Origin of the sequence: Clostridium beijerinckii, assembly GCF_018223745.1 — a bacterium.
Taxonomy (GTDB): Bacteria; Bacillota; Clostridia; order Clostridiales; family Clostridiaceae; genus Clostridium; species Clostridium beijerinckii.
In genome coordinates this window covers 2699730-2815072 of record NZ_CP073653.1, presented here as the reverse complement: position 1 = coordinate 2815072, position 115343 = coordinate 2699730, and the positions used below count along the sequence as shown (strand labels likewise).

General features: G+C 29.1%; 89 protein-coding genes, 4 pseudogenes, 1 riboswitch and 1 other annotated feature (2 of these 95 cut by a window edge). Of the genes and pseudogenes, 26 read left to right on the top strand and 67 right to left on the bottom strand.

Features of this window, described 5'->3' with window-relative positions; all coding sequences use genetic code 11:
* A protein-coding gene (locus KEC93_RS12830) for a copper homeostasis protein CutC (protein WP_023974656.1) crosses the window boundary here: on the bottom strand, positions 1-482 show its 5' portion. Its footprint begins 127 nt before the window's first position; the window shows 482 of its 609 coding nt (coding positions 1-482); it begins with the start codon at positions 480-482; the stop codon falls past the left edge of the window.
* Positions 483-778: 296 nt separating this feature from the next.
* Here KEC93_RS12830 and larA point away from each other — a divergent pair, with 296 nt between their 5' ends.
* On the top strand, positions 779-2053 hold the full coding sequence (larA, locus tag KEC93_RS12825) for a nickel-dependent lactate racemase (RefSeq protein WP_023974655.1): 1275 nt from the start codon (positions 779-781) through the stop codon (positions 2051-2053).
* A gap of 130 nt (positions 2054-2183) precedes the next feature.
* On the opposite strand, the gene KEC93_RS12820 is transcribed toward larA, so the two are convergent.
* The 15 genes and pseudogenes from KEC93_RS12820 to KEC93_RS12755 all read right to left on the bottom strand — a co-directional run bounded on the left by KEC93_RS12820 (position 2184) and on the right by KEC93_RS12755 (position 18891).
* Positions 2184-3251: a galactose ABC transporter substrate-binding protein gene (locus tag KEC93_RS12820; RefSeq protein ID WP_077868727.1), complete on the bottom strand. Its 1068-nt coding sequence runs from the start codon at positions 3249-3251 to the stop codon at positions 2184-2186.
* 257 nt (positions 3252-3508) lie between these two features.
* Positions 3509-3847, bottom strand: a pseudogene (locus KEC93_RS12815) (class I SAM-dependent methyltransferase); the annotation flags it as partial.
* 2 nt (positions 3848-3849) lie between these two features.
* Positions 3850-4611: an EFR1 family ferrodoxin gene (locus tag KEC93_RS12810; RefSeq protein WP_077830232.1), complete on the bottom strand. Its 762-nt coding sequence runs from the start codon at positions 4609-4611 to the stop codon at positions 3850-3852.
* 141 nt (positions 4612-4752) lie between these two features.
* Entirely contained in the window at positions 4753-7107 is a 2355-nt protein-coding gene (locus KEC93_RS12805) for an EAL domain-containing protein (protein ID WP_238892905.1), read from the bottom strand.
* Positions 7108-7625: 518 nt separating this feature from the next.
* Positions 7626-8168 carry an NADH peroxidase gene (locus KEC93_RS12800; protein WP_077868724.1) on the bottom strand — a complete coding sequence of 181 codons (543 nt, stop codon included), beginning with the start codon at positions 8166-8168 and terminating at the stop codon, positions 7626-7628.
* A gap of 151 nt (positions 8169-8319) precedes the next feature.
* Entirely contained in the window at positions 8320-8892 is a 573-nt protein-coding gene (locus KEC93_RS12795) for a hypothetical protein (RefSeq protein WP_173696067.1), read from the bottom strand.
* Positions 8864-9148 carry a GNAT family N-acetyltransferase gene (locus tag KEC93_RS12790; RefSeq protein ID WP_023974648.1) on the bottom strand — a complete coding sequence of 95 codons (285 nt, stop codon included), beginning with the start codon at positions 9146-9148 and terminating at the stop codon, positions 8864-8866. The genes KEC93_RS12795 and KEC93_RS12790 overlap by 29 nt, the downstream gene beginning before the upstream one ends.
* Positions 9149-9432: 284 nt before the next feature.
* Entirely contained in the window at positions 9433-11244 is a 1812-nt protein-coding gene (locus KEC93_RS12785) for an SEC-C metal-binding domain-containing protein (protein WP_023974647.1), read from the bottom strand.
* 184 nt (positions 11245-11428) lie between these two features.
* Positions 11429-11806: a ribonuclease H family protein gene (locus KEC93_RS26515; protein ID WP_238892908.1), complete on the bottom strand. Its 378-nt coding sequence runs from the start codon at positions 11804-11806 to the stop codon at positions 11429-11431.
* A 219-nt stretch (positions 11807-12025) separates the two neighbouring features.
* Positions 12026-12226, bottom strand: a complete 201-nt coding sequence (locus tag KEC93_RS26510) for a hypothetical protein (RefSeq protein WP_238892906.1) — start codon at positions 12224-12226, stop codon at positions 12026-12028.
* Positions 12227-12543: 317 nt separating this feature from the next.
* On the bottom strand, positions 12544-13917 hold the full coding sequence (locus KEC93_RS12775; protein ID WP_077868723.1) for a sensor histidine kinase: 1374 nt from the start codon (positions 13915-13917) through the stop codon (positions 12544-12546).
* 4 nt (positions 13918-13921) lie between these two features.
* Positions 13922-14608 (bottom strand): response regulator transcription factor, encoded by a 687-nt coding sequence (locus KEC93_RS12770; protein WP_077868722.1) that lies wholly within the window; start codon positions 14606-14608, stop codon positions 13922-13924.
* Positions 14609-14619: 11 nt separating this feature from the next.
* A complete protein-coding gene (locus KEC93_RS12765; protein ID WP_077868721.1) occupies positions 14620-15873 on the bottom strand; it encodes a hypothetical protein in 1254 nt (417 codons plus the stop codon).
* A gap of 199 nt (positions 15874-16072) precedes the next feature.
* Positions 16073-16774, bottom strand: a complete 702-nt coding sequence (locus KEC93_RS12760; RefSeq protein ID WP_077868720.1) for a hypothetical protein — start codon at positions 16772-16774, stop codon at positions 16073-16075.
* A 656-nt stretch (positions 16775-17430) separates the two neighbouring features.
* Positions 17431-18891 (bottom strand): GH25 family lysozyme, encoded by a 1461-nt coding sequence (locus KEC93_RS12755; RefSeq protein ID WP_077868719.1) that lies wholly within the window; start codon positions 18889-18891, stop codon positions 17431-17433.
* Positions 18892-19323: 432 nt separating this feature from the next.
* On the opposite strand from KEC93_RS12755, the gene KEC93_RS12750 reads away from it, so the two are divergent.
* Both KEC93_RS12750 and KEC93_RS12745 read left to right on the top strand, forming a co-directional pair.
* The gene (locus KEC93_RS12750) at positions 19324-19473 is read left to right on the top strand and encodes a hypothetical protein (RefSeq protein ID WP_023974640.1); all 150 of its coding nucleotides are present in this window, start codon (positions 19324-19326) and stop codon (positions 19471-19473) included.
* 411 nt (positions 19474-19884) lie between these two features.
* Positions 19885-20274 (top strand): thioesterase family protein, encoded by a 390-nt coding sequence (locus KEC93_RS12745; protein WP_012058693.1) that lies wholly within the window; start codon positions 19885-19887, stop codon positions 20272-20274.
* 66 nt (positions 20275-20340) lie between these two features.
* On the opposite strand, the gene KEC93_RS12740 is transcribed toward KEC93_RS12745, so the two are convergent.
* The 5 genes from KEC93_RS12740 to KEC93_RS12720 all read right to left on the bottom strand — a co-directional run bounded on the left by KEC93_RS12740 (position 20341) and on the right by KEC93_RS12720 (position 27952).
* On the bottom strand, positions 20341-20946 hold the full coding sequence (locus tag KEC93_RS12740; protein ID WP_077869906.1) for a TetR/AcrR family transcriptional regulator: 606 nt from the start codon (positions 20944-20946) through the stop codon (positions 20341-20343).
* A gap of 363 nt (positions 20947-21309) precedes the next feature.
* Positions 21310-22638 (bottom strand): TolC family protein, encoded by a 1329-nt coding sequence (locus KEC93_RS12735; RefSeq protein ID WP_077869908.1) that lies wholly within the window; start codon positions 22636-22638, stop codon positions 21310-21312.
* 233 nt (positions 22639-22871) lie between these two features.
* Positions 22872-25961, bottom strand: coding sequence for an efflux RND transporter permease subunit (locus tag KEC93_RS12730; RefSeq protein ID WP_077869909.1), 3090 nt, complete (start codon positions 25959-25961; stop codon positions 22872-22874).
* 12 nt (positions 25962-25973) lie between these two features.
* Positions 25974-27269, bottom strand: coding sequence for an efflux RND transporter periplasmic adaptor subunit (locus tag KEC93_RS12725; protein ID WP_077869910.1), 1296 nt, complete (start codon positions 27267-27269; stop codon positions 25974-25976).
* 59 nt (positions 27270-27328) lie between these two features.
* Positions 27329-27952 carry a TetR/AcrR family transcriptional regulator gene (locus KEC93_RS12720; protein ID WP_243099138.1) on the bottom strand — a complete coding sequence of 208 codons (624 nt, stop codon included), beginning with the start codon at positions 27950-27952 and terminating at the stop codon, positions 27329-27331.
* A gap of 449 nt (positions 27953-28401) precedes the next feature.
* Between KEC93_RS12720 and KEC93_RS12715 the strand changes: the two genes are divergently transcribed.
* Together KEC93_RS12715 and KEC93_RS12710 are read left to right on the top strand one after the other, a co-directional pair.
* Entirely contained in the window at positions 28402-29079 is a 678-nt protein-coding gene (locus KEC93_RS12715) for a response regulator transcription factor (protein ID WP_077842923.1), read from the top strand.
* Positions 29072-30106 carry a HAMP domain-containing sensor histidine kinase gene (locus tag KEC93_RS12710; protein WP_077869912.1) on the top strand — a complete coding sequence of 345 codons (1035 nt, stop codon included), beginning with the start codon at positions 29072-29074 and terminating at the stop codon, positions 30104-30106. The genes KEC93_RS12715 and KEC93_RS12710 overlap by 8 nt, the downstream gene beginning before the upstream one ends.
* Positions 30107-30452: 346 nt before the next feature.
* Here the strand turns inward: KEC93_RS12710 and KEC93_RS12705 are convergent, their stop codons facing one another.
* Both KEC93_RS12705 and KEC93_RS12700 read right to left on the bottom strand, forming a co-directional pair.
* Positions 30453-31163: a YdcF family protein gene (locus KEC93_RS12705; RefSeq protein ID WP_051144863.1), complete on the bottom strand. Its 711-nt coding sequence runs from the start codon at positions 31161-31163 to the stop codon at positions 30453-30455.
* A gap of 836 nt (positions 31164-31999) precedes the next feature.
* The gene (locus tag KEC93_RS12700) at positions 32000-32194 is read right to left on the bottom strand and encodes an alpha/beta-type small acid-soluble spore protein (RefSeq protein WP_012058685.1); all 195 of its coding nucleotides are present in this window, start codon (positions 32192-32194) and stop codon (positions 32000-32002) included.
* 265 nt (positions 32195-32459) lie between these two features.
* Here KEC93_RS12700 and KEC93_RS12695 point away from each other — a divergent pair.
* Positions 32460-33828: pseudogene (locus tag KEC93_RS12695) on the top strand (ISNCY-like element ISCb1 family transposase).
* 338 nt (positions 33829-34166) lie between these two features.
* Positions 34167-34352 (top strand): small, acid-soluble spore protein, alpha/beta type, encoded by a 186-nt coding sequence (locus KEC93_RS12690; RefSeq protein ID WP_420022547.1) that lies wholly within the window; start codon positions 34167-34169, stop codon positions 34350-34352.
* 245 nt (positions 34353-34597) lie between these two features.
* On the opposite strand, the gene KEC93_RS12685 is transcribed toward KEC93_RS12690, so the two are convergent.
* Positions 34598-35656: a PspC-like choline-binding domain-containing protein gene (locus KEC93_RS12685; protein ID WP_077869267.1), complete on the bottom strand. Its 1059-nt coding sequence runs from the start codon at positions 35654-35656 to the stop codon at positions 34598-34600.
* Between the two features lie 348 nt (positions 35657-36004).
* On the opposite strand from KEC93_RS12685, the gene glgX reads away from it, so the two are divergent.
* Both glgX and KEC93_RS12675 read left to right on the top strand, forming a co-directional pair.
* Positions 36005-38185: a glycogen debranching protein GlgX gene (gene glgX / locus KEC93_RS12680; protein WP_077869266.1), complete on the top strand. Its 2181-nt coding sequence runs from the start codon at positions 36005-36007 to the stop codon at positions 38183-38185.
* Positions 38186-38320: 135 nt separating this feature from the next.
* On the top strand, positions 38321-40312 hold the full coding sequence (locus tag KEC93_RS12675) for a fructose-1,6-bisphosphatase (protein WP_077869265.1): 1992 nt from the start codon (positions 38321-38323) through the stop codon (positions 40310-40312).
* 54 nt (positions 40313-40366) lie between these two features.
* On the opposite strand, the gene KEC93_RS12670 is transcribed toward KEC93_RS12675, so the two are convergent.
* The gene (locus KEC93_RS12670; RefSeq protein WP_017211701.1) at positions 40367-41116 is read right to left on the bottom strand and encodes a DeoR/GlpR family DNA-binding transcription regulator; all 750 of its coding nucleotides are present in this window, start codon (positions 41114-41116) and stop codon (positions 40367-40369) included.
* A 247-nt stretch (positions 41117-41363) separates the two neighbouring features.
* Here KEC93_RS12670 and KEC93_RS12665 point away from each other — a divergent pair, with 247 nt between their 5' ends.
* Positions 41364-42203, top strand: a complete 840-nt coding sequence (locus KEC93_RS12665) for an HAD-IIB family hydrolase (protein WP_077869264.1) — start codon at positions 41364-41366, stop codon at positions 42201-42203.
* Between the two features lie 108 nt (positions 42204-42311).
* On the opposite strand, the gene KEC93_RS12660 is transcribed toward KEC93_RS12665, so the two are convergent.
* Positions 42312-43250, bottom strand: a complete 939-nt coding sequence (locus KEC93_RS12660; RefSeq protein WP_023974628.1) for a TIGR03943 family putative permease subunit — start codon at positions 43248-43250, stop codon at positions 42312-42314.
* A gap of 252 nt (positions 43251-43502) precedes the next feature.
* Between KEC93_RS12660 and KEC93_RS12655 the strand changes: the two genes are divergently transcribed.
* Entirely contained in the window at positions 43503-43667 is a 165-nt protein-coding gene (locus KEC93_RS12655; RefSeq protein WP_155715477.1) for a hypothetical protein, read from the top strand.
* 449 nt (positions 43668-44116) lie between these two features.
* On the opposite strand, the gene KEC93_RS12650 is transcribed toward KEC93_RS12655, so the two are convergent.
* A complete protein-coding gene (locus KEC93_RS12650; protein WP_023974626.1) occupies positions 44117-45223 on the bottom strand; it encodes a CobW family GTP-binding protein in 1107 nt (368 codons plus the stop codon).
* 223 nt (positions 45224-45446) lie between these two features.
* Here KEC93_RS12650 and KEC93_RS12645 point away from each other — a divergent pair, with 223 nt between their 5' ends.
* Entirely contained in the window at positions 45447-46412 is a 966-nt protein-coding gene (locus KEC93_RS12645) for a YbgA family protein (protein WP_023974625.1), read from the top strand.
* Between the two features lie 112 nt (positions 46413-46524).
* On the opposite strand, the gene msrB is transcribed toward KEC93_RS12645, so the two are convergent.
* The 4 genes from msrB to KEC93_RS12625 form a co-directional block, all read right to left on the bottom strand.
* On the bottom strand, positions 46525-46974 hold the full coding sequence (msrB, locus tag KEC93_RS12640) for a peptide-methionine (R)-S-oxide reductase MsrB (RefSeq protein ID WP_023974624.1): 450 nt from the start codon (positions 46972-46974) through the stop codon (positions 46525-46527).
* A 156-nt stretch (positions 46975-47130) separates the two neighbouring features.
* Complete coding sequence (locus tag KEC93_RS12635; protein WP_054249115.1) at positions 47131-50076, bottom strand: bifunctional diguanylate cyclase/phosphodiesterase; 2946 nt, start codon at positions 50074-50076, stop codon at positions 47131-47133.
* Between the two features lie 456 nt (positions 50077-50532).
* Positions 50533-51369, bottom strand: coding sequence for a 5-dehydro-4-deoxy-D-glucuronate isomerase (kduI, locus tag KEC93_RS12630; protein WP_077869263.1), 837 nt, complete (start codon positions 51367-51369; stop codon positions 50533-50535).
* 272 nt (positions 51370-51641) lie between these two features.
* A complete protein-coding gene (locus KEC93_RS12625; RefSeq protein WP_039772439.1) occupies positions 51642-52640 on the bottom strand; it encodes a LacI family DNA-binding transcriptional regulator in 999 nt (332 codons plus the stop codon).
* Positions 52641-52973: 333 nt separating this feature from the next.
* Between KEC93_RS12625 and KEC93_RS12620 the strand changes: the two genes are divergently transcribed.
* Positions 52974-53363: a NusG domain II-containing protein gene (locus KEC93_RS12620; RefSeq protein ID WP_012058670.1), complete on the top strand. Its 390-nt coding sequence runs from the start codon at positions 52974-52976 to the stop codon at positions 53361-53363.
* Complete coding sequence (locus KEC93_RS12615; RefSeq protein ID WP_023974620.1) at positions 53356-53886, top strand: Gx transporter family protein; 531 nt, start codon at positions 53356-53358, stop codon at positions 53884-53886. Before KEC93_RS12620 ends, KEC93_RS12615 begins: the two co-directional genes overlap by 8 nt.
* Positions 53887-54052: 166 nt before the next feature.
* Here KEC93_RS12615 and rnfB read toward each other — a convergent pair whose 3' ends face one another.
* The 7 genes from rnfB to KEC93_RS12580 form a co-directional block, all read right to left on the bottom strand.
* Positions 54053-54904, bottom strand: coding sequence for an RnfABCDGE type electron transport complex subunit B (gene rnfB / locus KEC93_RS12610; RefSeq protein WP_017211713.1), 852 nt, complete (start codon positions 54902-54904; stop codon positions 54053-54055).
* 18 nt (positions 54905-54922) lie between these two features.
* On the bottom strand, positions 54923-55498 hold the full coding sequence (locus tag KEC93_RS12605) for an electron transport complex protein RnfA (RefSeq protein ID WP_077869262.1): 576 nt from the start codon (positions 55496-55498) through the stop codon (positions 54923-54925).
* The gene (gene rsxE / locus KEC93_RS12600) at positions 55498-56121 is read right to left on the bottom strand and encodes an electron transport complex subunit RsxE (RefSeq protein WP_017211714.1); all 624 of its coding nucleotides are present in this window, start codon (positions 56119-56121) and stop codon (positions 55498-55500) included. The genes KEC93_RS12605 and rsxE overlap by 1 nt, the downstream gene beginning before the upstream one ends.
* A gap of 1 nt (position 56122) precedes the next feature.
* On the bottom strand, positions 56123-56689 hold the full coding sequence (locus KEC93_RS12595; RefSeq protein ID WP_017211715.1) for an RnfABCDGE type electron transport complex subunit G: 567 nt from the start codon (positions 56687-56689) through the stop codon (positions 56123-56125).
* 4 nt (positions 56690-56693) lie between these two features.
* Positions 56694-57731, bottom strand: a complete 1038-nt coding sequence (locus KEC93_RS12590) for an RnfABCDGE type electron transport complex subunit D (protein ID WP_077869261.1) — start codon at positions 57729-57731, stop codon at positions 56694-56696.
* 16 nt (positions 57732-57747) lie between these two features.
* A complete protein-coding gene (rsxC, locus tag KEC93_RS12585) occupies positions 57748-59061 on the bottom strand; it encodes an electron transport complex subunit RsxC (RefSeq protein WP_012058663.1) in 1314 nt (437 codons plus the stop codon).
* A gap of 179 nt (positions 59062-59240) precedes the next feature.
* Entirely contained in the window at positions 59241-59651 is a 411-nt protein-coding gene (locus tag KEC93_RS12580) for a SoxR reducing system RseC family protein (RefSeq protein WP_017211716.1), read from the bottom strand.
* A gap of 626 nt (positions 59652-60277) precedes the next feature.
* Here KEC93_RS12580 and KEC93_RS12575 point away from each other — a divergent pair.
* Positions 60278-60556, top strand: a complete 279-nt coding sequence (locus KEC93_RS12575) for a GNAT family N-acetyltransferase (RefSeq protein WP_039772431.1) — start codon at positions 60278-60280, stop codon at positions 60554-60556.
* 130 nt (positions 60557-60686) lie between these two features.
* On the opposite strand, the gene argF is transcribed toward KEC93_RS12575, so the two are convergent.
* Together argF and KEC93_RS12565 are read right to left on the bottom strand one after the other, a co-directional pair.
* A complete protein-coding gene (gene argF / locus KEC93_RS12570; RefSeq protein ID WP_023974615.1) occupies positions 60687-61682 on the bottom strand; it encodes an ornithine carbamoyltransferase in 996 nt (331 codons plus the stop codon).
* A gap of 1084 nt (positions 61683-62766) precedes the next feature.
* Positions 62767-63789 (bottom strand): hypothetical protein, encoded by a 1023-nt coding sequence (locus KEC93_RS12565; RefSeq protein ID WP_077869260.1) that lies wholly within the window; start codon positions 63787-63789, stop codon positions 62767-62769.
* Positions 63790-63961: 172 nt separating this feature from the next.
* On the opposite strand from KEC93_RS12565, the pseudogene KEC93_RS12560 reads away from it, so the two are divergent.
* The 3 genes and pseudogenes from KEC93_RS12560 (at position 63962) to KEC93_RS12550 (ending at position 67805) form a co-directional block, all read left to right on the top strand.
* A pseudogene (locus KEC93_RS12560) lies at positions 63962-65330 on the top strand (ISNCY-like element ISCb1 family transposase).
* Between the two features lie 533 nt (positions 65331-65863).
* On the top strand, positions 65864-67024 hold the full coding sequence (locus KEC93_RS12555) for a YibE/F family protein (protein WP_077870000.1): 1161 nt from the start codon (positions 65864-65866) through the stop codon (positions 67022-67024).
* 4 nt (positions 67025-67028) lie between these two features.
* Positions 67029-67805: a YibE/F family protein gene (locus KEC93_RS12550; protein ID WP_039769735.1), complete on the top strand. Its 777-nt coding sequence runs from the start codon at positions 67029-67031 to the stop codon at positions 67803-67805.
* Positions 67806-67910: 105 nt separating this feature from the next.
* On the opposite strand, the gene KEC93_RS12545 is transcribed toward KEC93_RS12550, so the two are convergent.
* Together KEC93_RS12545 and KEC93_RS12540 are read right to left on the bottom strand one after the other, a co-directional pair.
* Positions 67911-68438, bottom strand: a complete 528-nt coding sequence (locus KEC93_RS12545) for a 2'-5' RNA ligase family protein (protein WP_023974612.1) — start codon at positions 68436-68438, stop codon at positions 67911-67913.
* Positions 68439-68610: 172 nt separating this feature from the next.
* Positions 68611-69168, bottom strand: a complete 558-nt coding sequence (locus KEC93_RS12540; protein ID WP_023974611.1) for an NUDIX hydrolase — start codon at positions 69166-69168, stop codon at positions 68611-68613.
* 350 nt (positions 69169-69518) lie between these two features.
* On the opposite strand from KEC93_RS12540, the gene KEC93_RS12535 reads away from it, so the two are divergent.
* Positions 69519-70064, top strand: coding sequence for a nucleotidyltransferase family protein (locus KEC93_RS12535; RefSeq protein WP_023974610.1), 546 nt, complete (start codon positions 69519-69521; stop codon positions 70062-70064).
* Between the two features lie 296 nt (positions 70065-70360).
* On the opposite strand, the gene KEC93_RS12530 is transcribed toward KEC93_RS12535, so the two are convergent.
* Positions 70361-71248 (bottom strand): cytochrome b5 domain-containing protein, encoded by an 888-nt coding sequence (locus KEC93_RS12530; RefSeq protein ID WP_077869999.1) that lies wholly within the window; start codon positions 71246-71248, stop codon positions 70361-70363.
* 389 nt (positions 71249-71637) lie between these two features.
* Between KEC93_RS12530 and KEC93_RS12525 the strand changes: the two genes are divergently transcribed.
* Positions 71638-72666 (top strand): 3-deoxy-7-phosphoheptulonate synthase, encoded by a 1029-nt coding sequence (locus tag KEC93_RS12525; RefSeq protein ID WP_023974608.1) that lies wholly within the window; start codon positions 71638-71640, stop codon positions 72664-72666.
* A 288-nt stretch (positions 72667-72954) separates the two neighbouring features.
* On the opposite strand, the gene KEC93_RS12520 is transcribed toward KEC93_RS12525, so the two are convergent.
* The 3 genes from KEC93_RS12520 to KEC93_RS12510 all read right to left on the bottom strand — a co-directional run bounded on the left by KEC93_RS12520 (position 72955) and on the right by KEC93_RS12510 (position 75723).
* On the bottom strand, positions 72955-74277 hold the full coding sequence (locus KEC93_RS12520; RefSeq protein WP_077857080.1) for an IS1380 family transposase: 1323 nt from the start codon (positions 74275-74277) through the stop codon (positions 72955-72957).
* 229 nt (positions 74278-74506) lie between these two features.
* On the bottom strand, positions 74507-74794 hold the full coding sequence (locus tag KEC93_RS12515) for a DUF503 domain-containing protein (RefSeq protein ID WP_077870034.1): 288 nt from the start codon (positions 74792-74794) through the stop codon (positions 74507-74509).
* A 26-nt stretch (positions 74795-74820) separates the two neighbouring features.
* A complete protein-coding gene (locus KEC93_RS12510; protein WP_077870033.1) occupies positions 74821-75723 on the bottom strand; it encodes an HD domain-containing protein in 903 nt (300 codons plus the stop codon).
* A 452-nt stretch (positions 75724-76175) separates the two neighbouring features.
* Between KEC93_RS12510 and KEC93_RS12505 the strand changes: the two genes are divergently transcribed.
* Positions 76176-78053, top strand: a complete 1878-nt coding sequence (locus KEC93_RS12505; protein ID WP_023974605.1) for a sensor histidine kinase — start codon at positions 76176-76178, stop codon at positions 78051-78053.
* A 75-nt stretch (positions 78054-78128) separates the two neighbouring features.
* Here KEC93_RS12505 and KEC93_RS12500 read toward each other — a convergent pair whose 3' ends face one another.
* Complete coding sequence (locus KEC93_RS12500; protein WP_012058648.1) at positions 78129-79124, bottom strand: C40 family peptidase; 996 nt, start codon at positions 79122-79124, stop codon at positions 78129-78131.
* Positions 79125-79701: 577 nt separating this feature from the next.
* Here KEC93_RS12500 and KEC93_RS12495 point away from each other — a divergent pair.
* Complete coding sequence (locus tag KEC93_RS12495) at positions 79702-79971, top strand: hypothetical protein (protein WP_012058647.1); 270 nt, start codon at positions 79702-79704, stop codon at positions 79969-79971.
* A 153-nt stretch (positions 79972-80124) separates the two neighbouring features.
* Here KEC93_RS12495 and KEC93_RS12490 read toward each other — a convergent pair whose 3' ends face one another.
* The 3 genes from KEC93_RS12490 to KEC93_RS12480 form a co-directional block, all read right to left on the bottom strand.
* Positions 80125-81216 (bottom strand): ribose-phosphate pyrophosphokinase, encoded by a 1092-nt coding sequence (locus KEC93_RS12490; protein WP_077856550.1) that lies wholly within the window; start codon positions 81214-81216, stop codon positions 80125-80127.
* Positions 81217-81542: 326 nt separating this feature from the next.
* Positions 81543-82238, bottom strand: coding sequence for an ABC transporter ATP-binding protein (locus tag KEC93_RS12485; RefSeq protein ID WP_077870001.1), 696 nt, complete (start codon positions 82236-82238; stop codon positions 81543-81545).
* 253 nt (positions 82239-82491) lie between these two features.
* Complete coding sequence (locus KEC93_RS12480) at positions 82492-84249, bottom strand: helicase-related protein (RefSeq protein ID WP_012058644.1); 1758 nt, start codon at positions 84247-84249, stop codon at positions 82492-82494.
* A gap of 246 nt (positions 84250-84495) precedes the next feature.
* On the opposite strand from KEC93_RS12480, the gene KEC93_RS12475 reads away from it, so the two are divergent.
* Positions 84496-84753 carry a hypothetical protein gene (locus tag KEC93_RS12475; protein ID WP_077870002.1) on the top strand — a complete coding sequence of 86 codons (258 nt, stop codon included), beginning with the start codon at positions 84496-84498 and terminating at the stop codon, positions 84751-84753.
* Between the two features lie 427 nt (positions 84754-85180).
* Here KEC93_RS12475 and pepT read toward each other — a convergent pair whose 3' ends face one another.
* The gene (gene pepT, locus KEC93_RS12470; RefSeq protein ID WP_012058642.1) at positions 85181-86401 is read right to left on the bottom strand and encodes a peptidase T; all 1221 of its coding nucleotides are present in this window, start codon (positions 86399-86401) and stop codon (positions 85181-85183) included.
* A 303-nt stretch (positions 86402-86704) separates the two neighbouring features.
* Between pepT and KEC93_RS12465 the strand changes: the two are divergent.
* Positions 86705-88316, top strand: a pseudogene (locus KEC93_RS12465) (IS1182 family transposase).
* 625 nt (positions 88317-88941) lie between these two features.
* Here KEC93_RS12465 and KEC93_RS12460 read toward each other — a convergent pair.
* The 9 genes from KEC93_RS12460 to KEC93_RS12420 form a co-directional block, all read right to left on the bottom strand.
* Positions 88942-89514 (bottom strand): xanthine phosphoribosyltransferase, encoded by a 573-nt coding sequence (locus KEC93_RS12460; RefSeq protein ID WP_077869896.1) that lies wholly within the window; start codon positions 89512-89514, stop codon positions 88942-88944.
* A gap of 1 nt (position 89515) precedes the next feature.
* Positions 89516-90868 (bottom strand): nucleobase:cation symporter-2 family protein, encoded by a 1353-nt coding sequence (locus KEC93_RS12455; RefSeq protein ID WP_077869895.1) that lies wholly within the window; start codon positions 90866-90868, stop codon positions 89516-89518.
* A 144-nt stretch (positions 90869-91012) separates the two neighbouring features.
* Positions 91013-91114, bottom strand: a riboswitch (purine riboswitch).
* Between the two features lie 148 nt (positions 91115-91262).
* Positions 91263-92996: a flagellar assembly protein A gene (locus KEC93_RS12450; protein WP_077869894.1), complete on the bottom strand. Its 1734-nt coding sequence runs from the start codon at positions 92994-92996 to the stop codon at positions 91263-91265.
* Between the two features lie 31 nt (positions 92997-93027).
* Positions 93028-95997: a bifunctional diguanylate cyclase/phosphodiesterase gene (locus KEC93_RS12445; RefSeq protein ID WP_077869892.1), complete on the bottom strand. Its 2970-nt coding sequence runs from the start codon at positions 95995-95997 to the stop codon at positions 93028-93030.
* A gap of 59 nt (positions 95998-96056) precedes the next feature.
* Complete coding sequence (locus KEC93_RS12440) at positions 96057-97526, bottom strand: extracellular solute-binding protein (protein ID WP_077869891.1); 1470 nt, start codon at positions 97524-97526, stop codon at positions 96057-96059.
* 135 nt (positions 97527-97661) lie between these two features.
* A complete protein-coding gene (locus tag KEC93_RS12435) occupies positions 97662-98519 on the bottom strand; it encodes a S66 family peptidase (RefSeq protein WP_077869890.1) in 858 nt (285 codons plus the stop codon).
* 148 nt (positions 98520-98667) lie between these two features.
* The gene (locus tag KEC93_RS12430; RefSeq protein WP_077869889.1) at positions 98668-99831 is read right to left on the bottom strand and encodes an iron-containing alcohol dehydrogenase; all 1164 of its coding nucleotides are present in this window, start codon (positions 99829-99831) and stop codon (positions 98668-98670) included.
* A 473-nt stretch (positions 99832-100304) separates the two neighbouring features.
* Positions 100305-100874, bottom strand: a complete 570-nt coding sequence (locus KEC93_RS26700) for a cell wall-binding protein (RefSeq protein WP_023976524.1) — start codon at positions 100872-100874, stop codon at positions 100305-100307.
* A 232-nt stretch (positions 100875-101106) separates the two neighbouring features.
* Positions 101107-103164, bottom strand: a complete 2058-nt coding sequence (locus tag KEC93_RS12420) for an RNA degradosome polyphosphate kinase (protein ID WP_077869944.1) — start codon at positions 103162-103164, stop codon at positions 101107-101109.
* Between the two features lie 203 nt (positions 103165-103367).
* Between KEC93_RS12420 and ppx the strand changes: the two genes are divergently transcribed.
* Both ppx and KEC93_RS12410 read left to right on the top strand, forming a co-directional pair.
* On the top strand, positions 103368-104876 hold the full coding sequence (ppx, locus tag KEC93_RS12415) for an exopolyphosphatase (protein ID WP_077869943.1): 1509 nt from the start codon (positions 103368-103370) through the stop codon (positions 104874-104876).
* Between the two features lie 101 nt (positions 104877-104977).
* On the top strand, positions 104978-106159 hold the full coding sequence (locus KEC93_RS12410; RefSeq protein WP_077869942.1) for an AI-2E family transporter: 1182 nt from the start codon (positions 104978-104980) through the stop codon (positions 106157-106159).
* A gap of 98 nt (positions 106160-106257) precedes the next feature.
* Here the strand turns inward: KEC93_RS12410 and tyrS are convergent, their stop codons facing one another.
* The 7 genes from tyrS to KEC93_RS12375 form a co-directional block, all read right to left on the bottom strand.
* A complete protein-coding gene (gene tyrS / locus KEC93_RS12405; protein WP_077869941.1) occupies positions 106258-107469 on the bottom strand; it encodes a tyrosine--tRNA ligase in 1212 nt (403 codons plus the stop codon).
* A 91-nt stretch (positions 107470-107560) separates the two neighbouring features.
* Positions 107561-107823, bottom strand: a binding site (T-box leader).
* Positions 107824-107947: 124 nt separating this feature from the next.
* Positions 107948-108973, bottom strand: coding sequence for a transglutaminase domain-containing protein (locus KEC93_RS12400; RefSeq protein WP_077869940.1), 1026 nt, complete (start codon positions 108971-108973; stop codon positions 107948-107950).
* A 270-nt stretch (positions 108974-109243) separates the two neighbouring features.
* Complete coding sequence (locus tag KEC93_RS12395) at positions 109244-110722, bottom strand: ISLre2 family transposase (RefSeq protein ID WP_077870071.1); 1479 nt, start codon at positions 110720-110722, stop codon at positions 109244-109246.
* Positions 110723-110923: 201 nt separating this feature from the next.
* Positions 110924-111886, bottom strand: a complete 963-nt coding sequence (uvsE, locus tag KEC93_RS12390; protein WP_077869250.1) for a UV DNA damage repair endonuclease UvsE — start codon at positions 111884-111886, stop codon at positions 110924-110926.
* A gap of 329 nt (positions 111887-112215) precedes the next feature.
* Positions 112216-113559 (bottom strand): MATE family efflux transporter, encoded by a 1344-nt coding sequence (locus KEC93_RS12385; RefSeq protein WP_023976529.1) that lies wholly within the window; start codon positions 113557-113559, stop codon positions 112216-112218.
* A gap of 619 nt (positions 113560-114178) precedes the next feature.
* The gene (locus KEC93_RS12380) at positions 114179-114718 is read right to left on the bottom strand and encodes an NUDIX domain-containing protein (RefSeq protein WP_034851959.1); all 540 of its coding nucleotides are present in this window, start codon (positions 114716-114718) and stop codon (positions 114179-114181) included.
* Between the two features lie 540 nt (positions 114719-115258).
* On the bottom strand, positions 115259-115343 hold the final stretch of the coding sequence (locus KEC93_RS12375) for a DUF3793 family protein (protein WP_039769757.1). The gene runs 551 nt beyond the window's last position; the window shows 85 of its 636 coding nt (coding positions 552-636); its start codon lies off the right edge, out of view; the stop codon is at positions 115259-115261.

Genomic DNA, 115343 nt, shown 5'->3' with positions numbered 1-115343 from the left:
TTTAAACACTCTTTTCCAGCCATAGCGTTTTCACATCCGCCCTTAGTAAGTATTCTATCTATTCCTAATTTAATTATTTCATCTACGGCTATCTTTTTATCCTCAACTTCGTCAAATGCCATATGAAAAGTTATTGTCATAGGCTTTGCCAAATTAACTAACTCCTCTATTATTTCTTTATCTACCTTAGAATCTTTTACAGAACCAATTACCACCCCTTGAACTCCAAGTTCTTTGCACATCTTCACATCGTATTTCATTATTTCTAGTTCTTCTTTTGTGTAAGTGAAATTTCCACCGCGTGGCCTTATAATAACCATAACTGGTATATCTATATCCTCAACAATTTTTCTTATTGTTCCGTAACTTGGAGTTGTTCCTCCCTCCATCAAATTATCACAAAGTTCTAGTCTATTAGCTCCTCTTTCGGCAGCTAAAATCGCCTCATTATAATTCCCCACACATGCTTCAAATATTTTCATAACTTGCCTCCTATTTTCTTACTCGAGTTTTTTATAAACTTATAAATTAATCCCTATGTATAACCATAATTAACTAATAAATTAATTTTTTATTCTACTAGTCTATACGTAGAACTTGTCTATATTTTAACATTTCTCGGTCACTCAAATAAATACATATATAAATTCCTAAAAAAATATTTATAATAAATTTTTATCTAACTTATGAAAACATTTAAATTGGCCTTACCAATTATAGAAATGTATGTTATAATTTGAGTGTAAATACAATTATTTTTATTTAGGGAGGTTATTTTATGGCTTCGATCGAGATTCCATACTCAACAAAATCTTTAAAAATAAACATTGATGATAAAAATCTAAAGGGCATTTTAGTTTCCAAGGCAAATACCTATAAAGCTGATATTTCACAAAATGATATAGTGAATAAGGCTCTTGATAATTGCATAGGTAGTAAATCTTTAGAGGAATTAGTAATTGGTAAAAATAATATGGTTATTATAACTAGTGATCATACACGACCTGTTCCTAGTAAAATTACCATGCCAATTTTATTACAAAGAATAAGAAACGTTAATCCCAATATAAACATAAAAATTCTTATAGCCACAGGCTTTCATAGACCAACAACTAGAGAAGAAATGATAAATAAATTCGGACAAACCATCGTTGATAACGAGGAGATTATAAACCATATTTCAACAGATGAAAATAGTTTAATAAATGTGGGAACATTACCTTCTGGTGGTGAGTTATTCCTAAACAAATTAGCGATGGAAACCGAGCTCCTAATAGCAGAAGGTTTTATAGAACCACATTTTTTTGCCGGATTTTCTGGTGGAAGAAAAAGCATATTACCTGGAATAGCTTCAGCAAAAACCATAATGGCAAATCACTGTTCTGAATTTATTAACAGCAATCATGCAAGGACTGGAATTATAAAAGATAATCCTATACACAAAGATATGCTCTATGCTGCTGAAAAAGCAAATCTTGCATTTATACTAAATGTAGTTATAGATGAAGATAAGAATATTATAAATGCTTTTGCTGGTGATAGTAAACTTGCTCACGAAGAAGGTTGCAAATTTGTTATGGAACTTTCCAGTGTAAAAAGTATACAAGCTGACATTGCAATTTCAAGCAATGGTGGATATCCACTAGATCAAAATATATACCAAGCTGTAAAGGGTATGACAGCTGCAGAAGCTACATGCAGGAAAGATGGAGTAATTATTATGATAGCCGCTTGTAACGATGGACATGGTGGTCAATCTTTTTATGAAACTATAGCAAATTCAAAATCTCCTGAAGAACTTCTTGAACAAATATTAAAAGTTCCTAGAAATGAAACAATTCCTGATCAATGGGAGATTCAAATTTTAACACGAATTCTATGTAATTACACTGTAATCGTTGTTACAGATATGTGTGATCCGAATATGATTAAGAGCATGCATATGAAACATGCTTATACTTTTGACGAAGCATTAAACATTGCATATGACATAAAAGGTAAAGATGCTGATGTTGTAGTTATTCCAAATGGTGTAGGTGTGGTTGTCAAATAATAATCAATAACTTATAACAATATTAAAAAGCTGGTATTTTTTAAACAAAAGTACCAGCTTTTAAAATATTACTTCGAAGCATTTTTGCTAACAATCTCAGATATAAATATCATAAAAAAAGTTTTACTATTTATGATTCACTAATGTTACGTATATATGTATCATATGGAAATGGTATTATGATTTCTCCGTCAACAACTTTGTAATCGGTATTTTCTGTTGGGCTTAAATTTTTAATTAAATTCATTCCAACTTTATATAAAACTTCAGCTTCAATCCTTGGATCTTGAATAACAGTTCCAGTCATGATTCCTTTATCAATTAAATCTTTTGCTTCTTGTAAGCCATCAATTCCAACAACGGCTATATTTTTTGACTTATTATCCTTGTTATAACCATATTTTTGCAATGCCTCAATAGCGCCTATTGCCATAGCATCATTGTTTGAAATTATTGCTTCAATTCTCCCATTATATTTAAGGAACAAATTATCAATGGAACTTTTAGCTAAATCCTTAGACCAATTAGCATTTACTCTAGCAAGTTCTTGTGTCTTTATTCCAGAATCATTAAGTGTTGATATTGCATATTTACTTCTATCAATGGGCTGTGGGTCATCAGATGGACCTTGCAACAAAACATACTGTAATATATTATCACCATTTGCATCTAAACTGCTTTTATTTTTATTCCAAAAATCAGCAATGATTTTACCTTGAGCAATGCCAGCTTTTTTCGAATCAGGAGTTACAAAAACAACTTTCTCATATAATTTAGAAGCTCTTGATGCTACTTCAGGTATAATATTCATTAGTATTAAAGGCTTATTCTTTTGCTTAATCTTGTTAATGGCACCTTCTACAACATTTTCTCTTCTGTCTGGTAAATATAATATAAATAAATCATATTTTGTTTGTAAAGCAGCATCTAATATTTCATCTTGTATTGCTATATTGTTCTTCGGATTTAAAAAAGTAAATTTCACTCTATTTTGATTCTCATTTTCTATATTTTTTAAGCTTTCAATAACTTTCATAGTAAATGGATCATCAGTTACGAAAAATATTACTGCTATATTAGACACTCTACTAGTGTTAAGATCCAAACTTGCTATTGTTTTAACTTGAGTTATAGATACCAATAAAAAAATAGTTAAAGTTAGCAATATTATCGCAATTCTTTTATTTAATATTTTCATTATAATGCCTCCCATTAGATATAAATACTCAAAATTATATATCTACTCTTGATTAGGTTGCATATAAATATAAAATTTATTCAAAATTAATCATTTAGAAATAAAAGGATTCTAAAAATATTGCAAAAATTTTAGCCGTAATTGTGACTTGTGAAATGTGCATTGTGAATTTCAACATATATATAGCCATATCCTATAATGAATGATGCTAACAAAAGAATTCATTAATAAAATATGGCCAAAACTTTTAGATAATATTATTTATACATATACTCTCTAGTCCAATGTAAATTATTATTTACTCCTTTGCCAAATAGAAATTGGTGTATATGAACATTTCCACTATTAAAAGATGCTGCACAGGCATTTAAATATAATCTCCACATTCTTATAAATGTTTCATCCTTAGTCTTTCTTATTTCAGGCAAAGCATTTTCAAAATTACTTGCCCAATGTTCTATTTTTTTTTCATAATGCAATCTAAGATTTTCTACATCACTTACATTGAAATGTTTATCTGAAATTGAGCAGATCAATTCTGAAACAGATGGAACATATCCATCTGGAAAAATATACTTATATATCCACAAACTAGATTTTAAAAGAGATCCTTGGTTTTAACAAATATATTTTTATATCTTTCTTTATTTATTGAATCTTTCTTAAACTCAATTGCTGTTTGCGGACATAAGTGGATGCACGCCAGACATTGCTCACATCGATGTTCCCATGAAGGTTTTGCTTCTATAATTTCTATATTTTCAGCTGGACATACATTAGAACAAATTCCGCAGCCTATACATTTCTCGCTAACCCAGAAATTTTCATCAATGTTATTTGGGTTAAAATCTTCATACATCTTTTCTTCTTTATATCTGTTTTTTATGACAGGGATATTATTTTCATAATTATTATTAATCATTCTTGCAATATTAATTGTTATCCTTGATTGATTATTCATTCGATTAATGAAATCTTCTTTAGGATGAGGATAATACATAAACCACATATTTCCAGGCATCTCAACACTAAAATTTGCAGAAAGTGATTTTCCTTTACTTCTTAACAGGATATCAATTTGCTCAAAGGTTAATGCAGCATAACTCCCAAAATTAGCTACTGCAAAAAAGTATTTGCCTAAATTAACATCTAAGTTTTTTATAAAATTTGCAACCATTTTAGGAAGCCCTCTATAGTAAACAGGAAAAACAAATCCTATTCTTTCAGAAGTCACTTCATTTATATTCATATTACGTTTGCATATGCGTATCAATCGACAATTGGTGATATTTTCACATAAATCTTTAGCTATCTTCAGTGAATTTCCTGTACCAGTAAAATAATAAATAGTTGTCTCCATTTAAAATCTCCTTAATAAATATTCTATAACTTGAATTTTACAACTCAAATATACATCTTATACAAATTAAGAAGCTATCCATTTTTAGCATGCGGATAGCTCTTATATCTATATTATCTTTTAGTAAAATACTTCTAATTTTTATGATTTCATAGTTTCAGTTTCCTTTTTAATAAATCTATGCTCAAACTCCAATGCTTCCATTGGTTTTCCTATTAAGTAACCTTGAATATAATCACAGTTAAGTTCATTTAGAATCCTAAATTGTTCTTGAGTTTCAATTCCTTCTGCAATAATCTTAAGATTCAGACTATGCCCTAAAGTTATTATTGATCTAACAATCATTACACTTTTATAATCCTTTTCCAAGTTCCATACAAGTGACTTGTCAATTTTTATCATATCAATAGGTAATCTATTGACATAGCTAAGGGATGAGTAGCCTGTACCAAAGTCATCTAAAGATACTCTAACTCCTATTTTTCTTAACTTTTCTAGTATTCCTATGATTGTACCAGAATCCTCCATAGCCTCATCTTCAGTAATCTCCATATTTAAACATCTTGCCGGAAACGAATAATGATTTAATATATTTTCAACCATTGGTATGAACTCAGATTGCTTTAATTGCGAATAAGAAACATTAACTGAAATACTAAATTCACTTCCTCCGAGCTCATGCCATATTTCACATTGCTTACAGGCATTTTCTAATACCCAATTATCAATTGATATTATTTCACCCACACTTTTTGCAATTGGAATAAACTCTATAGGAGAAATAATTTTATCAGCTTGTTTCCATCTAATTAGAGCTTCTGAATATAGCACTTTCATTGATCTTAAACTTATAATTGGTTGATAGTAAATTACAAATTCATTATTTTCCATGGCTTTATTTAATTTCTCTTTGATATTCATTTTATTAAGAAATTCATCATTTATTTTCGATGAATACAAGGCATAATCATACCCACCTTTTTTCTTAACTTCATACATGGCTACATCTGCTTTTCTAATCAATGTATCTGCATCTTTACCATGTTCAGGAAATATACTTATGCCAATACTGGCTCCAACACATAAATTTTCCTCATTATAAATAAAAGGAATTTTCAATGCTTTTTGAATTCTTTCAGCAATTTCCTTAACATAAGTAGTGGATTTTATATCAGTTGTTATAATTACAAATTCATCTCCACCAATTCTGCTTATTATATCAACATTACTTATTATACCTTTTAATGTGTCCGCAACATTTTTGAGAACTTTGTCACCAACTTGATGTCCATAATTATCATTTATACTTTTAAATCCATCTAAATCTATGAAAAGTATTGCGAAACTATTATTTTTAATTTCTAAAAGCATATTAAGGTTTTCTAGCATCATTTTTCTATTAGGAAGTTCCGTGAGAGGATCATAATAGACAAAATGACGAAGTTTCTCCTCAGCTCTTATTTTATCTTGAATTTGATTTTTAAGCATCATATTAGCTTCTTCTAATTTTAAAGTACAGTTCTTTTCCATTTCTAATATTTTTTTTCTTTCCGAAATATCATGTAGTAATATTAATATTCCTAATATATCGCTATATTCATCATATATAATTGTACCTGACAATTCACATGTAATGTTATTTCCATATTTCGTTTCCAAGTTAACTTCTATATTTTTTGCACAAGAATTTTTCGTTATACTACTTAAGTCAAAATCAACATTATCCAGTAATTCACTAAATATTTTTCCTTCTACTTCTTCAATTTTATAATTAGTTACACTTAATGATGCATCATTACAATTTTTAATAATGAAGTTCTCATTTAAAATAAAAATCGGCTCATTTACAGTGTTAAAAATATATTCTGATATATACTTCGGAGTCGTCAACATCAATCTATGCTTGTTTATTGCATAATAAATACCACCTAAAGCTATAGTTCCCGTTAATACTGCTGATGGAAAAATAGTTACTCCTAGTAAAGGCAAAATAAAATCTGTAATTATTCCTATAATAATACTTACTGTACAAGTTATTAAAATAATTTTGTTTTGCTTTTTTACTCTATTCTTCTTAGAATATTTTCCTCTTAAATACAATACTATAACACCTACAAAATCTATTACTATCGCCCATATTATATATAGAATTTGTGGAAACAACTCTGGAGCCACATCAATCCAGCCATAATATTCCTTAGTCATTGCTGAATAAGGTTCTACTATAATGTTTCCAATAAATAATAGTGTAGTTGGAACATATGCTAAAAATTTTATTATTGAAATATACTCAAAATCATCCTCATTATTCAGTAAATATGCAAAGTATAGCCAAAGTCCATTAAAAAAGCAATACCCTAGAACCGAAGAATTTCTCCAAAAAAATGCTGTATTGATATTATCAGATGTTAACATCATTGCATATCCGCCTGACCAAAGTCCAAAGCAAATACATATATATATAAATATCTGATTTGTTTTTGATTTTTTATCCATTCTATAACCGTATATTCCTAAAAATAAATAAAAAATACAACATGAAAATAATAATATAAATAACGCAGTCTTAATAATATCACCTCCAGTATGAGACACAAAAAAGCTCAGATTTACATAACTAATAATCTATACTAGATTTTAACTCTTTAAAACATTTATTTTTATCTTAATGACTTCATACTATATATCTTTAGGCATGTTTTATCGTGATATATACTGTATTTAACTGTAAAATAATAACAACTAAAGATATAAAATAATTATATCACATTTTTTTAATATAAGCTTTTGATTGATTAATTTTAAATAATTTAGACAACTTAATAATCTACAGTTTTTTAAATAATATGAGCTACATTTTATACTATTCTGAGCTTAAAATTAGTTTAACATATATTAATGTATTGTTTCTGTACATACACGATTTTGACGAAAGAATAAATAAAGGCGGATTAAGTATTTCTACCTAATCCACCTTTATGAATATTTTTTGTTAACAACTTTAGATATTTTCTTTATGCAAAATATCTATCTAAAAGTCCTTTGAAAGCTTTTCCATGTCTAGCTTCATCCTTACACATTTCATGAACTGTATCATGTATTGCATCTAAGTTTAATTTCTTAGCAATTGTTGCTAAATCCATCTTACCTTGACATGCGCCATGTTCTGCATCGACTCTAGCTTGTAAATTAGCTTTTGTATCTGCCACTACTACTTCTCCAAGTAATTCAGCAAATTTAGCAGCATGTTCTGCTTCTTCAAATGCGATTCTCTTATATGCTTCTGCAACTTCTGGATACCCTTCTCTATCAGCTTGTCTTGACATAGCTAAGTACATTCCAACTTCTGTGCATTCTCCAATAAAGTTCGCCTGTAATCCATCGATCACTTCTTTCTCAACGCCTTTAGCAACTCCAATTACATGTTCATCAGCAAAAGCTAAGTCACCACTTTGTTCTATGAACTTTTCTGATCCTACACCACATACTGGACATTTTTCTGGTGCTGCTTCTCCTTCATGAATATAACCACACACTGTACAAACAAATTTTTTCATAAATTCTCTCTCCTCGCTATCATTTCAATAAATATTTATTAGGCTAATTACCTTATTATATATATTTCAACATCTATATCCTTTTTTCCTTCTATTCTTTCGCACTTTCATAACCTTTATTTCTACATTTTTATACACAATATGCATATTTCTATCTTTTTCCTCTATAAAGAATTGGACTCGATCCCAAAGAATATCCTTCATTATATAGTTTGTTTTCTAACTTAATTAGTTCTTCAGCCAAAATTGTATTTGATCTTAGATCTGTTGGTTCTTTCACTATATCAAGTTCTATACCTTTATATTTTCTATAGTAACTATAATTTTTCCATAACCATGCCTTTATTCTACTTAAAGTTGATGGCTTTCTAATAATATTAAGGATCATTTGTCTGCATTCTTCAATATCTTCTTTTTGAGTATCGTTTAAATTTGATAACTTGTTTCCTAAACTTCTAGCCGCCTTCTCATCTAGTTCTTGACATAAAAATTTGAGAGCATGCCATACATTATAAAGTTGATTTTTATTCTCTATTTCTACTTCTCTTGCCCAAACAAAAGCGTTTAATCTTCTTATATCCCACCTTTTTATTGGGCTTTCTAAATCATCTGCACATACTAAAAAGAATCCTTCTTTAAGTAACATCGCTCCTAATACTCCAGGTGGGTTTCCAAGTCTTTTGTCCTTAAACCCATTAAGCATTTTTATATAAAACACTCTCATACTCTTTATTTTTATCAAATTCCTTTTTTGCAAAAACACATACTGGCATTATCTTCTTATTTTCTTCTATCGCAAAATCTACAACTTTCCTTATTAAAAGTTTTCCTGCTCCTTTGCCCTTCAACTTTTCGCCTACAAAAGTATGCTCAATTTTTATTACATCCTTACTAGTATCACTTAATATTACTTCTGCTAAAGTATTTTCTTCCGTTTCTCCAATATAGAATTTATTCAATCCTTTTTTAATATCAAACATAATACATAACACCATCCTCTCCATAATTTTATTCATTTTACAAAAACCCTTTATTAATTCCTTATATATCCACAGAACTATTATATCATAGTCACATAATATTTTAATGTCAAATTTTTATGCTTTTTTTAATTTAATTCACTATCTATTTTCTCAAAAAATAAGGGTTCATCTTTGATAAACCCTTATTTCTCGTACTATATTTAAAATAATATTAATATATTTATCTAAAAGAAAAAGTATGCAAAATTGCATTCATAAGTTATTTGTATAACTAAAATTCTTTAAAACAGTTGAATCACATTTCCATTGCGTCCACAGCACTTCTTGTACTTCTTTCCACTTTGACATGGGCATGGATCATTTCTTCCAATCTCTTTTTTGCTTTCAATTGTTTTGTTATTTCCTTCTTTTTCATTTATAGTTGCACCTTTATATTTCCATAATGGTATATTCTTAATAAATTTATTAACAATATTAAATACTCTGATTTCATCTTCCTTGTCAAGTTTTGCATCTATTCCATTTATTATGTCTTCAAGTATTTCTTCAGAATTTCTATATTGTATATCCAAAGCCAACATGTTCATAGTTCCAGCAGCATCATTTTTATCAACTAAAAACATAGATGAAAATTCTTTTGAAAACTTCCTCCCAATACTACTTCTTTCCAAATAATCTTCGTTAGACATAGAAATTAGATCATCTTTACTAATCATAGAATAATCCAAATTATTGTCTATATCATTTAATATTTCTTCATAATCCTCTATTTCCACATTAACAAATATAATTTTTCCGTCATCGTCAATTGTACCATAATATTCATTATTATAATAAAAAGATCCTTCTTCTAATATAGATAACAATATTTGCTCTTCTACATTGTCATATCTTTTCATTAATCCTTTAACATCTTCAAAACAAAGAACACCATATAACTTAATCATACCTCTAAAGATATTCATGATTTCACTATTTTTCTTCATTAACTTTCTAAACTCTAGGGTATCACATTGCTTAACAACGGCCTGCATTAGTTCAGGCATTAATAAGATTGGTTTTCTATCTTTTAAGCACGGAAATACCATCCCTTGATTCATAAAAAAAGCATGTTTATCCGCATAATTTTCTGCTTCATTATCAGAAACTGAAATTATTCCATTATTCTTAATGTATTTTAATAATATTTTATACATATCATCATTAATCACATTCATTTTATTTCTGATATTTTTTTCATATTCATCAATATATTTTTCAATTACCTGATTTTTATTCAAATTATATGATAATTTAAGACCAATGTTCTCTGCTAGGCTACAAATTTCTTTTTTAGGATATGGCTTGATCAATTCTTCTAGGTCAAAAGAATATGTATCCTTGAAAAACGTATGTATAAAACTATTTGTAAATTTATTATAATGTTTTAAAAAATCATTCTCTATCATTTGTTCAGAATCGTCAAAATCTGAAAAAGCATCATTGTTATGTATCGGCTTTTTATTACTAACTTTGTATTTATTGTTATTTCCAGGCAAGTATTCTTTTTCCGAATTTTTATTTCCTATATACCCGCAAACCCCATCTCTTGGAGAATTATTAAGTTTACCTTCTTCTGGATTATTTCTAGCAATAACTTCCATTTGGCTAAATTCGCTTGGAACTTGTATTATATCTACAACTTCTAAAGTCAAATAAGTAGTTGAACCAAAATCATATTCATATTCGAACTTTTTATTAACATTTAATACATCTTTTAAATAAAAATTCATCTCATATTGTTCATCACTATTATCATGATATATTTCTTCATCAATATAAAACGCACTTAAATGTCCACAACATTCTACCCATATATCTCTTATAAATTTGTCCAAATGCTGAAGTTGCAACTTTGCATCTATCGAAACATAAATACAATATAAACTAGGATTATACTTATCTTTCATGGATATTATGAATTGCTCTCTTACCCCTTTAGTATAATTCATCTTTTCTTCAATTGATTTTTTCATTACTGAACAACTCTTTGCATGTCTTTTAATTGTTCTTTCAGTTAATTCTTTATTACAATAATAACATCTACCTTGCACGACTAAATCTCCTCTTAAATAATATAATTACTATATAAAATTCCAACATGCACAATTATATACTAACATTATGTTTGTCTGCAAATTTTTTATAAAATTTCTATATTTACAATTCTATTAAGGGTATTAGATAAGTAGATCTTATAGCTTATAATATTTATAGCGTATTAACTTCTTGCAACTATTAGTAACTGGTTGAATTTTTATTAGCTATATCTTTGGCATACATGTCGCAGAGAGAATTCTCAAAATGGTTAGAATGTGCTTTTACCCACTGAAATTCAATATATTTTCCATTACAAGCTTTATCAAAATCAAGCCACTTTTCTATATTCTTAGCTGGTTCTCCATTAATAGTTTTAAAGTCATTCAATTTCCATATAGGTAACCATTCTGTGAGTCCTTTTCTAACATACTGGCTATCAGTTATTATTCTTATTTTTTCAACATCTTTTAATAATTCAAGTGCTTTTATGGCTGCTTCAAGTTCAGCTTGGCTGCTTCCTATGTCTTTCACTTTTTCTGTATATAAATTATAATTTCCTTTCAAATCTTCTATTATAAAAGCAAATCCACCATGATTTTTCTTCTCAAAATAACTGGCATCTGTGTAGATTTTATAGATTTTCTCTTCAGCCTTACTTTCCTCTATTGCATAACTATCATAATTACTATTTCGTTTATCTAAAACTAAGATTTTACTTCTATCATTAAAAGCAGCTACATCTTTATCTTCTCTTATGACTACTTTTACATTAAACCCTACATAGTATGTATCTGGTCACTTATTATGAAGCATTTTTCTAAATTGGTATTCCTGTCCTTTAAAGAAATCACTTAGGTTGTTATTATCTATAAAATGTAATTCTTTTTTTAAAGGATTAAATTCTACTAAGGAGTTCTCAGTACCATTACTGACTTTAATTTTATAGTTATTATTTTCTTCATCTATTATTTCTAGTGTAAAAAGTATCATTTTCATAAAAATTACTCCTTAAAACAAATATCTCATTATAAATATATTTATGTCACAATTAAGTTTCTACATCTATCCTTAATTGAGTGTCTGACTTACTAAAGCTTTAAGTATAGATTTATTGTTGAAACATATATTTTATCATAAGTATAGTAAATTCAAATTTATTAGTTATTTTAGTAATAACTACTTTATATTTTTCTTTTATATCATAAAACTTACCACTGTATAAATCATTATAACAAAATTAAAGCTGAAATTTTATATATTACCTAAAATTTCAGCTAATAATTATTAATTTAATCTAATAATTTACGTAGAATTTAAACTTTTGCTAACGGAAGTGAAATTGTCACTGTTGTTCCCTTCCCATATTCACTATCAATTTTAAGAATGCCATTATGCATATCTACAATATTGCTAGAAATAACCAATCCAAGTCCTGCGCCAATAGATTTAGGATCAATTTTATAGAATGACTCCATAACATGATTTATATCCTCTTTTTTAATTCCAATACCTGTATCGCTAATTTTAATTAAAATGTACTCTTCGCTAACTGATTGAATAACATAGATTTTACGATTTTTATATGAGAACTTAATTGCGTTATCTAATACATTTAGTATAACTTGCCTCAATCTATCACCATCTGCTGTAATAATTGCTGGGTGCGTTTCAACCACTAATTTAATTTCCTTTTTTTCTGCTTTCTTTTGAAGCTGGAAGGTTACTTCACGAATAATTTTGTCTATCTTGATATCAGATAAGATTAGTTTAATTCGATCTGACTGATATCTTGAAAAATCTAAAAGATTCTCCACCAGGCTAATAAGTCGATCTGATTCATCATTAATAATTCCCAAACCAAATTTAAACTCCTCAGCCGATAATTCGTCTGGATTCCGCATAGTTTCAATCCATCCCTTAATCCCTGTCAAAGGCGTCCTAAGTTCATGAGAAATTGATGATATAAAATCATTCTTTAAACGATCAGCTTTTAATATTTCATCGCCCATGTAGTTAAGTGTTTTTGCTATTTCTCCAAGTTCATTTGGATAAGTATCTTTGATTTTTTCCTTGTATTTTCCCTCTGCTATTTTCTTTGTAAAATTGATAATATCATTTAATGGTTCTACAATTATATTCCCTAAACGCAAACTTACAAAAAACACGATAACAGCAATAAAAATGCAGATGATAATCCCATAAATCAACAGATTAATAATTAAAGCATTTACTTGTGTTAAGGATGTTGTATACCGCAAAATCCCTAATACTTGCCCGTCAAAAACAAGAGGTGTATATACTGCCATAATCTTTTGACCTGAATATGAATTTTTCTCAATTTTATATGTGGTTTTCAAATCCAATACATCAGAATCTATCAAATAAGTTTTATCTTCATAAAAACCTGTAGATGATTGAATTAATTTCCCATTTCTTTTTAATAGTTGTAGTTCAGATCCATTAATCTGATAATTTTTAATAATTTCATCACTGAATTCCGCCAAGCTTTTATTAGTAAAATTAGTTTCTCTTGCTAGCACAGAAGGATTTACCTCTACTTGACTTTGAAATGTATTAACAATCCCTTGGTAATAATATTGCCTTATTCCAATTCCAAATACTATCATAACAAGACTTAATGTAAGTAAACTAATGATCATAAAGTAAACAATGATCCTTCGCTTCATAGTTTTACTCCTTCCATAAGTACCCATATCCCCAATCCGTGCATAAATACTCTGGAGCTGATGGATCATTCTCTATTTTCCTTCGTATACGTCTTATATTTACATCGACAACTTTTTCATCACCAATATAATTTATTCCCCAAACTTCATCCAAAATATCATTTCGTGTAAATACCTTATTCTTATTATTTATTAAAAATTGAATCAAACAATATTCTGTTGGAGTTACTTTGATATCCTTTCCAAAGCGAGATACTTTTTTATTTATTACATCAAGCTCAAATGGTCCTGATTTAATAACTGAACTTTCTTTCTTTGAATATACATGATTCAACCTTCGCGCTAAAGAAATAATTCTTGCCTCTAGCTCAACCATGCTAAATGGCTTTAGTAAATAATCGTCAGCTCCTTCTACAAGACCTTTTACTCTATCTTCTTCCTGAGATCGTGCCGTTAACATGATAATCCCAACAGATTGACTTATATCTCTAATTTTCTGACACACCTCAAATCCATCAATTCCTGGGAGCATTAAATCTAATAAGACAATATCAATCTTTCTATTATTAAAAATAGATAAGGCCTCTTCTCCATTCTCAGCTTCTAGAACTTCGTACTTTTTCTTTCTTAAATTTAGGCAGATAAAACTTCTAATTGACAGTTCATCCTCAACAACAAGAATTGTTTCCATATTTTCCTCCATTAAAATTCATCTTTAAGTAAATGAAAATTTTCCTTTGAAATAGGTTGTTCTTCTTTAATATCATCATAAAATATAATATCCTTCGTTTCTCCAAGCTTGGTTTTGTTCTCACCATATGAACTTTTGCTTATCCATTTTACTTCAAATAAATTATCCTGACTTTCATTATCTATAAGTCTAACACCTTGATCAAGCTTCTGAATTGTAACTTTACCATGCCATTTGGAATAAATTGTAATATAAAAATGCTGTACACTATCTGTATATCTTTCTTCTACAATTTCATGTGTTCCATCTTCTTTATAATCAGAGTAAGTATAAATAAAAGGGATTTCTGCCATCGCTGCATCTTCAAAACCTTTAGGAATATACATTCCTCCAACATCTATAATACCGTCATTGTTGATATCTCTACTATATAATGGGTAAGCCTTAAATAAAATACCATCATTTTCATCTCCAATTTTAATAAATCTTCCCTTATCGCAAGTAACAATTTCAGTTAACATTGAATGGGCCCCTAATGCACTATCAATGAATAACGCATTATTCCCATCTGCTAATTTTCCACTAACGACATTTTCAATTACACCCTCAGGATTTAGACCCACAAACGTGCGAGATTTTAATTGATTATTTTCATAATTAAACATTTCTGCTATTTTTGATTTACCTATTTCTCCATCAATTATTATAACATCAGGTCTATTATCTTCATTGTAATCAGATATATCTATCCATTCGTAAGTACGATTAACTTTATTAACTAATTCTTTTCCATTCAATTCATATATAAATAACTGTTTACTTAGTTCAGAATCTGATACTGAAGTACCTAAAATCACTTCTTTTTTCCCATCCCCATCAAGATCTTTAAGAGTAAAATAATCAAGAATATTAAAATTAGTGGCTACATCAAGTACTTTATTCCATTTTTCATTTTCTTCTTTAAGCATTAATAGATGAACTTGTCTATTTTCTTTCATATTCCTATATAATACAAATGCTTCATTTTTACCGTCTTTATCAACATCATCTATAAAAATACTTTGTTTTTCTTGTGAATTCTTAGGTACTAAGAATTCACTGCCAGGCGTTAAAATTTCTTTTAGCTCTTTATTAATTTTATTTTCTTCTACATTTTCGAGCATAGGGGCTTGAATTAAGCTAGTTGTGTTTACAACATTCCCACAGCCTGTTATAATACTTCCTAAAGAAATAATCAGTATTATAACTCTTGCATATTTTCTCATAACATATACACCCCATTTTTCATTCTGTTATTATTTAGTATTACCTTATCCATGATATATAATTACTTCATATCCATAATTTTTAGCTCTTATGTTAACTATACGTTTTTATTATATTTTCACTAAATGCCTGTGCTTCAATGCTTGGCTTTTAGCTATCATCCTATAATTTTAAAATAAGAAAGTAGTTTTTAATTTACTAAAAATCATTCTTTAAAATATATATTGCATAGGTTTGTCCTGTGTTTGCATCATAATTTACAGACAAAAATATATTTTTATACTTAAAATGTGCATCTCCACTTTTATCACTAACTGGATTTCCAAAAACTTCTTTAAATCTACTTATCTTATCACCAATCTTTACACCATTTAAATTCAAATCATTTCTCATAGTAAAGATTTGCTCTGCCTTATCATTATTTTTCTGATCAAACCAAACTCTAATACCAGCTTTTTTAAATTCCACTCCACCTTCTCCTATAGAACTTGGCTTTTCATTTAATGTACTTATAAGTTCATCTTTACTAAAACCTAATATATTCATATATTCTGTAAAATTATTCTTTCCATTATCCGACTTTGAGGCATCCATAGACTTGCTATCTTCAATTATTTTTACTGAATCATTTTTCTTTTTTACTTGTGAAGCTACTATTTCTTTATTATCCTCATTATTAGCAGATTTTTCAATGCTGACTACTTCTTCTGATATTTTTTCAGCTTCTGCTTGATTACTATTTTCTGAAACTTTCTCAACTGACACTTCTTTATTTTCAGCATTTATTTCAGATGACTTTTTAGGACTACACCCCACTATGCTTGCAGAACTTATAGTGATAGCACATATTATAGCTGCTGAAAACAACAATTTAAATCTCTTTTGAATTTTATTTATCATAATTATTCTCCTAACCAATTTTTATTATTTTTTTGTATATAATTAATCTACTTAGAAGTTCAAAATATATATACTTTAGTATTTTTTTATCCTATAGATAACGCAATCATAAACTATACTTAAACTATGAAATATATTCCAACTAGAAATAAGTAATATACTTTTGTGGAATGTTTCATTGGTAATTTTGATGGATGTGATTCTTGGCTATAAGTTGTTCCAAATGTGCTAGTTCAAAAAGTGAGAATCGAAATTTTATATTTCGTTCTTCGAACTTTCTCTGTGAGCGCTTGTTCTTTGAGGCTAGCACTTTGGTTGCAACTTTATAGCCTTAGAATCCCCCATGAAAATTACCCAGAAACTGGAACAAAAGTATGTTATTCATTTCGGCAAGTTATATGCATAAGTTCAGGTCTTAGTGTGGTTATCTCTATCTAAAGTATAAAAGATTTTTAAACTAAAAGCGTTACAAAAAAGTTACAATATTATGGTGAAAACTTTCAGTAAATTCCTTTGTTAATTAATAAAAAAATTCTATTGCAATAATATTAATTGATTATAATAAATAATTTTTTCGTTTTGAGGCATATAAAAAAGCCATCCTTTAAGGATAGCTTTTCTTTTAAGCTGCTTTGCTTGCTTTTTGGGTGAAACATTTAATTGCTAAGAATATCTTGTGTAAATTCATCTAAGTCTACATCTCCATAGATTCCATCGATAACACCTTTATCTGTATATTGATGTCCTGCTCTAGAATTCCATACACTATTAGCTGGTAAGTTAAATGGACTCTTATAATAATTTGCTTCCCATAATGTATATTTAGATAATCTACTATCTAAATTATTTTTTATAAAATCTGAATATGTATATATACAAATGTCCATATTACTTAATTTTTTGAATTCATCTATGAACCTTAATGCATAACCCATGACATCAAATCCATCTTGTTCTATATCCAAAGCAGGTTTTAGGTCATTCTGCTTATCCTTTATGTTATTGTAAAAATTACGTGCTTGTGTTTCAGGAGAGCTTGTCCCAACTAAAAAATGATAAAAACCTGTATTTAATCCAGCATTTTGAGCACCACTATAACTAATTCCCAAATAATTATCCACATAGGTTGTCCCTTCTGTAGCTTTTATGTATACACATTGGATCCCTGAAGCTTTGACTCTTTTAAAATCTATGTCCCCATTGTAGTGACTAATATCTATACCTTTTAATAAAGTATCAGAATTATTATTGACTGGATTTCCTGGCCCTATCTTCTTGCCATCAGAACCGATTTTATAGCCATCTATTGTAGAATTTGTAACTAAAGCTCCAGATGATTTATCTAAATAATAAGTATCACTTCCAGAATTTATCCATCCTGTTGACATTGCTCCACTAGATTTTAAATAATACCACTTTTCATCAATATTAACCCATCCTTTAGCCATTGCACCAGTATCATATAAATAATACCAAGTTCCATTATCTTTAATCCATCCAGTTGCCATGCTTCCACTACTGCTAGAGTAATACCAATTATCACCTGATTTATACCATCCTGTAGCCATTTCACCACTACTATAAAACATGTAAATTTTATTATCAATTTTATTTAGTCCTGTTACCATGGCCCCTGAACCGTTTAAGAAATACCAAACGTTATCTAATTTCCTCCAACCAGTAACCATACTGCCTGATTGATCTAAATAATACCATATGCCATTGACATTAAACCATCCAGTTACCATTCTTCCATCGTATTTTAAATGATACCACTTGTTATCTGGTTTTATCCACCCAGTTGCTCTTGTATTATCTGATTTATAGTAATACCAGTATCCATTCTCTTTTTTCCACCCAATAGTTGATGTTATGTTAACTTTTCCATCACTACTATTTACAATATCTTGGGTACTATATTTATAAATAACATTTAATTCACTTGGCTTATTTTCAGGTATACCTGGATTAGGAATTTCATCTGATATATTGCTAACAGTATTGCTAGATACTACAGTTGAATCAGTAGTTGTAGCTTGTACATTTATCACTTGTCCAAAACTTATACTAGTTAATAAAACAAGTATAAATGAAGTAAGTTTCTTTCTAATATTCACATGGATCATTCTCCTTTTAATTTTCATTAAGTGCTTACTTATTTTTTAATCCGCTTCAAATCAACTCATCTAAAATTATACAATTAATGTCATTTTCAATCAATTGATTTACTATGGATATGAAGGGAAATAATAGAAGTTAAATTCTTATGTAACTTTCTAATTTCTTCTTTTAATAAATCATCATTGGAATTATACTCGCTATTTATCATCTAGTGGCATAAATAAAATTTACTATAGGAAAAAATTAATAAATCTAACCTATACAACATAGATTTATAATAAGAGTGGAACAAAAAACTATTATGCTTTTTTATTCTACAAAAAAAATGTATTATACTGGATAATAATTATTATTTATTAATAAAATGTTGCAATTTTCCGAATATTCCAATATAATTAATATAACATATAGGTAAGGAGTGATGTTAAATGAAAAAAATACTCTCTAAGGCTTTTGCTAAGAAAATTATCGAATTTTTGATATATGGTCCAGGGTATAAAGCTCCTGAATATGCATATGTTCGTGTAACTCCTCCATCTTCTAACAGAGATATTTGCGAAGATAAATTGAGGCGATAAAATTATATTTTTAATATAAACAACTTATTAATAGTAAATATTTACGTGTGCATATAGAAAAAATAACTAGTAGAATTTAATCTGCTAGTTATTTTTTATTAACAATTTCTAATATACCTTTGAAATATAATTGTTTTAGTTTCTTACTCACTTTTTTATTATGTTTCATATTTAATTTTCATAAATTTTCCTTTTTAACTTTAAAACAATTTATACTTAAAACCATAAATATTAAAAAAATGTTTTATTTTAATATTAAAAACCTCTCTTTAAAAAACTACAATCTTTTTCTTAATCCTTACCAATTTTTATTATTCTTGAAAAGTATGAAAATATTTAGTACTATAAAATTATTATAATGAAACATATTTAATAATCAATCTATATTTATTGAGAGGAGAAATTTGTTCGATGGAATTTAATTTAAATGAAGGTACTTCATATATCAAAGAGTTTAAAGTTACAGAAAATGAAACAGCTATAAAAATGGGATCAGGTGATCTAGAGGTCTATGCGACCCCTGCTATGATTGCTCTAATGGAAAATGTATCAAAAAGTTTAGTAATAGAGGAACTTCCAAGTGGTTATACTACAGTGGGAATTGACATGAGTGTCAAACATATTAAATCATCTCCAATTGGCGCAAATATAAAATGCAAATCTACCCTTACAAAAGTAGATGGAAAAAAATTATTTTTTGATGTGGAAGCAAGTGATGACCAAGGTACTATCGGAAAAGGTTCTCATATAAGGTTTATTGTAAACTCAGAAGATTTTATGAGAAAAACTAAAAATTGCTAAATAAATGATAATAACTATATTTAAAGAGATTCTCTCTTTAAATATAGTTATTGCTTTAAGATTGATTTAAATTGGACTTACTCCGATACTTTTCCACAAATATTTAAAATTAGTTTTGAATAATAAATTTATATCGATATTTTGATTCATTGCCCAAAGGACCATAGAACTTTGCAACATCGACACAATACTCTTTGATGTAGATAGAGAATCAATTTCTGGCAAAACCTCACCTAATTCTTTTCCTTCTTCTACAACATTGTCTATCCCTTCCAATAATCTATGGTTAAAATCATTTACTAAATTTTTATTTTCGTAACTTTTTAATCCTTCAATTGTTATAAATGTGACAGCAATATAGTTAAATTTATTTATATTTAGAATCTTTTTTAAATATGGTATTATTCCACAATATTTTATAAAAATTGTTTTCAGCTTTTTTTTTGCGGATTCATTGCATAAATTGGTAGCGCCTATAATTTCATCAAAGTATGGAGAACAAAACTCTTCTATCACTTTATATATAAGCTCATCTTTACTTTTAAAATACTTATAAAAAGCACTTTTATTTATGTTAATTTGTTTAAAAATATCTCTAATAGACACTTCAAAAAAACCATTTTCCATAAATAGTTTGATAGATGACTTTAAAATTTTTTCTTTAATTTCCACCCTAAAATTCTCCCTTTTTTATTTAGCATTTTCCACCATTAATAAAAAAAACAAACTAAATATTATAATATAAACTTAGTTTGTACCATTTTAATGCTGCTGAACTTTTATATATACGTTATAATTCTAAAAATATTGCAAGAATTTCAGCCGTAATTGTGAATTGCAACATATATATTATAAATAATTCATACTAATCACCTTATTTATATGGTAATTAGTATGAATATATTTCTGAAGTCTTTAACTCTCTAAAATCTGAATTTGAAATTAATATGTTCTTATTTCTTAAGTATTTTAACCATTAGGTTTGTAAATAAGCTAATATTTATTTAAGTATTATAAAGTTTCTTAATGTTAATTCTATTTTGCTCCTGAAAATGCTATCCAAGGTTTTTGAATTTCTTGCTTTAATGTGTTATAAGTATCAATTTGACTTCTTAATTGAATGTTTAAATCTTCACTACTCAAAACTTGGGTATTATAAGCAGATTCAGTTATCATTCCTAAGTCATATTTAAGTTTTGCATCACTAAGGTTCTTATTACTTAATTCTATATTTTGTTTAATATAATTAATATTATCTTCTGCTGTAATAAGATTTGTATAAAGTGTTTTTAGTTGGTCTTTAAACTGCTTTTTACTCTCGTTTAAATTAGTTTGATTTTCATCAATAGTTAGCTTTGTGCCTAGGTATGACAAACGTGCAGGTAATGCATTTGAATATTTGCTTTCTGCTTTATCATATGCTTCTTTTTTTTCATTAATTGTTTCCTGATCAGCAGGATCAGTACTATTTTTAACGTCATCATATTCTTGTTTTGCATGAGCCGCAGCTTCTTCCAAGTCATTAACTCCACTAGCACTTAACTCACTTATTTTATATTCATTTCCTGATACAGTTATATAATTATCTTTATCATTATAATACTCATTATTAATCTTAACTAATTGTTCACTGTATTTTAAATAATTATCTATAACTTTATCTAAGTAACTATCTATAGATCCATCTATTTTAAATGCCTCATACGGAATATCCTGTTCCAAAGCATATTGTGTTACATCCTTACCTGTCAATACTTTAAAGCTATATTCAGCGTCCTTTAATGTATTTTCACTTGTTTTTTGTGTTATTTGTAAATTTTGAATTTCAAGTTCAGTTGATTTCAAATCACTTGATGTTACCATTCCTAGACTGCTTTTGAGTTTTGCATCGCTTAATGTCTTGTTTTTAATTTGTAATTCTTTTTCAGCTTTATCTATTTTTATTTGACTTGTAACAATATTGTTGTATGCTTTAGTAACTTTTTGAACTAAAACATCTTGATCAAAATCCCTTTGCTGTCTAGCCTTATTTGCATTAGCTTCTCTAGTATCATCATTAAAGTCTTCTTCATCCCCACTAACGTCTTTAGAATCATCTAAATCTTCATTTATGTCATTAGTCTTATCTTGGTAAGTTATTTTACTAGTATCAAGTTGTAATATTTCGCTTATGCTGATTGCCTCTTTTACAGCTTCATCTAAAGTAAGTAATGGCTTTCCGTTTACGATTTGTGAATTTGTTGCAGTGCTTGTACTAGTAGTTGTTTGTTGAGTTGAATCTGCTGCAAGTGCTGGTACAACGCTACCACTCATAACACTAATCCCTATTGCAAATGCTATTATCTTATTTATATTTTTTCTCATGTATAAATCTCCTCTTCATTAATATTTATTTTAATATAAATTCGAATTCTCTTTTTATTTACTAGATTATTTTTCTGTTATAGATTTATTTTACTATAATTTTAATGTTTAGTAAATGTAGTAATAATTTAGGATTTACTCCTTAACCTTGTATTTAAGCTAATACACTTTATATATGGATCATACTAAAACTTAATTTTAGTATGATCTTATTAAAATTAGCAATTTCTTTGTTATATGCCTACATTTGATTCGCTATCAATTGGCGTTGATTTTTTTCTATGAATTTTTTTTGCAAATCTTTTTTTCAATCCATCAAGTATTGTATAAACTATTGGAACTACGAATAATGTTAATATTGTTGAAGTGATTAATCCTCCAATTACCGCTTGTGCCATCGGCTTACGCATTTCAGTACCTGCTCCTGTAGCTAATGCTGTAGGAATCATACCAAATATCATTGCTAAAGTAGTCATGATTATAGGACGTAATCTTACAAGCCCAGCTTCTACTAAAGCCTCATTTCTCGGCATTCCCTTTTTAATTCTTTCCTTTGCAGCATCAATAAGCAATATACCATTTTTAGCAACCAGTCCCATAAGCATTACAATACCTATTGCTGCCATCATGCTTAATTGACTTCCACCAACATATAATCCTATTATTGCTCCAATCAATGCTAGTGGTAGAGCGAACATTATAGCTATAGGGTCAACGAAACTTTCAAATTGGGCTGCCATAACTAAATATAATAAAAGAACTGATAAAACTGAATTTTGCACCAAACTAATCATACTCTTCTGCATAGTTCCATTCATTCCTCCAACAGACAAAGAAACTCCCGCCGGCAATTCACTTTTTATCTTAGCTAAATACTTATTTTGTAAAGTTCCAGTAGATAAACCTCTTACATTACAAGAAAGTTCGACTTGTGCCTGCTTATTGTACCTATGTAATGTTGAAGAAGTTGTTCCAACAACTTTTTTAGTTACTTCAGTTAGCGGAACAAGCTTATTGTTTGAACCTGAAACGTAAATTCCATCAAGATTACTAAGATTTTTACGCTGCTCATCTTGAAGCAAAACTTTAACATCATATCTATCTTTTCCACCATCATACTTAGTTACAGTTGAACCATTAAATAATGTAGCCAAGGTACTAGCTACGTCTGAACTGTTAACACCTAAATCAGCAGCTTTATCACGATCAACAGTCATTTTTACCTCTGGTGTACCTGAATTGGTATTAACACCAACATTAGTAGCATCTGGATCTTTAGCCATCTCTGCTTTCATCTTTTCTGCGAAAGCTTGAACTTTTGCTCTATCATCACCAACAAGATTAATAGCTACATCTTTTGAAGATCCGCCACCACCTCCCATAGATGCAGCTGATGCTGTAATATCCATTCCAGGCAGTATCTTTAGATCTGTTCCAAGTTTTTGCGCCATATCTCTCGAGCTAATCTTACGTTGTTTCTTATCTACCAATGTAATATTAACTGTTGCTTTACTATTAGTAACTGTTGAATATACATATTCAACTTCTGGATTTTTCTTAACAATCTCTTCAATCTGTTTAGTTTCCTTACTTGCAGTATCTAATGTTATTCCTGAATCAAAATTAGCATTAACTGTTATTTGTCCTTTATCAGTTATAGGTATCATTACGAAACCTAATGATGGAATAAGTGAAAGACTAGCTATAAACATAACTGCGCAAACAGCCAAGACTGTTATCCTCTTATGAAGAAGAAAAGCTAATAAATGTGAATATTTCTCGGCAAAAATGTCGAATTTATGATTAAACCATCCAAAAAACTTACCAATAAATGTTTTACTTTCTTTTCTTTCTGATCTAAGCATTCTAGATGACATCATTGGTACAAGGGTAAATGATACAAACAATGAAACTGCCATACTAAAAACAATTGTAAGTGCAAACTCAATAAAGAACTTTCCAATTATTCCAGCTATCATTGCCATAGGCAAGAATACTGCAATAACAGCTAAAGTTGTTGCTATTACTGCAAATCCAATTTCTGAGGTAGCATCCTTAGCAGCATCAATTGGATGTTTTCCCATATGAAGATGCCTTACAATGTTTTCTATAACAACTATAGCATCATCAATTAAAAGCCCTACTGCAAGTGATAATGCCATTAAAGACATAGTATTTAATGTAAAGTCCATCTCTTTCATACAAATAAAAGTAGTTATTATAGATATCGGAAGAGATGATGCACTTATAAGGGTACTTTCCCATTCATTTAAGAATAAAAATACAATAACAACTGCTAATATACATCCTTCTATGATAGTATTCATAACATCATCTACTGTATCTTTTATTGATGTTGAATTATCAGTAACAATATCAGCATGCATACCTTCTGGTAATGAAGTTTTAACTTGTTCTAATGCTGCTTTAGCTTCTTTTGCAACTTCTACTGTATTAGCACCAGATTGCTTAACGATATCAATACCAATTGACGGATTACCTTGATAGTAAGCTTGGCTTGTTTTTTCAACAATCCCATCTTCAACTGTTGCAATATCTTTTACTCTAATCTCTGTTCCGTTTTTGTTGGACACCAATATATTCTTAAAATCTTCTACTTTTTGTATTTTACTATTTGTTGTAATAGATATTTGGTTATCTCCATCAATAACTTTACCAGTTGACTGATCAATATTATCACTCTTGATACTATTTATTACAGCACCTGATGTAAGGCCATATTGTAATAATTTATTATTATCTAACTTTATATGAATTTCTCTTGTATCCTCACCAGATACATTTACGGCTCCAACACCCGATACCGCATATAACTTTGGCTTTAGAGTATTATCTACAAAGTCTGTCATTTTTTGATTATCAGTTGAACCATAAACAGCTATGGATATAATTGATGTTGCCGACATATCAAACTTAGAAATTATCGGATCATCAGCATCAGTTGGTAATTTACCTCTAACACTTGAAATCTTATCTCTAACTTCTTGTGCTGCAACTTCACCATTTTTACTTAAATCGAATTCTATAACAGTTTGTGACATCCCAGAGCTTACACTTGAAGTTATATTTTGAACTCCAGAAATTTGCTGTACTGCATCTTCTATCTGTTTTGTTACTTTACTTTCTATATTTTCTGGTGTAGCTCCGTTTTCTGTTACTACTACGGAAACATAAGGCATATCAGCATTTGGCATATCATTAAGTGTCAATCCCTTATAGCATACAAATCCTAAAATAGTAAGGACAATCATTATAACTGATATAAATACAGGTCTTTTAATACTAATATTTGCTATATTCATTTATTATCCCTCCTACTTATTTGTTGTATCATCTGCACCGCCATCTTGTTCAGAAGCTGTGTTATCTGAAGAACTATCGTCCTTTATAATTGCATCTACTTCACTACCCTCTTGAAGCGTACTTATATTAGTACATATTACCTGATCCCCTTCTTTAATACCATCTGTTATTTCAACGTTATTTTCATTAGTTTCACCAATTGTAATTTTTTGCTTTTTAGCTATTCCATTATCATTTAAGAAAACAGAATAATCTCCTTCGTTACCAGCTAAAGCACTAATTGGAACAGTTATAACTTGTGCTTTTTCCTCGCTAATAAGCTGTACCTTTCCAAAAATACCAGGTAACAGTGACTTATCGCCATTATCTATTTTTACTTTACAATTGAATACTCTAGTTGTAGCATCCGCTGCAGAGTCCATAGCTTCAATAGTGCCATCATATGTTTTATCATTTCCATCTACGGTAATTGTTGCAGCTTGACCTATTTTTACTCCAGTTATTTTCTCTTGTGGTACTTGTATTGTTGCATATACAGAGGATATATCATTAACCTTTGCAAGAGCTGCTCCCTGAGATGCCATCTGTCCTACATTTAAAACTTTATCGCTTATTACGCCACTTATAGGAGCTTTAATCACTGTGTTAGCTAAATCGCTTTGAGCCTTTTGCAAATTTACCTTTTGTGCTTCTAAACTTGCTTTTGAACTTTCAATGCTTGCTTTTGCCGATTCAATACTTGCTAATCCTGAACTATAATCTGCTTTAGAAGTGTTTAGAGCTTTTTCAGATGACTCAAGATCTGTTTTTGATATAGCACCTCCATCAAAAAGGGTCTTTTGTCTATCATAATTACGCTGTGCATCGTCCATAAGAATTTGCAATTTCTGTAGCGTTACTTGCGATGAATTTAGTTGTTGCTGCGTTGAATTTACTTGCTGCTCACTAACTTCTACCTGAGCTTGTGCAGTTTTTATACTATTTTGTATATCTTGGTCATCAAGCGTAGCTATAGTATCACCAGCATTTACATATTGTCCATTTTCAATCGACACAGCAACAACCTTTGCTGCTATCTTACTAGTTACTATTCCTTGCTGATAAGCTTCTAGTGTTGCTTTATATGAATCCCCTAAACTTTTTTCTTCTGCTTTAGCAATCTGTGCTTCAACAGTGGTTTTACTCACAGCAACAGCAGTAGTTTCTGCCTTTTTAGCTGAAAACAATTTGGTTTTAGCTACTGCTGCACAACCTATTACGGCTATAACAATTACAGCGTATATAACTATTTTTTTTACATTTTTCATGTTTCACACTCCTAATTTGTAAACATATAGTTTATTTTGTTAATTTATATATTATAAAATTAATTTTTCTTTGCACCAATTCCACCCATAATAAAATTTATCAGCTTTTCATTTTCCTCTCTTCTTTGTTCTACTGAATAATAATTTTCATGACAAGTCCGATGACAATGTAATGCCACCATTCCTCCTATAACATTTGTAGCAAAATCAATGTCTATGCCTGTATCCATTACCGCCCCCTCTTCTATACCTTGCTTTAGAATATTGTATGTAATATTTTTTCCATTTCTTTTTATATCTTTTATAAAATCTTCAAGATCACGTTTTGCTTCAGGATTTAATTCTGAAATCTCATTTGTTATATAATAACTTATCCTTCCAGCCCTTTCTATAACAGCATGCTCAGTTAATTCTATAAGCTTTCCTAGCTTTTTAAGAAATGATTCTTCTTGTGATATCTTCTGGTTTGCATTCATAGTGAAATTTCTATGGTCGTACTTTAAAGCTTGTACAAATAAATCATCTTTACTTCTAAAGTATTCATATATTGTACCCTTACCTATCTGTGCCTTGTCCGCAATATCCTGCATATTAGTTCCCGAAAAACCTTTTTTGAAAAATATGTCTATTGCAGCGGCAAGAATTTCATTTTCCTTATTTTTTAATCTTGCCAAAAAAACCACCTCACTTATAAAAATACTGTATTACAATAAATTACTGACTCATTATATTCACATTTTATTTAAATGACCGACCAGACAGTCAATGATTCACATGCAAATAAATCATTGAAATATTTTATATGTACATGAAAATAATACCACACTTTTAATTTTTATACTTTGTTTGTAACCTAAAAAATATCTTAATTTTTATGATTTACAAAACATATCAGCCTAAAATTATTTGGATTATTATTTATCTATAGCTATCATTTGCTACTTATGTTATTTTAATATGGAGTGTATCATAGAATTATTAACTGAATTTAAACTTTTCTATTTATTTCAAATTTAATTATTATAGTAAATATTTTATCTATAATTAAATACTTGAATTTATATATAGATATGATACTTTTAAACATAGATAAAAAAGTAGTATAATTAGTGCATAAAATGGAGGTATATAAATGTTTCATATTTTGATTGTAGAAGACGACAAAGAGTTAAGAGAATTATTTTCAACTGTTTTACTTAAAAATGGCTATAAAACTACTAGTGCGAAAGATGGAATCGAAGCGCTTAATGTTTTGGATAAGGAATATATTGATTTAATTATTTCTGATATCATGATGCCAAATATGGATGGTTTTGAACTAATAAAATCTATTCGTGATGCTCAATTTAATCTACCTATATTAATGATTACAGCTAAGGAAAGCTTTCAGGATAAGCAACGTGGTTTTCTTCTTGGAATTGATGACTACATGGTTAAACCAATTGATGTTAACGAAATGGTGTTAAGAGTAGGTGCATTACTTAGAAGAGCTCAGATTATTAGTGAAAGAAAGCAAATCGTTGGTGATACCATGCTTGAATATGATTCCTTGTCAGTATATCAAAATGGTGAGGCAACAGTCCTTCCACAAAAGGAATTTTATATTCTATATAAGCTTATTTCATATCCTAATCGCATATTCACAAGACAAGAACTTATGGATGAATTTTGGGGACTTGATTCTGAAACTGATATAAGAACAGTAGATGTACATATTAACCGTTTGCGTGATCGCTTTAAAAATAACATAGATTTTGATATCTTGACTGTAAGAGGACTCGGATATAAGGTGGTAAAAAATTATGAATGATAAACCAAATTTAAAATTAGGCTTAGTCTTTTCATTTATTATTTTTTCAATAATGTTTGTATCATCAGTGCTTACTGCAATTTTAGCCATAATCTTTCATCCAAATTTCTCTTCGGAAGCTAATAAGTTTCTTTGGCCAATTATTGATCTATCTATAATTAGTATAATAGTTGGGACAACCATATCAGCTATAATAGGTAAAAAAATATTAGCTCCACTAGTAAAATTTAGTGAAGCAATTATGGAAGTCGGAAAAGGTAATTTTAATATCAAATTAGATGAAGATAAGTATTACTACGTTGAAGAGCTACAAAAAATGTCTCAGAACTTTAATATTATGGTAGACGAACTAAATAACATAGAAACTTTTCGAAGTGACTTTATTGCTAATGTGTCCCATGAATTTAAGACTCCCCTTGCATCTATTGAAGGTTACACAACTTTGCTACAGGATAACAATCTAAGTAAAGAAGAAAAGTCTAAATATACAGATAAAATACTAAATAATACAAAAAGGCTATCAAGCTTAGTTGGCAGCATATTACAGATCTCAAGACTAGAAAATCAAGATATAATAGCAGAAAGAAGCAGATTCAAATTAGATGAACAACTAAGACAAACTCTATTGCTTTTAGAATCCAAATGGTCCAATAAAAATATTGACTTAGATATAGATTTAGACTCAATTACTTTTCATGGAAATGAAGAACTGTTGATGCAAGTATGGATAAACATACTTAGTAATGCAATAAAATTTACACCTGAAAATGGTACTATTAGATGCACTTTAAAGAAAGATAAAAACTGGATTACAACAAGCATTTCAGATAATGGCATAGGCATGAACGAAGATACACAAAAGCATATCTTTGATAAGTTTTATCAAGGCGATAAATCACATTCTTCTGAAGGCAACGGTTTGGGATTAGCCCTAGTAAAAAGAATTGTTGACTTATGTGGTGGAGAAATAGATGTATATAGTGAATGTAAAAAAGGATCTACTTTTATAATCAAGTTACCATGTTAATTCTTAATTTCTATAAACACAAAAAGGCTATCTTAATTAATAGATAGCCTTAAATTATATCTGCTTAGTTTTTTAAAAAATCCCATTTAGTTTTATAAAGTTAGTCTAATTTTGCTTGACGATTTCTATTTTTCAACTTTTATCGGTATCATAAAAAGCATTACATGCAATTAATACTATGCAAACCAAAATAACTACCGCCAACATACTTATCCCTTTCTAACTAAATATATAATCCTTTGTATTATTATATATTAATTATGTATATCTTGTGCCTGTAATCGTTTGTTGTTATAAATTAAATTTATAAACCCTGTTGTAGTGTAATTATTTCACAATCACGAATTTATTTATCAAACAATATACTCTTAATAACTGCAATGGATTCCCTAGCATATGTTGAAGGTACAAAATACCAAGGCATAGTGCTGGAATAATTATCAAAATTTTTATACCCATTCTTCTTTGCTAAAATACTACTTCTAAAAGCATGAAAGTCTGTTGTTACTATTTTTACTTTTATATCACTTATTGATTTGTTACTAAATTCTTCAATCTTTTCTTTAGAATATTTTAGATTTTCATTAGTATCTCTTGACTTATCCTCTAATATTATTTTGTTTTTTTCTATTCCTTTAGCCTGTAAATATTCACTCATGGCCTGTGCCTCTGATGTACTTTCATCTGTACCTTGTCCTCCGGATAAAACGATATATTGAGCTAAATTTTCTTTCGTACATTTTATAGCAATATCAAGTCTTTCCCGAAGTATTAAATTAGGAACTCCTCCATTATCAAGTCCTGCGCCAAGTACAATAATATAATCGTCACTATTTCGATTATACTTTGGATAGTTTATTATTAAAGCTTCTATTATTATAAAACAAATAAATATGATGCAAGATGATATTTTTATGTATCTAAAGATCTTATAAAAAAACACATTCTTTTTCATTCTCTTTTTAGAAAAGTAGTATACTAAAATTATAATTCCTAAAACTATAATTGGAAAACCAAACGCAATCCATAATTCCGATAACATATATCTAATTTTCATCAAACTCATCTCCTCCAGATTAATCATCTATACATAATTTAGTTAATCTTAAACTTCTTATAAATATTATATCTGTAACTGAGAAAGATGAAATACACTTATATAAATCTTATAAAATATATAATAATATCGTAATATTATTGTCATATATATCAATAATTTCATATTTAGAAATTATTTTCCTAAACATATTTATAATTACTTTATAATAAAAAATCTTCATATACTTTTTATCTGTAGTTTATAGAGGTAATAAATTCATAAAAAAATAGCCTTAGATTCCACTAAAGCTATTCATTTATAAATTTTATAAATTTTTCCTTTTTCATAAAAATTGACGCATATATACTTGAAACTGCAAAAAAAATATTGATTATTGGCACAATACTAATAACAAGTATGGTTATCAGTAGACCTCTTTTTTCCTTGTTACCAAAAATATTAATATTATTCTTGTTTAAAACAAGCCTAAATAATAGTAATATTAAGGATAAACAACTTAACTTTATTGATATAGTATATAAATATAACATATTATTCAACTCCTTTGAGCATATGTTTAATTGCCTTCTTTTACATTTTATACCATATTGTAAAGTAATTCCATATAAATTTTTAGCCATCTATCTCATTTTATTTTCATTATTTTTCAGAATCTCATCTATGCTTCTAATTTCTTTTATTCTCTTTTATTTTTCATATATTTCGCTTGAATATAAATTCATATATAATAAAAAAAGCTAGTAGAATAAATAGTAATTAACTATATTCTACTAGCTTTCACTTTAGGATGGATGGTAATTTAAGAACTGAGTTAAAACATTAAGTATCTATTTTTAGAGACTTTGTTCGTAACTTTCTATCATTCTCTTAACCATTTCTCCGCCAACACTACCATTTTGTCTTGAAGAAAGGTTCCCTTTATCAATGTTTTCATAGTTATTTAACCCAATTTCTGAAGCTACCTCAGTTTTTAATCTGTTTAAACCTGTTTTTGCCTCTGGAACTAAAGTTTTATTTCTCGAAGCCATCTTAATCTACCTCCCTTAATCTATGATTTTGTTTGGCATTAATATATTAACCACTCTCACAAATTTTAATCTATGCAAATACTTGTAAAAAAAGTGTTAAAATCCTCCTTTCCATTAATTCTTCACTAGGCGTTTGCGAAACGCCGCAACCCGCAGAAATGCGGGATATTTTTTTAGCAAAATAAAATAACTCCTCACTGATTTATGGTAAAATTGAATTGCCTAAAAACAAAACTACCATATACCTCAGAAAGGAGTCATATATATGATAACATATAAACAGCTTTCTTTGGCAGATGTTTATTCTGATTGCAAAGAAAAATTTGAAAATGATAAATTCCAATTTCTTTCTTTACTCGAAAACACTATCGACCTTGATGAGTTAGTTCCTGCATCTTTCATTAACCATTTTTACGCTTCCACAGGAAGGCCGCGAAAATATCAGCTTTATGCTATGATCAGTGCTTTAATTTTACAACGCATTTTTTCTATTCCTACAGATTCTCTTTTAATTATTTTCCTTAAATATTCTCAAGAACTAAGAGACTTCTGCGGCTTTTTAAGAGTTCCTGATTCATCTAAGTTTACTCGTTTCAAGCAGGACTTTCTTTTGGACTTACAATCCATGTTCGATAATCTTGTTGATATTACTGAACCGATATGCCAACAGATTGATACGGCTCTTGCTTCCATGACTATTTTTGATACTTCAGGCCTTGAAGCATTTGTCACTGAAAATAATCCTAAATATGCTAATCGCATTATAAAACAGCTTAAAAATTTTAAGAAAGCATGCAATTTAGATGACTCTTATGATCCTTATAAAGCTGCCTATGGCTCTATGCCATCACACGCTTCAGCCAACCCTGCCATCCAACAAATGTATATTAATGGGCATTTTTGCTATGCTTTTAAATTCGGAATCATTACTAATGGCCTCGGTATCGTAAGAGATATTTCGTTCTATAATAAAGATTTTCTCAATGCTCATCCTGATATTATTGTTGAGAAAAAATCTGATTCACCTGATGAAGATAAATCTCTTGCAGATTCTAAGGCTCTTATCCCTGTTCTCAAAGATTTTTTTAACAAGCATCCATTAATAAGTCCAAAAACCTTTTTAGGAGATGCTGCTTTTGACAGTATTCAAATTTATCGTGATCTTCTTCTCGAATTAAAATTTGATAAAGCATATATTCCTTTAAAAACTAGGCTTACACTAGAAAATGCTGATTGCCCTTTAAACGAAGACGGCATTCCATGCTGTCCGAATGATCCTTCTATTCCAATGAAACGTGAAGGTAGTAAAAGTCATCTTCGTTCTAGAATTCCAACAATGAAGTTTGTATGCCCTAAAATGAAATGGTTATATAACAAAGAAACCAAAAAGAGCAAACGTGTAACTCAATGTGAAAATCCATGTACAAATTCCTTATGTGGACGAATGTTTTATATTTATCCTGAAAAGAATCTGCGCGCATATCCTGGAATAACACGAGGAACCCAAGAATGGAGTAATACTTATAAAATCAGAGTAGCTGTTGAAAAAAATATAAATCACTTCAAATATAGTTACTGCGTCGCGGAGCGTAAGACTCAAAATGAGCAAACACTTCATGCTGATTTACTTCTAGCCGGAATAACTCAACTAATAACAGTTATCGTGGCAGATAAAATTCATAAACATAAATATATCCGAAGCTTAAAGCCATTAATTGCATAAAATTTATTTATAAAAATTGGAATTCACCTTCGCTTTATTTCGTGCGCCCTTTTTTAAGAAGTCAACTATTATATTTGTATAGCAGGAACCATTAAATCCATTAATAATGTTTTTGCAACTTCAAATCAATCATTATTCATTTTTATCAATGAGTTTCGCAATTATCTAAATTCTTCACAAGTTCCATTCATTTAAATTCAATAATTTATCAAATATATTTTACTATAAATTTATAAAACTAATACTGATATGGAGGTGTTAAATTATGAGCAGAAGGCCTTTAGTTCCCAAACTAGAGCAAAACTAGATAAGCTAAAAATAGAATTTGAAAATGAACTTGGCATAGAACTTAATGATAATTATAAAGGAAATAAATCATCAATGTTAAATGGTCGTGTAGGTGGACCAATTGGAGGATTGATGACAAAAAAATGATAGAGGAATACGAAAAAAATTTGATTGACAAGTAATCTCCTTTTCAAAACCATAAATGACTAGTTACTACAATTATGTAACTAGTCAAAATAGCATATCTATATTCTTTTTCATTTAAGTTTGTATTGCTGCTTATATAAATTCCTCAATTCTTTCATTTGAGTTTATATTTTAATTCAATATCATATATACACTAAACTTAACAATTATAAAAATATTAACATTACTCATATTAGTGCAAAAAATTATTCCGTTACTACTACATCAAACGAAGTCTTAATTCCATTAACATTTATTGTAATAGTAGTTTTTCCTGCTTTGTATGCAATAACTGTTGGATGAATGTCTTTAAAAAATCCATCCTCCAAACTTAAATTTATTCCTGAAACCGCAACACTATCATCTTCACTCTTAGACATTGCTATTAAATTAGGAAATGATGAACTTTTATCATCTACGCTACTTACTTTTATCATTCCTAAATCTATAGCTTGATTAGTTCTACAATATAAAGTATTTCCATTAATAGTTGCCCTTGGTTTAGTATTGTCTAATTTGTAACCTGCTCCATCCTCAATTCTTACTCCATCCTTTTCTGGTTCATCTGAATTGACATCAGTTATAGTAAGCATATTACTATCATCTAATTTAACTTGGTAGTTCTCTGTAGTTGATTTAGTAGTCAGTGCATATTCTGGACATAAATTATAATTTTTGTCACTAAGACATTCTATAACCTTGCCATCATCCCCCAATCTATATTTTCTACCACTTTCCGACGTATATTCGTCTTTTTGCAACACACCATTTTCATCAAAAATATATATATTCCCATCTATATTCCATACACCTTTTAAATAATAGCTATCTTGAATTTTAAAATACGTATTTCCATTTTCCTCAAACAAGCTAAAATCTGAGGTTGTACTCATTTTTTCCTCTGAAGGAGGCCTGCTAATATTCATATTAACATTTCTATTAGGAAGAGCATTATTTATCCATTTCCCATTATTATCAAGCTCATACTCCTTACCTTTAATTGATGTTTTACCAGATGCCATAGCACCATTATCCTGTAAATAATACCACCAAACCTTATCTAAAATCCATCCTGTCTTCATATAACCATCATTACCAAAATAGTACCATAAGCCATTTATTTGTTTCCAGCCAGTACTATAAGATTTTCCTTCCTCATACCACCAACCAGTATTATTATGCTTCCATTCTGCTGAAACTTCTTTTGGTATTACAGAAACTACCGCCGCTACAATAAGTAAACTGTAAATTATTTTTTTAGTCATCTATTTCCCCTCATTCCCAAATCTTATAGTGTATATAGCTTCTCCATTTGTTTTATATAAAACATTCCATATTTTCTTTATTATCTATAGTATATTACCTTCATCGGAGATTATTTTTTATATAGCCAATTTTGTGTAATTAATAGCTTATATGAAAATTATACCACAACTTAAATATCTTAATCCTATATTTCTAACTTACATTAGTTAAAAACATATAAATTAGAATTTTGATACAATAATTTAAGTGATAATTAAATAATTATTTCATTTATCGATTAAAAGCATATGCGTCCTAATATAATAAAACTAAGAGGGTCCTAATAATATTAAGGAGGAAAATATATTGTGGATACTTCTAAATTTTCAAATAATGAGAATATAGAACTAGATATAAATACTTTAAAAAATACTGTAAATTTCGATGAATTTGTAAAAACGCTTCAGAAAAATTTAATTCCCACCGACGAATTTGAGGGATTTAAAATTCGTCCTGGATTTTATCTAGAAAATGGTGCAGTAGTTATACCTGGAGGTGTTAACTTCACTATCCACTCTCAGAACGCAACATCATGTAAACTACTCTTATTTAAGCCAGCTATGTGCGAACCTTATGCTGTCATTCCTTTTCCTGAATATTATCGAATAGGTAATGTATACTCTATGATAGTACTTGGATTAGATATTGAAGAATTTGAATATGCATATAGTGTGGACGGTCCATATATACCTGAAAGAGGATTAGTTTTTAATAGTAGTAAATATTTACTTGATCCCTACTCAAAAGCAATTGCTGGACAAAGCGTATGGGGAACAAAAACAATATGTGGAAATCAATATAAATCAAGAGTTGTCTCCAATGATTTTGATTGGGGAAACAGTAAAAGACCTTTAATTCCTATGAAAGATTTGATTATTTACGAGTTGCATGTAAGAGGCTTTACTAAGCATCCGTCGTCAAAAGTTAATTATCCTGGAACATTTGCTGGATTAGCCGAAAAGATACCTTATTTAAAAGAGCTTGGAATCAATGCTGTAGAACTTATGCCAATTTTTGAATTTGATGAAATGCTTGATGCACGATATGTTAGAGGTAATTTGCTTTGTGATTATTGGGGATATAATCCTGTATGTTTCTTTGCTCCAAACACCAGTTATACTGCTGGAATTGAACGAAATAAAGAAGGCGATGAACTAAAATCATTGATAAAGAAATTTCATGAAGATGGAATAGAGGTTATTTTAGACGTTGTTTTTAACCATACTGCTGAAGGCAATGAGTATGGTCCATATATATCTTTTAAGGGGTTTGATAATAATGTTTATTACATGCTTACACCAGATGGGAAATATTATAATTTCAGCGGATGTGGAAATACTTTAAATTGCAATCACCCAATTGTTCATAGAATGATTTTAGATTGCCTTCGCTACTGGGTTACAGAATATCGTGTTGACGGATTCAGATTTGATTTAGCTTCAATCCTTGGTCGAAACGAAGATGGATCACCAATGAATAATCCTCCACTATTGCAAAGCCTAGCCTTTGATCCTATTCTTGCAAATACAAAATTGATAGCTGAAGCATGGGATGCAGGTGGATTATATCAAGTCGGCAGTTTCCCATCTTGGAAAAGATGGTGTGAATGGAATGGAAAATATAGAGATGATATTCGCAGATTTCTAAAGGGCGATTCAGGATTAGCTGCCACTGTTGCTGAAAGAATAACCGGATCTTACGATCTCTATAATCCAGATATAAGAGGCAAAAATGCTTCAGTAAACTTTATTACTTGCCATGATGGATTTACTTTATATGACTTATATTCTTATAATGATAAACACAATGAAGAAAATGGTTGGAATAATACAGATGGTGAGAACAACAATAATAGCTGGAATTGTGGTGCTGAAGGTGAAACTGACGATGAAAATATAATAAAGTTGAGAAGAAAGCTAATAAAAAATGCTTGTGCTGTTCTTCTTTCAAGTCAAGGAGCTCCAATGCTTTTATCTGGAGATGAATTTGGAAATACACAGTTTGGAAATAACAATCCATATTGCCAGGATAATGAAATTTCATGGCTGAACTGGAGTCTCCTATATAAGAATCATGATTTATTTACTTTCTTTAAAAATATGATAAATTTTCGAAAACGTCATCCTGCTATTAAGGACAGAATTGAAGAATCCCGATGTGGCTTACCTCCTGTTAGTAAGCACGGTATAGAACCTTGGTATTTAGATTCGTCAGATAGTACTAGAACTGTTGGGATAATGTTTGCAGGATGGAATAAAAAAGAAAAAGAAGATGACATTGTGTACCTTTGTATCAATGCTCATTGGGAAACTCAATATGTAAGATTACCCGAACTCCCTATATACTTAGAATGGCGAATTGCTGTAAATACATCCATGCCTTCTGGAGAAGACATTAGCGATTCAATTAATGAGATGCTCCAAGTTGGAGAGACACTTGAAATAGAACCTAGATCTGTTATGATTCTTGTTGGTATAAGTAAAATATGAATTTATAGGATGATAAGAGCTTGATTCACTTTAAGCTCTTATTTTATTAATATTATTGTTTATTATCAAACCTTCTTCTATAATTTAATTAGTTATAGAAGATATTATCTTAATAGCAACAAAGGAGATGTAATAATGAAAAAATACGATCTATCAACTAATGAAATATCTGACAACTTACGATATTTAGAGTTGCTTTCTAAACAATATCCGACAATCAACGAAGCTTCTACTGAAATAATAAATCTGCAGGCAATTTTAAATTTACCAAAAGGAACTGAACATTTTCTAACTGATATCCACGGAGAATATGAGCCTTTTATTCATGTATTAAAAAACGCATCAGGAGTAATAAAAAGAAAAATTGAAGATCTTTTTGGAAATAGTTTGATGCAAAGTGAGAAAAAAAGTTTAGCAACCCTTATATATTATCCTGAACAAAAATTAGAGATAGTATTGAAGCAAGAAGAAAACATAGATGATTGGTACAAAATAAATTTATATAGATTAATCGAAATATGCAGATATGTCTCTTCTAAATATACACGTTCAAAAGTAAGAAAGGCTCTTCCAAAAGATTTTACTTACATAATAGAAGAACTCTTACATGAACAGCCTAAAGGAATAGATAAATATGAATATTATGAACAAATTATTAGAACTATTATAGACACAGATAGATCAAAGGAATTTATAGTTGCTCTTTCTAAATTGATACAAAGACTTGTTATAGACAGGCTTCATATTTTAGGGGATATATTCGATAGAGGCCCAGGTGCCGATATTATTATGGATACTTTAGTTGAATATCATTCTGTTGACATCCAATGGGGAAATCATGATATCTTATGGATGGGTGCTGCCTGTGGTTCAGACGTATGCATTGCTAATGTTATAAAAAATTCTCTAAAGTATGCTAACTTGGATACTTTAGAAAATGGATACGGAATTAACCTTCTCCCTCTAGCAACTTTTTCTATGGATTTTTATAAGGATCATCCCTGTAATATCTTCTTACCTAAGATGGATTGTGATAAAAAATACAGCATTAATGAAATTAATTTAATAGCTCAAATGCACAAAGCTATAGCTATAATATTATTTAAACTTGAAGGTCAGGTGATTTTAAGGCATCCTGAATTTAATATGAATCATAGGCTTTTATTAAATAAAATTAATTATGCTGAAGGAACTATTAACTTAAACGGTAAAACGCATAAATTGAAAGATTCATTTTTTCCTACTATAGACCCTAAAAATCCATATGAACTTACTTATGATGAGAAAGAATTAATCGATAAGTTAAAAACTTCTTTTATTAATAGCGATAAGTATAATAAGCATGTTCGATTCCTATATTCAAATGGAAGTTTATATTTAAAATTTAATTCCAATTTACTATATCATGGATTCATACCATTAAATGAAGATGGAAGCTTTAAAAACGTCAAAATAGCTGATAAAGAATATAACGGTAAAGAACTTTTAGACAAATTGGATATGCTAGCAAGAGAGGCCTATTTTTCTAAAGACAAGGATGATTCTGATAATAAAGAAGATATAATGTGGTATTTGTGGTGTGGTGCTTCTTCGCCATTATTTGGTAAGGATAGAATGACAATATTTGAACAATATTTTATCGAAGAAAAAGAAACTCATTATGAAAAGAAAGATCCCTATTTTAGCTTAAGAGATAATGAGGATATCTGCAAAAAAATACTAAAGGAATTTGGGCTTAGTTCACCAGAATCTCATATAATAAATGGCCACATGCCCGTTGAAGAAAAAAATGGAGAAAGTCCTATAAAAGCAAACGGAACTCTACTAGTTATAGATGGAGGTTTTTCAAAAGCATATCAGCCCAAAACTGGACTAGCTGGATATACGTTAATATATAACTCTTTTGGGCTTCAGTTAGTATCTCATCAGCCATTTGAATCCACTGAAGCAGCCATAAAAGAAGAAACTGACATATTATCTACAACTCTCTTACTAGAGCAAGTTGTAAATAGGAAAAGAGTTGAAGATACTGATGTAGGTGTAACTCTCAAGCAGCAAATAGATGACTTAAAGATGCTTCTTAATGCTTACAGAAAAGGACTAATAAAGCAGCAAAATAAAATTTAATTAAGTTAAATGAGAATAAATTGCGTAAATAATTTATTCTCATTTTTTATAAAATCACACTATTTCAATAACAGTTCCTGAGTCTTTCATTCTTTTTTCTATATTCTCAGGCGGCTCTTTTGTAGTTATTAATAAATCTATTCTATCAAAGGAAATGGCTTTAAACGTGCTGGAATTGAAGAACTTTTCACTATCAGCTATAACACATACAAAAGTACTTCTTTCTGCTACCTTTCTCTTTATATATGAATCCTCAAAATCAACTACATAAATTCCATCTTCACTAATTGCTGCAGCCCCCAAAAATGCTATATCAAAATGTATATCTTCGATTTGATTTATTGTGCCACTGCCATATAAAAAACGATTTTTGCGTTGCAATTTTCCACCCAATAAATGAACGTCACAATTTTTTTCAGCAAGTATTTCCATATTGTCTAAAGAATGCGTATATATAGAGATATCATCCTCAACACACTGACATAACGCTTCAATAGTGGTAGACACATCAAAGAAACATACTTGATTTGTTGAAACATATTTAGCTGCATATTTACCCAATTTTATTTTTTCTTCTGAATTTATAGATAGACGGCTCTTATAATCCTTAATTTCAGTTCTTATAGATGGCACTGCAATTCCTCCATGAGTTCGAATAGCAACTCCTTCTTCTACTAATCTAACAATGTCTCTTCTAGCAGTATCCCTTGATATATTAAATGTTTCCATTATTTCTTTATTAGATAACACAGTTTTTTCTCTAAGTATATTTAATATTTCATATAATCTTTCTTCTTGATACATAAAATGTCCTTTCGCTTCTAACTATTTTTTAATTACATACTATAATAAATTATATTTTAAAATAGCCATTTGTCAATTTTTTCATGAATGTCAGCACTCATGAACTTTAATGGATTTATATATCCTTATTTTCCTTGAATTGACAGCTTTCTTATGCTAAACTCACAATATATAAATTACTGTAATATAAATTCTCTTAATACTTATTTTACAGAAATCTTCTATCTTATATAAAGGGGTGCAATAAATGAATAAAAGAATATTATATGTAACAGATTTAGATGGTACCTTATTAAATTCTAATGGAGAAGTTTCAGAAACATCACTAAAAATCTTAAAGAAACAAATAGAAAAAGGTACATTGTTTAGTATTGCAACTGCACGAAACCTTCAGGCTGCAAAAAGATTGATAAGTGAAATTCCAATTAACATTCCTATCATATTAAATAACGGTATAGGATTTTATGATTTAAATAAAGAGCAATATCTAAAAATTAATGAATTTCCAATATCTCAGTTAAATCATCTAATAAAAATATTTGATGAGTATAAAAGCTATGGATTTATGTATGCATTGAAAGATGGAGATATCCACTTCATATACAACAATCTTGATGACCCATCTGATCTTGAGTATTTTGCAGAAAGGCATTTATTATACAAAGGTCGTTGTCATCAATACGATGATTTTGAACAAGTTCCAAAGGATGGGTATACAATTTTATATTTTGTTTTGTATGGTTCTTTTGATCGTATAAAAAATGTTGAAAATTGCATTTTAGATAACTCTATATTAAAATGTGTTCCTAACAAAAATGTATATAAAGATAATTACTTTTTAGATATATTTAGTTCTAAAGCATCTAAGGCCATTGCTATAAAAGAATTAAAGGAACTGATTGGCGCAAATGAAGTAATCGCTTTTGGGGATAATTTTAATGACATTGAAATGTTACAATCTGCAGATCGTTCGTATGTTCCTGAAAACGGAGTTTCTGAAGCAAAGGCGGTTGCAACAAGTGTCATCTCAAGCTTCGATGATGATGGAGTTGCAAAGTTTATCGAAAAAGACACCAGTATTAATTAAAAACTTTCAACAAATTTATAAATTTAACAAACAGAAAAAGCAGGTATATTAAGAAAATCTCCAATGTACCTGCTTTTATATATTAAGTTTATATACATGGCTAATCTATTAAAAATAAACTAATTCTTCCTCAAGCTTATCTATTTTTTTATAATCTTGAACCACTATATATGGAATCTCCCTTTGTTCTTGCTGTATATATTTTTTATGAATTATACCTTCTAACTCGATCCATTCCTTATCTTTAAAATTAAATGCCTTACTCGTTTGACACAGGATACCTAAAAATGATATATCATCTTCACAGCAAGTCATTGCATTTCTGCCAAATGCAAAAACACCTTTAGGATACTTAGGGTTGCTATAAGCAAGACCTTTTACCTTTATATTTTTACCATCATACTTTTCTGGATATTCTGTTGCATCTAAGTACCAAACCCCATAATCGTAGTCTTTAAATTCTATTACTTTCTTATGTATATCAAATGGTAATTCTAAGGGACTATCATCAATCTCGCCATTTTCTAATTCAAACATCATATTAGCTCTTGAATTAATAGCTTTTACACTATTTCTAAATTTCAATTTATTTGTTTTATCGTTGCAACGGTTAAATATAATCAAATCTGAATTTTTAAATTGCTCTATTAATAAAGACTTCATATTACTCATATAACTTTCAAATGTTGATGCATCAATAGTTGTTATAATTTGAGCAATCTCCCATCTATCAGGAAACTTCATATTATCAAAAATGTCAAATTGCCACATCCCATTGTATTCTAAAACAACCTTGGTTGGTTTGTATTTCTGATTGAATTCCTTTAAAGCTAACTCTGTAAATTCTTCTATATTGCTGATGCTAACAATATTTGCATTGTGTTTTTTCAAAAATTCAACTTCATATTCTTCTACACCATTCTCGCAAACAATTAAAAGAATTTTTTCCCCATCATAAAACTCTGGATCATTAAATATTTCTTTTATAAAAGTAGTCTTACCACTCTCTAAAAAACCAGTAATAAGAAAAACTGGTACATCAGTCATAAATCAATTCCTTCTTTCACTTATTTTTCTAATTAAATGTAACATAATTCTATCTATAAATTTACATTCATAATTTAAGTTTTTTAATATTTCAGAACTTAAATTGTTTTTTCTTATGAATTTCTATTGCTAATTCTAAATTTCCTTCCTCATAATTATAAATACTTTATCTTAAAATTTCATTTAATGTATATTTTATTTATATTAGTGTAACCTACTACATATTAAATTCTATGAAAAGAGGTAATGTCCATGAATAGGAAATTACTACAGGACTATCAAAAAAGAATCTTATGGATAATCAAGGCCTTAGGTGAGAAAAATTCTCTAAATATCCCTGAAATCGAAATAGATGAAAGTCCTTCTTCAGATATAGGTCAAAAAAATGTGATAATATCACTAAATAAACTCAAATGAATTTTAATTATTTGAATTCATTAAAGAGAGAAGTTTTATTATAGATAACACACTCATAAACTATACTTAGATTATGAAATATATCCCAACTAGAAATGGGTAATATACTTTTGTGGAATGTTTCATTGGTAATTTTGATGGATGTGATTCTTTGGCTATAAGTTGTTCCAAATGTGCTAGTTCAAAAAGTGAGAATCGAAATTTTATATTTCGTTCTTCGAACTTTCTCTGTGAGCGCTTGTTCTTTGAGGCTAGCACTTTGGGTGCAACTTTATAGCCTTAGAATCACCCATCAGAATTACCTGGAAACTGGAACAAAAGTATGTTATTCATTTCGGGGAGTTATATGCATAAGTTCAGGTCTAAGTTTGGTTATCTATATTATCAGTAATGTTCACTCCTCTTCCTTAATAACAATTTTTATATAAATCGAAATATTTAGCTTGTATCTATACATCAAATAATTCTTCTATTTCATTCTTATTTAAATTTGTACCTATAACGCATAACCTTCCTGTATAATCTGCTATTCCTTCACGTACTTCATACTCGCCTGGAACTAAATCAAAGTTTATCCATCCTCCATCTGAGCAAGGGATTATACCTTTAGCACGCAATATAATTCCATAATCAGAAGATTCCGATAAAGTTTTTAATATATTATTTATTTCTACTTTTGAAAACTTTTTTGGTGTTTCCATTCCCCAGCTCGTAAATACTTCATCTGCATGATGATGATCATGTGAATGATGATCGTGTCCACATCCACACTCATGATCATGAGTATGATGAGCATGGTTATGATCATTACAATTACAATCTATATGATGTTCATGATTATCACATTCACATTCTTCCTTAGTATGGTTCTTATGATTATTGCAACAGCACTCTTCGCTGTGTTGATGATTTTCAGACTTATTATTCTTTACTTCTACTAAAAGCTCTTTTTCAAGGGACTCTTCCCTTTCCATTGCAGATAGAATTTGCTTTCCATTAATCTCATCCCAGTTTGTTGTTATTATTGTTGCAAAACTGTTGTGTTCTCTTATTTGGGATACACATACTTCTAATTTTTCTTCTGAAATCTTTTGAGTTCGGCTTAAGACAATAGTATTTGCATTTTCAATTTGATTATTAAAGAATTCTCCAAAGTTATCCATATACATTTTGCATTTTACAGCATCAACAACTGCCGTAAAACTATTAAGTTTAATATCTACTTCGCTTTTTATATTTTCTATTGCCTTAATTACATCTGATAATTTACCAACTCCCGATGGTTCTATTATTATACGTTCTGGCGAATATTTATCTAATGCTTCTTTAAGTGCAACTCCAAAATCTCCAACTAAAGAACAACAAATACATCCCGAATTCATTTCTGTTATTTCAATTCCTGAATTATTTAAAAATCCTCCATCAATTCCTATCTCGCCAAATTCATTTTCAATTATCATGAGCTTTTCACCCTGAAATGCTTCTTCTATTAATTTTTTAATCAAAGTAGTCTTTCCTGCCCCAAGAAACCCTGAAATAATATCTATTTTAGTCATATAAAAAATCCTTTCTATGTAAATATTAATTATATATTTAAAAGTTATTCCTTCTGGAAATATTTAAAGTCGTTTCCAGAAATATTTCATTTTTATCCTACCCTTAAAATCTAATACTGTCAATAATGATAAATCGATGATTTCTCTATTATTGACATTTTTAATGAATTACTTACTTATAAAATGATAATATTATAAGTAAAATGAAAAAAGGAGTGTTTTCATGGGTGATTTATTTAAACCAAATGTCTTTTTTAGTAAATGTTTAGGTTTCGAAGCCTGTCGTTACAATGGACAAATGATAACTGATGCATTTGTTGAAAAATTGAAACCTTTTGTTAATATTATAAATGTTTGTCCAGAAACTTCCATAGGACTTAAAGTTCCACGACCAACAATTAGAGTTGTCTCTGAAAATAATGAATTAAAATTATATGAGCCAAAAGAAGGAAAAGAATTCACAAAAGAAATGGTTGAGTTTTCAGAATCATATTTGAAAGATTTAAATAATATAGACGGTTTTCTCTTAAAAAGCGCTTCACCCTCCTGTGGACATAAAAATGTAAAAATTTATAATGGCACAGCTAAGGTTACAGGAAGTACAAGAGGTGCCGGAATATTTGGAAATAAGATTAAAGAGAAATTTCCTTATGCAGCAATAGAAGATGAAGGCAGATTACATAATTATAGAATTCGAGATAATTTTCTTACAAGAATTTTTATTAATGCAGATTTTAGAAAAGTCAAGAAATCTAATTCACTTAATGAATTAATACTTTTTCAACGCAGAAATAAATTACTACTCATGGCAAATAGTCAAAAGTATACTAAAATCTTAGGTAGAATTACAGCAAATGGTGAAAATAATGATATAAAAAGTATTATGGCTGAATATGAGAAGAATTTGAATTTGGCATTTGAAAAACTTCCTAAGTATACAAATAATATAAATGTTCTAATGCATGCCATGGGATATTTTTCAAAATACATAACTAATGAAGAAACTCAATTATTACTGGATTCCTTAGAAAAATACAAGATGAAAAAACTTACAATAATGTCTCCTATGCTTTTAGTTAAATCGTATGTAGTTAGATTTAATATTGATTACCTTTTGGAACAAACTTATTTTAATCCTTACCCAGAAGATTTGATTATATTAGAAGATTCAGAAAAGATAGAAATATAATTCAATTTTTGATTAAATTTTAACGGCGATATATTACCGCCGTTAAAAAATATTAGCTTTATTTATTCTCTTAAAGGTACTTATAATTAATATCATGATGATAATACTACTATTATAGTATCTTATCTAAATATTCTTCATAACCTTCTTCCTTCATCTTGTCTTTGGGGATAAACTTAAGTGCTGCTGAGTTTATACAGTATCTTAAACCTCCCATATCTTCGGGTCCATCAGTAAATACATGTCCTAGATGTGCATCACCAGTACTGCTTCGAACCTCCGTTCTTACCATGCCATGACTTTTATCTATTTTTTCTTTTATTGCCTTTCTATCTATTGGCTTGGAAAATGCAGGCCAGCCACACCCAGAGTTGAATTTATCGGTTGATACAAACAATGGCTCACCCGTAGTTATATCTACATAAATCCCCTTTTCAAACTGATTATCATATTCATTAGAAAATGGAGCTTCTGTACCATTTTCTTGTGTAATTCTATATTGTTCATCTGTCAGACTCATCTTTAATTCTTCATTGGATTTTTTTACATACTTTTGACTCATTTGTTTCCTCCCTGTTCTCTTTTGAAATATTTATTTCTGTATACATATCAATATTATGTGACAAAGGAATAATACTAATTCATTTATAGTAATCTTATTCTTATATGCGAACCTTATATCTTCACACCTTAAATCTAAGCATACTTATTCAACTTTCTATTTTTCCAGTAACTCTTCAAGTTGATTAGCAAGAAGAGGTTTGCTAAAATAATACCCTTGAATATAATCACATTTCATTCTTTTAAGTATTAAAAGCTGATCTTCAACCTCAACTCCTTCAGCAATAACTTTTAATTCCATACTATGTGCCATTTGAATAATATTTTTTATAATCGCTTCTTCTTTCTTATTTAAAGAAATATTGTCTATAAATGATTTATCAATCTTTAATGTATTTATAGGAATTCTTCTAAGATAGCTTAATGATGAATATCCCGTGCCAAAGTCATCAAGCGCAATTCTAATTCCCATGTCCATTAATTTCTTTAATATTCCAATACTAGAATCAAATGATTTCATAAGAACAGTTTCAGTAATCTCAAGTTCAATCATATTCGGATTAACAGATGAACTTTCAATAATTTCTTTAACATTATCTAAGAAATTTGTCTCTTGTAAATCAACTGATGAGATGTTAACGCTTATGCTATTAAATTTATAGCCTGCTTCAAACCACTTAGCACTTTGTCTGCAAGATTCCTTAAGCACCCATAAAGTTAATTGTGTGATATATCCAGATTCCTCTGCTATTGGAATAAACTCTGCAGGAGATATAAAACCAAGTTCCCTACTATTTAATCTAAGTAATGCTTCAAAACCAAAGATTTTATTTGCCTGTAAATCATACTGAGGTTGATAGTTAATGATTAGTTCATTATTATCAACTGCTGTCCTTAATATTCTTTCTATACTAGTCTTTCGTTCAAGGCTTATATACATTTGTGGATCAAAAAGAGAAAATCTATTTTTACCTAATTCCTTTGCCCTGTACATAGCAGCATCTGCATTTCTTAAAATTGTACTACTATCCTTTCCATCTTTAGGATATAAAGCTATTCCAACACTGGCAGTTATATACATATGCTTGTTGTCAATTTTAAATACTTTATCGAACAAACCTAATAGCCTTTTTGCATAAGCTTGTATCTCATCTTCTTTTGAATCAGGATGAAGTAATATAAATTCATCTCCACCAAGTCTAGATATTGTATCTTTTTCTTCAATTAAATTTTCAAACTGTTTTGCTAAACTTATTAGCAATTTATCTCCATACTCGTGTCCCATAGTATCATTTATATTCTTAAAATTATCTAAATCTATAAAAAATACAATTCCTTGTTTATTGGCGTAATTAGATAATTGTAGTTGTTCATTTAGCCTATTCATAAACAATGTCCTATTAGGAAGTTTTGTTAAAGAATCATAAAATGCCATGAATTTTATTCTATCCTCTGAAATCTTTCTTTCAGAAATATCTCTAATAGAACCAGTTATTTTTATAACTTTTCCTTCAGAATCTCTTAACGCTTTACCACAAGAGAGAATCCAAACGTACGAACTGCTCTTAGTTCTTATTCTAAATTCAGAGCTATAAACATCTGTAAGCTGATTAATATGATTTTTGAAATCTTTTTTCACTTTATCAAGATCATCTGAATGAACATTCTCATACACAAAGTTTCTCAAATTATTTATCTCATCCAACTTGTATCCAGTAATATCAATTAATTTATCAGAAGCAAAGAATGTATCTGTAACTAAATTCCATTCCCAAATCGAGTCATTTGCACATTCTAGTGCGAGTTTGTATTTTTCTTCACTCACTCTAAGTGCTTCCTCATTTTGTTGTAATTCGTTATATTGTACTCTTAATTCTTCTTCTGTCGCCAGCAATTCCTCATAAACTGATGATAATTCCTCATAGCTTGAACGTAACTTACCAATCATCAGGTTGAAAGATCTTCCTAACTCTCCAAACTCGTCATTTGAATTAATACTAGCTTTTACTGATAAATCCCCATTTCCAGCCGCTTGCATTAAAGGAACTAATTCTGTAATCGGTTTTGTTACCTTCTTAGTAACAATGAGTGTAACGAAAATAGCAAGAAATAAAACGCCCACTGTTATCATAATTATTAAATATCCCATCTTGCTAGCTTTGCTTTCCAATTCACTTTTTGGTATAACTGAAGCCATCTTCCAACCAGTATCCTTACATGTATAAACATTAACTAAAACAGGATCTCCATTTATATAAGTTTCAAAACTTCCATTATCCAAATCTATAAATTTATCATAGTTATCAAATGAAAATTTTGAAGCTTCATCTGTTTGAGAATATGTATAACCTAACTGATTTAAATGTAAGATATTTTTAAAGTTTAAATCTATATTTGGGTGAGCTAACATAGTTCCATCTTTTAAATAAAGAAAAACATAACCTGTATCTCCAATCCTAATATTTCTTATTATTTCAGATAACTTTTCCAAACTTAAATCTATACCCATAACTCCAACAATACTTCCATCTTCATTTTTTACTGTTGTTGACGCACTTATAATTACATTTTTGGAATTATCAACTGCCGAAACGTATGGATCTGAAATTACCACTTCATCTGGATTTGATAATGCCAAAGAATACCATGGTCTTGTCCTTGGATCAAATGTATTAGTACTTAATCCATCAGGCCATTGAATATACCCTCCCCATTTAGTACCAATGTACACATAAGTTGTTTCTGGATGAGATGTTCCATAAGCCTCAAGCACATTATATATAGTACTCTCTATTCCAGGTATTTGTTTTGAATATTTTTTATTTATCGCAATATCAGGAATATTAAATAGAGCTGAAATAGATTGGTCTGCTTTTTTTGCATCTGAATAAGTTGCAAGAAACTTAGCATTGTACTTTATTTGCCCTAACATGTTAGAAAAGTTGTTATCAACCTGCACCATTTGGGCTTTAGCGCTTGAAAATAGATGCTCTTTAAGGGATTTATACATATAATTATAAGTTATTAGTGCAATTGGAATAGATATAGACAATATAATTCCTACAAAATAAAAGAATAGTTTTAATCTAAAAGTAAGCTTCATAGCAATGCTCCTTGATTATTTAATTTGTATATTTTCTAATTTAGGACCTTTTTCACTAATATAAAAATCAATGCTAGATAATGATATTAATATATATTTTACCATTTATACTTAATAATTTCAATTCTTTAGCTACCTATCTTCATGCTGATAAATTATAGTTCTCTTAATTGAAATCTATATGTTGAAATCGAATTTCTATATTTTGTCTTAACTAAGTGAATATGATTTTTTTTTATTCTTTTTAAAATGCCAAAACTATCCAATCAACCTTTTTTAAGTTATACCCTCAAGGAGTGCCTCGTCCACTGATTTTACTGGAAATAAATTTCTAAAGAATAAAAAGGCTGCAGACCAAATCTATGCCTACAGCTTTTGAATAAATTTATTTAACATCTTTTATGCAGAAATTTCACTTAAACTGCTCTTAACTTCTTTATTTCAATATTAATTATATTATTTTAAGTCTTGGATTCTTATGTTATCCATATCATCGAATGTTATATTCTCGCCACACATTCCCCATATAAATGAATAATTCTGAGTTCCAATGCCCGAATGAATTGACCAGCTTGGTGAAATTACTGCCTGCTCATTCTTCATTACTATATGCCTTGTTTCTTGTCCTTCACCCATAAAATGAATTACTGCTTGATCTTCAGGTACATCAAGATATAAATATACTTCCATACGTCTTTCATGAGTATGACATGGCATTGTATTCCATCCACTTCCTGGCTCAAGTATTGTTAATCCCATTACTAATTGACAGCTTTCACATACTGCAGGATGAATATATTGGTTTATTGTTCTTTTATTCATGTTTATTTCATCGCCACATTTTATCTTATTAGCTTTTTCTAAATCTATTTTTACTGTTGGATATGATTTAAGCGCTGGTGCAGAATTTATATAAAACTTAGCTGGATTTTTTCCATCAGATGATTTAAATTCTATATTTTTAGTGCCTTGTCCAACATATAATCCATCTCTATAATTTAGATTATATTCTACTCCATCAGCTATAATTGTTCCTTCTCCACCTACATTAATAACTCCAAGTTCTCTTCTTTCTAAAAAGTAATCTGTTCCTAATTCTTTAGATGCTCCAAGCTTTAATGTTTCTTTTATAGGTGTAACTCCACCAAATATGATTCTATCATTATGGCTATAAACTAAATTTACTTCTCCATCTACAAATACTTTTTCAACTAAATAATGTCTTCTTAAAGTTTCTGTATCATAGTGCTTAGAGTCTTCTGGATGATTTGAGTATCTAATTTCCATTTGCATAATAATCTCTCCTTACAATTTCCAGGCACACGTGTTCCCAATTGAGTAAAAAAATATTCAAAGTTTATATATACATTTTATCAAGAAGGTTTTACTAAAATTCCTAACCTTAATATTATGTAATTTCCTTTGCACACGTGTTCCCTTTTTCTTAATACAAGTATATACGCTTATGTAAATATTTGCAATAGTTTTTTGTTCTCATTTTGAATTAAATTTTAAAGCTATAGTGAGGAAAACTTTTGCTTCACTATAGCTTTATATAATTTATTCTAATTTAAATCTTTAATTGAATTGCCTAGTTCCAATTCTGATTCTATATATATTTTCTTAGTTGTTATATCTTGTTCATTATTTAGCAATCTTAAAAGCAAGTCAGTGGCAATTCTTGCTATTTCTCCTATAGGCCTTTTAATTGTTGTAATACTTGGAGTAATAAATCTGCCAATTTCATTCCCATCAAATCCTAGTATTGAAATATCTTCTGGAACCCTTAATCCATGCTCTGTAATAGCTTTTATTGCCCCAGTTGCCATTTCATCATTAAAAGCAAATATGGCTGAAAACTTTTCATTCATTTCTATTAATTCATTAGCTTTTTCATATCCACTTTTGACAGTAAAGTTCCCATTTAGCACCAGATTTTTGTCCAATTTAATATTATAGTTATTGAAAGCTTTTAAGTATCCCTCTCGCCTCATTTTAGTTGAATCGAAATTGATTGCTCCTTCTATTATTGCAATATCCTTATGACCATTTTTTATTAATTCCTCTACTCCCTTATACACCCCAACACTCTCATCTGTATATACATTTATAACATCATGATTTACCTTTCTATTTATGACTACAATAGGTATCTCTTTCTCTAATATTTCTCTAATAAAATCATCATCATCTATTTTTTGACTTACTACTAGTATTCCATCATAATTTTTAGGATTTATAGTATTTTTTTCATACATATCTATTCCTTTAACAATGACATTATACTTTTTGTCTATATTCTTGTACACATTATTTATAACAGTTTGAAATACAAATGGTGAGGTTCCATTACTTATAGTTGAAAAAAATACACCAATATTATAAGCTTTATCTATCTTTAAACTCCTCGCATTCATATTAGGAATATAGTTTAGCTCTTTAACTGCATTAAGTACAGCCTCTTTGGTCTTTTCATTTACAGATTTAGATCCAGTCAGTACTCTTGAAACAGTTGAATGTGATATTCCTAGTGCTTTCGCTATATCTTTAATCGTAGTAGCCATATTAGTCCTCCAAATTTTTAATAAATAAAGCGCTTTTATCTCTAGCAAAGATTTAATTTTTAGTACGCAAATATAGCTAGAGGTTATAAATAATTTCTTTTACGCTCAATAATTACACACGTGTTCACAATCTTGTTTATTATTTTATAGCAGTAATTAGTAAATTACAAGCTTTGTGAGTATTTCTAATACTAGGATACGTTATACTGTTTAAAACTTATATAATTATTTCTTGATTTAAAAATTAACTTAATATACAATATTAACCATAATATATTTTAAAATTTTTGTCAAAAATGTATAATAAATTTATAGATTAAAGAAGGAAATAATATGTTTAAAAAATGGGATATAATTATAATAGTTATTCTACTATGTATATCACTTATTCCTGAACTTGTTTTTGGGGTAATAATGGGCAAACATTACAATGGAACATATGCTGAGATAACTATAGACGGTAAATTTTATAAGAAAATCAACCTATCTGAGCATAGAGGTGAGGACCAAATAGATATTAAAACTTCATACGGTGATAATATAATAGACGTCAAAGATAAATCTATTAAAGTAATAGATGCCGATTGCAAGGATAAAATATGCGTTAGATCTGGATTTATATCAGAACCAGGCCAAATTATAGTTTGTCTTCCACATAAACTTATGATTGAAATAAAAAGCAGTGATATAATGGCAAACAGTTTGAGGTGTTTAAATGAATAAAACTTTTCGTATAGTATTTATAGGTATTCTAGTATCACAAGCTTTGGCTTTGTATACAATTGAAAGTATGATTCCTGTTCCATTTATTGCACCTGGTGCAAAACTTGGGTTAACTAATTTAATTACTGTCATAGCATTATACATATTGAATAATAAAAAAGATGTTTTTTTAATTATAATATTAAGGCTTCTTCTTTCAACTATGTTTGGTGGAAATCTCTCTACACTTATGTATGGTGCTGTTGGAGCGTTGCTTAGTTTTTATATAATGCTTTTCGTAAAAAATATTTGGAAAGATAAAGTTAGTATAATAGGTGTAAGTGCTGCTGGTGCATTTTTCCACAACGTAGGACAATTAATTGTAGCCGCAATTATAGTTCAAAATATTGCAGTTACACTTTATTTACCAATTTTATCTATAGCCGGAATTGGTACAGGTATTTTTATTGGTATAACTTCCAATTTTATAGTCAAACATATGTCCAAGCTTCCTTTCTTTAATGATTTAAATATTAGTCAATGAGTTTTATCACTATTAATAATAAAAATTCTCTCATACGTTTACTACAATGCCCCACTAATTACAAAATGTATAGCCAGTAGAAATGCACATTTTTTCATCTCTACTGGCTATACATTTAATAAATATTTTATATTAAACCATAATTTAATATAAAATACTGTAAATTTTAAATTGTAACTTTTACTGTGTCTGAATTTTTATTAGCAATTAATTCATTCGCAACTTTTATTGCTCCTGTTGGACATTTTGCCAAACATGTTGCTTCACTGCATTTTTCAGCACATATTTTCTGATCCACCACTGCGAGATTATTTTGAACTTGAATAGCTCCATAGCTGCAATTCTTTGCACAAAGTCCACAGCCTATACAAGCAGCACTACATAACTTTCTAGCAATAGCTCCCTTATCTTTTGAATTACAATCAACTTTTACTCTAGCATTTATTGAGATCATTTGAATCACATTTTTAGGACATGATTCTTCACACTTACCACAACCAGTACATTTTTTTCTATTAACAACTGGAAGTCCATTTTCTCCCATTGTCATGGCTCCAAAAGGACAACTGCTTACGCAAGTCCCAAATCCAATACATCCATGCTTACATCCTTTTGGTCCTCCTTGTATTAGGCTTGCTGCCTTACAATCATGAACTCCTTTGTATTTATAACTTAATGCTGCTTTTTCACTTGTTCCTTTGCATCTAACATGAGCTATTCTTGGTTCCACTTCTTCTGCTTTTTTACCTGTAATTTCTGCTACAAGTTTTGCTACAGCATCCTTTCCTGGAACGCATAAATTAGGAGGAACATCATCTTTCATAACTACTGCTTCTGCATATGCTGCACATCCCGCATAGCCGCATGCACCACATTGTCCTTTAGGAAGAATATCTTCTACTTCATGAATTAGTGGATTCACCTCCATAGCAAATTTTCTATTTGCAAATGCTAAGATAAAACCAAAAACCGCACCTATTCCTCCAAGAACCACTAAAACCATTATAACAGTAAACATAATCTTTACTCATCTCCTTTATATCATTCCTGAAAATCCCAAGAATGCCAATGCCAACATACCTGCTAATATAAAAGCAACTCCTGTTCCTTCTAGTGGTTTTGGCACATCTGCATAAACCAGCTTTTCTCTTAAACTTGCCATAAGTACTAAGGCCAGTGCAAATCCCATTCCTGATCCAATTGAGAACACTACACTTTTTACAAACGAGTAGTTTGACTCAACACTTAATAATGGAACTGATAATACAATACAGTTTGTTGCTATTAAAAGAAGATATATTCCCCACATGCTGTATAATGTAGGTGCTTGTTTCTTTATAATTAATTCTAATAATTGCACAAAACTTGCTATAAGTATTACGAAAACAATAGTTGTTAAGAATGTCAAATGATATGGCAAAAGTACAAAACTATATACAACCCATGCTAACATTGAACTTAGAGTTATAACAGAGGTAACTGCCATTCCCATGCCTATTGATGCATCTAAACTTTTAGAAACTCCAAAAAATATACAAAGTCCAACAAATTTTGTTAAAACAAAATTATTTACAAGTAACGCACCTATAAACAATGTAAAATACTCTCTCATTATGCTTCACTTCCTTCTATTTTTTTAGCTTCTTTATGTGCATTGTGGAGCTTTATTGCTCCTATCATGTAACCTATTAGTATAAATGCACCAGCTGGTAGTATCATAATTAAAGGCGCGTTGTACCATGAGCCTAGTATTTTAACCCCAAGAATTGATCCACTTCCTAAAAGCTCTCTTATTACAGATATTGAAAGCATAGCTAATGTAAAACCACATCCCATTCCAAATCCATCTAAGAATGATGGAAACACTTTATTTTTTGATGCGAATACCTCTGCTCTTGCAAGTATTATAGCAAAAACAACTACTAAGTCTAAATAAATACCAAGAGCACTATATAATTCAGGTGATATTGCCTGCAATGCAAGTTCTACAACGGTAACTATAGTAGCTATAAATGTAATATAAACTGGTACTCTAACCTTTGGGTTTACAAATTTTCTTGTAAGCGATACAACTACGTTATTGCTTGTAATAACGAAAGTTACACATAAGCCCATAGTAAAACCATTTATCACTGATGATGTAACAGCTAATGCAGGACAAAGACTTAAGCATAACATAAATATTGGATTTTCATCGTACAAACCCTTGCTAAAAATTTTCCACTTTTCCTTCATATTATTTACCTCCTGCAAACTCTGTTACTTCATGCACAGCATTTTTGACAGCTAATGTTACAGCTCTAGATGAAATAGTTGCGCCTGTCATAGCTTGAATATCATCTTTATCAGAAGCATCTTTTGTAACTGTTAAATTTGCTTCTTTTTTTCCTTTAAATTGACTTCTAAAAGGTTCTTTTGAAGCATTATCTCCTAGACCTGGAGTTTCATTATGTGCTAGTATCTTATAATCTATTACTTCTCCTGCTGGTGTAATAGCTACAAGCATTTTAATTTCTCCACCATATCCTCTGCTTTCTCCTGGAACTACATATGCAATTACTTTACCGCCTTTTTCGGCTGTAAACCAATCAGTCTTATCTGGAACAGCCTTGAAATTATCGGCATCACTAACTAATGCTCTCATAGATTCTTGTTTTGATATTTCTCTCTTTTCAGATGCAATTGGTGCCGTAACATAATATACTAGTCCTATTATTAAACCAGATGCCAAGCAAGTTATTATTAAATTTATCGCTATCTGAAAAATAGAATACTCCTTATTAATAGCATGTTCATTGGACATTTTACTACCCCCTTGCTCCAAATTGTTTTGGCTTTACAAAACGATCTATTAGTGGTGTTACAGCATTCATAAGTAAAAGCGAATAGCAAACGCCTTCTGGATAACCACCTATTAATCTAATTAATGATGTTATTAGTCCAGCTCCCACTGCAAAAATTATTTGCCCTTTTAAAGTTATAGGTGCTGTAACCATATCTGTTGCCATAAAAAATGCACCTATAATTAATCCTCCAGCCATCATATGGAAAATAGGATCACCACTAAATAAACCTGAAGGTCCGAAAATCCAGGTTATTATTCCTACTGTTCCTATCATGCATACAGGAACTTGCCATTTTATATATCCCTTATATATAAGATACGCGCCTCCAATTATAAGAAGTATTGTCGAAGTTTCTCCTGCGCTTCCATTTCTTGTGCCAATAAACATAGCTTTATACAATTCTATATTGCCACCAAAAGTTTCAATCAATTTAGAATATCCTTGTTGTTTTAATATGTTCAATGGTGTAGCAGAGCTAACAACATCTACTGAAGTTGTCATCTTTGTCCATGTTGTCATTGCAACTGGCCAAGATACCATTAATGCTGCTCTTCCGATATGAGCTGGATTAAAAATATTATATCCAAGCCCACCCATAGAATGCTTAGCTATTACTATGGCTACAAACGAACCCGCTATTATCATATAAACAGGTAACGTTGGGGACACACACATAGCTAGCAATAAGCCAGTTAAAAATGCACTTCCGTCAAATGCTGTGATCTTCTTTTTACGGAATTTTTGAACCAAATATTCAAAAGCAACTGCTGAAGCTGCACCAACAACTAAGTTAATTAATGCAGGGATACCAAAATAATATATAGAAAAAATAGCAGCTGGTGCTAATGCTATGTTTACATTCCACATTATCTTTGAGATTGATTCATCACAACGAATATGTGGAGATGCTGATACAGTAAAACTATTTTCCTGTGTATCAGCTTCTTTTGCTTTAATTCCTTGCACTTTACTTTCTTGTACTCCAATTTCGGAACTCATTTTACCCCTTCTTCCTTTACTTTTTTTGTGCCATTGCTAAATTTTGTGATTTTGAATATTTTATATACTGAACTATGTTACGTTTTGCAGGACATGTATAAACACAACTTCCACATTCAATACAATTTAGCAAATTATATTCCTCTTTGGCCTCTTTAAATTTATGACGTTCACCTAATATGCTTAGCATACTTGGGATTAGACCCATAGGACACGCCTCAACACATCTTCCACATCTTATACAAGGGGACTCCTCACCAGAATTTATGGCATCTTTACTTAATGCTAGAATTCCAGATACACCTTTAATTACAGGAACATCTAATGAAAATTGAGCCATTCCCATCATAGGCCCTCCCATAATTAGCTTTTCTGGCGTTTTGCTAAATCCACCACAATAACTTATGGCTTCTTTAAAACTTGTTCCTATTCTTAGTAATAGATTTTTAGGTTCCTTAATTGCATCTCCTGAAACAGTAGTAACTCTTTGAATTATTGGAATGCCATTTACTACTGCATCATAAATAGCTATAACTGTACCAACATTTTGTACAACAACTCCAACATCCATAGGCAATCCACCCGATGGAACTTCTCGACTTGTAAGCACTTTTATAAGCATCTTTTCTGCACCTTGAGGATACTTTGTAGGTAGAGCTACAATGTCAACTGATGTACCCTTAAATGCTTCTTTCATAACTTTTACTGCTTCTGGTTTATTATCTTCTATTCCTATAATTCCTTTGCTAACTCCTAGTGTTTTCATAACTATCTTGACTCCAGTTACTATACGGTCAGCATATTCAATCATCATTCTATAGTCTGCTGTCAAGTATGGCTCACATTCAGCAGCATTTACGATAAATGTATCAACTTCCTTGTTTGGAGAAAGTTTAACGTGTGTAGGAAATGTAGCACCACCCATTCCAACTATTCCAGCATTTTTTATGATATCAAGAACTTCTTTCTTCTCAAGATTTTCCCAATCTCGTTCTAATGGTATTCCATCGACCCATTCGTCTAACCCATCACTTTTAATAACAACTGATAAGCATTTTACTAACGATGTATGTGGCATTTCTGCAATACTTGTAACTTTTCCTGATATTGATGAATGTATTGGACTATGCATAAATGCTTCACTAGTTGCTATGACCTGTCCTTTTTTTACTATATCCCCAACTTTAACTATAGGTGTACATGGTGCTCCAATATGTTGGCTCATAGGAATAGTTACTGTTTCAGGTAATGGTGGTAACTCAATGGCTTTATCAGAAGTATACTTTTTACTGTCTTTCGGATGAATTCCTCCGAGAAAACTTTTTAACATTAATAATCGCCTCACAAACCTCTTAAGAATAAATTATTTACAATTAAATTTACATAACTACAATAATTCGTAAGATAATATTTATAATACAAGTAAATAATATTTACAATATGAGTAATATATACTTGAATAAATAATAGTTCATCAATTTTTTATTTAAATATCGAGAAATAAATCTATCATAAAATACGAATAATTACTGGCTTGGACTTTTCATTTGCAGCACTTGCCTTATCGAAATGTTTTACAATAACAATAGATAAAGCAAATATAACTACCCCACCAATCACTTGGAACATAAATTTATTAACTCCTATATATTGACCTATAAAACCTCCTAACATCACACCAATAAATAAAGCAATTAACGGCAGAATAAATACAATAAAAGCTGCTCTCAGAACATTGTTTTCTTTTATTTCAAGAATTACTCTTTGCCCTGGCTTTGCTCCTATTTTATTATTCGCTTCTAAGATTAGGCTTTCGCTTCCCGGGCAAGCACCACAGTTTTTGCAATCACTATGTCTGCCAACTTTAATTCTCGCCGAATTTCCAACCACCTCAATTACTAGGCCTTGTTCTGTTTTCATCGTTATCAAACTCCTTAAAATTGCTTATAACTTATTACACGAATACGTTTCTATTAACTTTCATCCAGTTAAAAAATATAGCATAAATAGATCACCTCACAAATATACGTTTTCATAACATTCAATATAATACATAAAATGTAATACCTTATTAATTAATGAATTATCTGGTATTTGTTTTATTATAAACCTTTATATTTTTAATTTAAAGAATAGTTTTTAAATTAACATTTTTAAGACGTTAATTCTTTAACATTCAAATTGCTAATTAATGTTTAAATAAGTTACTATTTAAACATTAATTAGCAATTGACTATCTTTACTGTGTAAAAAATACACATTTAACTTTAATCTCTTTATTGAATTTTGGTTATATAATTGATATTTTTTTAACATAGTTTTACATTTAATAAATTTTTTACTAAATAATAAAACTCATTATTTAATTTAAAATATATATTATGAGTTTCTCTATTAATTAATTGAGTCGGCATATAGATTCCTTGATGAAATCTTTAATATTTTAAATTTTGTGGATTATTTTTATCTTTTGGATAAACTATTAAAGTATAATAGTTTTAATAAATAAATTTGAACTTTACTTGGAAATAGAAAGGAGAATCATTTTGGTTGAGATTAAGGAAGGTAATCATAAATTTTATATTGGAGATGACGAAGATAATATAAAAGCTGTAGTAACATATATGGATAGTGGAGAAAATAACATTATACTTGATCATACTTTTGTATCACCAGAACTTAGAGGAAAAAATATCGGTCAGCAACTGGTTAAAAGGGTCGTGGATTTTGCTAGACAACATAACAAAAAGATAATACCACAATGTTGGTTTGCAGAAGAGGAATTTGTTTCACATAAAGAATATGAAGATGTTTGGTTCAAATAAAATTTTACCATTTCATGAGTATACTTGCTTATTTAAAAATAGATTAAAATTAATTAGAGAGATTTACTATAGAAAACTCTCTCTAATTTAGTGAATAATTTTTGTATAATTAAGATTAATTCTGGATAATTTATGCACCAATTGTTGCTAACATTATCGCTTTTATAGAATGCATTCTATTTTCTGCTTCGTCAAATACTACAGATTGTTTTCCTTCGAATACTTCATCCGTAACTTCCAATGCAGTCATGCCAAATTTTTCTCCTACATCTTTTCCCACTTTAGTTTTTAAATCATGGTAAGCCGGTAAACAATGCATAAATATTGCGTTTTCATTTGCATTATTCATAACATCCTTGTTTACTTGATATGGGCTCAACAATTTTAGTCGACTTTCCCAAACTTCATCTGGTTCACCCATTGATACCCATACATCAGTATAGATCACATCTGCATTTTTAGTTCCTTTATTAACATCTTCTGTTAAAGTTATCGTACCTCCAGCTTCCTGAGCTATCTCCTTACATTTTTCCACTAACTCTTCTGATGGAAATAATTCTTTAGGTGCACAAGCAGTGAAATTTAAGCCCATCTTTGCACAAGCTACCATGAGAGAGTTTCCCATATTATTTCTTGCATCTCCCATATAGACAAAATTAACACCTTTTAGTCTTCCAAGTTTCTCTTCTATTGTTAGAAGGTCTGCAATCATTTGAGTTGGATGAAATTCATCAGTTAATCCATTCCATACTGGAACTCCTGCATACTTAGCCAATTCTTCAACTATTTCCTGACTAAAACCTCTATACTCTATTCCGTCATACATTCTCCCAAGAACCCTTGCTGTATCTGCTATACTTTCTTTTTTTCCCATTTGAGATCCTGCTGAATCTAGGTATGTAACCCCCATCCCTAAATCTCTTCCAGCCACTTCAAATGAACATCTTGTTCTTGTAGATGTCTTTTCAAATAATAACACTATGTTCTTACCTTTCAGCTTATCATGTAAAATCCCAGTTCTTTTTAATGTTTTTAATTCCTTAGACAAATCTAACAGATATCTAATCTCTTCTGGTTTAAAATCTAATAACTTTAAAAAACTTCTTCCCCTTAAATTTACTGCCATGCTCATTCTCCTTCTATTTATAATATTTTTATAAATAAAAAATCTATTTTATTTAGTATATATACTGTAAATAAGTTTATACATATAGATAACCCAACTAAGACCTGAACTTATGCATATAACTCGCCGAAATGAATAGCATACTTTTGTTCCAGTTTCTAGGTAATTATGATGGGTGATTCTAAGGCGATAAAGTTGCACCCAAAGTGCTAGCCTCAAAGAACAAGCTTTGAACTAGCACATTTGGAACAACTTATAGCCAAAGAATCACATCCATCAAAATTACCAATGGAACATTCCACAAAAATATATTACCCATTTCTAGTTGGGATATATTTCATAGTATAAATCTAACTTATAATTGGCTTATCTACATAGATAAGCAATTCAAGAATTTTACTTATACATTGGATTAATTCTTAAATTTATTTGATTTAGCTTGCTGTATATGTCAAGTTCTTGTTTGGGAAATCTATAATATAGATAAACAATTTAAGAATTAGACTTATCAGATAAACGTATTTACAAAGTTGCTAAAACTTTAAGCTCATATCTTCACTAGAAATCATAAATATATTTGTGTAGAAAACATTTGAAAATGAGCTGTTAAAGGTTCTTAGCTGTAGGTTGTTCCATTTTGGCTTGTCAAACTGAAAGTTGGAGCACGCTAAAGTGGATACAACCTGCTGCTTAGAACCTTCAGCGATATTTTCATAGCTTTTCGGAATCAAAATATTTATGATTTCGGTAAGTTTATCACATAAGTCTAGTTTTAAAGTTGGACATCTATATATAACTTAAATTTACGTAATAATTTTTTATTTAATCCATATATTATTTATTATATGAATAATTATACAATAAATAGCATTATTATTCAATGTTTTAATACTATTTATTTATATTCAATATTTAAATAATACTTTTTCATTTAGAATTCCAACAAACCAAGTCGTGAACGAAAAGGAGCATCGTTTATGATCAAAATATAACCATTTTGCGATACTCCCTTTTTTAATTATTATTTTTTATAACCGTATACGATATCTGTTAAATATTATAACATATTAATATTAATTCAACTTTATTTAGAAGGTGTAAGAGCTTCTATTATAGTTGTTTCTTGATCAGTTGTTACTGTTCCTGCTGTTACTAATCCATCTAATTTAGTCTTTATCATCTCTTTATATTTTTCAATTCCTTTAGATTTATCTTTTTCTCCTAATTGCTTTTCTTGTGGTTTTAACACATTCTCTATTGCTGTTTCTTTATCTGAGGTCAATGTTCCAGCTGTTACCAAATTATCTAAAACTGTTTTGAAATTCCCTTTTGCATCTTTAAATGCTGTTTCTATTGCTGTCTGATCATCTGCTGTTATTGTTCCAGCTGTCACTAAATCTGATAGTTTAGTCTTAAAGAAATCTTTATGTCCTCCATTTTTAGCTTCTGGCTTTAATGCATTCTCTATTACTGTTTCTTTGTCTAAAGTTAATGTCCCATTTGTTACTAGATTATCTAAAACTGTTTTAAAGTTTCCTTTAGTATTTTCAAGTGCTGTTTCTATTGCTGTCTGTTCATCTGCTGTTATTGTTCCAGCTGTCACTAAATCTGATAGTTTAGTCTTAAAGAAATCTTTATGTCCTCCATTTTTAGCTTCTGGCTTTAATGCATTTTCTATTGCTGTTTCTTTGTCTGAAGTTAATGTCCCATTTGTTACTAGATTATCTAAAACTGTTTTAAAGTTTCCTTTAGTATTTTCAAGTGCTGTTTCTATTGCTGTCTGTTCATCTGCTGTTATTGTTCCGGCTGTCACTAAATCTGATAATTTAGTTTTAAAGAAATCCTTATGTTCTCCATTTTTAAATCCGCCTTGTGGCATTAATGCTTCTTTTATAGCAGTTTCTTGATCTGAAGTTATCGATCCTGCTGCTACTAAAGAATCTAATTTTGTTTGGAAACCATTCTCTCTACCTTGATGTTGAACTGCTGACTTATTGTTTGAAACATTTAATGAATCTGCCGCAAATACTCCTGTACTTGCAGATATCACCATACTCGCTAAAATAACTCCTGTCATAACTTTACTCTTAATACTTTTATTTTTCATTTAAATTACATCCTTTCAAATATGTTATTCTATTAGGCGTTTGCGAAACGCCGCAACCCGCAGAAATGCGGGATATTTTTTTAGCAAAATAAAATAACTCCTCACTGATTTATGGTAAAATTGAATTGCCTAAAAACAAAACTACCATATACCTCAGAAAGGAGTCATATATATGATAACATATAAACAGCTTTCTTTGGCAGATGTTTATTCTGATTGCAAAGAAAAATTTGAAAATGATAAATTCCAATTTCTTTCTTTACTCGAAAACACTATCGACCTTGATGAGTTAGTTCCTGCATCTTTCATTAACCATTTTTACGCTTCCACAGGAAGGCCGCGAAAATATCAGCTTTATGCTATGATCAGTGCTTTAATTTTACAACGCATTTTTTCTATTCCTACAGATTCTCTTTTAATTATTTTCCTTAAATATTCTCAAGAACTAAGAGACTTCTGCGGCTTTTTAAGAGTTCCTGATTCATCTAAGTTTACTCGTTTCAAGCAGGACTTTCTTTTGGACTTACAATCCATGTTCGATAATCTTGTTGATATTACTGAACCGATATGCCAACAGATTGATACGGCTCTTGCTTCCATGACTATTTTTGATACTTCAGGCCTTGAAGCATTTGTCACTGAAAATAATCCTAAATATGCTAATCGCATTATAAAACAGCTTAAAAATTTTAAGAAAGCATGCAATTTAGATGACTCTTATGATCCTTATAAAGCTGCCTATGGCTCTATGCCATCACACGCTTCAGCCAACCCTGCCATCCAACAAATGTATATTAATGGGCATTTTTGCTATGCTTTTAAATTCGGAATCATTACTAATGGCCTCGGTATCGTAAGAGATATTTCGTTCTATAATAAAGATTTTCTCAATGCTCATCCTGATATTATTGTTGAGAAAAAATCTGATTCACCTGATGAAGATAAATCTCTTGCAGATTCTAAGGCTCTTATCCCTGTTCTCAAAGATTTTTTTAACAAGCATCCATTAATAAGTCCAAAAACCTTTTTAGGAGATGCTGCTTTTGACAGTATTCAAATTTATCGTGATCTTCTTCTCGAATTAAAATTTGATAAAGCATATATTCCTTTAAAAACTAGGCTTACACTAGAAAATGCTGATTGCCCTTTAAACGAAGACGGCATTCCATGCTGTCCGAATGATCCTTCTATTCCAATGAAACGTGAAGGTAGTAAAAGTCATCTTCGTTCTAGAATTCCAACAATGAAGTTTGTATGCCCTAAAATGAAATGGTTATATAACAAAGAAACCAAAAAGAGCAAACGTGTAACTCAATGTGAAAATCCATGTACAAATTCCTTATGTGGACGAATGTTTTATATTTATCCTGAAAAGAATCTGCGCGCATATCCTGGAATAACACGAGGAACCCAAGAATGGAGTAATACTTATAAAATCAGAGTAGCTGTTGAAAAAAATATAAATCACTTCAAATATAGTTACTGCGTCGCGGAGCGTAAGACTCAAAATGAGCAAACACTTCATGCTGATTTACTTCTAGCCGGAATAACTCAACTAATAACAGTTATCGTGGCAGATAAAATTCATAAACATAAATATATCCGAAGCTTAAAGCCATTAATTGCATAAAATTTATTTATAAAAATTGGAATTCACCTTCGCTTTATTTCGTGCGCCCTTTTTTAAGAAGTCAACTATTATATTTGTATAGCAGGAACCATTAAATCCATTAATAATGTTTTTGCAACTTCAAATCAATCATTATTCATTTTTATCAATGAGTTTCGCAATTATCTAATGTTATTCTATAGTCCAATTATTTTTGTATTAACTTATGTTTTCTTAAATTATATAAGATAATTTTTACAGTTTTGTCACAGAATTTAGTCAAAAATGTTACAAGAATAAAAAAATTCCATAATTACTTATCTTATTATGTAAAATCAAATAATTAGTAACTTTATATTTTTTGATCATAATATGATTGATTACACAACTTTATAAGAGTATAATTTTTTAGAATGTAAATTTACAATTTGTTATAATTATGTATTTTAAGGGAGCTACAGGTGTATGACTAAGAATTTATTAAATAAGTACTTATTTAAATTAGATGCAAATATAGGTAAACAACCTAATAAAAAGACTGTTTTAATTATATTAATTTTAATTGTTGTATCTTTAGCTAGTTTGTTTTTTATTTCTACTAATGAAAATTTATATGGAAATCCAATAGCTAAAATAACATCAATAACCGAAAATGAATCCAAAGAAGAAAATTCTACTGGAAAAATAGAACCTATGAAAAATCAAAAAATTGAAGCTATTATTATGAATGGTACGTTTAAAGGAAATTCCATTGAACTTAATAATACAACATCATTTTCTCAAGTTAACGACTTAGATTTAAAAGTAAATGATGAAATTTTTATATCTCTGCAAAGTAACGATAATAATGAAATAACTTCTGCAAAAATTCTAGATCTAAAGAGGGACAAAAATGTTATTTATATGATAAACATTTTTATAGCTCTGATATTGCTCGTTGGAGGAATAAAAGGTTTTAAATCCTTAGTAAGTGTTGTTGTTAATATTTTAATTGTATTTTCAATAATTGGTCTATTTTCCAAAGGTTATGACTTAGCTATACTTTCTATAATAGGAAGTATACTTTTTATAATTGCTTCTTTATTTATAGTATCAGGAAAAAATAAAAAAACAGCTTCAGCCATAATTGGAACTTTAGCAGGTACTTTAACCTCCATGCTAATAGCTGGTATTGTGATTAAGTTAAATAATTGGAGTGGAATTCACTTTGAAGAAATGGAGTTTCTAACTCATCCTCCAGAAAAGATATTTTTCATTGAACTTATTATAGGTACACTAGGTGGAATAATGGATATTGCAATTTCTATATCTTCTGCCATAGATGAGCTTTATGATAAAAATCCTAATATTGATAGTAAGTCCATAATTAAATCTGCTCGAGAAATTGGACAAGATATTATGGGAACAATGTCAAATACATTAGTTTTTGCTTATCTAAGTGGTAGTATGCCAATAATATTACTTCTGCTTAGAAACGGGTTACCTATAACTTATATTATAAATATAAATCTTTCTCTAGAATTTATGAGAGCGCTTATTGGAAGCATCGGAATAGTTTTAAGTATTCCAATAACAATTTTTACATCTATTGCTATTCTAAAAAAACATAAGATTGGAGAAGCTTAAGATCATGAATATAATACTAATATTATTAATTATTTTATTTATTCTTATGACAATTGTTGGAGGCACAAGAGGAATTAAATCATTTTTTACTTTAATCTTAAATTTCTTTACTTTTTTCTTTATGCTTATTCTAATTGGTGCAAAAATTGATCCTATTAAAGTTACTTTTATTTGTGCAATTTTCATTAGTTTTTTTAGTTTATTTTTTATTAATGGATTTAATAAAAAAACATTTTCTTCTTTATTATCTGTTATAATAGTTATTTTCTTAGTTATGTTTATAACATATAATATGAGTATGAATGCTCAAATACAAGGTTTTAGCAATGAGCAGGCAGAAACTGTTGCATTCCTATCTCTATATGTTCAATTGAACTTTTCAAAAATTGTAATATGTGAAATTCTAATTGGATTATTGGGTGCAATTATAGATGTATCTATATCAATATCATCATCAATGAATGAAATTTATAAGAATGATCCTATGTCAAGTAAGTATAGCTTATTTAAATCTGGAATGAATATTGGTAAAGATATCTTAGGAACCATGACTAATACTCTTCTCTTTGCATACATAAGCGGATTTATGACATTAATAATATATTTTAATGAACTCAATTACCCTATCTCTACTATTATAAACGAAAAAGTTTTTTGTTCTGAAGTATTTCAAGTTTTAAGCTGTGGCATAGGTATTATTCTTATCATCCCTATTACTGCATTAATATCTTCAAGACTTTTAGTTTTAAACATGCGCTCAAAGAAAAATATGACCGTATAAATATTGTTTTAAAAAATAAAAAACTATTTTGTTGTCTATCTATCCTTTTAAATATTTAAACAACAAAATAGTTTTTTATTTCTATATCCCTCAATTTAGGTTAAATTAACTTAATCTAAATTCCTTATATAATTTCCAAGTTCCTTCTTCCCATTTATAAATAGTTATATTATCGAAGCTACACTTAAACTCACAATTATATCCATGAATGTAATCCCAAACTTTATCATAAATAGATTTTAAATTCTTTGATGCCAAGGTCACATGAAAAGTTTTATTTTTTTCATCTTTTCTATCAAATGTAACATAAGGTATCTCACTCATTTTATCTATTAGTCTATCATGAACTTCTTTTGCCTCCTTAGACATATTTACCTTCATAAAAATTACCCTATCATCAAAATGATCATATCTATCAATTGTAAATGGCTCTGCTTTTTCCACTTTGATAAATTCATCGAGAACATTATTTAAATCTGTAATTACATCATCATATTCAAAAGGTGCCTTAATTGTAAAATGTGCAGGAAGTTTAGATGATTTTGCTTTAAATTTTCTAAAAAGCTCTTTTCTTAAATTATTATTAAAATCTCCTGCTTCACCGTGTACTACAGAAACTATTACATATCTCATATCTATTTCTCCTTACATAATCAAACTTACTGTAATTAAGTTTATAGTTTATAATCAGATTCCCATTCATAATTCTATTTTTTCATTACAATAAAATATTATGTAAATATCTATCGGTATTATATCTTATCAATTTTATGCGCTGAGGGCATTTCCATCCATATCTCAATAACTATAAATTCTTTATCTTAGAAACTATTTTATCATATACTTTCTTCATGTGTAGTTCATTAGAAAATATATTTATTTCATCAATAGGTATCCATTTAACAGCACTGTTTTCATCTGGCTTAACAATAAGTTCCTCAGTTTCATCAGCTTCAATAATATATGCTAGAGAAGCATGTAAATGTGGAGAAACAAATTTTCCTTTTTTTATATGCCCAAAAACAGGTAAAATGTCTATTGAAGCTATTTCATTATTAACGGGTATTAGTTTTTTTACCCCAGTCTCCTCTCCTGCTTCTTTAATTGCAACAAACAACAAATCTTTTTCTCCATCAGCGTGGCCACCAGTCCATGCCCATGAATTATATATATTGTGATAAACCATTAAAACCTTGCTTCTAGATTTATTAATCACAAATGCCGAACTTGTCATATGTATAATTTCATTATCTCTAGTTAAAATATCATCAAATATTCTAGAATACTTTAATATAATTTCCCTATCCTTCATTTCCTGCTCGTTACAAGGATTGTATTCCTTTACTGCATCAATCCACTCCATAATTTATCTCACTCTCACTAATTTTATATATTCTATAAACTACTATACCATATATTTAAAGTCTTTCAAGTTAATGCTTAGCAGGCCTCTAAATTGGACATTATTTCATATTTGACATACTATTGACACAATAATGATATATATTATATTTGAGATAGTAATTTAATTATTATTATTTCTCCCCATAATTAATAATTATATAAATGCTAACAAAGGTGTAAATAATGACTTATTCCCCTAAATAGGTCATTATTTATATTTTGCGCTCTAATGAATAAAATTTTTTTAAATATTAATAATATTATTAACATCAATAATCTATATTAATATAAATTCAAGAGGTGAAAAAAATGCTTAAAGCTTTGAGTTATATAGGAAATAAGTTTAATGATTTAAATATCGTTTGGGGCGCTGGGGGATCAGTCTTACTAAGTCACTTTGGTCTTTTAAATAACCTAAATGATATATCTATTTTCGTTAATGTAAACGATATTAGAAAAATTGATGAAATGTTTAAAGATATGAGCAATGAAATAGCAAACAAAGAAAGTAAATTATATTCACCAAAATATTTTCATAAATCTATTATAGAAGGCTCTGAGGTTAATATTATAGCTGGATTAAAGATTAATCACAGCAATGGTACATTCAAATATATTTTTCATTCTGATTCAATCTCAGAATTAACGGACATTAATAAAATTGATATCCCATTAATGTCCTTAGAAGATTGGTATGTACTTTATCAATTAAATCCTAACACAAAAGAAAAAGCAGCGCTAATAGAAAAATATCTATTAACAAATGACATAAAAAATCCTAATTTACTAGAAAGATCTTTAAGAGGTGATTTACCTTTAGAATTAATAAACAAAATCGAAAGAATGTTAGTATGATTCAGACCTCTAATTTTAACATTCCGTGTATATTAGTATGATAACTTCTATTTCTAATCTTTCATAATTTAGAACATTATCATAAGTTAAACATATTCCTATTTTATATCTTAATGTAATGTAACTTAATTCCAAACTATTAATATTTAATCAATGCTTCTTTTCATTTTGTATTTAATAAATAATCTTATTGATAAGTAAAATCTATATTGTAAATTAATATATTAGGCAAACTTATCTTTCTGCTCAAAAAGGATATGAATAATATCACATCCTTTATGCTTTTAATATCTAATCTAATCAAAAAAAAGTCTATTTCTTACTATTGATTCGTCTCTAGTGGTGCCTCCGATTCCCATGCCACCACCTGTTGTTCCTCCAGCGCCCATGCCGCCGCTTGTTGTTCCTCCGGTTCCCATGCCACCACTTGTTGTTCCTCCAGTTCCCATGCCACCGCCTGTTGACCCTCCAGTTCCTGTGCCACCGCCTGTTGTTCCTCCGGTTCCCATGCCACCGCCTGTTGTTCCTCCGGTTCCCATGCCACCGCCTGTTGTTCCTCCGGTTCCCATGCCACCACTTGTTGTTCCTCCGGTACTTGGTCCTCCTAATAAAGTGGTTGCTCCTGTATTCTGCCACTGTTGAACTTGTGTAATTGCTTCCTGAGGAGTTTTACCTAAGCCAACAAGCACTCCTAGTAAAATAGCTTTTTGATATGAGCGTCGTGCACCAACACCTTGTAATCCAGCTCCCTGACTAGTATCATTCAAAGAATAACTCACTATTGGCTCAATATATCTAATCCAATCATCTGGTCTAAAATTCGATGTATTTTGCTTAACTTGCCTCTTCATATTTTCATTGATATCAAAATTCATGTCACGCATGTTATTATCATCTACTAATATACCAACTTTAGGTGCATTATTAAGAATTTGCATCATTCCATGACAAGAATTAAATTGGTCTGTTAAATCCTGACCTGCATTAAGACCATGGTGTGTCCCTCCGCTCCAATTTGATTCATTGCTTACATCATAAACGACACCTTCTATAGCTACATACGCAGGTTTTCCTCCTCTTCCATCATATTGTGATAAATCATCTAATGTAAGTTCTTTAGGTTGCCTAAAAGAATTGCTTCCTGTAAGTTCATTAATAGTTTTTAAATCAAAATAAATAGACATAAATACCTCTCAAATATTTTTACCTATAAAATATATGCAGTTTCCTTGAAATAAATTCCTAAAAAGCACTTAAATTGTAAATAATAAAAATGTTCCATTTATCTTTTCTGTCTCTGTTCGTAAATCGAACAAAGACAGAATCTACTTTGATTACTATTTTGTAAATTTTCTTAACATATTTATAAAAAACTTAAAATATTTTTGATAAATTCTAAACGTTACTAGATTTTTCAGCAATTATATAGTAATATAGATATACTAAATTTGAATTTTTTTCAAATGATGTATACTTCTTTTAAAATAATATAACGTTATATCATTTATAGTATACAACATATTTCTTTCATTCATTTTTAGATATATATAATTTTATACAAGGGGGCTTTACAATGAGTTTTGTAAATGTAAGAAAAATACCATCTCCAGAGGAAATAAAAGAAATTACTCCTCTAGCTGACAATCTAAAAAGGATTAAAGCAGAAAGAGATGAAGAAATCAAGAAAATATTTTCAGGCAATAGTGATAAGTTTGTAGTTATAATAGGACCTTGCTCGGCAGATGATGAAAATTCTGTTTGCGATTATGTTAACAGACTTGCAAAAGTAAATGAAAAAGTTAAAGATAAGCTTTTTATTGTTCCTAGAATTTATACAAATAAGCCTAGAACTACTGGTGAAGGATATAAAGGAATGTTTCATCAACCAGATCCTGAAAAATCACCTAATATTCTTGAAGGATTGATTTCAATCAGAAAGATGTTTATTCGTGCTATAGAAGAATCTGGGTTAACTCCAGCAGATGAAATGCTTTATCCTTCGAATTATATGTACTGCGATGATTTACTTACTTACGTGGCTATTGGAGCAAGAAGTGTTGAAAATCAACAGCATAGACTTACAGCCAGTGGAATTGATGTCCCTGTTGGTATGAAAAATCCAACAAGCGGAGACTTATCAGTAATGTTTAACTCAATTCAAGCAGCTCATGCAAAACATAACTTTTTATATAGGCATAATGAAGTAAATACTACTGGTAATCCTTATGCTCATGCAATTATGCGTGGTTCAGTTAATAAGCATGGTAATAATATTCCTAATTATCACTACGAAGATTTAATGAGAGTTTCTGAACTATATGGAGAATGCAACTTTCCATATCCATCAGTAATTGTCGATGCAAATCATGCTAACTCTATGAAGAAATTTGCTGAACAACCCCGCATAGTTAAAGAAATACTCTACAGCAGAGGATATAACAATGATTTAAAAAAATTAGTTAAAGGTGTTATGATTGAAAGTTACATAGAAGAAGGATCTCAAAAAATTGATGAACACATTTATGGCAAATCAATTACTGATCCTTGCTTAGGTTGGGCTGCTACTGAGCAATTGCTTTACTATATTGCAGAACAAGTTTAATAAAATATATTAATTAAATAATCAAGTCAGTATGAAAATTTTATCATACTGACTTGGTATTTTTTGGAACTAATTACACGATTTATTAAAAAGTATCGGATTTAAATTTGTATTTTTATATATAGACCTGAATTATTCATAGATATAGTTAATAACATAAGAAAGTTAGTTTTTCATGCTATTAGCTATTTCTTTTCTTAATTTTTAATTATTTTTCTAAATATACGTACAGCTTCGCTACGGACTTTAGGTTTTAACCATATCTTACATATTAAATTGTAATCTGAATCAATTTAATAACGGCAGTGAATTGATATTTTTTAAAATATGCCAAAACTCATTTTGATAAGCACATGAACTACAGAGTTTGAATTTTAAGTATCTACTACTCTTTACAAGTTTACCAGCTACTTTAATTATTTTCATTCGTATTGTTTCTATTCTTAGAGATTTCATTGAATTTGTAAAACATAATCTTCTAATCCAATTGTTTAAATTGTATGCTAAAACCATCTCTTGAAGCTTATTAGCATTTGCGATAAAAGATGAACTACTCATTTTATCGAAAGCGAAGCCGTTTTTGCCTTCTTTAATAAAATTCTCCATTGTTCCTCTATTACAATAAAATTTTATTACAGCTTCTGGATGGCTGGTCATGTTAGTCACAACAAAAGTATAATCTATACACATTTGACCTTCTTTCTTTTCTAATTTCACAACAACTCTACGTTCTTTAGTCCATTTCTTTGCTTTATATACAAATTCACCATATATAGTATAATGGTCATAGATATTTCTTTTGCATAATATCTCCATTCTTGTAGTAAATTCTTCAGAATACTTATACAATGTTGCATTTGCTTTTAATCTTATTGCATATTTAGCATCATGTTCTTCTGCAATTTCATAAAGTCCAGGTATAGCAAAACCGCTATCGCCACGAATGTATAGGTCTGTACAAATATATTTATTTGAATACCTTTTTAATAATGGACCAATAAAAGCCACTGTTTTTCTTGATGTATAAACATTTCCAGAACGCAACTCTGCCTTTAATAAATCACCTGTTAGTCCATCAAAAACTAATAGTGGATGATATCCATTTGCTGAATAATGTGAATTGTATGCTGAACCATATTGATTACCATAAGTTTCAAAATTAGTAGAATCAATATCCAAAATTATTTGATTTGGCATATCAATTGAGTATACTTTATCCAAAACCAACTCATTTATTTTATTAAATTGTCTTAAGTTTTCTTTATCGAGATTGTTATTAAAACGTGAAATTGTAGGCTGTGAAGCTAGTGCATTTTTATCTAAAATTGTAGTAAGCGCTGGATCATATCTTAATTCATCTGAATTATCGTCGGTTGTATAGCCAGCTATTCTTTGATAAACTTTTTGTAGTAATATCTCTTCGTTTGTATGTTCTCTATGATTAATTCCATCATTAACATAAAAAACATCTTTTACAGTTCTTGAAAAACCTATTCTTTCATCAAATTCACTATATAAAATAAGACCAGAATCTGATGTTAAATTTCCACCATCAAAATTAATTTTTACATTTCTCTTGAAATTCAAAGATTTTTCTAATAAACTACCCATATAGACTCTCCTTTGTTAATTGTTTTTTTTCGCAAATTAACCATAACAAATTTGAGTCTATTTTTCTATATTTTTTCACTTAATAAGTGAAGTTTTGAATTTGTTAAGAACAGCTTAACGAGCCATGCAAAGCATGTTTCATATAATTTTATGAATAATTCAGGATAGAATTTAAAATTATTGCTCTATGACACATCCCTCAAACACTTATATTTATGTATCTCTATCTTTACACTCTAATATCTTCTCTTTGTATATCTATTATTTCTGCATCTGTATTATTTTCTATAAAGGTTATAAGGTTCTCCATAGTAGAATCAGATTGAGCTGAATTAGAACATATTCCTACAATACCTATAACTATTGTTTTATGAACATCTTGTTCATAAACCTCAGATACAGATATGTTAAACTTATTTTTTAATTTTTGTGTTACGCTTTTTACAATCATTCTTTTCTCTTTTAATGAGTGAACCCACGATGCTCTTAATGTGACTTTCATAAATAAAATATTCATATAATAATCGCGTCCCTTTTCTTAAACTATAAATATAATTTAGTTTCAATTCTTCTGTCATATTCTGACCAGTTTCCTGGCTCTATTCTATCTTTTATTTGAGAAATTTTATTCATTGTTGCATCTATTGAATCTGCATAATTTATTATAAAAGATTCTTCCATTCTCATTTCTCTAGGTGAACCATATTCAAGTTTTCCATGATGTTGAACTACACAGCCTTTTATTCTCATGATAAAATCTTCACTATAATATGAAGAATTTTTCATGATTGCCTTATCTATCATTTCAACACCAATAACGATATGCCCTTCCATTTCACCTCTAAGAGTATATTTAAACGGTCCATCATAAGATAACTCATAAATCTTCCCTATGTCATGCAGTTTTGCAGCAAGTATGGCAATTTCTGTTCTTCTGCAACCATATCTTTCGCAAAGCATTAAAGTTAAATGCATAACATTTAATGTATGTTCTGCAAGTCCTCCTATGTAATTATGATGCATCGATACTCCGCCTATACCTCTTTTAAATTTGTCTAGAAACTCTTCGTCTTTAAAGAAATAATCGTTCAAGGCTTTAGCCTCTTTTGAAATTATATACGTACTTGTATAAAGCTCTATTTCCTGCATAATATCATCAACAGGCCTATTTACTGTTGGAAGATAATCTGAAATGCTATAGCTTGTAATAATTTCATATTTTTTCGCATCTAGAATTCCATCTTTAATTCCCTCAACTTCTAAAACTATTCCGTCTGTAATATCATCTTTCTTGTTGGGTAAATTTGCCTTCGTTTCTCCACTTTTATCAGCCAATATGCAGACTATTTTTGCAGGATCTCTAAATAATATTTTCATGACCATTAGTGATATTTTTACGCTTTCACCGCTTTTCACATTGCTTAAAAAATTCTCTTTTGTATTCATTGTTTCCTCCAATTTTATCAGCTTATTTTATATATTGCTTCTAAGTTAAACATAGTATATGCAAAACAGTAACTTTATAATATTAAAAATTATATTTGTATCATCTTTCATTGTTTTATCTCTTCATTTTAAATTCACCTTGCTCTTAATACAAGATACTATCTACATTTTATAATATCAAATAAACTGTAAAAATGGGTAATTTTATAGAATTTTAGAAAAAAAAGGGGTATAATATTAATGCATTTGTTTAATCAACTTTTTATGTTAAAACAAATTTCTGATAAATTATAAATTTATATATACTTAGCCAAGCCTATATACATAGCTAATTATTTAAACATATGGAATAGTCACTTTTACTTACAAAATCGCTATTGAATAATATATGATCTATTAGTAAAAATCAGCTATGAGGTAAATTAATCTCTTAGCTAAAATGGGAGGATAACATGAAAACTAATTTGGGTATAGTAATTTGTGAAAATTTTATTGAAGAGATTGAATTTGCAGTAAAGACTTATAATATAAAAAATGTTATGATTATACCATTTACATCCACATGTTCAAAAGCAACAAACACAAAAAATCACTGTTTAATAGAGGCTATTAATTTATGTGAAAAAATGTGTAATAAAATTTTTGTTATTATTGAAAATAATTGTTGCAGCTCTAACTTAGAAGATTTTATTAATAACAAAGAAAAATGCACACTATATAAAATGGAACACTGTCTTAACTTATTTATTAATAAAGATGTAGTTAATAATCTTTTAGATACAAATTCATATGTTATAACATCAGGCTGGCTTAAAAACATGGATAAAGATAATACCTCATTTATTTTAGATAAAAAACCCAATAAGCTTCTCCTATTAGATACAGGAATTTATGAGGACAGCACAAAAGAAATTCAAATACTAGCTAACAACTTAAATTTACCTTACGATTCTTTTTTTGTCGGTTTAGATTTTTTTCATATGTTTATTGAAAAGATTATGCTTGATTGGAAGCTCGAATTAAAAAACAAGAAAAAAATTAGTAATATAAAAATTCTCAGAGAAGAGAAATATAAAAAACTAAAAGACACTTATAAGTTAATTGAAAAGAAAAAGGGGCAACTCTTATACATATTAGACAGTATTTATGAGGGAGTTTTTATTTTAGACACAAATTATAAAATACTTTTTGTGAATAAAGGCGTGGAAAAACTACTAAACATTAACAATTTTAAAAGTATTCTAGGTAGAGACTTATTTGAAATTGGCATTGTTCATAAGGATTATCGCGATATTATACTTAATAGATTTGAAAAAGTGCTTAAGCATAATATATCAGTACCTATAATCGAAGAAAAAATGATTCAATTCGATGGAAATATTATTCCAGTAAATATATACTCTGGAGCTATTGAATATGAAGGTAACCCATGTATATTAAGTGTTATCCGAGATATTTCGGAACATAAAAAATCTGAAAATCTTAGATTAAAAATACAAGAGCAAAGTCGGTTATTAGATAAAGCTGCAGAATATGATAAACTTAAAACAGAATTTTTTGCAAATTTATCTCATGAATTTAGAACCCCACTAAACGTAATGCTTAGCACACTGCAACTTCTAAATTTAATTGGAGCAAACAAAACTAATACAGATAGTAAAGACAAAATAAGCAAATACTATAATATTATGAAACAAAACTGCTATAGGTTATTAAGGCTAGTAAATAATTTAATAGATATTACTAAAATTGATGCTGAATACTTTAAACTCAGCTTAAAAAATGAAAATATCATATCCACTATAGAAGATATAACTTTATCTGTAACTGATTATGCTAAAAACAAAGGTTTAGACATTATTTTTGATACAAACATTGAAGAAAAGCTAATGGCTTGCGATGCGGATAAAATCGAAAGAATAATGCTTAATCTTCTTTCAAATGCCATAAAATTTACTTCTTCTGGAGGAAGCATATTTGTAAATATACTAGATAAAGATTCAAGCATTATAGTCTCTGTAAGAGATACTGGTGTTGGAATCCCTAAAGATAAACAATTATCCATTTTCAAGAGATTTGTTCAAGTAGATAAATCACTTTCGCGAAAAAGAGAAGGAAGTGGCATAGGACTTTCTCTCGTAAAATCCCTTGTTGAACTTCACAATGGTACAATTAAAATCAATAGTGAATATGGCAAAGGCAGTGAGTTTATAATAGAGCTTCCCGTTAAAGTTTTGCCAGAAAGCGAAAATGTTACTTCAGATGAGGATTTAGCAAAAGAAAGTAATATTCAAAGAATAAAAATAGAGTTTTCTGATATATATGATTAAATATTTTTAATATCAGTACATAAGGCCGCTATTAATATTTTAAGTACCTTATGTGCTGTAATTTTTAATATGACTCTAATCTAATACTCTTCCAACATATTTCATATTGGACCTACTTAATCTGCTTATTTTAACAACATCTCCAGTTCGAGGCGCTTGAATATACATATCATCCCCTATATACATCCCTACGTGTGTAGATTCTGATGGTTTATTAAATACCAAATCTCCTGGTTTAATTTCAGATATGCTAATTGTTTTCGCAAAACGCTGCTGGTCCTGTGATATTCTAGGTATATATATCCCTTGCGACTTAAATACATATTGAATCAAACCCGAGCAATCAAAGCCTGATGGTGACTCTCCTCCCCATAAATAAGGAACTTTCAAATATTTTTCAGCTTCTTCTATTAGAGACCTTTTCTGACCAGTAATATCAGATGATAATGTAACCGGAACAGTTATGCCTGTATTCCTGCTCAATAATATATTATTATCTTTAATATATTTTAATAGTTTATCTTTTTGATCCTCTAATTCTACAACTTGATTTCTAATATCGTTTTCATTTTTTTGCAAATCAGCTTTTCCTTTTTCTATCTCTTCATTTACTTCTATTATCCTTTTTTCGGACTCTTTTGCTTGTAAAATCATATTTTTATCATTTTCACATATTTTATATATTAATGATGCCTTATTCATTGCTTCTAAAACATTTCCCGAAGAAATTAAAGCATCTAAGTATTGAAGCGTTGTTGATTCAACACCTCCATTTAACTGTATACCTTTTAATCTATCGGCTAATTTCTTATCTTTCTCTTCTACATCTTCCTTAGCTATCTTTAATTGTTCTTCATTATCCTTTATTTGCTTTTCCTTTTGAGAAACTTCTTCTTTAATCTTATTTAGCTTGTCTATATTATTATCAATTTTGCTATCACATTCTTGAATGTTTTGTATAGCTTGTTCGAGTGATAGTTCAGGTTCTGCAAAAGCTGGCAATTCATTACTCATCATTGTCATAAAAAATAGTAAAGCTACTATTAACGCAAATTTACACCTAATTTTCATCTTATCCTCCCCTGGCATCTACTAAATATGAATCTCGACATTCTAAAAACAAAATCTTAATATATGAATATTCTTAACTAACAATAACAACATAATTTATCTGATGTCTAGTCACATTTGTCACTCACTTTTTAAGCGGGTGGAAACTGTGGGTAGACCCAGATAAGTTAAACTACGATTTAGCCGGGTATTCCCCACCTGAATCAAGTTTCACTTGATATTATATAGTTTTATAAAAAGTTATTTTACTTAATTCTCTTTCACATTATATATATTAACTAATCATAACTTTTATTACTGTATTGTTACTAAAATATATTAAATTTTCAATCCATTTCAGAAGAAATTTGTATTAAATTTATTAATTATTAACATTTACCAAACCTTTATTACTATAAAGATAATATTAAATTTATTTTCATAAATATCTTCAGAAAATTGCCTACAATTTTACCAAATGGGAATTTATATGAGGATGCAGTTTTTATATAAATGATTTATATTATTAGTATAGAAGTAATAAAAAATTAAATATCATTAAAAAATACAAATTATTTTTTAAACTGGAGGGATTATTATGAACGGTAAAGCTATTAATAAATCTAATTTTAAATTGGTAACCTATACAACTAACAAAAATATTTCCCTTAATAAAGTTTCAAAAGGTATATCTAAAATTCTAAATTATGCATTTAAACTATGTAAGTCTGTTTTAAATTCACTTTTCAGTAATTCAGAATATATTTACAATAAAAATTCAGCACATTCTAAAGGTAGTGAATATAATTATGATATAACAGATGCTACTGAGCTTAGATTAATAGCATCAAGAAGAACATTTTTATAATTAACATTATTGTAGTATGTACACTGCTTTATTATATAAATTTACTTTCACTACTATAACTATTAAAAAGAGCTACTTAAGTACTTAAATGAAATTGTTATTTCATTTAAAAACCTAAGTAGCTCTTTTCTTATAAATATAGATATAAAGTAATTACTTATTTAATAAGCTATGTATTATTCTTGTCGCATCCATGTATTTAGCAATTGATCTTCCGTGATTTAATCTATTTATAATTCTAGCACAAAGCTGTGACAAATCAACGCCTATAAACCATGGTTCATTTTGTAAACTTTCAGGTATATATGTTAAGTTAGTTGAATATATTCTAGATATTAATCCATCTTCATATGCCTTTGCAAACTTTTCAAGACCTTCAGTAAAGAAAGCAAAAGTAGCTGCTACATATACATTTCTAGCATTTCTTTTCTTTAATTCCTTTGCAATATCAAGAACAGATTCACCAGATGCTATCATGTCATCAACAATTAAAACATCTTTTCCTGAAACTTCTCGTCCTACATATTCATGTTGAACAATCGGATTTTTTCCATTAACAATTGTAGAATGATCTCTTCTCTTATAGAATAACCCAACATCTACTCCTAAAACACTTGAATAGTAAATAGCTCTATCCATAGCACCAGTATCAGGACTTATTACAAGTAGACTTTCCTTATCTAATCCTAATGACTTTTCATTTGACACAATAGCTTTTACAATATCATAAGTTGGATATATATTTTCGAAAGACAATAAAGGAATTGCATTTTGAATGTTAGGATCGTGAACATCAAAAGTTATAATTTCATCAACACCTAATCTTTCAAGTTCCTGAAGTGCTAAGGCACAATCTAGAGATTCCCTTCCTTTACGTCTATGTTGTCTCGATTCATATAAAAGAGGCATAATTACAGTTATTCTCGCTGCTTTACCTCTTATTGCTGCAACAGTTCTTTTTATATCTTGAAAATGTTCATCTGGACCTTTATGGTTTTCAATCCCGAACATTTTGTATGTGCAGCTATAATTTCCGACATCACATAAAATGTAGATATCCTTTGCTCTAACAGTTTCAGAAATCTTAATTTTTCCTTCGCCATTAGAAAATCTAATTTCTTCAACTGGTATTAAGAATGATTCAGTACAATTTCTGTTGTCTTGGATATACTTGTTAATAGCATCGCCTAATTCTTTGCAACTTTCTAATGCTATAATTCCAAGTTCATGATTTAATTCACTCATTTGCGTTCCCCTTTTTTAATTATTTTGTAAATTGGCTTATTATTATAAAAAAACTCAAACAATTAAAGTATACCTCAAAATTGGATATATATAAATATATTATTACAATTTTCAAGAAAATTTTATGATAATCTTAAAGTTAACCTTTTCAATTCCTTATAAAATTCCATTTTAATATAATCATTGAGATAAATTTTCAAATTCGTATATTACTTTAGCGATGTTATTGGTATTTGTAAACAACATTTCATAAATGTGCTATACTATTACAATAATACGGAATTATTTAATATGGAATATCAATAAATAATTTGAGTTTATATTTTTTAACAAAGATGCTTTTCCCCAATAATTTTTCCATCTTTTATAGTTAATATCCTTTGGGTTTCACTTGCTAAATTATTATCATGCGTAATTAGCACTATAGTCTTTCCTTGCTTTTCATGTATTTTATGAAATAAATTCATGACTATTCTTCCTGTTTCTGAATCAAGCGCTCCTGTTGGTTCATCAGCAAGTATAATATCTGGATCATTTGCTAATGCACGAGCAATAGCAACTCTTTGCTTCTGCCCTCCTGACAGCTCACTAGGCAGGTGAGTTAACCTATCTTCCATTCCAACTAACTCCAATAGTTCTTTTGCTCTATTAATTCTTGTTCTTCTATCCATTCCATAATATAGCATTGGCAGCTCTACATTTTGGATAGAATTTGTTCTAGCTATTAAATTAGAAGTCTGAAATACAAATCCAATTTTCTTATTCCTGATCTCTGCTAATTTATTATCACTTACTTTACTAACATCTATTTCATCAAGAACATACTGACCTGATGTTTGTCTATCAAGTACTCCTATAATATTCATTAATGTACTCTTTCCAGATCCAGATGAGCCAACAATGGCTATAAATTCACCTTTTTGTACATTAATATCAATATCCTTAAGTATATCTAATTGATTTTCTTTCCCTATAAAAAAACTTTTAGTAATTTTATTCATTTCGATAATATTATTACTCAATCAGCTACCTCCAATATTTCATGAAAAATTGAAATAGGACAAATTTATCTATTAACATTATTACTCTATGTTTTCAATCTCATATTATTGTCCCTTATCATATTTTGTTACTAATTTTAAATCTTTCTTAGGTTGCTAATTTTATAATGTTTATTTTGAAATGTGTTTTTACGAAATAATAGGTAATAACAAATTTAAGTAAGCTTAATACTCAATTTATTATTACCTATTACATCATTAATTATTGATATTATTAAAGTCTTAATAATATATCATTTATTTCTTCACTTACTTTTAATCTCTCATCATAAACCCATTGAACGTCTAGTTTTAAATTAAATATTTTAGAAAATGAGTAATACATGTTTATCTTCTGATAATAAATTTCTAAATCATCCAAACCACCATTAAAGTTTTGGGGTTTAAATAATTCTTTCTGTTTATTCACAAATAGTTCATCTACATAATTTAAAAATGCATTCATAAGTTCATCTCTAGACACATCAAATGGAACTTTCAGTAAATCCCATTGAATTTCTTCATTAAGCTTGTATTTCCTTAGCCTATCCAAGATCAAAATATATTCACTTACATCCATCTTAGTATAATAATCTAATTTTTCTGTTCTTGTACTCCAAAGGGCTAATTTTTCATTTAAAGGCAGACTTCTAATCTTAAGTATTGCTTCTGATGGCCCTATAACAGCTTGTTTTATAACCTCGTCTTCTGTTTCTAATTTAGATTTAATTATATCTGCATTGCCGCCAACACTGGCAATATACCCAACGTCATAAATACCAAGCCTACCAGCACGCCCTCCTACTTGCTTTATTTCCTGCGAAGTTAACTCTCTTACTTCTTCTCCATCAAATTTCCTTATACTCATAAATATAATTCTTCGAATAGGAAGATTGACTCCCATTCCTATTGCGTCAGTAGTCACAAGAATCTTTGTTTCTTTATTAATGAACTGTTCGTATTGCATTTTCCTAACTTCAGGTGGTAAATCACCATAAATTATACTTGCCTTGATGTTTCTACTTGAATATTCCTCTGCTATTTCTAATACTCTTTTTTTAGAAAAGACTACAACAGCATCACCTTCCTGAACATCATTATAACTAAAATTCTTATATTCAACTTCTAATGGTATAGCTCTTGTATATTCTCTTATTTCATATTCATCTTTACAATCACTTATAATTGTTTCTAATATATATTTAGCATTAGCAGCTCCACATATATGTATTTCATCACATTGAAGCCCTAGTAGAGCTTTACTCCATGCCATTCCACGAAAAGGATCACTTATCATCTGAATCTCATCAATTACAGCTATATCATAATGTTCTTTTAAATTAACTTTCTCTATTGTACATGATGTGTGAGTAGATCCTACATTTATTATTTCCTCTTCACCAGTTAAAAGATCACAAATTACTCCTTCTCTATTTAACTTTTCAAAATTTTCTAAAGCTAGAATTCTAAGTGGTGATAAATAAACACCTTTTTTTGCACTTTTAAGACGTTCTAAAGCATTATAAGTTTTACCTGTATTTGTATCGCCTAAATGTATGTAGAACTTTCTTTTCATGCTTCTTGCTTGACGATACTCATCTTTAGGATTACTTGGGAAATTTTCTTCAAATTCTTTTGCAACTAATTTGGGAATATGTTGTTTTGTTAATATTGTCATTAGTCCTTGATTTAAAAAACTATTATAATTTCCACGCACTACTTCATAAAAATCAAAACTTGTATTATTATTTTTATTATAGTAATCAAGCATTTTCTTTGAAACAGTTTCTAATAGCTCTTCATATCTCTCATAAACCTCATTAAAATCTCTTAAACTCTGATTTTCTAATTCCTTAAGATGTCTAAGTTTCTTTCTTATTGAACTCTCATGCTCTAATAATGCTCCTGGCTTTGAATGCTCAACTATTTCTTCTATTTGATTTATCTGACCCTTATACTTTTTAAATTCTCTTTGTGCTGCATTATTTTTCATTTATCCCACTCCATATACTAATATAATATTTAACTGCAAAAATATTTCTTATTAATAATATAACTATGATTAAATATATTTATTCCTTTATAAGATTACATGAAAATTATACCATAACTCATATCGGTGATAAAAATTACTTTAATATTATTATGTAATATTTCATAAGCTAGACTCATATATTTAGTTATCAGTAAATTTATTTAATACTTTTATTTTAATTAATAAGTATAAGGCGGTGCGTTCATGGAATTAATGTATGTAAAATATATAAATGGCGAAAGACATTCTATAATAAAGAACGGAGATGATATTATAATGAGCAATTCAAAAATAATAAAATTCGATTCAGCTAAAAAGCAAAAATCTAATGAACATACTCCTTGTTTAAAAAAGAAAAATAATCAAGTCCATAATAATTCTAATGATAAAATTAATGAAGAAATTACCGACTTTTTCTTTAATGCTATTCACAAGAACTACCTATCTAATAGAGATAAATAGAATAGCTCGAACAAGCTATATTAGTAATTTTTATACTATTCTAAGCATAATAACTTAAATCTATTATTTATGGTGATTTCTATATACTCTACAAACCCTTATGTTCCCTATAAATTATTAACTTTATAAGTTTTTTTTATTGTTAAAAATTTAAATTCTTATATTCCTTTATTCTTAAATTCTTAAGTTCTTAAATTCTCGACTTTTTAAAAAGTTTCATTTAAATACATCTTCCATTAAAAAAGTATTCATTAGTAAGAACTTATATATTTTCTGCATTTTATAAAATAATATAATAATACCTCAGGCTCTTAATGTAATTAAAAACCTGAGATATTATATTTAATTTAATAATTCATTTTTTATAATCTCATATTTTCACTTGTAATTTAATCCAAAAAATTTATTTCAAATTAAATATTCTCATTTATTGATTTGCATATCTCTTTAGAATTTCTATTATAATTTCAGTGCAAATGTCCATACTCTCAACTGCAATATGTTCAAATTCACCGTGGAAAGCATGGCCTCCTGTTCCAAGGTTAGGACATGGAAGTCCCATATAACTTAAAGTAGCACCATCAGTACCTCCTCTAATAGGTTCTATTATTGGAGCAACACCTAAATCTTTCATAGCATCTGTAGCGTTATCTATTAAATGCATACAAGGTTTTATAAGTTCAACCATATTTTTATATTGATCTTTTAATGTAACCCTAACTGTTCCTTCACCATATTTTTCATTCAATAATTTTTCTATTAATTGCATTGTTGATTTTCTATTTTCAAACTTTTCCTTATTATGATCTCTCAAAATATACTTTAGTGATGCATGTTCAGTATTTCCATTAAAACTATCTAAATAATAAAAACCTTCATATCCTTCTGTATGCTCAGGTCTTTCGCATGATGGCAGCATAGAATTAAATTCAATAGCTACATTTGTTGCATTAATCATTGTATTCTTTGCAGACCCTGGATGAACTGATACCCCATGAATATTCACTTCTGCTGCTGCAGCATTGAAATTCTCATATGAAATTTCACCTTCCTCGCCTCCATCAATTGTGTATGCAAAATCTGCCCCGAAATTTTTTACATCAAATAAATGCGCTCCAAGTCCAACTTCTTCATCTGGAGTAAATCCGACACATATTTTCCCATGAGGAATATTTTCATTTATTATAGTTTCACATGCAGTAAGTATTTCTGCAATACCTGCTTTATCATCAGCTCCAAGCAATGATGTTCCATCTGTAGTAATTATAGTCTTACCTTTTAAGTTTTTTAAATGTGGAAACTTTTTAGGTGACAAAATGCTATTATTTCCTTTTAAAATAATATCGCCGCCATCATAATTTTCTATGATTTGTGGTTTTACATTTTTTCCATTAGCCGCTGGTGCTGTATCCATATGAGCTATAAGCCCTATACTTGCTTTATTTTCATATCCTTTTGTTGCAGGAATAACTCCATATACATAACAATGTTCATCAACTTTACAATCTTGAAGTCCAATTTCCTTCATTTCTTCAACTAATATATTAGCTAAATCAAATTGTCTTTTAGTTGTTGGATGTGTTTCTGAAGATTCATCTGAGGTAGTATATACCTTAACGTATTTTAATAAACGTTCATAAGCTTTCATATCTTTGTCTCCTTTTTATTTTATATAGCTTTCCAATAAAGAATTTCATATATTGGAAATTAATTATATATCTATTTTACTTTTTAGAATGACATAAATCAATAATTGATTTAAGAAAGTACTATACTCCCTTTATCCCGATAAAGTATTTTATTTTATATCTTGTGTATATTAAACACAAAAAAATGAATTCCATTGAAGGGGCTGTTGCAAAACTAACATAGTTAGTTTTGTAGCGGCTCATTTTTTTAGATATAAAAAATGTGAATTCCGAAGAACTCACATTCATTGTATAATTTACTTATGCTAAAAACCAAATTACACAATAAAGATTATACTGAGATTAATGATAATTTTCAACTTATATTACCATTAAATCTAGAAAATTTAATACCATCAGATGATTCAGTCCGCTTGCTAAGCCATGTATTGGAGGGATTAGATTACACGAAGTTGTATAAGGCGTACTCTTCCGTTGGAAGAAAACCGGCAGTGGAACCTAAAATTATGTTCAAAATAATATCATATGCTTATTCTCAAAATATTTATTCAAGCAGGAAAATCGAAAAAGCATGCAAAAGAGATATAAATTTTAAGTGGTTACTTCAATGTTATAAGGCACCGGATCATGCTACAATCAGTAGATTTCGTAAAGACTATATTTCAAATGAGGTAATTGAAGATTTATTTTATCAACAAGTTAATTATTTAGCAAATCAAAATGAAATACTATTTGAAAATGCATTTATTGATGGTACTAAAATCGAAGCGAATGCTAATCGTTATACATTTGTTTGGAAAAAAACTATTTTAAAAAATGAAGAAAAAATGTTTGATAAAATTCTTGTTCTTTTAGAAAATATTAACCTTGGAGAATTAAAAAAATTTACTGTTCAGAAAGAAACATTAATAGATGATATTGATAAAATTCTTCAATGGCTTGAATATGAAAAAAGAAAAAAGAAACATAGAGTTTGTTCATGGAATTGGTAAAAGAAAAACCAAAATTCAAAAGTGGACAGAGCAACTATCTGAATATAAAGAGAGAGAAGAAAAATATAATTTGAGTAAAAAAATATTTTCAAAAAGAAATAGTTATTCTAAAACTGATCCAGACGCAACTTTCATGCATATGAAAGATGATCATATGAGAAATAGTCAATTAAAACCTGCATATAATGTGCAAATCGCAGTTGAAAGTGAATACGTAACCGGCGTCGGAATATTTGATGATAGAAATGATATAGCAACATTAATACCTATGCTTAATAATATGAAAGAAAAAATTGGTCGTAAATATCTTAATATAATTGCAGACTCAGGTTATGAAAGCGAAGAAAACTATTTATTCTTAGAATCAAATAAGCAAACTCCTTATATAAAACCACAAACTTATGAGAAGTGGAAAAAAAGAAGTTTTAAAAATGATATAAGTAAGCGCGAAAATATGAAATATGATGCTGAATCGGATTTTTATATTTGTCATAACAATAGAAAATTAATACCTACCTCTATTATTTATAGAAAATCCGCAAGTGGATACAAATCAGAAGTAACTGTGTATGAATGCGAAAACTGTGATAATTGCGATTACAAAGTAAAATGCACAAAAGCAAAAGGAAATAGAAAAATGCAGGTTTCAAAAACTTTTGTGGAAAAGCGTGAAATATCCTATAAAAATATTACAACTGAATTTGGAACTAAATTAAGAATGAATAGATCTATTCAGGTCGAAGGAGCATTTGGAGTTCTAAAAAGTGATTATGAATTCAATAGATTTTTAACACGTGGAAAAAATAGCGTTCAAACTGAATTTATTTTGCTTTGTTTTGGTTATAATATTAACAAATTACATTCAAAAATACAAAATGAAAAAACTCAGAATCATCTTCATGAATTGAAACCTACTGCCTAATTATGGAATAAATTAACTAGGCTTATTTTAGTGTGCTTAAAAATCAGAATTCTTTAAATAATTAATATTGTATTTCAAATATTTGGAGATTTGCTGGCTTAAACCGAAAATGAGCATCGCTCCTGATTAAAATTTAATCATTTTGCGACACTCCCAATGACTATTAGATAATTTAAATGCTCTGTAAAATATTAAAAGTTGTTCAACTTTGCTTGTATTATGCAAAATTGAACAACTCTAATTTATAAGATCTTTATTAGACACTCTTTAAAATGCTATAGATAAACAATTTAAAAATTCGACTTATTGATTAACATATTTACAAAATTGCTAAAACTTTAAGTTTATATCTTCACTAGAAATTATAAATATATTTGCGGAGAAAACATTTGAAAATGAGCTGTTAAAGGTTCTTAGCTGTAGGTTGTTCCATTTTAGCTTGTCAAACTGAAAGTTGGAGCATGCTAAAGTGGATACACCTGCTGCTTAGAATCTTCAGCGATATTTTCATAGCTTTTCGGAATCAAAATATTTATGATTTCGGTAAGTTATCACATAAATCTAGTTTTAAAGTTGGGTATCTATAATAAATATAATTTAATTTTTACTTTGTAATAAAAATACTTTATTTAGCAAATTCTATTATACCTTTTGATAGTTTCGCTATTCTTGCCAAAGAGTATACATCATATCCTTTATCCTTAAGCATTTGAGCACCTTTTTGAAATGACTTTTCTATTACTATTCCTATTCCTGCTACTTTTGCTCCAGCTTCTTCTATCAAACGTGCAGCCCCAAGTGCCGCTTCGCCATTTGCTAAAAAATCATCTATAACTAATATATTATCTTCATCATTTATATATTTTTTAGATAATGTCAACTCATAATCTAAACTTTTAGTAAATGAATGTACAGTTGTTTGATAAACATCACCATTCAGTATTTTTGAGTTTTGCTTTTTTAGAGTAACCATAGGCAAATTCATTTGCATTGCAGTCATCACAGCAGGTGCTATACCAGAACTTTCAATTGTAAACACCTTTGTTATTTTATGATTCTCAAAGTAATTTTTAAAGTATGTACCCATTTCGTACATTAATTCCGGATCCACTTGATGATTTAAAAATGAATCAACTTTCAGTACATTTTCTGACATTGCTTGTCCTTCTTCTAAAATTCTTTTATGTAAGCTTTCCATTCTATTCTACTCCACTCTTTTCTTGTTTTAATAATAAATTTAATATTAGCGCTGCAATAGTTCCAGTCGAAATACCTGATGAGAAAATCATTTTAAGACCTTCTGGTAATTGACTTATAAACTCAGGACGGAATGTAATTCCAACACCAAGTCCAATTGCTGTTGCTATTATTAATAAATTACGGTTATTTAATTCGACTCTGCTTAAAGTCTTAATACCCGATGCCGCAACTGTACCAAACATTACAATACCTACTCCACCCAAAACTGGTTGAGGCATTATATTTATTAGTGCTGCAAATTTTGGTAAAAACCCTAGTATTACGAGTATTATTCCAGCCATCATAGCCACATATTTACTTGCTACTTTTGTTAACGGAATTAAACCTACATTTTGACTGAAACATGTATTAGGGAAAGTTCCAAGAATACCTGCAAGCATGCTTCCAAGTCCATCAGATAATACTCCTGCTCCAATTCTCTTATCGCCCATTTCAACCTTTGAAACTTCTCCAATAGCTTTTAAACATCCTACTGTTCCAATTGTTGTAACAAAATAAGCAGGAATAAATGGAAGTACTAATTTAGGATCAAAATTAACTCCATGCTCAAATATCTTTGGAAATGATATAAAACTCGCTGAACTTACTGATGAAAAATCAACCATTCCAAGAGGAATACAAACAATGTATCCAATTGCCATTCCAATTAATATTGAGGCACTGCTTACTAATCCCTTTCCATATCTGTTTAACAATAAAGTTATAATCATTACAATCATAGCAATTGAAATATTAGTTAAGTTTCCATAATTAGGCGAACCACTACCACCAGCAGCCCAATCCATCGATACAGGTAATAGAGTTAGTCCTATCAATGTTATCACTGTTCCTGTAACAAGTGGTGGAAATAATTTCATCATAGGTCGTATTACAAAGCTTAAACCTATTCCGACTAATGACCCAAGTATTGTCCCACCTAATATTCCTGGAAGTCCGTAAATACTCCCAATTGCAATTGATGGTGCTACAAATGTAAAATCTGTTCCCATTATACATGCAACTCTTGCACCAACAGGACCAATACCTTTCGATTGAATAAAAGTTGCTATCCCAGCTGACAATATAGTTGCACTCATAAGTGCTGTTGATGTAACTATATCAAAACCTAATGCACTAGAAATAACTAATGGAACTACTATAATTCCTCCAAACGCAGCAAATATGTGCTGAAATCCTAGCAAAATTTGTGTAGATAAATTAGGCTTGTCTTCAACTCCATAAAGAAGCTCGCTAATTTCTTCATTTTTACAGTCCAAATCTTCGATTAAAATCTCTTTGTTACTTAATTCCATTTTCTTTCAATCTCCCTATGTAAAATTTAATCATACATAGACACGCAAATTCTTTATACATATATTCAGAAAAGTTTTCAAAAAAATACAACACCCCATCTTAAAGCTGAGGTGTTGTATTTATATGCGAATATAATAATACTTAGCACTAAAACACTACCTCGTAGTCTGCTAATTTACGGATAGCAGGTAGAGACTTTCCAACCATAATATCGGAAATATACGAGTCTTTTGTATGAACTGTTGACTTATTATATCACATATATATTTTTTAGACAAATACTTACTTATTATTTTTATAATTCTTTAATTTTCTCCAAAAATTCTTTTAAAACAAACATATTCTTTCGAACCATCATACCCTATATTTTTTATATTTTTAGAGTAGGTAGTTTTACAGTGCCGTTTTACCAAATTCAATTGCCCTTTTCTCACTATTAAAATATACATTAATATTTTTCAGATCTTCATCCAATGTAACCTTTGTCCTACCAAAGCAAAATACTGTGTTTGTATATGCTTTAGCAGCAGTTATTCTCCCATACTGTGGTACCATTAACGTTGTAGGTATATATGCTCTGCTCCCTACTACTCCTAAACTTATATTTTGACCGGCAGATAAGACTCCCCCTCTGGCCACCGAATCAGATCTTGTAAAAATTATATCCTTCATTGCAGTTAACTTTGAAGTATATTCACCTTTACCACCTATGATAATATTTCCTGTAGATTTTATCTCGCATTCTTGACAATAACCAATCCGAATATCTAGGGGGACTATTATATTCTTATCATAATAATCTATTTCATTATCCAATATGTTAAGTAAAGTTTTTAGATCATAAATTGACTTTATTTCCAAGATATTAAGTCCTAATATCTTTCCTTTTATAAAATCTACAAGTTTGCTGCGTTTTGTTTTATTTTTTATATTTAAAGAAATTATATTTAATGCTACTTTTTGAAAATTCCCAAAATTCTTCTCAGTCAGTGTCTTTACAAAATCTTTTCTTTCAAAATTTTGTAGATTCAATCCGTTAATATACTCTATCATACTAACTAAAATATTTTTAAATTCAGTAAGTACATCTGAATATTCTTTTTTTCTTATATCTACTTGTCCTGATAATATCTTTGAATTAATTGTGTTTCCTAAGATTGTTATTTCTCCACCTGTAACAACATTAGCCATATTAACATTTTGACTTACATCTAATGAACCTCCAGCGCTAATAAACATATTATCCTGTACGCTATCATAAACTTCTACATCTCCATAAAATTTAATGTTGCAAGTTTCCATATTTACTGATTCTACGGTGTAAATAGGATTTACGCTTACACTTCTATTAGCAATATGTGCTTTTCCATCAATAAGAGATATAATATGATTATTTTCAATCTTACATCCTTTTGATGCATCAATTGGTAAGCTTCGAATATATTCACGCTCTATAACTTTACCCAAAATATTCATTCCATTCTTTCCCGGAATCTCAGGGATTATTTCTGCGATTTTATCTCCAGCATTAACATTGGAAATTCTAAATAAATTTTTAAAGTCTACTTTCTCATTAGAATCTGGTTCTGGAAAAACCATTTGAGTTGGTGTAAAAAACAACTTTACCTCACTCGGTGTATCCTTAACTGGCTCCAATCCTTCTGCGACCAAAACTTCACTCGAGCACCCTTTTAAGATCAATTCTAAAGATTCTTCCTTTATTCCAAAAACTATTCCTTTTTCTTTTAGTTTTTTATATAACTCTTGAACAGTAAAGTATTCAGGTTCTTCTTTCAACAGAACTTCAGTAGATACAGCTAAATTTATGTAAAATTCCCTGTCCTTTATTTTGTATTCAGTCTTAGGTATATACTCCACTGTCATATAAGCTTTCATTTTATCTTCAGATATAGTTATATTTACTTCTCTCTTTGCAGGAGTTGTCTCGCAATTATAAGTAATCTTATCTTTTGAACTTACTTCATATGGTTTAAACTTTTCACATTCTACATCATTAATAAATAGATTTACATTTTCTTTAGCTTTTATAGTTATAATTTCCCCATTTATCCCATCAGCTATTATTATTTTCCCATTAACAACTTTAGCGCCTACTTCTTTTTCCATTCGTATCTATCCCCCAAAATATGACTTGGTTTTATTTTGTGTTAAATTCTTTATTGATTTCCAGAATATCCATAACTGAGTCTTTACTTATCTCAGGTGGAGTAAATTCTGGTTTGCTAAAATAATATCCTTGGAGATAGTCAACTCCAAATTCTATAAGTTTCGTTAATTCTTCTCTTGTTTCAACCCCTTCAGCTACAACTTTAATTTTTCTTTGTTTAGCATAAGATATGAGGTTTTTTGAAATCTGCTGCCTATTTAAATCTTTATCAATTCCTCTTACAATTTCCATATCTATTTTAACATAATCTGGTGTAATTGCTAACAATACTGCTTCATTATTATATCCTGAGCCAAAATCATCAATAGCAAGTTTGGCATTCCACTTTTCAATTACTTTTCTTTTTATAGAAATGTTATCTCCATTAGAGCGTTCATTTTCAAGTAGTTCTATTACTAATCTATCAAGATGTTCTCCATACAATTCTTCAAACCTCTTCCTATCCTCATATGATAAGACATAGTTTGGCAAAGAATTTATAAAAAGTTTAGCATCCTTGAATTCCTCTTTATTCCTTACAAAGCTCTCAAGAGCTTTAAAAAATGTAATTTTCTCTATTTCATATAATCGTGAATCAGCAGTTGCAAGCTTTATTATATGAAGCGGATTTTTAAGGGACTCTAACTGTGAACGCATAAGAGCTTCATACGCAAATATTTTTCCTGTTCTTGCATCTATTATTGGCTGAAATGCATACTTAATAAGTTTTTCATCAAGTAATTTATTTAAATCTTCTTGACTGCTGAACAAGAAAGAATCCTCAGTATATTCTTCTTTGTTAAACTCACTTATATTTCCTTTTACTGTTTTCTTAATTTTATACATTGCGAAATCTGAATATTTAGCTAAATCCTTAAAAGTTATAGCATCATGTGGATACCATGCTATCCCTGTTGATATTCTAACTTTCAATTCTCTATTATTAGGTAACTTAAGTACTGAATTCTCGATACCAGAATGAATACTTTTTACAATTTTTCTAATTTCGTACTTATCTTCATATCCGTATAAAAATGTATAGAACTCATCCCCTGATCTTCTTCCAACAACTCCTCCATATTTCTCAAATTCCTTTAATATTTCGGATGCTTTTCTTATGTATTCATCGCCATAATCATGTCCATAAGTATCATTTACATATTTCAAGTTATCTAAATCCCACATTATAAATGCTCCTACTTTAAGATCCTCGCTTTCTAATATTTCTTTTACTGTATTATGAAATGCTCTTCTATTTAACATATTAGTAAGTATATCATAATCTCTTTCATACTCTATTTTTTGCTTTTCTAAAATTTCTTGTGTAATATCACTTACTACTCCTAGAGTTCTAGACTCTTCCTCTAAAATTTTTAACTTAATCCACTTAGTTTCTTTATTCGCTCCTTTAATCCTATAAGTTTCTTCTTGAAAACTTTCTTTCTCCTCTGTTATCTTCTTTATAATTTTACTAAAATATCTTTTATCTACGTATGAATCAAATCGCTTTGATTTTTCAATTCCTATTACATCAAAAAATGTGTCTGTACATAGCACTACTTCATGTCCTATTTTATATTCAAAAGCGCCTATGGGCATATTGAATAATTTTATAATTTGAGACATTTTCGAAGCAGAGTCTGCCACGTTAGAACTTAACGTCATTATTGCTGATGACAACTCATCGATTTCTGAGATACTTATTTTCCCAAGTTCTATTGGTTTACTAGGATTACTTTCTCTAACATCCTGAGCTAAATTTCTTATTGGCTTCGTAACCCTTTCACCTACAATAACAATTACTATTATTCCCCCCAGAGTCGAAATAATTAATGATACCGATAGAAGCCTTTCAAATCTCTCTGAATAATATAGAAGATTATCCTTTTCTATTATTCCAATAATTGCCCAAGTATATTTTTCAAATGGTGTATTTGTATTATATAAATTAATATATTTTGTTGATGCATAAGCTATATTTTTTGAATCTGGTTCTTTTATCTCATATATTGAATCATATATTTCTTTTTTATTAAACTGAATATTTTTTTCTTCTCCAAGTATTTTTCCTGCTAATGGTCCTGTTGTTGTAATCTTTTCAAAGTTCATATTCTTGTTATCGTCAACGCCTACTAGATAAACACCTCTCCCATTAGAGTCTATTTCATCATATGAAAGTAATGAATTTAAATAATTTAATGAAATAGCAATTCCAAGAACTCCGTATGGTTTGCCATTTTCATCTAACAACGGAACTGAATAAGTAACAATTTGTATATCTTTATCACTTAATGAAAATGGTTTACTCCAATATCCTAAATCCTTATAAGATAATCCTTTATTATCTACAGCTGCGTTGATAGGCTTTGAAAAAAATTCTTCTGGAGATGAATTCTTATTCTGATTAAATATAAACCTGTTATTCCACCATGTATCTAAAGGAATCCCCAAATTTTGTGCAATGGAAGCAGGACCTCTTTCCATCAATAAATCTGATTTATCACTTGGATTTGAATTAGGATCTAAATCTCTAAAATATAATCCTACTTTTTCTTCAGAATTATTATCAAGTATTAAAAATGCTCCAGTTACATAATTCTTTCTGAGCATAAATATCAAATCACTCGAAACATCTTCCAATAACTCTTTAGTGAATTGTGTGTTGCTGTCCAAATCCTTTACCGTAATCCCATTACTATGAAGCTTGTGCAAAATATTAGCATTAATCAAGCTTTCAGATTCACTAACATTACTCCAATGTTGAATCATCTCATTTTGAATGTAACTACCTCTTGATTGAATTTTCTGGTTTAACAAATTAAATGAATTATTTTTAAGAATCCCAACAATTCCACTCAATAGAACCACACTTACAAAAAGCACTACTTGTGCTAATACAACAATTACCATTGGAATAAGTAACTTTCTAATTATAGAGTTCTTATTTTTTATTAAGAACATTATTTCACCCCGCTCGCAGTGACTTTGAACCTTTGTAATTTTATGAATTACAAATCAAATTAAGTAACTGCATTAATGCTTTTTCTTAAATCTTCAAGCCAATTATTAAAATTATCATCTGTGTTAAAACTCTTTATAGCTTCTTCTCTAGAAATTCCTTTTTTCAACAAAGATTTAACTTTTTCTCTATCTATTTTTGCTTTTTCCAGCATAGATTTTTCTAAAATATCTCTTGCTTCATCTGCGCCATTAAAAGCTTTACTTGCATAAAACTTGTATGTTCTTTCCTGATCTATAGCTTCTAAAACAGCTTCTTGTGACTTTTTGGGGACATCCAAAACATCGTTATTATTAATTTTCCCCTCAATAAATTCACTATGATTTGCTTCTTTCTTAACAGGTAAATATCCAGCTGCTATTGAAAACTTAGCATTTCTATCAGACTCTGTAAACCACTTCAAAAATTCTGTAACTGCATATTCATGTCTAGAGTCAGATTTAATCATGACCATACCTGCAGCTTGCTGTGGCATATACGCAACTTTTGAATCTTTAAACTTAGGAAGCGGTAAAATCATAGATTCAATTTTATAGTTTTGATCATCATTTGTTATAACTGAATCTGGAAAATACCCTGCTCCAGACGTAGATCCTACTAATGCGATTATATTTCCTACCTTTGCATCATCAGAACGAAATCTGCCATATGCTCCGTAATATCCATTTATATATGGCACATAAAAATTATCCCATAGCTTTCTCATAACCTTTTCATTAATATTAACCTCTAGCTTGCCATTAGTAACCTTGAATATCTCCTCACCCAATTCTTGACTTCCAATTATCATGTAATTTGCCATAGCATCTCTTCCGAAAAAAGTTTTCCCGTCATCTTTAGCTTCTGTTTTTCTATCAGTCCAATCATAGTATTTTTTAGCTAAATTTGCGATCCCTTCCCAAGTATTAAACTCACTTATATCTGCATTTGTTTCTTCGGAAAACGTTTCCCAATCTGTTTTGTTTACTATTAAAATTTCTGTAGATTTAGCTAATGGAAATATAGTTAGCTTATCTTCAGTATCCAATTTTCCTTCATTTATGTAACTGTCTATATATTTATTTATTTCATTCTCTGACATATATTTGCCAAAGTCTGATAAAAGTCCTAACTTCTCTATCTCATAAGCTGTATCTGGATATGCCATAAAAGCATCTGGCATTTTTTCTGCTCCAACTTTTTTCTTTGTGATATCAATGACCTTATCCGTAAGTTCACTTACGCTTCCTTGATTAAATGCCTCAACAATTATTCCTTTGTCTTTACCTACGCTTTTATTAAATTCCTCTACCATTTTATCAAACTGTATTTTTTGTATTCCATTATAATAATGCCATACTTCCACTGCAACAGGATTGTCCTTATCCAGACCATAATTATCTCTTGTATCAATTTTACATCCTGTAAAAGCAATAGAATTTATTAATAACATAACTATTGTTATAGATAATGTCCTAAAGTTTTTTAACATTTTCCCCTCCCATTATAATATTTTCATTATGTACTATATAATTATAGGTTAAAATTCATATAAATTCCATAAAATAATGTAAAAACCATGTATATAAAAGAATCACTTCTACTCGCACATGGTTTTTCATATAAACTATAGTTTTATTTTTCCTCCAATTATTATGCATTTTGAACTTTTGCTATGACCAATTTCACTAGTTTTTATAATTGGAATATTAGAATTTCCTACTATCTCTTTAGTAATTTCCAAAATGTTTGGAACGTGTTTTTCTCTTTCCATTTCACTGAATTCACCAAGAATTATTCCTTTAACTTGTTCAAATACTCCCAGTTGTTTATATTGTGTCAAATACGTGAACATCTTTGGAACGTCACCACCTAAACTTTCTAAGAAAATAATTTTATCTTTAAAATCTGGCATATATTTTGTACCTGCCAGTTTTAATAAACATCGAAGATTTCCTCCTACCACAATTCCTTCCATAGCACATCCTTGCACCCATTCATAATTAAATGTTAAAAGTTTACTTCCATTATCCATAAATGTATTTTTAAATTCTTCCACTTGAACTTCTCTTCTATCACCAATTAAATTCCTTATTTGATATAAATAAGTCTTCATATTTGTTTGAGAATATATAGCATTAATAACTACAGACAAATCACTATACCCAAAAAATGGTTTCATATTATTTCTTATCGTTTCAAAATTCAAATGATCCAATATGCCATTAGCTAAGTCTCCACCGGATACATCAAAAATCCCCTTAATATCATTATCTATAAAAAAATTCATTAATATTTCAGCTTTTTCTTTATTACTCCCATTAAATACAGAATAATTTTTATATAAATTATCACTAAATACAGGTATAAGTCCTAATTCTTTCAATGCTTGTCCTAGCTCGTTCATCTTTAATATATTACTTTTATCTAAGCCATTTGAACAAGCAACAATTCCTACTTTATCACCTTTACTAAATAATTCCATAAACATTATCTCCCTCTAAATTTATATAGTATTAACGGCAGTAAGTATACTGCCGTTAATATTTTAGTATATAATTTTCATAAAATTTGTACGCTATTAATCTAATATATTTAGACTTTTCTTACACAAGCGTACACTGTGGTATTTGCTAAAGTGCTGCTTTAAAAATCTTTAATATATCATTTTCATCTAATGGCTTAAAAGCATACTTAAAATATGGATTCATAGCCTTTTTTGCCATTAATTCTAACTTATCTTCTTTAATGCCAACTTCCCTTAAAGTACTTGGTATACCCAATTCCTTAAAGAATTCAGATGTCTTTTCTATTGCTTTATTTGCTATTTCAAACTTATCTAAGTTTTTATCTATTCCCCAAACATTTATTCCATATTGAGCAAACTTAAAAACAGTAGTATCGTCTAAAGAATATTTCATCCAATGAGGTGTTAATATAGCCAATCCAACCCCATGTGTTATATCATAAAAAGCACTCAATTCATGCTCCATTGGATGTACCACCCAAGGTGAATTTGTTCCATATGAAATCAAGCCATTAATAGCCCAGCTTGAAGCCCACATTAAATTTGCTCTTGCATCGTAATCCTTTGGATTCTCTATTGCAATCTTACCATATTTTATGCAAGCTCTAAGTAATCCTTCGGCTGTACTATCTTGGATATCCACACCCTTTGTATGATTAAAATAAGTTTCAAATATATGACTCATAATATCAGCAGTTCCAGCTGCAGTTTGATTTTTAGGAACTGAATAAGTATACTCAGGATCTAAAATTGAAGCTTTTGGTTTCATATTTTCATGACCTGTACCCAATTTTTGATTAGTTGTCATATCAGAAATCACAGCATGTGGATCCATCTCAGAACCAGTCGCTGATAGTGTTAATATTGTTACTATAGGCAATACTTCATTAATTTTTTGTGGACTAGTTACTAAATCCCATGGATCTACTTCGTATTTTACTCCTGCCGCAATAACTTTCGCACAATCTATTGTACTTCCGCCTCCTACAGCAAGAACTACTTCAACATTATTTTCCTTACAAATTTTAATTCCTTTTCTTACTGTTTCAATTCTTGGATTTGGCTCTATTCCTGACAATTCAACATATGATATTGAATTATCATTTAATATTTTAATCATTTCATCGTATAACCCAATTTTCTTAATACTTCCTCCGCCATATGCTATAAGTATTTTATTACCATATTCTTTAATTATGGCAGCAAGATTTTTGATTTGCCCTTTTCCAAAATAAACTTTAGTAGGTATTGAATAATTAAAATTTTCCATAAACGCTCTCTCCTTATAATATATAATTTAAGTTATAATTATTAAAAATAGTAATCCATGAATTTTGTTTCTCATACCTCAATCTATATTATTTTTTCATATCATAATATAAGAATATCAGGTAATAAATCCATGAATATGAACCTTTCCTATAAATTTTACACCTTAGAGTTAACTTTATGTCAAGTATATATATTTATTATTTTGGTAAAATGAAAAACTAACTTCTTGCACTTAACTATATTTATTATGTTTAAAATTTTAAATGTCATTATCTTTTATCATTTTATAAATAATAATTTTATCATCTTTCATTTTTCCATTTAAGATAAATTATTATACCTTGCTTGTTAAATATTAAGATTCAACTCTTTTCTATTCAAAATAAAAAAGACAAAACTCACAGCTTGATTGATTAAACCAAACATAAGTTTTGCCTAGAAATTACTTATAACAATTTATTTTTTAATAGATTATTGCATAACACCGTTCCAATCAAGATAATAACCGCCTACATACGTATTATATGCCATAGATCCATCTGAATTTAAATAATACCAGTTGTTTCCATCGTTTATCCATCCAGTCTGCATTACTCCATTAGAATCCATGTAATACCATTGTCCTCTTACCATTTTCCAACCACTTACTGGAACACCTTGTTCAATCAATATCCATTTTCCATCTGAAGTCTTTCCCCAAAAATCTCCTCTGTTTCCTGTGCTCGGTGAACTGCTTACGATAGCATTTCCTACACTTGTGTCTACAGCAGTTGTTGCACTTGAAGTATTGTCTTTACTTGTTGTATCACTAGTATCCTTATCCTTTGCATCTGGGGTCTGCGTACTTGAAAATGAGTTTTTATAGGAATCAACTTTATAGTTACTTTTGTCTATGTCTTTTGCATCCCATCCTGGAGTTAAATTGTTTAATTCATCTTTAGTATAATCGCTCTTATCCGAACTTGCTGCATAAGTACAAGATCCTTGAGCTAGGAATGCTAATAAGGCTAAAGATAAAATTCTTAATTTGTTATTCTTCATTTTGCTCATCTCCTAGAATATTTAATGTAATTTAATATTTATGTCTCAATTATATTCTTATAATTAATTATCGATTATAGCTATTAACACTTTAGCCTTTTTTATCTCTATTTAACACTACTTAAGCTAATTTCCATTTTCAAGAATCCTAATTATTAAATTCTATCGAATTTTATTTGCTTATATCACTTCTGCTCAACATATAACATATTTATTTAAATCATATATTCATCTAACTTTTCTGATTAAACTTTTTACAAATCTCTATCATATCCTTCTGTGCATTAACAATTTTACCTTCACTTTTAATTTTTGTATAAGAACCATCTTCTAGCAATATCCTACTTTTAACATTATCTTTTATATATAATTCAAGCATTTCTTTAAGTTCCTTTTTTATAAGATTATCTTCTATTACTGTCATAGTTTCAACTCTTTTGTCTAAATTCCTATACATCCAGTCAGCACTTGATATATATGTGTCTTCTTTTCCATTATTATAAAAATAATATATTCTGCTGTGTTCCAAATATCTTCCTACAATACTTCTCACTGTTATATTATCACTTAAGCCTTTAACTCCAGGTCTTAATGAGCAAATTCCTCTAACTATAAGTTCTACTTTAACTCCAGCTTGTGATGCCTTATATAAAGCTATCATAAGTTTTCTATCAACTAACGAATTCATTTTTGCAATTATTTTTGCTTTCTTTCCATTTTTAGCATGCTCAGTTTCTCTTTCAACTAGATGCTCCAACTTTTTTCGTAATCCGTACGGTGCAATAGTTATTTTACTCATATTTTCAGGTTTAAAATATCCTGAAAGCATATTAAATATAACTGATGCATCTTCTCCATATTCAGGCTTTGATGTTATTATCCCAATGTCTGTATAGAATTTAGCTGTTACATCATTATAATTTCCAGTTCCTAAATGAACATATCTTTTAATACCTTTTTTTTCTTTTCTAACAATCAATAATATTTTACTATGAGTTTTTAATCCAATCACACCATATATAACATGACATCCCGCCTTTTCAAGCTGCCTTGCCCAATGAATGTTATTTTCTTCGTCAAACCTAGCTTTAAGTTCAACTAATACTGTTACCTGCTTTCCGTTTTCTGCTGCTTTTGAAAGAGCAGCTATTATAGGTGAATTCCCACTTACTCTGTATAGGGTTTGCTTTATAGCTAGTACTTTTTCGTCCTGAGCAGCAGTTTCTACTAATTTTACTACTAATGAAAAACTTTCATATGGGTGGTGTAGAAAAATATCCTTCTTGCTTATTTCTTGAAATATATCCTCTTCTTGTAATTCCTTAACTTGCAGACTCTTTATTTGCTCAAACTTAAGTTCACTATATCCCTTAATACTATATAATTTATTTATAAATGTTAAATCAATTGGCCCTTTTATACAAGATATTTGATCCTCCGAAATTTCAAATTCTTGTTCTAATTTATTTATGATCCTGGTATCATTTGTTTCTTCAATTTCTAATCTTACGGCAAGCCCCCACCTTCTCTGCTTAAGAGATTCTTCTATTGTTTCAAGCAAATCTTCTGCTCCTTCTTCATTTAAACTTAAATCTGCATTTTTAGTTATTCTATAGCACGCTGTTGTTAATACTTTAAATCCAAACAATTCCTTTAAGTGGTTTTTTATGACATCTTCCAATAATACAAAGTTTTCACCTATCCCTCCTGGCATAGGAACTAATCTCCCTAAAACTGATGGTACTTGAATTGTAGCAAACAATTCTTGTTCACTCTTACTTTCTTTTAATATAACACCTATATTTAATGTTTTATTTAACAACAAAGGAAATGGTCTGCCTGAATCAATTACCATAGGTGTTAAAACTGGATATAATATATTTTTATAATAGTCATTTATAAATTCTAATTGTTCTTCATTTAACATATCATACGTGAAAATTCTTATATTTCTGGAACCTAAGTGGTCATATAAATGATCATATGTATGATATTGGTCCTTAACCATCTCCCTAACTCTATAAAGTATTTTACTAATCTGTTCACTTGGTGTTAAGCCAGAAACTTCTCTTTCATCAAATCCGGCTTGAATTTGACTATATAATGATCCAATTCTCACCATAAAAAATTCATCGAGATTGGAACTTGATATGGATAAAAATTTTAATCGTTCTAATAAGGGGTTCGTATTATCCTTAGCTTCATCTAAAACTCGTTGATTAAATTCCAACCAACTAAGTTCACGATTAAAAAAATTTTCGTAATTATCATATGTATAATTTTCATCCATAATTATTCTCCTCATCCTATAAGCTAATCATTTTCAACTTAATTTAATTATTTGTAAATATAGTATTTTAAATACACATTGAATAATGTAATATATTTAAATGTATACTAATATAATCTAATATTTTTGTTAACTTTAAGTTAAAATGTTATTATATACAAGTTAACTTTTTATCATATTTTTATATAGAGGAGGAGTGAACAATGAAAAATATCGCAGTTATTGATATAGGTTCCAATTCAATGAGGGTTCTAGTATATGAAATATATAAGAATAATTCATTTAAAATAATTGATGAAGAAAAAAGAATGACAAGACTTGGTCAGTTTATTGATGAAAATGACAATTTATCAAATGAAGGAATAGGTAAGTTGTTAATTACTTTAGAATTCTTCAAGATTTTATGCGAGAAAAATGATGTAGTCGAAATAATTGTAGTTGCTACTGAGGCAATCAGACGTGCAAAAAATAGAGATCATATTTTATCTTTGGTAAAAAAGAAGACTAAATTAGATATTAGAATTCTTAGTGGAATTGAAGAATCAGCTTATGGATATATAACAATCAAAGCTACCATGGATATAAAGGATGCTTTACTTATTGATATTGGCGGTTCAAGCATGGAAATCACTTTAATGAAAGATAAAAAAATACTTAATGGAGTAAGTTTACCTCTCGGATCCATACCACTAACTAAGCTATTTCCTTTTGATGTGCCAGCAGACAAAAATACTATTTCAGCATTTAATAAATTTATATTTAATGAATTTGATAAGTTACCTTGGTTAAAGCTTGCTCAAAATTTGCCTTTAATAGGAATTGGCGGAACAGCTCGTTCGATTGGTAAAATTCACAAGAAATTTATTAAATATCCACTCGATCTGCTCCATAATTATACTATGCTTTTTGATGAAGTTAAAATAATTCATGAATATGTTCTCAATCTTAATACGAACCAAAAGGCAAAATTAAAGGGATTACCTAGAGAAAGATCTGACATATTTACCGCACCTTTCTCGGCACTTGTAATGCTTATGAACTATTGCAATTGTCCTGCTTTTAGAATTAGTCAATATGGAATCCGTGAAGGTGTTTTATACGAAAAACTCTTGAATAAAGATCTTGATAATCTTGATATTTTAGATTATTCATTGAACAATATTTTAACAAATAATGACTTAAATATTTCACATGCTGAAAAAATACGTGATCTATCTCTTGTATTTTTTAAATACCTTGAAAAACCAAATTATGAATTTTTAGAATTAGAATATAAACTTCTTGGTGCAGCAGCTAAATTGCATGATTTGGGGATAAGTATTTCCATAAAACATGCTTATAAACACAGCTTATATATAATAATTAACTCCTTAATTTCAGGACTTACACATAAACAAATATTAATGCTTGGTTACGCCATAGCACTAAGCGGTAAATTTGATTACAAATTATCAGATGAATATAAAAATATCCTTAGAAAAGAGGAGATTCTAATATGCAAAAAAATTTCAATAATATTATGTCTTGCTCATAAAATTGATAAGTATTTTTATAATAGCTTATCCGAAGTCACAATTATAAACCAGAAAGATACTTTTAAGTTAACACTTCCAAAGAGTAGTGTTAAATACATGCAAGATAGTTTACCTGTAGAAATGGATGAAAACTTTAAGAAATGTTTCAACAAAAAGTTATCTATTATCCCATTATAGGTTTTACTTAAATATTTATATGATATATTTGCTTTAAAATATGATATAATTCATATAATAGTAAATTAAGTTAAAGTAAAATAAGGAGATAGTACCGTTATATGAAAATTGAATTTGATAAAAAATTATTCAAGTATTCCATATATATAGTTATTACAGCAGTTATACTATATATAGCATTTTTAATTATTTTAAATATGGGATTATTATTTAGATCTGCATTTGACTTTCTAGGGTATTTAACTAATTTAATTAAGCCGCTGATTTTCGGTATCATAATAGCATATCTTTTATATCCTATAACTAGAGGCATTGAAACTTTTCTAAAGCAGAACAGACTATATAAATTAGAGAAGGCATCTACTCGAAGAATTATAGCAATTATGATTACATATGTCTTAATTATTGGTATATTTTCAGGCTTAATCTTAGGAATCTATTTTATGATAGGCGGTCAGATATCAAATAATACTACTATTATAAATATGACTCAACACATTTCCCTATACTTAAAGAGTAATTCCTTTTCAACTGAATCCATAAAAGGGACTTTAGATAGGCTGGATAATTCTTTTATAGATAATATAAAACCTTATATTATTAGCGGAATTATATATTTACAAAGATATGTTGAAAGCAACTTAGGAAATATGACATCATATATAATGTCAATTGGAAGTGGTGTTGCAACATTTTTTATTGCACTTGTAATCAGTATATATCTTCTAAAGGATTCTGAATATTTTATAGCACTATGGAATAAGCTTTATTATTTAGTATTTGGTAAAAGTATTTTAGGCAATAAAATTATTTACGTTTTTAGAGTTGTTCATGAAGTCTTTGCTAAGTACCTGCGCGGTCAATTGCTGGAAGCTTTTTTCGTTGGAGTTTTATCAGCGATAGCACTTTCAATTGTTGGAATAGATTACGCTTTTGTAATTGGTATAATTGCAGGAATAAGCAATATGATTCCATATGTAGGCCCAATTATTGGCACTATTCTTGCTGCTATTATGGGACTTTTAAGTGGTACACCTATAAGAATAGTTTACGCCATAGTTGCTATGCTAGTTGTACAACAAATTGATAATAATCTTCTAGCCCCTAAAATTGTTGGAAATAGTGTAGGTTTACATGCGGTATTTACAATGATGGCTATACTAATTGGTGGCAATGTAGGCGGGTTATTAGGAATGCTCCTTGCTGTGCCAGTTGCTGCTTCATTTAAAGTTCTATTTAATAATTGGTACGAAAATTACATAGAAAAGCAAAAGCAGTCATAATTCTTTATGAATTAATTTATTAAAAGAGGCAGTTCAATTGAGTGCCTCTTTTAATATAGTATATATTCTTTCATTTAATTCTTTTAATACACTTTTAGCTACTTTACTATTTTAACAAACTTCTTCTTGCCTAACTTTATTATATCTCCATTTTTAATTATTATATTGTTAAAATCAGATACTTTTTGCATATTTACATATACTCCACCTTGACTTAAAAGCCTTTTAAATTCATTATAGGATTTTATTAAGTTACTTTTAACAAGAACTTTTCCAACATCTTCTAACAAGCTACATTCAGAAGATATATTTATTTCAGGCACCTCATCAGGTATATTTTTATTTTTAAATACATTTTCAAAATATTCAAGTGCGAATTTACTTTCTTCTTCTGTGTGATATAATCTTGTTATAATTTTTGCAAGCTCAAATTTGACATCTCTTGGATTTTTGCCATTATCCAACTCTTCTTTAATTCCTCTAATTTTATCTGGATGCTCATCGGTAGCAAGTTCGTAATATTTTATAATTAAATCATCAGGAATTTCCATTACTTTCTTAAACATTATTTCTGCTGATTCTTGTATTCCTATATAATTTCCTAAACTCTTACTCATTTTTTCCTTTCCATCCAGTCCTTCTAATATAGGCATAAATATTGCTGTTTGTTGCTCCATTCCAGCATTTTTTTGTAATGTTCTCCCCATAAGAATATTAAATGTCTGATCAGTTCCTCCTAATTCTATATCCGCCTTTAATGCGATAGAATCGTAACCTTGCATTAGAGGATAAAAAAATTCATGAATTCCAATAGGAGTATTAGAATTATATCTCTTTTTAAAATCTTCTCTTTCTAGCATTCTTGCAACTGTTGTAGTCGCAGCCAGTTTTAAAACTTCTTCAAATGACAGTTCAGATAACCATTCACTATTAAACTTAATTTCTGTTTTATCTCTATCTAAAATTTTGAAAATTTGCTTTTGATACGTTAATGCATTTTCTACTACTTCTTCTTTGGTCAGAGGCTTCCTAGTTTTAGATTTTCCGGTTGGATCTCCTATTTTACCAGTAAAATCCCCAATTATTATAACTGCTCGATGCCCTAAATCTTGCATTTGCTTAATCTTTCTTAATACAACCGCATGACCTAAATGGATGTCTGGCGCAGTTGGATCTAAACCTAACTTAATTATTAAAGGTTTATCTTCTTTTGCCGACTTAATAATCTTTTTCTCCAAATCATCAATGCTAATTATGTCTGCAACTCCTTTCCTTATAATTTTAATTTGTTCTTCAGTATTCTTTCTCATCTTCTTAACTCCTAAATATTTCTTATTTTTAATATAAGTAAGCGTTACAAGATTCAATATTTGCAACAAAAAAACTCTTGTCCTTTAAAATATAAAGGACAAGAGTATAACTCCCGTGTTACCACCTTAATTCATTAATCGCTCACACGATTAACCTCTTCAAGTACGCCAAAATTTTGGTTATACTTTAGCACTATAACGGGTGCAGGGTTCCGTCATCACCTACTCAAAAGAAACTTTTTTCAGCTTGAAGCTCTAAGATGTATTCAAAACCAGCTTCCATGCACCTCTCATCAACCGGTAACTTTCTGTATGGCATCACTAATTTCTACTTATTCTTTTCATTGCTTTTATTGAAAATCTAGAATAAAGAAATATAATAAATTACTTTCCTTATTATGCGATATATTAAATTGTTTAAATTGTACAAAAAACTTAAGCTTTTGTCAATATAAACTTTATTGTTTAATTGCTACAGCTATGATATCCATGCTCCATTTGAATCAACTCTATATTTTCCATCAATAACGGAATTAAGAGCCATAGCCCCGCTTCCAGGATAACAATAATACCATTTTCCATTAGAGTATATCCATCCTGTTTTCATTATGCCATCATTGCCTAAGTAATACCAATTATTATCTATTATATTCCATCCAGTTGCATAACGTCCTGTGTTTTCCATAAAACACCACGCAGAATTAACTAAATTCCACTTACCATCTTTATTTGACTTAAGCTCAGATAATAATCCAGCATAACTGCTTGCCTTATTATTCTCATAATTATAATCCTCAGAGCATTCTGGATAATCACTTTCTTTCCATGTAAATCCATCATTTTTTAGAACCTTATCTTGTCTTAGAAAATATTTATTATTTCCTAATGCATCATTATTTGTGACATCTAAATGGTACCACTTATTATTTAATTTAACTAAGTTCCATCCATGAGGAACGCCATCTAAATTTCCAATAATAATTTTATTCTCTACACCTGCTAATTTAAGCATTTTATAAGCAGTCATGGCATAACCTTGACATGTAGTTTTTCCAGTTGTCAATGCAGAATAGGCATTATTAGATACAAGACTATCATCATATTCAAATCTATTTATTAAATATTCATTTATTGCCTTAACCTTATCAAAATCGCTCATTCCATTGGTAGTTATAGAATTAACTATTTTAGTTAGCTCTTGATTAATATATAACTCTTGATCTTTAGTTGTTCTATAAGTAACCTTTAATGTTGCTTTATCTCCAACTCTTTCATAGACCATTTTCTCTAGTGATCTCATTAAGTAATCATCATCTTTTGCAATATTTTGTACCACTTCTAATACATCAGATTTATAATAATCAATTTGAAACTCTGTGTCCCAATTTTCTAAATGGTTATATACATATGAGTTTAAATCATTATCTGCTGCAAAAACAGGTTGTCCCATTATTGCTGATATTATTATTAATCCAAGTAATAGATTTCTAATAACGTTTCTCATCAATAAATCCCTTCTTTCTTCATATGAATCCCATTGGAATAATTTTTGTTAATATTATGTTATAAAGCAGCACAATTCAATACTTTCCTCCTTCCCAGATTATTATTTACCTCCCAAAACATATATATCTATTATATCAGAATATTATCAATGATGCTAAATTCAAATATATATTGTTTGAGTCAAGTAAAAGTTGGCAAGAATTTTATTTAATTTATTATCCATTATTTTACATCATATTTTTAGAATTTCCCTACACACGCTTTATACTTAACTATAACTAATATCACTAAATGATTTTAATCCACATAAATCACGCACTATTTTTCTACCTAGCGTTGTGGCAGCTCCGCTGTACGGAATTTGTGCGCTATTACACTTATATACCTTACATTTATTAGATTCTTTATTTGCTTGAAATACTGTTAATGGTAGTTTTGTAACTATTGTATCAATAACATTATCAGGAATAATATTTCTATAGATTTTATCCACAGTATCAAACAACCTATTACTAAATTTTTCAGATAATATTTTAGATAAATTATCTGCACCATTAATAGACCAGCTCATTTTTCTGCCCTTCATCCTTTGAGCTAATACATCACAAATATTATGTTCCATTGTACCTAAATTCCTGTATTCTATGCCTTCCGGCGCCGTAGGCATGTCTATGTTACCTCTTAATTTATATGGTGTTAATCCATCTCTATTGTGAGCTAAGTAATCATATAACTCAGTAAGCTTCTTAAATGAAACATCTTCTTCATTTGTAAGTGTCATCATATTTACAATAGCTTCTAGACCTTCATCAATTTTACCTTCTCTAAATAGTTTTAATAATTGCTTTTGGGTTCTTTTATCACTTACCTTACGCATAATTGCTTGACCTACATGAAATGGATCTAGTTGAAAATGAATGTCTTGATCCTCACAAGTTGCCTTAATCCACTTTGCTCCATCACCGTTTAATATTCTAGTTTGAATTTCGTCTACATTGTATTTTTCTGAAATTGTTGCGCTAGCAAGCTTTTTAAAGTGGCTAGAATTACTAAAACTTGCACAAGCAGTTTTATCAACAACTACATATTCTTTTTTGCTTCCTGGACGTAAAGTCCAGCCTGTATATGATACTGCTAGTTTTAACTCTTTCTTTTTATTTTTCCCTTTTGGTCTATCTTTACCTTGAAGATAGAGCCAAACTCCATCTTGCTCTTGAAACAATACTGGTACTTCCTTTTCGCCTTTTAACACACCTTTATCATCTAGTTCAATTTTACGATTTTCTAGTTCTTTAATCTTTTCTCCAACTGTTTGAACTACGTTCCAAACGCCTTGAGCACTAATTTCTTGATTACACATAGTTTTAATATTCTCAGATGTCTTTCTAAAAGAAACATCCGCCACGTTAGTCAAAATAGTTTCTACGAGATTTATAGAAACATTTCCTATAGTATCCATTCCTAAATACTCATCCAAAAGGTATTTAGTTGCTTTCTTACCATCCTCAAGTTTTAATTCATAAACACGCCTAGAATACTCTACATTCCCCATAATAGTCCTCAAACAAGTTTGCTTACGGCCTTTATTACGGTAAACCTTGCTATCTCTTTCATTAAGTAGTTTTTCATCCAAGGATTCTAATATGCTTTTTAATGCATTGCAAGCTTCATCACAAGCATATTTATAAATTCTTTTCTCTAACTCCTTGAAAGTAAATCCATTATCATTTAAACTTAATTCATACATAAATCTAACTCTATTCTATTTAGTTTCGTCAACTTAATTATAATGGATAATTTATGTATTGAGGAGATGCTTTTGCATCTCCTTTATTATTTATATAGTATTCTTTATTATCTTTGCCTACTAAAATTATACTCTAACATATATATTCATAAAAATAACTACCTAAAATATTAAATTTTCTAGGTAGTTGCTAAAACTATTTTATAATTCAAAAGTGCTGTTATCGATCCATTTATACTGTGGTCTTATGACTTTTATATCTTTTACTAATTTATACAGTGCCTCATCTTTCTGCTTGCATTCTAGCATTATATCAAAATCCCTATCTAGAATCTTGGCTTTTTCTAAGAATTCAACAAGATCCTCTGCATTTATATAATCAGCATGTTTTCTATCTTTATCGTGGTCTTTTGGTGTTGAAAAATGTATTTTAGGTGGGAAAAATTCATTATCCCATGTATTAAAAATCTCCTCAAGTAAGTCCTCTATATTTTCACCATTATTATTGCAATTGTGATGGTGAACATCTAAGACCATTGGAAGATTTAAAGTCCTGCATATATCTAGAACTTCCCTTGCCGTATATATTTTATCATCATTTTCAAGAATTAATTTAGATCCTATTTCTTCTGGAATTAGAGAAAAATTATCAATGAATCTGCTTATTCCTAACTCTTTTCCACCAGTTGCTCCTCCAACATGCAAAACCATTTTTCCATGTAAATACCCAAGATCCTCAAACCATTCTACTTGACGCATTAAATTGCTGATAGAATTTTTAACGATCTCATTACTTGCACTATTTAAAACATTAAACTGATCTGGATGTGTATCCACTCTCATGTTATTTTGCCTAATTATTCTTCCAATAAATTCAAAATCCTTTTTAAAAATCTCTCTATGTCCCCAATAACCAACATCAGGATGAGTAACTAGAGGAATTAACGCAGATGTTATTCTATAAAAGTGTATTTGATTCTCCACATTATAATTAAGTATTTTCTCTAGATCATTTAAGTTAGATAGTGTTATACTCTTTAGTTTATCTAATTTGTTCTTTTCAGAAATAATTTTATTATAATTTGTAAACGTAACTGTGCTAGAACTAGAAATCTTTTTACCCAACCTCATTGAAATTGCTACATAGCCAAACCTTATTCTCATAATTCTTCTCCTATGTACTTAATATTTCTTGAACATAATAAAAGAACTCCAAAGTGGAGTCCAATTATATGTAAAGAGATTAATGAGTATTAGAGGTTGTATTAAAAGTTAGATTAATATTTAATAATTTAAACTTTTAAACACTCTATTACTTATTATAATCTCATCAGTTATTATTGTAAACATTTTCTTTTAAATTATAACTATTTTTTTAATATCTTTGCAAATTTCTTATAATTATACAAAAAGAAGTTATCTAAAAATAATAAAAATTAATGTTAATCATCCATTATTATTTTCCTATTCTTAGATAACTTCTTTTAACTATTTTAGTCAGAAATTCTATGCTTAAGCCAGTTATTTCCTCTAAGCCTAAAGCAGTACATAAGTCCACGTACAATCCAATCAATATACATAGCAATCCAAATTCCTAAAACACCAATTCCTAGAACAATACCTAAAATATAACCTGCAAATATTCTAAATATCCACATACCTATAAATGCAGTTAGCATAGTATATCTGGTATCACCAGCTCCTTTAAGGCCTGATGAAAGTATGAAAGATATCCCCCAAGCAATTAATGCTATACTGTTGCTTCTAGTTAATGTTGCTGATATATTTATTACCTCTGGAACATTTGTATAAAGAGATGCTAACCATTTTGATATAGGTATAAAAATCAATCCCAAAGATACTAAGCAAATAGTACCAAACTTAGTCAAGTATATTAATGTACTCTTTGCACCTTTAATATCATTTCTCCCTACATACTGTCCCACAAAAGTTGTTGCTGCTAAACAAAGTGAATTTCCCGGAACATTTATCATTATAGCAATTGATGATGAAATTGCATTGGCAGCAATAGATGCTGTTCCCATTGTAACTATAAACATCTGAACTATTAATTTTCCTGCATTAAATATCACTTGTTCCATGCCCGCTGGAATTCCTATATTAAATATATTTTTCTGTATTTCCATATCAAATTTAAATGGAAATATCTTTTTTAATTTTATAATTTTACTTCCTCTAAATAAAACTAACATTATAATTAAAGTACCAATAAGTCTAGCAATTGCAATTGCTACTGCCGCACCAGCTATCCCAAATGATGGTATGTTCAATGCATTAATTCCAAATATCAATGTATATCCTAAAGCAATATTTATAAGATTCATAAATATTGTTATTTGCATAGGAGTTTTTGTATCTCCACATCCTCTGAGTATACCATTAGCAATTTGTTCTATTGCTATAAATGGATACGTAAGCAAAGTAAACTCCAAATATAGTTTTGCATCGATTTTAACTAATTCTTCTGCTGAACCATAAAGTACATTAATTAATTTAATCCTGAAAATCCACAAAAGCAATGTTATAATTAATGATACTAAAATACCTGATACAATAGCTTGTTTAGCTGTTTCATTTGCTTTCTTAGGTTTATTTCTTCCTATCTGCTGCGCAACCACTACCGTTGCACCAACTGATAAAGCTGCAAAAAATGATATGAACATATTGTTTATAGAATCAACCATTCCTATTGCTGATACAGCTTGTTCACCAATATGTCCTGCCATCATTGTATTACATGTACCTAATAACATAACAAATGTTTGCTCTATCATTATAGGTATTGCTAACTTTAAAACATCTTTTCTTATTAACACACAATATCCTTCTTCCTTCTAGTAAAACACCCAAGTTACTAGTTTTTTCTGTTAACGTTAAACAAAAATTAAAGCTATATATTTATAGCTATTACCCTTGTCCATTTTCAATTCACATTATATATCTTCATATTCGTCTTTATATCACTCCTCGCTGCTCCAACAATTTAATGCTCATATATTCAATAATAAATTCCATCTTCCATAATGTATTCTAATACACGCTATCCCAAAATCAATAATTTATAATACATTTTTTATAAAAACACGCAAATAGAATGACATATCGTTAATATTTCATAAACATATATCATTCTTTCTTTGATATAAAATTTTTATAACTATTTATAATCTTATCACTTATTACTAAAAATCACCACCTTACTCTACATACTTTATCACTAAAATAAGGTATTTAGATTATTCTTCTTTTGACTAACACTTGTTTTTATTAATATTCTGTGCAATATGAATTAATTCATAAAATTTCTTACATTTCTTTCGAGGCTTTTTAATATATATTCTTTAACTAAATTTCTACATTTAAATTGCGTATGAGTATTTCACTTACTAAAACTTTAAATATAAATTTATTACATCAATATATACGTATTAATTATTATGTTATTTTATTAAATCTATTTATATAATCTCTTATCACTTTTAGCACATAAGTTTCTCTAAAAATCCAGTTTGGAATTGGTTCTACTCCTGATGATATTATTTTTTCATTATTATTAATAGCATCTTCTATTTGTATCCACTCTGGCCTAAATTTTAATTTAGCCTCATATGGATCCAATTTTTGAGCTTTCCTTACATTTGATACTTCTGCTAAGTAATAGTAAGAGATCATCTTAAAAACTCTATTATTAACATATTTATCTTTGCTTCTTTCTGTTATAATTCCAAGTTGATCACCAATTTTACTGCAAACATATCCAGTTTCTTCTTCCACTTCTCTTTTCAGAGCATCTATATGCCCCTCATCCTTTTTCATTCCTCCTCCTGGAAACTTATAATCCTTATTCTTGGAATGTACCATTAGAATCTTTTTATCCTTTATTATTATTCCTCTTACTGCTTCCCTAAAATTGATTTTTTCGATTGAATCACTTACTTTGTCTATTTCAAAAAGTTTGTTGAACATAATATTCATTTTCTCACATCCTTATTCTTCAAAATTCCCTATACCATAAATAATTTATCTACTAAATCTTTGATTTCGCCCAGATATTGTTAAAATAATAATTAATTTAGTTAGCCATTAATGATGTTTTTTATATTTTTTACTATTTTACAGAAAAATATCCTTAAATAAATTATACTTTAATTATCTATTATTGTAAAAATTTATTAAAATTTTAAACCCACAAAGTTTTTGCAAACCTTGTGGGCCATATTTGAATTTTATGAAATGTATCTACTTTTTTATATTAAATAGAAATTGTTCGTTTGTACTATTTATGAAGATATTTATAATGGTGTGTGGACATTAACAAATATCTTTTAATCATAATACTTAGTGGTGTGTGGTCACTAAATATTAAACTTTTGGTGGTTAATTACTCACATTCATGGTAGTGTGCGTTACCAAGAATATTTTATTTTGTATTCAAAATTTTGATAAAACTTTTTTAATTATATTAATCAATTCTAATAATCTAAATTATCTATTTGCTAAATACAATTTTTATAATCAAATGTATAAAGCATTTTTATAAAAGGAGTTTTTTATGCTTAAAGCGAGGTCACGCGATAAACTTCCCTCAAGCATATTATTT

Bases quoted from the DNA above. Each gene is read 5' to 3' on its own strand.
- larA (WP_023974655.1), top strand. From the start codon at position 779: ATGGCTTCGATCGAGATTCCATACTCAACAAAATCTTTAAAAATAAAC.
- KEC93_RS12820 (WP_077868727.1), bottom strand. From the start codon at position 3,251: ATGAAAATATTAAATAAAAGAATTGCGATAATATTGCTAACTTTAACT.
- KEC93_RS12810 (WP_077830232.1), bottom strand. From the start codon at position 4,611: ATGGAGACAACTATTTATTATTTTACTGGTACAGGAAATTCACTGAAG.
- KEC93_RS12805 (WP_238892905.1), bottom strand. From the start codon at position 7,107: ATGGATAAAAAATCAAAAACAAATCAGATATTTATATATATATGTATT.
- KEC93_RS12800 (WP_077868724.1), bottom strand. From the start codon at position 8,168: ATGAAAAAATTTGTTTGTACAGTGTGTGGTTATATTCATGAAGGAGAA.
- KEC93_RS12795 (WP_173696067.1), bottom strand. From the start codon at position 8,892: ATGAGAGTGTTTTATATAAAAATGCTTAATGGGTTTAAGGACAAAAGA.
- KEC93_RS12790 (WP_023974648.1), bottom strand. From the start codon at position 9,148: ATGTTTGATATTAAAAAAGGATTGAATAAATTCTATATTGGAGAAACG.
- KEC93_RS26510 (WP_238892906.1), bottom strand. From the start codon at position 12,226: ATGAAAATGATACTTTTTACACTAGAAATAATAGATGAAGAAAATAAT.
- KEC93_RS12775 (WP_077868723.1), bottom strand. From the start codon at position 13,917: ATGAAGCGAAGGATCATTGTTTACTTTATGATCATTAGTTTACTTACA.
- KEC93_RS12770 (WP_077868722.1), bottom strand. From the start codon at position 14,608: ATGGAAACAATTCTTGTTGTTGAGGATGAACTGTCAATTAGAAGTTTT.
- KEC93_RS12765 (WP_077868721.1), bottom strand. From the start codon at position 15,873: ATGAGAAAATATGCAAGAGTTATAATACTGATTATTTCTTTAGGAAGT.
- KEC93_RS12760 (WP_077868720.1), bottom strand. From the start codon at position 16,774: ATGATAAATAAAATTCAAAAGAGATTTAAATTGTTGTTTTCAGCAGCT.
- KEC93_RS12750 (WP_023974640.1), top strand. From the start codon at position 19,324: ATGAAAAAAATACTCTCTAAGGCTTTTGCTAAGAAAATTATCGAATTT.
- KEC93_RS12745 (WP_012058693.1), top strand. From the start codon at position 19,885: ATGGAATTTAATTTAAATGAAGGTACTTCATATATCAAAGAGTTTAAA.
- KEC93_RS12735 (WP_077869908.1), bottom strand. From the start codon at position 22,638: ATGAGAAAAAATATAAATAAGATAATAGCATTTGCAATAGGGATTAGT.
- KEC93_RS12730 (WP_077869909.1), bottom strand. From the start codon at position 25,961: ATGAATATAGCAAATATTAGTATTAAAAGACCTGTATTTATATCAGTT.
- KEC93_RS12725 (WP_077869910.1), bottom strand. From the start codon at position 27,269: ATGAAAAATGTAAAAAAAATAGTTATATACGCTGTAATTGTTATAGCC.
- KEC93_RS12715 (WP_077842923.1), top strand. From the start codon at position 28,402: ATGTTTCATATTTTGATTGTAGAAGACGACAAAGAGTTAAGAGAATTA.
- KEC93_RS12710 (WP_077869912.1), top strand. From the start codon at position 29,072: ATGAATGATAAACCAAATTTAAAATTAGGCTTAGTCTTTTCATTTATT.
- KEC93_RS12705 (WP_051144863.1), bottom strand. From the start codon at position 31,163: ATGAAAATTAGATATATGTTATCGGAATTATGGATTGCGTTTGGTTTT.
- KEC93_RS12700 (WP_012058685.1), bottom strand. From the start codon at position 32,194: ATGGCTTCGAGAAATAAAACTTTAGTTCCAGAGGCAAAAACAGGTTTA.
- KEC93_RS12690 (WP_420022547.1), top strand. From the start codon at position 34,167: ATGGAGGTGTTAAATTATGAGCAGAAGGCCTTTAGTTCCCAAACTAGA.
- KEC93_RS12685 (WP_077869267.1), bottom strand. From the start codon at position 35,656: ATGACTAAAAAAATAATTTACAGTTTACTTATTGTAGCGGCGGTAGTT.
- KEC93_RS12675 (WP_077869265.1), top strand. From the start codon at position 38,321: ATGAAAAAATACGATCTATCAACTAATGAAATATCTGACAACTTACGA.
- KEC93_RS12670 (WP_017211701.1), bottom strand. From the start codon at position 41,116: ATGTATCAAGAAGAAAGATTATATGAAATATTAAATATACTTAGAGAA.
- KEC93_RS12665 (WP_077869264.1), top strand. From the start codon at position 41,364: ATGAATAAAAGAATATTATATGTAACAGATTTAGATGGTACCTTATTA.
- KEC93_RS12660 (WP_023974628.1), bottom strand. From the start codon at position 43,250: ATGACTGATGTACCAGTTTTTCTTATTACTGGTTTTTTAGAGAGTGGT.
- KEC93_RS12655 (WP_155715477.1), top strand. From the start codon at position 43,503: ATGAATAGGAAATTACTACAGGACTATCAAAAAAGAATCTTATGGATA.
- KEC93_RS12650 (WP_023974626.1), bottom strand. From the start codon at position 45,223: ATGACTAAAATAGATATTATTTCAGGGTTTCTTGGGGCAGGAAAGACT.
- KEC93_RS12645 (WP_023974625.1), top strand. From the start codon at position 45,447: ATGGGTGATTTATTTAAACCAAATGTCTTTTTTAGTAAATGTTTAGGT.
- msrB (WP_023974624.1), bottom strand. From the start codon at position 46,974: ATGAGTCAAAAGTATGTAAAAAAATCCAATGAAGAATTAAAGATGAGT.
- KEC93_RS12635 (WP_054249115.1), bottom strand. From the start codon at position 50,076: ATGAAGCTTACTTTTAGATTAAAACTATTCTTTTATTTTGTAGGAATT.
- kduI (WP_077869263.1), bottom strand. From the start codon at position 51,369: ATGCAAATGGAAATTAGATACTCAAATCATCCAGAAGACTCTAAGCAC.
- KEC93_RS12625 (WP_039772439.1), bottom strand. From the start codon at position 52,640: ATGGCTACTACGATTAAAGATATAGCGAAAGCACTAGGAATATCACAT.
- KEC93_RS12620 (WP_012058670.1), top strand. From the start codon at position 52,974: ATGTTTAAAAAATGGGATATAATTATAATAGTTATTCTACTATGTATA.
- KEC93_RS12615 (WP_023974620.1), top strand. From the start codon at position 53,356: ATGAATAAAACTTTTCGTATAGTATTTATAGGTATTCTAGTATCACAA.
- rnfB (WP_017211713.1), bottom strand. From the start codon at position 54,904: ATGTTTACTGTTATAATGGTTTTAGTGGTTCTTGGAGGAATAGGTGCG.
- KEC93_RS12605 (WP_077869262.1), bottom strand. From the start codon at position 55,498: ATGAGAGAGTATTTTACATTGTTTATAGGTGCGTTACTTGTAAATAAT.
- rsxE (WP_017211714.1), bottom strand. From the start codon at position 56,121: ATGAAGGAAAAGTGGAAAATTTTTAGCAAGGGTTTGTACGATGAAAAT.
- KEC93_RS12595 (WP_017211715.1), bottom strand. From the start codon at position 56,689: ATGTCCAATGAACATGCTATTAATAAGGAGTATTCTATTTTTCAGATA.
- KEC93_RS12590 (WP_077869261.1), bottom strand. From the start codon at position 57,731: ATGAGTTCCGAAATTGGAGTACAAGAAAGTAAAGTGCAAGGAATTAAA.
- rsxC (WP_012058663.1), bottom strand. From the start codon at position 59,061: ATGTTAAAAAGTTTTCTCGGAGGAATTCATCCGAAAGACAGTAAAAAG.
- KEC93_RS12580 (WP_017211716.1), bottom strand. From the start codon at position 59,651: ATGAAAACAGAACAAGGCCTAGTAATTGAGGTGGTTGGAAATTCGGCG.
- argF (WP_023974615.1), bottom strand. From the start codon at position 61,682: ATGGCAGTAAATTTAAGGGGAAGAAGTTTTTTAAAGTTATTAGATTTT.
- KEC93_RS12565 (WP_077869260.1), bottom strand. From the start codon at position 63,789: ATGAAAAATAAAAGTATTAAGAGTAAAGTTATGACAGGAGTTATTTTA.
- KEC93_RS12555 (WP_077870000.1), top strand. From the start codon at position 65,864: ATGACTAAGAATTTATTAAATAAGTACTTATTTAAATTAGATGCAAAT.
- KEC93_RS12550 (WP_039769735.1), top strand. From the start codon at position 67,029: ATGAATATAATACTAATATTATTAATTATTTTATTTATTCTTATGACA.
- KEC93_RS12545 (WP_023974612.1), bottom strand. From the start codon at position 68,438: ATGAGATATGTAATAGTTTCTGTAGTACACGGTGAAGCAGGAGATTTT.
- KEC93_RS12540 (WP_023974611.1), bottom strand. From the start codon at position 69,168: ATGGAGTGGATTGATGCAGTAAAGGAATACAATCCTTGTAACGAGCAG.
- KEC93_RS12535 (WP_023974610.1), top strand. From the start codon at position 69,519: ATGCTTAAAGCTTTGAGTTATATAGGAAATAAGTTTAATGATTTAAAT.
- KEC93_RS12530 (WP_077869999.1), bottom strand. From the start codon at position 71,248: ATGTCTATTTATTTTGATTTAAAAACTATTAATGAACTTACAGGAAGC.
- KEC93_RS12525 (WP_023974608.1), top strand. From the start codon at position 71,638: ATGAGTTTTGTAAATGTAAGAAAAATACCATCTCCAGAGGAAATAAAA.
- KEC93_RS12520 (WP_077857080.1), bottom strand. From the start codon at position 74,277: ATGGGTAGTTTATTAGAAAAATCTTTGAATTTCAAGAGAAATGTAAAA.
- KEC93_RS12515 (WP_077870034.1), bottom strand. From the start codon at position 74,794: ATGAATATTTTATTTATGAAAGTCACATTAAGAGCATCGTGGGTTCAC.
- KEC93_RS12510 (WP_077870033.1), bottom strand. From the start codon at position 75,723: ATGAATACAAAAGAGAATTTTTTAAGCAATGTGAAAAGCGGTGAAAGC.
- KEC93_RS12505 (WP_023974605.1), top strand. From the start codon at position 76,176: ATGAAAACTAATTTGGGTATAGTAATTTGTGAAAATTTTATTGAAGAG.
- KEC93_RS12500 (WP_012058648.1), bottom strand. From the start codon at position 79,124: ATGAAAATTAGGTGTAAATTTGCGTTAATAGTAGCTTTACTATTTTTT.
- KEC93_RS12495 (WP_012058647.1), top strand. From the start codon at position 79,702: ATGAACGGTAAAGCTATTAATAAATCTAATTTTAAATTGGTAACCTAT.
- KEC93_RS12490 (WP_077856550.1), bottom strand. From the start codon at position 81,216: ATGAGTGAATTAAATCATGAACTTGGAATTATAGCATTAGAAAGTTGC.
- KEC93_RS12480 (WP_012058644.1), bottom strand. From the start codon at position 84,249: ATGAAAAATAATGCAGCACAAAGAGAATTTAAAAAGTATAAGGGTCAG.
- KEC93_RS12475 (WP_077870002.1), top strand. From the start codon at position 84,496: ATGGAATTAATGTATGTAAAATATATAAATGGCGAAAGACATTCTATA.
- pepT (WP_012058642.1), bottom strand. From the start codon at position 86,401: ATGAAAGCTTATGAACGTTTATTAAAATACGTTAAGGTATATACTACC.
- KEC93_RS12460 (WP_077869896.1), bottom strand. From the start codon at position 89,514: ATGGAAAGCTTACATAAAAGAATTTTAGAAGAAGGACAAGCAATGTCA.
- KEC93_RS12455 (WP_077869895.1), bottom strand. From the start codon at position 90,868: ATGGAATTAAGTAACAAAGAGATTTTAATCGAAGATTTGGACTGTAAA.
- KEC93_RS12450 (WP_077869894.1), bottom strand. From the start codon at position 92,996: ATGGAAAAAGAAGTAGGCGCTAAAGTTGTTAATGGGAAAATAATAATA.
- KEC93_RS12445 (WP_077869892.1), bottom strand. From the start codon at position 95,997: ATGTTCTTAATAAAAAATAAGAACTCTATAATTAGAAAGTTACTTATT.
- KEC93_RS12440 (WP_077869891.1), bottom strand. From the start codon at position 97,526: ATGTTAAAAAACTTTAGGACATTATCTATAACAATAGTTATGTTATTA.
- KEC93_RS12435 (WP_077869890.1), bottom strand. From the start codon at position 98,519: ATGGAATTATTTAGTAAAGGTGATAAAGTAGGAATTGTTGCTTGTTCA.
- KEC93_RS12430 (WP_077869889.1), bottom strand. From the start codon at position 99,831: ATGGAAAATTTTAATTATTCAATACCTACTAAAGTTTATTTTGGAAAA.
- KEC93_RS26700 (WP_023976524.1), bottom strand. From the start codon at position 100,874: ATGAAGAATAACAAATTAAGAATTTTATCTTTAGCCTTATTAGCATTC.
- KEC93_RS12420 (WP_077869944.1), bottom strand. From the start codon at position 103,164: ATGGATGAAAATTATACATATGATAATTACGAAAATTTTTTTAATCGT.
- ppx (WP_077869943.1), top strand. From the start codon at position 103,368: ATGAAAAATATCGCAGTTATTGATATAGGTTCCAATTCAATGAGGGTT.
- KEC93_RS12410 (WP_077869942.1), top strand. From the start codon at position 104,978: ATGAAAATTGAATTTGATAAAAAATTATTCAAGTATTCCATATATATA.
- tyrS (WP_077869941.1), bottom strand. From the start codon at position 107,469: ATGAGAAAGAATACTGAAGAACAAATTAAAATTATAAGGAAAGGAGTT.
- KEC93_RS12400 (WP_077869940.1), bottom strand. From the start codon at position 108,973: ATGAGAAACGTTATTAGAAATCTATTACTTGGATTAATAATAATATCA.
- KEC93_RS12395 (WP_077870071.1), bottom strand. From the start codon at position 110,722: ATGTATGAATTAAGTTTAAATGATAATGGATTTACTTTCAAGGAGTTA.
- uvsE (WP_077869250.1), bottom strand. From the start codon at position 111,886: ATGAGAATAAGGTTTGGCTATGTAGCAATTTCAATGAGGTTGGGTAAA.
- KEC93_RS12380 (WP_034851959.1), bottom strand. From the start codon at position 114,718: ATGAATATTATGTTCAACAAACTTTTTGAAATAGACAAAGTAAGTGAT.